Origin of the sequence: Agarivorans sp. QJM3NY_29 (genome assembly GCF_050870835.2) — a bacterium.
Classification (GTDB): domain Bacteria; phylum Pseudomonadota; class Gammaproteobacteria; order Enterobacterales; family Celerinatantimonadaceae; genus Agarivorans.
The window spans coordinates 4,103,710-4,219,052 of sequence record NZ_CP194036.2; the positions used below are offsets into that span (position 1 = coordinate 4,103,710).

Genomic DNA, 115,343 nt, shown 5'->3' on the forward strand with positions numbered 1-115,343 from the left:
CTCATGATCTTGGTGTTCGATGGGTCGGTATATCAGAACTTGGAACAGAGCTTAAATCTACGTTTAAAACCGCAAATCTCAATCAAGAATTTACGGTTACAACTGACCTAGAAAATGAATATATTTTTATAGTCGATAATGCCTGTGTTTTTGAAGATGCTGTAGATAGTGCTTACTTCAGTGATGAACCAGAAAATCGTGATGAAGATTTTGCTGAACAGCTAAAAGAGTTCATACTGAAAAAACGAAACTACGATTATTATAGTATTGACGTTAAAATCAAACCTTCGATCACTAAGCTGAAATCAGATTACAATCGAATCTTAAAAGCATCCAATCGCCATACCAATCACTAGAATCATGCTTCCAGCCAATACGCCTAGCGATATGTTATTGCTGTTAATCTTGAAGAAATCGAGTTCACTACCTCTGATTTTTGCACCTTCAAAGTTACATAATCTTAGTTGCTCTAGATCGACAAATTTATAACTTGTCTTAGTGCAATTTGCATTTCTAAATTCACTGTTTTCAATGATTGAGTTGCTGATACAACATTCAGAAATATCAATGTTGTTTGCTTCTGTACCTCTCCAAACTGAGTTATAGATAAAAGCCCCTTTCATCTTCGCCCCATTGAGACTTGAACCTGTAACGTCAACGCCTGTCATCGTTGCATTTCTTGCGATTAGTTTGTCCATTTTAAGGTTCGATAAATCCATGTTGTTTTCAAATCTATAATTTGAAAAATTTCTTTGTCCACCGTTCCAAAGCTCTATAAAGTGTTCTCTTGATTTTACTTCCATTGTTCTTAATCCTCGTTTAATTATATCTGTCAACATATACTGTTATGACATAAAAAAACGGTTAATCAATAGCTTGATATGATACTTTTCATTTACATAATAAAAGTTAAAAAAAAAGAACCAGTTCTAGGTTCTTTTTCTGATAAGTAATTTTAAAATAATTTATTTTATAAAAAACTTTCTTCGTATTCATAGAGTGAAATCCCTGATTCCCACGCATCATCAATCGCTTCTTTTCTGTATTCTGGTTCATAGATCTGAAATGGTAAAACCTCAAGATCTAAAACATCGTTATACTTTGATTCAATCGCATTAGAAACTTTCAATGCAACCTCATTCAGAGCTTGTTCTTGCTCGTCTTCATCAACTAAATGCACTTGATAAATACGTTCAGAAAAGAGCTTTTCAATCACTAATGGTTCAAGTTCAGTAAGAGCCATATCAGTATGATTTGCTTCTTCAAGCAATTCATTAATATAAAACTTGTCTACTGCCAGATCACGAAACATGTCTCTTCGTTCCGTGATTAGGTAGAACTCATATTTACAGCGTTCAGGACGTTCGTTAAAGATACGCTCAAAATCTCTTTTGTTTGTCCAGATTCGATAAATTCTCAATTTATGCTGCCTCTTTACCTTCATCAGAATGTGGATGAGAACCAGAAAGTAAATCTAACATCTTTCTGTGAAACTCTTGCTCTCGCTTATGCTCTAAAAAGCGCATCACATAAGGATCTGTGATTCGGTTCGGGTCGTTAGCGTAAACGATACGGCCATTTTTCTTATACTCTTTGATTAAATCATTTTGATAAGCTGTGATTTGAATATCGGGGAGTTGGTCAACATTGTTTACCATAAGGTTGAACAAGCACTGTATAACTGCGATTTTAATTAATCGTTCATCAAGATCATTAATAATAAGCTCAAAAGATTTTTCTGGGTCTTTTAACTCAACGTGGTTCTTGACCAATTCCAGAACAAACGAGCCAGTGCCACAGGTAGGTTCGCCCATTCTCTGCTTCGAACTTTTACTATTAAGAATAAGAGTTATTGCAGATACAACTTCTGGCGGTGTCATGCACTGGCACATTTTCTTTTTATCGAACTTGTTTAGCTCTACCATAAGTTCAGCGAAATAGTCAAAATAAGGTCGTTTCTTCATCGAGTTCATGAGATAAGTAAGAAACTTATTATGCTCAATCTGCATAAAAGCATAGTTCTGACTGTATGTTCCAGTGACAGCGTATTGATATGTCATTTCAACAAAATCAGACAAGATTCTATCTGTTGATTGACCGTATTTGTCAGCCGTTTTAGTGATAATTTTTGCTAGTTGTTTCGTTTCGTTTTTCATAATATTTGCTCCTAAGCTGCTTTTGGGTTAGTTATTTCTTGTATTAAATCAATTTCTAAAACTTCTTCTAAAAACTTCTGATATTCACCTGACTCTAGGTGTTCAAAAAACTCATCATCAATGTGAATCGCTCCATCTGGTGGCACATCAGTAATTCTTGAAAGAGCGATCTCTTCTTCAACATCATATGTATATCTGAATAAAGCATCGTTAATAAGGTCATCAAAAATTTGACCTTTCTCTACGCTCAACCAAATTGTATGTAGTTCTTCTTTCGTGAAATTTAAAACTCTATAAAGTTGAAAATCACATAGATAAATATCTTGAACATAATATTGTTTCCCATTAATTGCTGTGAATACGAAAAATGGATCATAAAGAGTTCCTTCAGTAAAATTGAGAATTACTGGTCTATCATCACTCTCAATCAAGTGCTCCCCTTCACAAGCGTTTCCATCAGTGAATAAATTGTAATTCCAATCGAGGTTATAAATTGTTTTTCTTATCTTTAACAATTGAAAAATATCTTCTGGTTCAATTTCAAAATATTCTATGTCGCAACAATCTTTTTCAACCATCAGAGTGTCAGTGTTTCCTGATAGAATAATCCTGTCTTTTTCTACTATGTAATAACTCATATAATCTCCTAAGCTGCTTTGTTATTTTGTTGTTCGTTATCTTTAAATATTTTCAGAAGAGTTGAGAAAACATCTTCTCTCTGAAGCTGGTCTATATGCTCGTAATAGCCCTTTACATAAGGTTCTTGGATCAATCTAGGGTTAGGATGAAAAACAAGGTTTTCAGGCTTATCATAATCAGTGAGCGTATTACCGTTATAAGCAAGAATATTCACTTCTTTAGCCTTGTCGGGATTGTGAATACCATCGTTATACTGAAGCTGAATCAATGCTATTTTCACCATCAATATGTCTATGTCATTGACCAAAATGTTTAGGGTTTCAGCATTACTTTTCATCAACCTTCCAAACATACTAAGAATCAAACCACCTGTGCCACATCCACAATCATCAGAAAAATTAATTTCTTTTTTATCAGGACAATTACGAAGATGAATTTCTGATTGAATGCTACCCACAAGATATGAAATATCATTTGGAGTCATACATTGCCCTAAACCTTTCTTATCAAACGAAATAATGTTCATCATTGCTTCACCAAGAACATCAGTGAATGGGTTCTCTCTAACGGCTCTTAAAAGTAACAATCTGAATTCCAATTGTTCAGCTTCAAGATACTTATACTTAATGTCATAAGTTGTTGTAGCATTGAGTTGATAAGTCATTTCGATGAACTTCTTGAAAATCTCTTCAGGTTTTTCTTTATATTTTTTAGCTGTTTGTATTACGTGTTTTTCGATATTCATAGTTTTCTCTCTATCATTAGTGAAACATCCGCTGTTTCAGTTAAGTCTTCCTCTCTTTTTAAATCTTTATGCTGCTTGCTTAAGTTCTTCATAAACTGGCTGTAATCGTTTCTGTGCAATTTCAAAATACTGTTCATCTACTTCAACACCTATTCCGTTTCTTCCAAGATTTTGAGCTGCAACTAAAGTGCTCCCGGTCCCTAGAAATGGTTCAAAAATTACATCACCTTGTTTAGAGCTATTCCTGATTAAAATCTCTAATAGATCGACAGGCTTTTCAGTGGGGTGCGTTTTAGAACCAATAATGTTATTCACTTCAAGAACGTTCTTTGTTCCCATATTCACAATGTTCTTTGCTTTACCCTTACGACACATCACAATGAACTCACAGTTCTTCATGTAGTATTTGTTAGGCGTTGCATTGTTCTTCTTCCAAACAAGAACATTCTGAAGCTTGAAACCTGCCTTGATTGCCTCAGTCATAAGCTCGTTTAAGTTTCTATCGTTTACCATAAAATATGCGTGAGTTTGATTTTTCAAAACTCTAAAGACTTCTGGCATCCAATCACTAAATTTGATTTTGTTATGCTTAAACAAAGAACCACTTCTAATAAATTCAACGTTCGATTTATTAATCCATTTCGATTTAAGGTCATTAGCTGCAATACCTCGATTAAGCATTCCTGAAGGATTTTTTGAAGTGTCTCCATTCACTTTGCAACCGCCTGTTACGATCTTGTATGGTGGATCTGTAACGACTAAATCGACACTTTCATCACTCATATCTTTCATTACTTCTAAAACATCTTGATTGTAAATTTTCATATTTTTCTCTCTATATTTAGGCAACATCCAATGTTGCGGTTAAGTCTTCCCCTCCTTTAAATCTTTATGCTGCGTTATTAAGTTGACATATATTTTGAACAAACATATTTTCTGTCTTGTCATAAAAGAATCCATAAACTTTATCTTTAATCGAATAGTCTGAAGGTGTTGTAGAAATCCAACGAATTGCTTTTTCTTTTTTGGTTTTTTCAATGTTTAAGTCGATTAGAGATAAGCAAGATTTTTTCTTGGCAATAATAAAAAATTCAAACAACTCTTCTTTGTCATTTTTTCTAGCAATAAAATCACCTGATTTCATTGCAGATTTAGCCTGACTATTGGTTTTATGATTTGTGTAATAGATACGGAATGTATCCATATCACAGCCAGCCAAACGAAATACTTCTTCAAAATCTTCTGCGGTTAGTAGGCTTTTATTCGAGTAAGAAAAGCTCACATATTTTGATTTTGATTCTTCGATCATTCGCACAAACAAAGGCATCACAGATTCTTTTTTGTTCTGCTCTAGTGGCTCGGTAAAGCCCTTAGTTTTAGTTGGTTTTGAAGCTCTACCAAAAATCTCAGGACGGCTGTTTTCAACAATCGTATTCCACAGGTGATAGAACGATGAGTAGCGCACCGAACAAGAAACTTTCTCGTTGTTCGTTCCATAGGGCGGATCGAAGTAAGTAATATCGGCACTGACTTTTCTAAGCGTTTCAAAAACATCACCCTGAAAATTCTTGTGATTGAATGTGTGGTTTGATTCAAACTCAGGAGTTTCTAATAGAATGTCTTTCTGTGATTTAGCAGACCAATCTTTCAAATATCCGTTTTGATGCCCCATGACATTTGAAATGCTATTAACAGCCAAAATTAGCGAAACCATCAGAATGTTCTTTTCGTCCTGATCAATTTTTCCTGCTTGTAACCACACCTCTAAGATATGCCTGTATATATCAATACGCTTTGCATTCTTAGTTAGCCAAACCTTACGATTTCCATCTGAATCAACAGGTGAATCTTCTAACTCTCTAGAGTAGGTTTTTGTGAACCAACCATCTGTTTGATTGAAGTAAAAATCTGGAATGTTATTCATTCTTTCAATTAGTTCTGCAATTCGTTCCTTGCTTGCTTTTGAACATAGAAATGCATCGTTGATAACTTTTGTAAACGCTTGTTTATCATTCGTTGTAACTTCAAATTGGTCTTTGAAGTAGTTAGCAACCTGACCTGAACCTGAAAATGCATCGAAGAAACTTTTACAGTTATTATCTTTTGCAACGTTAATGAGAAAGTCTTGCAGTGAAGAATCAAGAAACGTTAGTAATTCCTTTTTGTTACCCATATATTGAATAGTCTTGTGTTTGTTTTTTACTTTTTTTTCATTGATATTATTCATAATTAGCTCTCTTTTAGTTATGCAACTTCCAGTGTTGCTTGAAGTCTTCCGCTTCTTTTTTGCTAAATTTTGGGCGCAAAAATCCCCTGAACTTGTTTTGTTCAAATTGAAAAATTAGGGTTTAAATTTCGCTCGAAGTGAGCGTGATTTGTTTAAATAATTGGAAGTCGTAAAAGAGAGTCTTGAATTGTTCTATTCAAGATTTTAAAGAAAGATATAAAATTTAGGCGTGATAAATCGACAATAATATCTGAAGATAAGATCGTTGATTTCTTAGGTTTTGAATTGATTGTTTGTATTTTACGTGGCATAACTTTTCTCCAAATTAACAAGCCTTGGATGAAAGTTAGTTATAACTGAGGTATTTAGCTTAGAGTATAGCTACACGTAAATTCTAACTCACTTAAGTTAGATAGATCTATCCCAATGAAAAGTTATAGTTCAAGTTATCTTGATACGATTCAAGCACAACCATCCTATATACTTACTTATCATAATCTAATTCGAGAATTCACTTTGCGAAAGTAGCAAAGATGGATTAATCCAAAAATATTATAATAATATTGGCAATAATCTTAACTGTATAACTTTATTGAACTCTGTCTAAATGTATCCTCTTGTTGTTTAAACTAAAAATCATCGTTTTTTATGACAAGCGACTTAACGCTTGTCTGGCTGTTAAAATGCAGAAAAGTAAGATATGTGGTCTTAACTTTTGCTTTTAACTACTGTTCTTACGACCTTCCATGTCTGACAGTAATGAGCTTCCTACTCGGTCATTCCTCTGACCATATGCTTTATATTAGCACTGTCGGCTACTTTTCCTTGCCTGCACTAACGTATCCGTTAGCGTGCCATTACACTATCACATAACCACAACCCCAGTCAATAGTTATTTTTATTTAACTTTTTCTTAATAACCCAAAAACAACGCAATATCAGTTATTTATGGGAAATTAACCAGGACTATCAATGAAGATTTAAAGCTATGTTTTGCGTTTACCTACTAAAAAAAAGCTGAATCGCTTTTCTGAACTATTGCTCCATTTCTTTCAAATTCCCTAATTCGTGGTAATGAATCCTTATAAGCAAGGAGAAAATATCATGGAGCAAGAAACAAAAACGAAACTTTCAAAAAGAAAACAATACACAGCAAACATTATTACAAGAATGATAAAGGATGGTGCGAAAGAGAAGGTAGAAGAAACAGAACAAATAGAAGTTGGTCAATTCAAAAGATTAGTTAGGGGTATGCATATAAATCTTAATGGGAAACCTCACAGCTTCTCAAACCAATTACTATTAGATGTTTCTCAAACAGAAAATAGATACAACATCCCTATGGTAGCTCCTCACTATGCATTCAAAACATTCTTCACAAAGTTAATTGATGAAAACGCACTACCAGAATCATCAAAACACCTATCCATTGGTGAAATAATGAAGGAGTATAAACACGGTGGAAACATTGTTGAATCGTATGAGGTTTATAGAAAGAGACAAAAAGGGAAGAAAGCACCACTGAAATTATCAAAGGTGAAATATGAAGAACTGACTAAAGATCTATCTGAAGATGAAATGAAGAAAAAAGGTTATTACAGCTATAGAAACACGACAAATACTGCTGTAGGTTCAATTGAACCGTTCTTTGATCACTTACCTGAGAAATTCATAGAGAAGCATTTTTACTTGATGGAATACAAGAGACTTAGAGAAATAAAGATGGACCCTGCTCTACACAATCAAGAGCTGTTGGATCTAAGGCAAGAACTCATAGCATCAAATGGTGTAAAGGCTATAGAACTCGATGATAGAGACCTTTCAGCATACGCTCCAATTCCACATCAGATGATGTTCGCACCGTATGAACGCTATAAAAACCCTGAATCTTACCTTCAAATTTCAGCTCATGAGTGTTCTCATTCCACTGGTCATCACACTATTTTCAATAGATTCCCAATAGAAAATAAGGTTAATAAAAAAACGGGTAAACCAGTAATTGCTTTACTACCCACAACGGCTTTAGATTATGATCAAGAAGAAGTAACCGCTGAATCGAGCGCAGTAAGAATCTCAAGCAAATTAGGTATTTTTTCGACTTTTGGGGCAAGTGTCAGATACAACAATGGATACTCGACTGACCTTGTAGAACATCCTGAACGTTTAGTAAAAGGCTACGAAGACGGAATAGAAGCTTCAGATTTCGTTCTTACGAATTTATATAATTATAGAATTGAGAATGCTTTGAAAGAACTTGAAGATTATGGAATCAAGTTTGAGCAAGAGCTTGTTGCTGATGGTATGACTGTTGAAACAACGTTTCTATCTGTTAAAGACAAAGAGGGTTTTACGATTGTTACTGACCAAATTGATTATCATAAATTTGAGACTGATAAATCAGAGCTACTTGAACGAATCGCTGATAATGCATACTTTGGTGATGAACCTGATAATCGTGATGAAGCTGTTAAAAAGTCGCTTATGAAGCTGATAGAGGCGAAAGTATCCTTAGATACGTTAAAGGGTGAAAAGCTCACACAAAAACCGTTGCCTGAGTTAGAACTAGATGAACCAAAGCAAGACCAAAAGCTTGCTAGAAAATCTCGTTCATCGTTGACGATGTAGAATTGAAGCTTCCTAAAGGGAAGCTTTTTAGTGGGTTGAATTTAGTTCTTGTGCAATGAAATCAATCATACGTCTAAGCATTTTCTCGTCCATCAACCAATGCGGCAAATCTTCTTTTGTTTGGTCAGATAGCCAAATGTTCGACTTAAAGAAAAACCCTGTATCTTGAATTGAATAAATCAATGCTGGTTCTACACCTTCATCATTCAATGGGTAAAAAGAAACACTATCTTCATCAACACACAATTCAACAAGTCTTTTCTTTGCAAAGTTTATAGTAGTTTTTGAAATGTTCATAAATATCTCCTTTTAATATATACATATTATACTAAAACATACTTAGCCCATCAAACATTATGAACTTGTTTGTGATATATATTTATACATTTATACATTTATACACTTATATGTGATATATATTTATACATGATATACATCTTATATGCCTTGTATGTCTTATATATCTTACATGACCAACACAAACGCCAACGAAAACTTCAGACCGAAAATCACAACATCAAAATCCTAACAGGATAAAAATAAAATCTTGAAGATACAGCCAAAACCTAGACCTTTTTAAATTCAGAACTTTCATTATATCTAAATTGTGATAATAAATATTACATACATAAAGGAGATAACAACATGTTAAACGACAAGATAAAAAACAACATCATAAAAGTTATAGATAAAACTTACAGAACTAACAACTTAACTCAGAATCAACTTTCTTTTATAATAGGTATTAGTCAACCTAGAACTTCAATGCTGCTATCAAGAAAGACAAAACATTTCAAGATAGATGTATTACTCAAAATGCTTGAAAACATGGGCGGTTACATTTCAAAGAACAAATCATCAAGCATTACTCAAGAGATTCTGATTGATGAGACTATTCTTAAAGCTAAAATTGAACAAGCTAAACATGAACATCCCAGAACTAAACGAAAATCAGCATAAATATTTTAATGCTTTACTCTTTTAAAAGTAATTTTTAATGTTATATATCTTATATATGGCATATAAAAAGGATTGAGTATGAATAATGACAGATATTACAGACAGTTATTTTCTGATTTACCGCCTTTTCTTCAACCAGTTTATGAAGATTTGGCTAAGACAAATTTGACTAATGAAGAGCTTCATCAGGTTCTTAAATCGGTCTATCTTGCTGTTGATGAAGCAAGAGAACCGAAAGAATGCTTCGCATAAAAAAAGCCCCTAAAGGCTTTTTGTTGTTTCTGAATGTTTATCTTTTAATTGTTCCTTCTCTATTATAATAGTGTTGAGATTTTCTATTACTAAATTCAGTTCGTGTATACTTTTACCAACCCTTTTCCTTAGATCTTCTTCTTTTTCAATCAATCGTTCCATTTTAAAATTTTCATCTAGGATTAGATTATTTTTCTTTATCATTTCAATGTTACTTATATAATGTTCTTTCTTCTCATCAAATGACACATCAGATAGAAACACTGGGTCAATCAAGTCTTCTTCACCCAATCCATTATTGAAAACGATTAGAAAAGAAACAAAAGAAAAACTCATAAGCAGCAATCCATTCGTCAATATGTGTTGTCTTGAACAAGGAAGAATTAACACAAGAACGGGGGATATTATTAATGTTAACTGCAACCTTCCCATTAGCAAATGTTCGTATGAATCTGTGCTTACTAACAGAGCATTTGGATTAAAGAAAATCGAAAAACAATGTTCAATTGAAAGTGATAAAACAATTACAGCAATAAAACCAATCCCAAGAATTTTCATATCTAGCTTCATTTTATTTCCCTCCTTTGCAGTAGCGTTTTGCCACTTCATCACTGCGCTTCATTTCATTTATAAGCTCAGTTTGCTGTGCAATGACTTTACCCAAATCAATCTTTGAAAGAGAATCAGAATTATCATAATCATTCATCATCGTCTGAAGTGCTTGATACTGAGTTCCTATGCAATCTCTCGCTTCGTGATCAGTCGTGAAGTAGTCAATTGCGAATGCTGTATCTATCAATGCAATCACTCCTAATGCAGCGATCACAATCTTGTTTTTATAAATTTTGTTTAACTTATCCATTAGTCTTAGTCCTTTTTAATTTTTGTTTGTAGATGTTGAGTTTTGAAATTCGCTGGTAAGCATAATTTGCAAAGCTTTTGTTGATGAACACGTTGTATCCATTCCCTTTTTTGTATTGTGAATAGTAGATTTTAAAGCCTGCTTCGCTTCTTGAAGCAGAATGAAGAACGTGCTTTAACTTCGATTCTGAAATCCTTATCGCACCTTTTTCACAATGAAGCTCTTCAACATCTTCCATTCCTTTTTTCTTTAAGAATGTCTCAACAAGTTCATTGAGATATTCAGTCATATTCTTTACTGCCATGTTTCCTCCCTCGGTTATTTATAAGAAAACACACAAAAAATATTTTGCAAAAATCCTAGGATTTTTAAATTATTTTTCAATGTGATTTAGTGGGTAAAAACATTAATAGATGGGTAAAAATTGAACATCAAAAATTATTTAAAATATTTTAAAAATCAAGAAATATTAAACATTTTTTTGACAGAACAAGATGAAATGGTATTCCTATAAATGTAGGAAACTACATAACAAACAAGGAATATTAAAATGGATACACTAACAAAAATAAAACAATGGATTTCAAATACGGAGCTTGCAAAAACATATAGATTTAGAGGGATGTGGAAAAGTCCAATCTTTTTTATAATGGCATTATTTATAAGCCAGATTTACTCACCATTAGAACAAGCCGAAACATGTATGTATTTAGCATTACTTACTACTTACATGTATTTAGTTTTTATTCGTTCATTTAATGATAATGACAACATATTAAATTCAACACTTGGGTATATAAAGGATAACCTTCACGTTGTTCTTACAATGGTTGTAGTAACTTTCTTTGAGTTGCTATACATCTGGTCATACTCACCAAAAATGATGATTCCAGAAAGTTTGATGGAAGCTGTTCTTATCGCTTTACCTGCATTTAAATTCTGCGTGTTTATCTATGTTGTAACGTTGAACAGAATGAGAAATGAAGCGATTGAAAAGGAGGCTGATAATGTTTAAGAATCAAATTAGCCCTATAACTTTCGGTCTTGCTATCTCAATTTTCACGCTCGCAATCGGCAATGCTCACCTTGGTTTCAAAAGTGCATTTGTTTTTGAAAAAACGGAAGAGAGTATTCTTAATGAGATTGTATCAATTGACATTCAAAAACAACTTCGCAGTGATTTTACAGAACAAGAAATTGGAAACGTTGATCCATACTGCTTGAAGTTTACAAGGTCTGAAAATTACAAGTTTAGCTCACGAGGCTTTGAAAACTTCTTTCCTAAAATTGAATCAGACTATTGTTCTGATAATGAGGCTTACTACCATAATATGCCTAGAGAAATACTATACCAATCACTTAAAAAGAGAGTGGCGTTCTTAGAAGAAGTCGATAAAGAAATTTTTGTCTATGAATTTTCTTTTGGTGGTGATGATTCGAGAGTGATAGATCGAATAAATCTTATAATCGACACCTATAAATCCCATATAAAACATCATGAATCAACTAGAACCACAATGAACAAAGGAGAATGATATGGGATTCATTACAGATTTAGAAGCAGAAAGATACAACGAGAATGAAGAAGAATATGATGAAAATGAGTGTGAATGTGGTGGTGTTTTAGAACACGAATATGAACGTTCAGAGATCAGCGATTTGTGTAGTCAAGATGATGATATTGTAATGACTTGTAGTGAATGCGGCACTTCTTACCATTGTTTGCAGTTTGAAATTTAGAACCAAAAAAACATCTCAACTATGAGATGTTTTTTACAAGGTTACACTTAACAAAGAAATATAACATCTGCTTATAATGTTATATTTATATTGAACATCATTTTTGAGCTTTGTAAATAGCAAAATCTAAAAATATTATAATACAATCAGAAAATATGATTCTTTTCCTGCTATAGTCGATATAAATTTTAAACACATTCGATATGATACGGACTCATCATATGAAAAAACCAACCTCTTCCATCTTTACTCTACTGCTACTTGTCCCTTTATCGTCTTTAGCTGCAAACCAGACTATTGATTCGTTCAGTAAAGCTAAGAATACCCTTGAACGGGAGGTGTATGCCGATCATAGAGTTACTTTATACTGCGGTGCTGAATTTGATAGTAAAAAACTGGTTACGCCTCCTGATGGATTTCACACAGATAAATACGTTAAACGGTCTAAAAAAATAGAATGGGAACACGTTGTTCCTGCTGAAAATTTCGGTAGAACATTCGTTGAATGGCGTGAAGGTGATAAGCAATGCGTAAACAGTAAAGGAAAGAGTTTTAAAGGTCGTAAATGCGCTGAGAAGGTGAATAAAGAATATCGTTATATGCAAGCTGATATGTTTAACTTATACCCTGCTATTGGCGCTGTGAACGCTTTAAGAAGCAACTACAACTTTACTATGCTACCTGATGAACAAAGTGATTTTGGTTCTTGTGAAATGAAGATCGAAAACCGCAAAGCAGAACCACCTGAAAGCGCAAGAGGTCGTATCGCTCGAACCTACTTATATATGGATTCAACTTACTATAGATACAGCATGAGCAAATCGCAACGACAACTCATGAATGCGTGGGACAAGATGTATCCTGTCGATAAATGGGAATGTGAAAGAGCTAGAAGAATCACTGCACTTCAAGGTAATACGAACAGTGTTGTTCAAGGCAGGTGTGATAACATTGGTCAATAAATCATAGGGTTGATACTTCATAAATGAAAATAGATATTAGCGATGATAAAATTTCGGACTTTAGAGACTTGGTTAACTCTAACTCACATTTCATCTGCCAAGAATACCAGAACCGAAACGGTAAAAATCTATGGAACTTAATCTGTTCATGTATGGATTGGCTTACTGTTTCTGTAAGGCACTTAGAAAACCTACCAGACAAAGACGACAACATTGATGTTCGTGTCATGCGTATGTTTTCGCTGATCTCTTCAATCGACCTTGTTTCTGAATCAATTACTCAACTCCATCGAGTATTCATTAATCCTAAAACACTTCCTTTCTCTGGTGATAGAGAATGTTTTTCAGATCGGCTCTTTGATGAAGAAGATGATAATACCTATTTCAAATCTATCAGGGCTTGCTTTGGTGCTCATCCTGTAAACTTGAATAACTCTGGCAGTAGACGGTTTGCAAGTTGGCCTTTTGATAGTCATATGAACAGTGGTGAATTAACTGTCCATCTATACAGTAACAAAGTTGGTGAAGCTGATTTACCAATGCACCTTAACGCCTCTGAATTGAGCGCATTCTTAATCAAACGATATAACTACCTTGACGTTATATCATCTAAAATTAATCAGCTTTTTGAAGAATTTAAGATAGGGTTATCTAAAAAACCTATTGCCACTCAATCAGACCCACTTGAAATGCTCTACATCTTGAGAAATGAATCAAAAGCAAGGCTAGATAATGATTATTATAACGGTGTGATTGGTGACTTAATTATCATCTTTGAAGCAAGCATTGATGATCCAGAATTGAAAGTTATCGAGTCATCTTACAAAAATTCACTTCTCCCGTTGATTGAAGAAATCAAAAAAAATCTTCAACAAGCTAACATTGAAGATCTTGATAATGGACACCTCATTTCTCCTGAATCAGCATTAAGGAAAGAGCTAAGTTATGAACTAGGAAAGTTCTACTCTTGGGTTCATGGAGAGAAGTATGATCCACTCTTAGATTACTATTTGAAGAGGTTTAACACAGCAACCAATGACAGGTTTAACTTTTCAACGGAAGATTCCGATAATGAGCTTTTTCTAAAACTAAAACTGATGTTATCGACTGCTCTTACAGAAGCAGTTCCACTTGATTAAGAGTAACAGATTTAACTTTTTTTCTAAGGTCATACACCGCTTGAACTTTATCTTTTTTCGTTGCTTTTTCGTCATTAAATTTCAAATGACAATCTTTAATGCTGCTGTTTAAGTCGCTCATATTTGATGTGAACTGAGTGATTAAATCTAGCTTTTCAGGTTCGTGAGAGTAACTATAAATGTTGATGTTTTTCAGCTTGTCGAAAACCAAATCGTGATTGAAATAGAACGTTTTTGGTTTTGATAGGGTCTTAATCATCTTTTCTATTTGCTTCGTTTTAGCATCAAGAAACTCAGAGTTTCCATTCCCATTCTTAACTGTTTCTATCGCTCCTATAGAATCTAAAAGTGCTTGAATGATTGGACTCACATCAATCTGTTCTTGGTTTAATGGGTGTGAATTTACTTGTTCGTCAACAGACGTTAAATCACCAATTACCACTTTTTGTTGAGTTCGTTTACCTTGTTTTTCTTTGGCAGATTTAAGCCTGAGATGTATTGATTTCTTCAGTTCATTATCGTGTGGTAATGGTATGATTTTAGGCGCACCAACCTCAAAATCAAACTTAACTAATATCTTAGTTAGTAGCTTTAAACACACATCACCAAACTGATGATGTGTTGCTCCCATCTCATTCAAAAGCTTCGTTAAATGAGTAATTTTACTATAACTATCAAGATCAATATCATCACCTTTTGAAGCTTTATAATTGCTCTTGAAAAAACTATCGAATTGTTCAATCTGCACAGCATTAGGTTTGAATTTAGGCTCTTGATTTGCGTAATCACCGACTTCCGTAGAAGTCAGAATGATAGGCTTATCGTGAAGAACATCTTTGAAAAAAGTAGTTCGTTTTTTGTAACCTAACTCTTTCACCAAGTCGTTATATAACGTTTCTTCGTGCGGATTTGATGAGTAGTTAAATGGCTTGTGTTTTGATTTAGCCATAGGTTACACCTGTTCTTTATCAACAGATTTTGTTGAAAAAGCCTTTATGTAATCTAACAGTTTTTGCTTGTCTGCTTCACTCATACGCTTTGAAAATATCTCTATAATAAGTAAGCAATCCAGTAAGCTTCTAATCTTGAACTTGAGCGTTTGAAGTAGCTTGTCAATTTCTACAGATTCGTTTTTTTCTGCTTCCTTGCTGCTGTTTCCAATCAGTTCTTCATCTGCTTTTACTAGCTCTTCGCACTTAGAAAAGAAGTGATTATACAAGCTAGATGATGTTGAAATTCCCTGGGTCCCTTTAACATCAGAAAGAGCTTTGTTGAACTCGTTGAAGTCGTTCTTTATCAACGAATCAATCATGGTAGTTAGACGTTGTTTCTTATCTTCTGGTTGAGAATCAATCATCCCTGTAAGCATTGAAAGCTGTTCTTTCATCTCGTCATATCTTGTTCTTTTGAATGTCTGAACTGGTTTGATGCTTTTTGCTTTAAACACTTTCTCTAGAGTTTTTACTGCGCTAAATTTCTTCATATTTTTATCTCCTATTTTTTCAATATGATTTGTTTTAATTCCCTAATATCTAAATAATCACAATTCAGAAAAAGATCAAATAATGCATATAGAAAAAGATAGAAAAAGAACCAAACACCGACCGAAGGGAGTAAATAATAGTAAACATATAGGGAAAATAACGAAGTAATTTTGAAGGATGTTTGTTATTACTTTAATTCACTTGGAACGAAAATAAAATATAGAGGGGCGAAGCTACTCTCTGTATTTTATAGAGTAGAAAAGTGTTGTCTTGCATTTATTTCCTAAAAATCTTTTATATGCAATCCTCGGAGTTATTCAGATTTCGAGAAATCTGAGGTTTATAACTCTATCTTTTTATTTTGTGTTTTTCCTGATCTTAATGGTTATAGAAAAAAGCATCATTTAGCACAAAAATATTTCAGAGTATGAAATCTATCTTTTGCGTTATTTAAAGTAAAATATTTAATTCACGTTTTGCGTTTCTTGTAAATATCCCTGCCTATGTTTTATTTAGTATATTAACAAGGAGATATTATTTTGAAACATTTAATAATTATATTTATGTCGCTAATTACATTAGCAACAAACGCTAACGCTGATTCTGGGGAGATACAAGATTGTATACCTGCTTCTCAATTTACCCTGAAGATACAGAACGGTTTCTTTAAAAGTGATTTAGATAATTACGATTCATTCATGCCATGTTCTGAAGTTATAGATGCAACAAAGTATATTGCAACTATTGAAGCTTTTGCAGACAAAGACAATGTTAGGTTCATTGATGGCTTCATAAAAAATCGAACGCATAGGTATCAGGAAATTGAAGATGCGATGCCAGAAGAGAATCACAATCAAACTTTCATACAGTGGTGTGCTGTAATCTTTGGTGCAATCGTTGCAACCTTTTTCACTATCCCTGCTATCACTTCGATTAAGCAAAAAGAAACATCTAAAGGTGGAATCTATGCTGTCTTTGGTGGTTTGCTAACTGTCTTGATTTTTAAGTTTGCAGATATACTCGTATTCATTTTTGCTTGGCTAAATGGATGGATGAGTTTTGTTAGTTTAGAGAATGCAGCCTTTGGTGATTTTGAAGCTGTCCGTGATGCCAACTTTGAAGATATTGCTCCTGCATTGAATCAAAACAACGCTCTTCTGTATGCGTCAGTTCAAATGACTTCAGTTAGAAATGAAGTTACTAAACAGCACTTAAGAAAAAAATGGTTTGGAACTCGTATGACTCTTGATGCAACAATTATGGGTGATGAGTCAAATACAAAACATCCGACTTTTGAAGAGTATAACGATTACAGAAAACATTGTGAGAAGTTAGATAGAGCTGAGACAAATTCAGAGGTAAAGATTCATGTAATGAATTTAAGTTTTTCTTATATTCCTGTTACCGCTGAAATGTATAGCGGTGGCAATACATCCGAATGGAATTGCTCTAAACATTATGGTTGGGAAGAAACTATAGCAAACAATCATTCTAAAACTTCCACAGCAATCACAAGGTTTCTTGAAGGTTTAATCGAACCTGACATGGCAACTGATTTAAATGTAACTCAAGAGATGAAAGCTGCATTCGACAAACAAGCTGGTGAAGCAAATTTACTATTAGAAAAAGTTTCAGAAAAAGCTTCTGAAAATGTTCAGTTGGTTGAATCAGAGTTGCAACTTGCACTTACAGCAATCAAGGATGCTGATGCTGATGAGAATAATAGTGATCCACAAAAAACTTCTAGTTACGAAACGCTTGAAGCAAGTCATACAATGCGTATGGGTGATATTTTTAATTTCTCAATTGATGATATGTCTTCAATCGACCAAATCACTTTATCAGCGGTTGCGGCTCAACAATTCAAAAACGCAACTTTGGCAGGATACAAACCTAACAACGGTTCTGAGATTGATTACATTGATGATAAATACGAGATCGGATACTACTATTTGTTTGAATTTGTAAATGAGACATCACGTATGGCTCTAGAAAAAGAATGTATTAGAACTGATGGTCAAAATGGATCTGGGAATCGTTATAAAGATAGAGATGATTATGCAACGCTTTACAACTCTTACAAAGATGAACCATTGCACACACTAGGAACTTTCGGAGGAGTATCAGAACCTCATTGCTATAAATTCGTTGGTGATAAATTAGTTGCTGGTGCAAATCCTGCTGACCTCAAATCTTTAGAAAAAGAAATTGAACAAAGAAACAGAGCTGTGATGTTGTGGTTAACTGCAATGGACAACGCAAGCACTAAATTGATTCTTGATAAGCCTGAGTTAAATGATGATTTACTTGTCGATTTCTTAAATACATTAGATACATCATTTCAATCTTCTGTTGATACACATTTGGTTTTTACAGACTTGAAGCAAAAGCTGATGCAGTCGTTCAATACGGTTTCTGATAGTTTTTACGCTGAATTTACTTCTAACGATCTTGGTGAACTTTATAAAGACACAAATCAACCGCAAGTGTATTTCAACTTTGAAAAATTTTACACATATTCGCAGCTTCATGATGATGAAGGAAATCTAGATCTTGGAACTATTATAACTTCAAGAGGATTAAAACATTTTGACTTAAGTGAATATTTCAAAGATACAGCTTATGCATTAGATGAGTTAGAACTTGAACGTAAGTTAGAAGCAAAAGGTAACATGTCTGAAATGCTTAAACCTATATGCCCTGTATATGATCAAACAGGAACGAAGTGCGTTGCAAATGCGATTCAGATAGTTTCAGCACTTAAAGAGCAGTTTTTACAAGCAACTCTTTACCTTACAGCATTTAAGGTTGGAGCAACGGCAGGAGCAGAACTATGTGATTTAACTTCTGTTGATGTTGGTAGTGGTATGAAAATGAGTCGAGCAGGTGTTTTTGGTCAGGCACTATGTGCAATCATGTATGGTGCAGATGCAATTGATAATACAATCGTAACTCCCTCTCTAGTTCTTACTGGTGTAATCACGGCAGGTTTAAAAGTAAGTTTGTTACTTCCGTCAATCGGTGATTTATTTACAACTTTCATCTTTCCATTACTTGGGCTAGTTTTCTTTGCTGTTTTCATTCCATTAGTAATTTTCTTGATGGTTAAAAACACTATCGTATTTCTTTCAAACTATGATGAAGAAGATGCGTTAGATAAACTGATGAACTTCGACCCTGCTGTGAAGTTAGTAAAATCATTTAGTATAAACATAGTTCTTATGTTGTTGTTAACAGCTCTGTTTTTTCACTTTCTTACATCGTCATACGGTGGCGTGATTTATGATTTATTCATAAAATACTTTGATGTTGAAACTAACATATTTGTTCAAATTGCAATCATAATAGCATTAGCGATAGCAATGATTTATTTCTGTCTTAAATTTATACTATCTGTTTTATCTGATACTAAAGACTACGTTCATAAAATCTTTGAAACTGATGCACCAACAAGTAGAGAATCTTCTGATGCTATGACTGCGGCTGTAGGTGGTTACTTGGCACATGACTTGAAAGACCATATCGGAAAAATTGCGAATGCACCGTCAAAATCTATGAAAAATATGGGGCAGAAGAATTTAGAGAAGAAAAAATCAGCAATGAAAAGTAGCGTTGATCAACATAAATCTGTAAATACTAAAGTTAGCAATGAATCAGATACTCCTATTAAAGCCAAAGAGAAATCTACTAAAGAATCTAAAGAATCTAAAGAATCTATGGATGATATGAAATCTCCTGAGTTGAAACAAGAAATATCTTTTCGAGTTAGGTCTGACAAAGACAAGAAAGACATAGATGATTTATTAAATGATATAAATAAAAACAATCCGAAAAATGGTAAAAATGATTAAAACTTTTACATAGTGATTGAAATTAAAAAGACTGTATTTACGGTCTTTTTTTTACCTTAAATTATATCTAAATTGAAATATTATGAACGTGTGGTAATTCTGAATATAACAAAGGAATACTACATGAACAGAATTATTATAATACTTACATTAATCTTTAGCATATCAACATCATATGGATATGAAGAAGCAGCTAGAATCGGAAGCTGTAACTATTCTTCTGATACAAACATTCAATCAATCGTTGAAGATGCACAAGAATGTATAGAAACTGAACTAGATAAAAAGACTGAACAAAATGATTTGAATTTGCAAGTTCTTGATGAACTTCCTAATGATTTAAAAGAAGCCAACGATTTTTTAATGTATTTCAACGTTACAATTCTTGCTTTCGTTCTAGGTTTCAAACTTTATGAATCTCTAAACCCCAAAATTAGAGAAAAGAAGCAAAAGAAACTTATTGATACGATTGTGAGAGTTGTTTTAGCTTTGCTATTTTTTACGACTATAGTAAATACTGATGTGAGTGAGGATGTTTTAGGTAATGGTTATAAAGTCATTCAGAAAAATATATTACTGCCTTCGGAAGTTCACAATAAGCTTAAAGAACAATCTACAGTAGAAAAACAACGTGCAATTGATGCGAACAAATCTGTAATCGCAAGCAAAATCTTAGGTGTAGCAAGAGGAATGGTTAACACAGAAATGTGTGCAATTTCCTATAAGACTGAAGCTATGAGTTCTTTTGGTCAGAACGACATAATAGTTGATATTCCTATTATTGATAGACCAAACGATTATGTTCCAGAACGAATTGAAACCTCAGTTCCTCTGCTCGATTGTATATCTGAATTTGAAGAGATGAACAAGCATAAAACAATTTCTGATTTAGATAATCGAATGTTAAGTTCTGCTTCTGTAGCTCATTGCTCTAATCTTTTCGATGGTAATTTGATTGATTGCAGCTCTCAATATTTTCATGGTGATAGTGCGTTAGTTCCTACTTTGCTAAATGAATATGCAACCAAAATATCAGATTTAACTAATACATTTCATGAAGTTAAATGTAAAGAACTAGAAGCTAAAGGCTTCGATCAAGCTGAGTATAAAACTTTTTGTCGTGATTATGATGATTTTGGAATTTTATATATTGATACAGATTCAGCTCCTACGTTAGAAGAATTTGATTCTTTGTTCTCTGAAATTGTTGAACAATTTATTCTAGATTATTCAGCAATACTTGAATCTGAGATAATGATTGAGAATCAAACACAAGCTGATTCTGAGTTGTATCTAACCTCTTTGTTTGACCAAGCTATTCTAACAATGACCGTTGATAGTAAAGATGAAGGTTACACTTCTGCTATCAACAATCGCTTATCAAAAATCACTTCTAGCGCACCTCACAAGGTTAATTTCGATAGTGGTTCTCATATTGGTGATGATGTTACTCATTACAATCATATAGAATCAGTCGATGATTACTTCACATACTTAAATTATCAAATACAACCCTTCTTTGATGATGCAAATAGCTTTGCGTCTCAAATGTTAAGAGACTATGAATGGGTTTCTAATCCAGAAATTCTGAATGGCTATTATAGAGGTGATGATTATGTTGTTCATTCTAATGTCATTACTTCATTACAGAACCATAAAACAACAACTTTTGTTGCTGGAACAATTTTAAAAGTTTCTGCAAGTTATATGAAACAAAAACTACTAAAAGAAGGAAAACCGATTGATAAAGTTTCAATGATTGAAACGCTTGGCGTTCTTCTTATTTTCATAACATTCATGGAATATATTATCTTAATTGCGTTATTTTCAATAATTTTTGCAATGTGGTTTCCAATGTTAGCAAGCAAGGTAATTAGAGTATTTATCAAGTTCTTTGCTGTATTCTATGCGAAATTTGAAACTGTTTCTCTAGCTGATGAAGTGAATGAACTTTACTTTAATGCAAGCACAATCTCAGCATCAATAATCTTACCGATCATGGGAACTTCAATCTTTGCAGCTTTAATGCAAGAAATATTAGATAATATTTGGATACTTAATAGTTACGACAACATATTCACAGCAGTAACATACTTATGGATTCGTGTGATATTACAATTTGTGTATGCAATTGTATTTATAACTTTAATATATATAACTTTTAATCATATAAACTCTAAACAAAAATCTGAATACAAAAACTTGGGTGAAGATCCAAAATCAATGATGAGGAAATCAAGGAGATTCTTAGGGGTGTAATTTGCATTTTAACTTAGGCCAGATATGATAAAAATATACACATAGGAGAATAATAATATGAAAGTAAAAGTTATAACAATCGCTTTGATTAGTGCCTTGGTTGGCACTGTTCAAGCCAAAGACATAGATTTTAGTTTATACGCAGAAAAATGTGTTGAGGATTATAAAGCAAACCTTGCTCTTACAGGTTCAAGCGACATAAACGGTAAGTATCTTAAACAAGTAAATTCAGAAACACTTAAGTATAAATCTATTTACTTTAAACCAGATCTAAATTTTGGAGTATATTTCAATAAGGGGTTTGGAAAAGAAATGTTAGTTTCTACTTATGATTTAGAGAATGTTGATGGTGTTTATCGTTTCTACAGTGAAAACGATAACCCATCTGGTCGTTCTGGCAAGATGTATCAACTTAAAGATCTAGGTAATGATGAATTTAGTTTTAGTATCTTTAAAAGATCAGGCGGAACTAAGATCGATGGTAAAAGAGTATCTATCTTTGAAAATCCTGTGAAGCTCAACAAATCGAAGAAAGAGCCAATTTTTGAAGCTGTTTTCAAGATTGATGAAGAAAAGGGTAAAGAATTATATAAGATTCACACACAGTTCCCAGTGTCTTGTTTAAAGTAGCTTTAAGGAGAAAAATACAGAAAATCAACGTATTATAAGCGTTGTTTTTTTTGGTTAGATAGAAAGGAGTAAGAATAAAATTTAGGCGCAAAAAATTGAACCAGATAACAAAGCTGGTTTTTAAATACCATCAGTTTTTTAATTTATGATGGTAATAAAAATGAAAATACTTTTTTCAATGTTGCATAAGCAAGAGATAGAATCCCTGCTGCTGCAAAAAACATTGCAACGCCAATCGCTAATTCTGTGCCTACTGCTGCACTAATCAAACCAATTACAGCTATAATGATTAATGGTAATTTTGTTTTTCTTTTCATAATTTTTCTCCTAAATTTAATTTATGTTCTGTTTAAAATATTTGAATTTCACAAATCTTGGATTTAAATATTTTACACATAAAACATAAATACCTTTACTGTGTGAACCTCTTAAATATAAAACAAATGCCAAGGTAATAATAATTCATTTATATGTAAATGTCAATTAATATATTATAATGATTATATATCTTATATACCTTATGTGTCTTATACATCCTATATATCTTATATATCTTATATATCTTATATATCTTATATATCTTATATATCTTATATATCTTATATATCTTATATATCTTATATATCTTATATACCTCATATATCACTAAAATTAAAACAATGCAATATCTGTAAAATTTACACTTTTTATTTTCACTTAACTTACAATGAAAAATAATTTACAATCTTAGCGATCTACCGAATTTAAGATCTTGCAAACCTTGATAATTTCCTTGTTCAATGTCTTTCATTGAATCTTTAAGCATTTTCATACCTTCTTTTTTACTCATTTTTTTACTGCTTATTGTTATAGTGATTTTTTTACCTAAGTCTTTTGCTTTAGTAAACAAATTTACAATAGCTTTTTTGATGCTTGAGAATGAGTAATGAGAGTATTTTATCCATTGGCCATTGAAATAATCGGCACTTACGAGCTTTTCATATTGCAACATTCCAGCCTTTTGAAGATTATCAAATGCACTGATAAGCACCTGATTTACATTCTTTTTAATCGCTAATGCTTCAATAAGATACTCTTGTTTAAAGAATTTATCTCTTGTTATGTTCGAGATTGATTGCGTAAGTAAAAACAATACACCTGCTGTTTTATTAGACTTAACTTTACGAAAATCATCATTCTGAACAATCGTTAATGCTTTTCCTTCAGCGTTGATATATTCGATAAATTCTTCTGAAAATTTGAACGTTAGAGTATTATCTTTGTCGCTATACTCTAGTGTTGAGAAGATAGAGAATGAGTGTGTTCTTAGTGTTTTTTTCTTACTGAAATTATACTTAGTGATTGTAATTTCTTTGTCCGCTGAAAGTTTCTCACAGAACTTCTTAGCGAATCCCTTTACTTCAGCGATAGTAACGTTAGATTTTATGCTACAAGCTCTTAGAATCGGTGATTTTGAGCCACATTCAAGCGTTATAGCTTTATCATCAGCATGGCGTATTGCTGCGTGTTGATGTGTTTTAAGACATTCACTAAAAATCAACGCATCAGATTTTAGATCAATCTTTAAACCATTAAGATCAACAATTTCGCTTCTAAAAACGTTGGATAGAGGTTTACCCATTGTTTCTTTGGTATGACCGATAAAACCGCTTGAAAGTAATGATGTAACTTGAATTAATGTTTCTTTTGAGAAACCTTTTGTGTATGAGTTGAATTGTGTAAGCATATTTTTTTCCTTTGTTTTTAGTGTTTTTATAAACTTTAAAAGAAAAATAATTACTTACTGTATTGACAAGAATCGTTTTAGATGTTTTAAATAATAGTATCTTTTTTTGTTATTAAGATACTTCTTAAAAGTCAATCGTCCAAATTGGCTTTTTCTTTTTCTGTTATGTAAATGTTTTACATCAGAAATAATATAAATCAAGTCATGATACATAAATAAATTGTTTCATGGCTTTTTTTACATCTTATTTTAAAGGCCGCTTCGCAAAGAAAATCAGAGATTTTCGGTTCTGATAAAGGATCTATACCTTCTTCACACTTCGCAATTGAACATAAGTATAAAGTTCTAAACAACCAGAAAAAGCAACTTGTTGCGTATCGGGCAACGCCCAAAATCTTTTTAATAAAATCTTACATCTTGAAATTTATTTTTCGTAATATTTGAGAATATTACCTCATCTAAATTTAAAGTATCTCTTAATGTATCTAACTATAAAGAAGGAAATTGAACAACTAGGAAAAAGATCATAAATCTGTTAAATAATCAGGAATAGTCTGTTAAATAATCAAGAAAAACCTTGTTTTAGATTCGCCCTTAAAGAACATTTAACGCCTAGATTAAGATGTTTTTCGGTGTATTTTTTAAAACAAAATCGAATATTGCTAGTTTATCATTCGTTTAGTATTATTTCTTTTGTGCAAAAAAGGAGTTTTGCGCTGCTCGAAAGAGCTTGCGCCCCAACAACAAAGGGGCAATTAAAATGAAAAAAAGTGATGAACCAACGCTAACTCACATGATTCTACTTCAGCAGTTTAACTACAGGGCTTTAATCCCAGTTGAAGAACTTGCTGAACCATACTTGAATCTTGCACGTAGAACCGCTTTGAACAGGGCTAAAACGCATTCTTTGCCTTTTCCTTGCTTCAGGGTTGGTGATACACAAAAGTCTCCGTATGTCGTAGCATTGAGCGATTTAGTCGAATTTATCGACAGAAGAATTGAAGAGGAGAGAAGCTTATGGAAAAGCTTTCAAATTGGATGATAATTCTGGGAAGGAAAGTTGTTCCTGCTTCGGCAGGTTCAGCTTTTTTTTGCTTGAAAAACGGGTTGACCCCAGATGACCCCAAAGAATCTATTGAACCGATATTGGTTAAAATTTGTAGAAGCGATGGTAAAATATATCACAATATGCAAGAATAAATAAAAACGTGCAAAAACAACAACTTAAAATAAAATTATTTTAAAAAAAATGCTTTTTGACCCCCATGTTAACCCCCAACCACAAACTCAACCACCTAAACCATTGAAATAAATATAATTTTACCACTCAATCGCACCAATCAAGCATGGGGGCAACAGAAAAGCGATGTGCGGGGTATAAGTAAACTTGGGTCATGGGCTCAACATATTAAAAAATAATTAAAACAACGACACTAAGTTATTCCCTAGCATCTAAAAGTAGGCGGTCAGGTTTGGAGCCCCCGACTGACAACAATCGGACGATTATACCCCCCTCTGAACTAACTTGGTAATGTTTGACTCTGTTACGCATCGTTTCACTGATCATAAACATCTCTCAAACAAACTTTTTCTCACCCTATAGCCAACTTAATTCGCTTGATTTTTCACTAAAAATAGCTAGTTTTCATCTATAATGGTGAGAAGACTCGTAAAGTTTTGAGTTAAAGTTGCAGCGCTTCTGATCTCATGCGATTCTTATTAAAACTACTCAAATATTGATTCGTGGCTTAGCGATGCTCTTTATCAGCAAACTAAGACCACCAGTAACAGGAGCGCATTAGCCCTTATGGACGTAAATTTTGTAAATCCTTTTCTCAGTTCTCTTCTTAATGTCCTAGAAACGATGGCTCAGTTGGAGCTAAAACCCGGAAAACCGGGGTTGAAGAAGGATGAGATTGCACGTGGTGATGTCTCGGGACTCATCGGCATGGTTGGCCAACAAACCAAAGGTTCGTTATCGATTAGTTTCGAGAAAGATCTTGCGATTGAGATCATGCGCCGCATGTTAGGCGAAGCTCCGGATTCTATCAACGAAGAAGTGACCGATATGGTTGGCGAAATTACCAATATGGTCACCGGTGGCGCGAAACGCTTGTTAGCCGATAAAGGTTACGATTTTAATATGGCGACCCCTGTCGTTGTATCCGGTCCCTCCCATACCATTACCCATAAAACTGAAGGCCCTAAAGTACTCATCCCATTCACTTCTGTTTATGGCTCAGCCACCATCGAGATATGCTTTGAAAACACTTAGTAAACCAGCCTAAGCGAATAAAAAAAGCCCACTAAAGAGTGGGCTTTTTGTTCTCGAATAAATTTTAGATTTACAAACCTTCGGCGTTCGCTGACAAATACTTAGCAACACCCTCTGGGCTCGCATCCATTGCCTCTTTACCCTGTTCCCATTGTGCAGGACAAACTTCACCATGCTCTTCATGGAAGTTTAGTGCATCAACCATACGTAGCATTTCATCGATATTACGGCCAAGCGGTAAATCATTCACTACTTGGTGACGAACTACACCCGCGGTATCAATTAAGAAAGAACCACGGAAAGCGACACCCGCTTCAGGATGTTCCACGTCATAGGCTTTACAGATCTCGTGTTTCACATCGGCAATCAATGGATATTGAACCGCACCAATACCACCATCTTCAATTGCAGTGTTACGCCAAGCGTTATGAGAAAATTGAGAATCGATAGAAACACCGATCACCTCAACACCTTTTGCTTGGAAGTCTTTAAAACGATGATCGAAAGCAATAAGTTCAGAAGGACAAACAAAAGTAAAATCTAGTGGGTAGAAGAATACAACTGCAGCTTTGCCTTTGATATGCTCACTTAAAGTAAAGCTATCAACGATCTCACCATTACCTAACACGGCAGCAGCAGTAAAATCTGGAGCAGGACGACCAACTAAAACACTCATTTCATTATTCCTTGTTAAATACGTTACTAATATTCGCTACAAATAATGCACTAATTTACTAAAATAAACGAATTTATCTAATAAATTAATTCGATTGGACTATTTTTTTAAATAAGAGCTCAATAGAGCAGCATTCAACTAATAGTCTAAAAAACATGACTTGTAAATACTATCTAACATAACTGAGTTGAACTCGAGAGCTCAGTTTGGTCACTAATTCATATGCACTGGAACCCACGGCTGCCGCAACAGTTTCTACCGGTAGTTCCGCTCCCCATAACACCACTTTATCACCGACTTGATCGCAGGCTTCAGGCCCCAAATCAACACATAACATGTCCATCGATACCCGACCAACCACAGGAACCACACGACCATTTACCCACACAGGCGTGCCATTTGGCGCACAACGTGGATAACCATCCCCATAGCCCATAGCCACAACCCCCAACTGAGTGTTCTGCTCGGCATACCAATTCGCACCATAACCAACACTTTCACCTTTCGGCTGTTCACGTACAGCGATCAATTGAGATTGCAAGGTCATTACAGCTTGTAAGTTAAAATCAGCCCCCTGGGTATCAACTTGTGGTGAAATACCATACAGCGCAATGCCAGGACGGTTCCAGTCAGCATGGGTTTGTGGCCATAACAAAATTCCCGCCGAATGAGCGATAGAACGTTCACAATCTAGTCCTGAAGACAATTCGCTAAAACTATGAATTTGTCTGCGGGTTAAAGGATGCTCTAAGTCATCAGCACAGGCTAAGTGACTGATTAATTTATAATCGGACAAAATATTCGGGCAGGCTAGGATCCGCGGCAACAGTTGCTTAAACTGTTGAGGCAAAAAGCCTAAACGATGCATTCCGGTGTCCAATTTTAACCAACAATCGAGTGCTTGCGGCAAGCTAATCTGCTCGAGTACAGCCAGTTGTTGTTCACTATGAATAACACAAGAAATATTCTGTTCAGCAAACTCTTGCGCTTGTTTTTCGTCGAAAAAACCCTCTAGAGCTAAAATTTTAGACTCGATCCCCGCAGCACGTAAAGTCAAAGCTTCTTCTGCTCGAGCCACAGCAAAGCCATCGGTCAAATCACGTAAAGCTTGAGCGACCTCGAGCATGCCATGACCATAAGCATTAGCTTTAATCACCGCTAAAATTTTACTGTGTGGCGCGCGCTGCTTTAAGACCAAAAAGTTATGTTGTAGCGCTGAGAGCGACACGAAGGCCTTTACTATATTCATAACAGCCTATTCATCATCAAAGAATTCCCCAGCCCAATTATCAAAGCGCGAAAAATGTCCCTGGAAAGTAAGAGGAACTCGGCCAATTGGGCCATTCCGTTGTTTACCGATAATAATTTCGGCCATGCCTTTATTTGCCGAGTCTTCGTGGTAGACCTCATCACGATAGATAAACATAATTAAGTCCGCATCCTGCTCGATAGAACCCGATTCACGTAAGTCGGAGTTGATCGGACGTTTATCGGCACGCTGCTCCAAACCACGGTTGAGCTGCGATAAGGCCACCACTGGCACATTCAGTTCTTTAGCGAGAGACTTGAGTGAGCGAGAAATCTCTGCAATTTCCAGAGTCCTATTTTCACTTAAGCCAGGCACCTGCATCAATTGTAGGTAATCGATCATGATCATGCTCAAACCACCAGACTCCCGGGCAACCCGACGAGCGCGAGAACGGACCTCAGTCGGGGTTAAACCCGATGAGTCATCCACATACATTTTCGACTTTTCGGCCATTAAACCCATTGTCGAAGACAAGCGAGCCCAATCATCATCGTCTAAACTACCGGTTCTGATTTTAGTTTGATCGATCCGCCCCAATGAGGCCAACATCCGCATCATAATTTGTTCTGAGGGCATCTCTAAGCTAAAAATCAACACTGGCTTATCTTGGGTCATCGCGGCATATTCACACAAGTTCATCGCGAAAGTGGTTTTACCCATGGAGGGTCGGGCCGCCACAATAATCAAATCAGAGCCTTGTAAGCCACTGGTTTTTTTATCCAAATCGGCAAAACCAGTCGAGACCCCTGTCACCCCATCATTGGGCGCTTTGTATAACTCTTCAATTCTATCGATAGTATCTGCGAGCAAACTTTTAACTTCAACGGGACCTTCATTGGCATTGGCGCGCGATTCAGCAATTTTGAATACTTTACTTTCTGCAAAATCTAATAAGTCACTACTCTTACGGCCCTGTGGTTCGTAGCAACTATCGGCAATTTCGTTGGCAACCGCAATCAACTCGCGGGTCACCGCCCGTTCTCGTACAATTTCAGCATAGGCGCGAATGTTAGCCGCACTAGGCGTATTCTTGGCAATTTCACCTAAATAGGCAAATCCACCAATATCCTCTAAATGCTCTTGACGTTCCAGCTCTTCAGAAACGGTCACTAAATCGATGGGCTGGCCAGCTTCGGCCAAACGAGTCATTGCGGCAAAAATATGCTGATGGGCGCGTTGATAAAAGTCCTGCTCAACCACCTGCTCGGCCACATTATCCCAAGCATTATTGTCTAGCATTAACCCCCCCAACACCGCCTGCTCTGCTTCAATCGAATGGGGAGGGGCTTTTAGTTGGTCAAGTTGTGAATCTTTCGGCTTTTTATCTGTATTCTTAAATCTACGAGAGAGCTCGCTGGCTGCCATAATCTATCAATGTGGTTGTTTATTACAGCCGACTATTATGCGCCAATATCAGCATCACACCAAGTAACATTTATCGGAAGTGGAGAAACAACAAAGCCAGCGTAAGGCTGGCTTTGAGATGCAAGGGCTGTACTTACATTTTTGAAAAATAGGCTGCTAATTCAGCGATCTCTGCATCATTTAGCAAAGCTGCTTGGGCTTGCATAATCGCAGCTTGCCCTCCATTACGCTGTTTCGCCTTATAGGCGTTTAGCGAAGAGATCAGATACTGCTCGTTTTGCCCCGCCAAATTAGGATACCCCGGAATAACAGCTTTACCATCCGCGCCATGACAAGCCGCACAAATCATGGCCTTAGCTGGGGCGGCATTGGCTGTTGATACGACAAATGAGAGTATCAGCGCCATTGAAAATATCAATTTATTCATTATGTTCCTCATTATTGTTATTGATGAAACCAGGACATGCCAGACGCTCTCCACAAGCTTAACCCCAGCTAAATTGAGCTTAGCAAATAATCTGAAATAGCAACAGCTTAAGCCTAACAAGCCGTGAACCAAGCTCAAAAAATTTGGAGTGCCGACGCTTGCAAGCAATCTTCTACATCATGAGTCACCACAATCGCGGGAATATTTAGCGCTTCTATTTTATCTTTCACAAACTGACGAAACTGCTGGCGAAGTGGCGTATCTAATTTACTAAAGGGCTCATCAAGTAATAATAGTTGCGGCTGTGCCAGTAAACTTCTTAACACACTGATCCGTGCGCGTTGCCCTCCAGAGAGACTGGCAACATCTCGCTGCTGATAACCCGCCATGCCAGCATCAACCAGCGCCTGCGCAATGATAGATGACGCCGAAGCTTGCTCCCGTTGAGCTAAAGCAAATTGCAGATTCTGCGCCACATTAAAATGCGGAAACAGGAGGTCATCTTGAAATAGCATTCCAACTCGGCGCTGTGCTTGCGGGAGCTTACTAATCTCCCGATTGGCCAACTGAATAGTTCCACTACAAGTAAAATTACCATCCAGCGTACCTGCTATAGCCGCCAACAAGCTCGATTTACCACAGCCACTAGGGCCCATGAGGGTGACAATTTCTCCCCGCTCCACCCTTAAGTGAAAACCACTTAACAGCACCTGTTTCGCCAAATACAAATTAAAATCATCGATTAACAACATCAGTTCTGCATTCCTCGATAGTGACGATAACGCCATTTAGGCCAAGAAATCACCGCAACATAAACTAATAAAGGTAATAAGCTCTGCCAAATGACCATCACTGCCGTCACCCTCCGGTCGCCTCCAGAAGCCAGCGCTACCGCTTCGGTCGTGAGAGTTGGCACCCGTCCTCCTCCAACAAATAAGGTGGGTAGATACTGCGCGATGCTCACTGCAAAACCAACGGCAAAAGCAAGGCCTAAAGGCTTACTCAGCATCGCCAATTTAACCCGCCAAAAACTACGCCAATAACTATGTGACAAGCTCACTGCTGCTTGCATAAAGCGAACATCAAAGCGACGATAATTATCAGCCAAAGTTAAATAAACGTAAGGTAAAACAAATAGTAAATGCGCCCATACTACCGCAAGCATCGTGCCGTCTAAACGGTATTTGAACAACTGCACCTGAACCCCAAATAAGAATACCACTTGCGGTAATAGCAGTGGCAAATACATGAGCACCGACCACCACTTAGAATATTTGAGCTGTCGCATTTGATATTCTAAGCAACCCACCACTAACAACAAACTGATGCTAGCCGAACTCAACGCGATGATCAGACTATTCAGCAACGGCTGAGATAAATAGCTCCCCGCTTGCAGCCAGTAATGTGCGCTCCATTGTGCAGGCAGGCTGTCAGGGAAGCGCCAGCGCCAAGTAAAAGACCAAATACTTAACAACAGCAAGCAACTCAGTAATAGCAGCACCAGAAATAGCAATAAGGCCCGAGCAGGCTTCACATTCGAAGCCGCTCTGCGGCGTCCTTGCATACTCAAGCGCAAATTACACCGCAGATATAATTTCTCCAATACTAACGCTAAGGCCAAACTTAAAATAACCAAGCCGAGTAACAATAAGGCTCCGGAGGTTCCCATCAATCGGCGTTCAATATCGCTATCGCTAAGCCATTGCCATATCTGCATCGCAAAAGTAGTCGGTCTACTCGGACCAATGATTTGTGCTACATCAACCACGGTTAAAGAAAATGCGAGTACCGTAAAAAACGCTAACCTCAAGCGAGGCAGTAGTTGGGGGATTAATATGCTTCGCCATAGCTGAACGGTCGAATAACCATAACTTTGGCCTAAGGCGAGACTACGTTGCACCGCAATTTGCGAGCAACTCGCCATTAACACAAACAGTAAAAAAGGTAACTCTTTCGCCCACAGAGCCAAAATTAAGCTGATTCCCCAGCTATCTTGAGTGCTTTGCCACATCGGTGGATAAGCAAAGCCAGTCAACCAAGGGGAAACAAGGCGCATCAACCAACCGCTAGGCGCCAATAAGAATAATAGCGCAATGGCTAAAGCCGCATGAGGAATGGCTAAAAATGGCGCGAGACTGCGCTCCAAAAAACGCCACCAAGAACTCCCATAACAGTGCATCGCCAACCATAATGCGGTAAACAGCGACAAGAGACTTGCCACCCAACCTGTCAGTAACGACAAACCAATCGAAGCCCATAGAGAAGGCTGAGAAAATAGTGCCTGCCACTGAGAAAGGTTCGCTTGGTTTTTTCCAGCAATCGGAAAATAATCGAAAGCTGGCAACACGGTCTCGATAAAACCAAATAACAAGGGCACTAACAATAGTCCCCCCGTCAATATAGGAAATATCGCGCTAAACTTCCCCCATCCACTTCTCATCTAGAATAACGACGTAACCACTCTGCTTCTAATAACGCAACCCAGCTTGCATGCGGCTCTGCAAGTACTTTAGCTCGATCGGCAGAACTTAAACTAGCCGGGCTTGATTGAGCCTTGGCAAACAACGCGCGCTGCGGCTTGGTCAATTTATTCAAAGACAATACGCTAGGATCTCCCCAATAAGCCAAATCGGCTTTACGCGCTTGCGCCTCTGGTGACAATAAGAAATTCGCCACCACCATCGCCGCAGCGGACGCATCACTATTGAAAGGAATCGCCAAAAAGTGAGTATTTCCCAAAGTTCCATTTTTATGAACATAACTTTCTACTGTATTCGGCAGCAATCCTTGTTTAACTGCTGCGGCAGCATCATTAGGATTAAAACTAAAAGCGATGGTTAATTCACCATCATTCAATAACTGTTGCATTTGACCACTACCGCTCGGAAAGCTCTGCCCCCCCCGCCACAATAAAGGGTGTAATTGGTCTAAATAGGCCCAAAGCGGGGCGGTGAGCGCACTAAATGTTTGCTTGTCAACCGGATGATAAAGCCGCTGAGGATCCTCAATTGTTTCTAACAGTATTTGCTTAATGAAGGTCGTCCCATAAAAGCTAGGTGGTGCGGGATAACTGAATAAACCAGGATGCACCTGTAAATAGCTTAATAAAGCTAGTGCAGAATCGGGTGCCTGATTAAGCCGCTCAGCGTCGTAGTAAAAGGTAAGTTGGGCACCGCCCCATGGGGACTCATAGCCCTCAACTGGTAGGGTAAAATCAAATTTAAGTGCTGGACTACTTTGATCGGTTAACGCCAGATTGGGTAAGCGTTGACTAAAAGGCCCATACAACAGTTGCGCCTGTTTTAAACTGCGAAAGTTCTCGCCATTCACCCAGACTAAATCAACACTGCCACCATCAATTCGGCCACTGCTTTTTTCAGCTAAAATTCGACTTACCACATTGGCGGTGTCGTTAACTTTCACATGCACCAAGTTAATCTGATAACGCTGTTTCACTTGCTCACCAGCCCAGCGAATATAAGCATTAATGTTATCGGCTCCCGCCCAGGCATTAAAGTAAACGGTTTGTCCTTTGGCCTGCTGCTCAATGTCCGACCAATTCGAATTCGCAAAACTCACTGAACTTATAAAAATAGCTACCACCAGCATCATTAACCGCACGCTCACTCTCCCTGTTATTGTGTTAAATAGCGCGATAATCACATCGCTTTATCTAGACTTCAGCCCTGAGCTGCAGCACGATGGACCCAGCCAAATCATCGCTAAGCAGTTCACAAGCAACTCGAGTTAAACTCACTAATTAAGATAACCGGAGTAATCCCTACAATCTTTCAAAACTTAATAAAATCATAGTCTAAAAACACAAAAACCGCGCCGAGGCGCGGTTTTTAATAGTCGTGGCTGAGAATTTTATTCTGCAGCGACAACTTGTAAAGCAATCGTTGCACTGACTTCACCGTGAACTTGAACAACAATGTCAAATTCACCTGTGTTGCGCAATACACCGTTAGATAAACGTACTTCTGATTTCGTTACTTCAACCCCAGCCGCAGTAATTGCGTCAGCGATATCACGAGTCCCGATAGAACCAAATAGTTTACCTTCGTCACCCGATTTTGCAGAGATAACAATAGCTTCTAGAGCATTTATTTTCTCAGCACGAGCTTCGGCTACTTTTAAAGTTTCAGCCAGTTTAGCTTCTAATTCAGCACGACGAGTTTCAAAAACTTCAACGTTTGATTTAGTAGCTGGTACAGCTTTACCTTGAGGGATCAAGAAGTTACGTGCGTAACCTGCTTTCACATTAACTTGATCACCCAAACCGCCTAAGTTAGCGATTTTGTCTAATAAAATAATTTCCATTACCTTTCCTCGAATAATCTCGGTTGAGTTAGGCTAATGCCAAAGATTTACTTATGTAAATCAGTGTATGGCAATAGAGCCAGGTAACGAGCACGCTTAATAGCACGTGCAAGTTGACGTTGGTATTTAGCGCTTGTACCAGTAATACGACTCGGTACAATTTTACCACTTTCAGTGATGTAGTTTTTCAATGTTGTAGTATCTTTATAATCAATCTCTACAACACCTTCCGCTGAAAAGCGGCAGAATTTACGACGACGGAAAAAACGTGCCATAACATTATCCTCGTGATAACAAATCAATTTCAGAAGCATGAAGTACCAATCGGTAACTACCGTTGGCCGCTTTGTGGCTATTTAAAAAGCCACTTACTTTTACCTCACACCCCATACTTATATGCGATGAATCTTGCTTCAAAATATCGCCACTTGCGACTACTGCTATTTGGCAATAGGCCTGACGAGAAAATCCAGCTTCTTGCTGCTGCGAACGATGCTCTAACCAAAATTGGCAATGAGCAACACCGGCTGGACTGGTAGAGCGTTTTGGTGCGCGAATTACCCGCCCCTGCAAAACCAACCTATTTTCAGACATTCGTCTTATTCTTCGCTAGCTGACTCTTCGTTAGCTTCAACTGCTGGAGCTTCTTCAGTTACTGCAGCTTCTTCACGACGAGCTGGACGCTCATCATCACGACGAGCTGGACGCTCATCTCTAGCTTTAGCAATTGCAGACATTTCTGTCACAGCAGCTTTAGTGCGCATGATCATGTTGCGGATAACAGCATCGTTGAAACGGAAAGCAGTTTCCAATTCATCAATAACTTCTGCGCTGGCTTCAATGTTCAAAAGAACATAGTGTGCTTTATGCAGCTTCTCGATTGGGTAAGCCAATTGACGGCGGCCCCAATCTTCCAAGCGATGGATGTTTCCGCCGTTATCATTAATAACAGCAGAATAACGTTCGATCATACCTGGAACTTGTTCGCTCTGGTCTGGGTGGACCATGAATACGATTTCGTAATGACGCATGATTGCTCCCTACGGGTTATAGCCTCGTTCATGGTACAGTCAAACCGAAGAGGCAAGGAACTAAAAATAAAATGACTGTTTTAGGGGCGCTGATTCTATGTGAAGGCGAGAATTTAATCAAGCTAAATTAAAGCCACCGTAAGATTAACTATGCGGTGGCTTTTAATCAGCTTTTATAAAAGAGCGAATTCAGGCCTAACGGCGCTGGCGAACCGCTTCAAACAAACAAATACCTGCAGCAACCGATACATTCAAACTGGATACTGCGCCTAACATCGGCAGTTTCACGAGTTCATCACAGGTTTCCCGAGTTAAGCGGCGCATACCACTCCCTTCTGCGCCCATCACTATCGCCATTGGCCCTTGCAATTTGGTATCGTAAATAAATTGCTCAGCTTCACCCGCCGTTCCCACAACCCACACTCCTAGCTGTTGTAACTCACGCAAGGTTCTAGCGAGATTAGTAACCACGACTAATGGCACGGTTTCGGCAGCACCACTGGCGACTTTACGTACCGTCGCATTTAACTGCACCGAGTTATCTTTCGGCACAATCACCCCCACAACTCCCGCGGCATCGGCGTTACGTAAACAAGCGCCTAAGTTATGCGGGTCCGTGACACCATCTAAGATTAAAAATAATGGTGCCGTCGATGATTCAACCAATGATTTAAGATCGTGCTCATTATATCCGCGACTGGCTTTCACTCGTGCCACAATACCTTGGTGCTGAGTGCTTTCGGCTTTATCGTCCAAAGCCTTACGTGGCATAAATTGCACCGACGCGCCCAAACGACGTAGCTCGTTCAGTAAAGGAAGTAAGCGTTCATCTTGGCGACCTTTTAAGGCAAAAACTTCAATAATGCGCTCGGGACTGCGTTCTAATAATGCTTGCACCGCGTGCAGGCCATAAATTACTTGTTGGCTCATGATCTGTTCTTCTGTTGTTTAGCGGCTGTGCGCTCTTGTTTTCCAGGGCGTTGCTTGCGTTTTTTCTTCGGCTTTTTACGCGGCTTCGCCTGAGACTCAGGACTTGGCTTGGCTTTTTTTGCTGCCGGATCCCGTTGCTGCCAAGGGCTAAAGCCACCTTTATTCTCCGCACTGCTATCTTGCGTACTGCTCGCGCTGGGCTGACGTCGTTTCCCTTTGTTTTTAAGGTCGCGATGCCGCGGCTTTTTACCTTTTCCTGCACGCTTACTCGTTTCGTCTTGCTCACCGGTTTTAACAAAGCGCTTACCACGCCCCCCATCTTTACCTGCACGTGTGGGGCGCTCAAATTCGTCGGCTAGACCATCTTTATTGACCAAGATAAATTCCATCTTGCGATCAGCCATATTCACCGAAGCAACCTTCACTATCAGCGAGTCACCAATACGGAAGCGCTTGCCCGTTTTTTCACCAACTAACAATTGGCGAGCTGCATCATAATGATAATAGTCACCACGTAAAGAGTTGATATGCACTAAACCGTCAATATGAAACTCGTCAAGCCGAGCAAAAAAGCCGAAACCAGTGACCGCAGCAATCGTTGCAGGCAATACTGTACCGACATGGTCAAGCATATATTCGCACTTTAAACTATCAGAGACTTCACGCGTCGCATCATCGGCACGGCGCTCGGTCATCGAACAGTTTTCTCCAAACTTGTCCATCTCATCGACTTGGTAACAATAGCCACCACTGCTCGTCCACTTATTTGTTAAAGTTTGACCAGCCGCTTCAGCAGCCTGTTTATCCACCAAATATTTAATCACTCGGTGTAATAATAAGTCAGGGTAACGACGAATTGGCGAGGTAAAGTGGGCATAAGACTTCAGAGCTAGACCAAAATGACCAATATTATCGGGCTGATATACCGCTTGCATCATCGAGCGTAATAACATGGTTTGGATCAGCTCGAGATCGGGCCGCTGTTGGATCTCGGCGACCAACTTGAAGTAGTCTTTAGGTTGAGGCTCTTCCCCACCCGCCAGTGATAGTCCTAACTCATTAAGAAAACCTTTGAAATTGGTCAGTCGCTCTTTTCCAGGACGATCGTGCACTCGATACAAAATCGGCTGTTGATGTTTCTCGACAAATTTAGCCGCCGCCACATTTGCCTGAATCATACATTCTTCGATTATCTTGTGCGCATCGTTACGCGTCAGCGGCACAATTTGTTCAATTTTACGCTGTGCATTAAAAATGAAGCGGGTTTCTTGAGTTTCTAACTCGATACCGCCGCGCTCAGCTCGGCTGATTTTTAATGCGCTATATAAACGGTGTAGCTCTTGTAAATGAGGGACTTGCTGGACATAACGTGCACTTAAGGCTTCATCACCATCGAGAATAGCGGCCACCTTGTTATAGGTGAATCGAGCATGGGAGTGCATCAGCGCCTGATAAAACTTATAGCCCGATAAGCGCCCTGCCGCCGAAATAGTCATTTCTGCCACCATGCACAAACGATCCACCTGGGGGTTTAACGAGCACAAGCCATTAGATAACAGCTCCGGCAGCATCGGGATCACCTGATCGGGGAAATAGACCGAATTCCCGCGATTGAGAGCTTCTTTATCTAAGGCTGCGTCGGGGCGAACATAATAGGATACATCGGCTATCGCCACCCATAAACGCCAGCCGCCAGATTTTTTCGCTTCACAATAAACAGCATCATCGAAATCGCGAGCATCCTCCCCATCGATGGTAACCAATGGTAACTTACGTAAATCAACCCGATTTTGTTTAGCCGCTTCATCAACTTCTTCTTCAAGCTTATTCACCGCCTTAATCACCGATTTAGGCCACTCGTGTGGTATATCGTGATTGCGCAGCGCTACCTGAACTTCCATCCCCGGCGCCATTTTGTCACCAAGAATATCAATGACTTTACCAACAGCAAGCTTCGGAGCCGAGGGACGACTCAACACTTCAATCACCACTACTTGGCCTTGACGCGCCCCGGCAGTATCATTTTTACCAATTAAAATATCTTGATTAATCCGAGGATCTTCCGGTACCACGTAACGGTGGTTGCCTTCAACAAAATAGCGCCCCACCAGTTTAAGCTTACGCAGCTTAAGCAGCTTGATGACTTGTCCTTCGCGACGACCACGCTTATCGATACTGGATGGAGCGGCCAGCACAAAGTCATTATGAAAAACCTTACGCATTTCTTTGGCCGACAAAAATAGATCCGGCCCTTCTTGAGTCGTATTCAAAAAACCAAAGCCGTCACGGTGACCAATCACCGTGCCAGTAACCAAGCCCAAACGCTCTGGCAAGGTATAAGCGCCGATCCGAGTAGTGACTAATAGGCCTTCTTCTAATAAGTGTGCCAAGGTCGCAGTGAATTGGGGTGCCTGTTCTGGCGTCACTAAAGCTTGTAACCACTCTATAGAAACGGGTGCCATTTCTTGTTCTAGCGCCGCTAATAAACTGACTTTGAGAGTGGCCGATACAGCCTGATTTTGCATTAACTAACCTGCTAAGTTGAGCAAATAAAGGGATATTCCTTATAGAATAGCCCTATGGTAATGCTTTAAGTAAGGCTTTAGTAGGGTTGGTTGCTTGCTTTAGCTTTTTCGACCACATAATCAGGCATTTTTTGGGCCAAAGACGCCAATAATTGACTGGCCTGAAGGTGAGTCTTTTTGTCTGCAATAATCGAATGATGTAACCAACGATAGGCATCTTCGTAATCATAAGGACTGCCCTCGCCCTCAACGTACAAGGAAACCAAGCGCAACTGAGCAGGTAAAAAACCCTGACCAGCCGCTTCACGTAGCAAGGGAATAGCCTTGGTCACGTCTTGTTGCACCAACGTTCCTGTCGCATAATAACGACCCAGTTGTTCCATCGCTGCCGCTAAACCTTGATTGGCGGCTCGCCACATATACATGATACCTAGTTCAGGGTTTGCTTCCACGCAGACCCCCCAAGCCAGCATATCCCCCCATAAAAATTGATAGGCAGGAATTGCAACTTTTTCGGCGCGAGCCTCAATATCTTCGACCAACTGACAATCATCGGCTTTAACGCGAGCCAGATGCTGATTTTTATTAATCCAAGAAATCAGCTCCCCTTGTTTATAAAGCTGAACCGCGTCAATATCAGAAGGGCTAGTGTACTCTGTGGAATCAACTATTTGAGTTGGTGCAGCAGTTTGCTCGGATTCAGCATCCACCGACAAGGGCTCGATAGGTTCAGCCAAAACCGGAGTCGTTAAGCTCGCCAACAGTAACAATGGGGGAAGATACTTGTTCATTTGCCGTTCCTATACCGTTCACCTCTAGGCTATCGGCACTTTGAAACAAAACTAAAGCGACTTTTCAAATACAAAAAAGGAGTGCAAGCACTCCTTGACCTGAATTCGCTAAGATTAACTCACAAATTCAATTCCTTTATCGATATCACCATGTAAGGTATCTAACATGCCATCGATAGCTGATTTTTCAAAGCTGCTAATTTCACCATAAGGTAAAATTTCAACCACGCCTTGCGGACCTAAGCGAACTGGTTGAGCAAAGAACTGAGCGTGCTCACTGCCGCCATCAACATAGGCACATTCAATCACGTCTTCACCTTGCGCAGCTTTCACTAAAGAGAGACAAAAACGTGCTGCGGCCTGCCCCATCGAAAGCGTAGCACTGCCACCACCAGCTTTGGCTTCCACGACTTCGGTGCCCGCATTTTGAATTCGCGTGGTCATGGCAGCGATTTCATCATCGCTAAATTCAATACCGTCTAGTTGCGATAGCAAAGGTAAAATTGTCACCCCGCTGTGACCACCAATCACATTAAGTTTTATATCTGCAGGGTTGAGGCCTCTGGCTTCCGCAATAAAAGTTTCTGAGCGGATCACATCGAGGGTTGTCACCCCAAAAAGTTTACTCTTATTGTAAACACCCGCCTTTTTTAGTACTTCCGCGGCAATAGGCACAGTCGTATTGACAGGGTTGGTGATAATACCAATACACGCGCTTGGGCAAGTCGCGGCAACTTTTTCAATTAAATTTTTAACAATACCTGCATTAATGTTAAATAAATCAGAGCGATCCATTCCAGGTTTACGCGCCACACCCGCTGAAATTAATACAATGTCAGCACCTTCCAAGGCAGGTGTCGGGTCTTCTCCTGCAAATCCTTGTATTGCGACTTGAGTCGGGATATGGCTCAAATCAACCGCAACCCCAGGAGTAACAGGAGCGATATCATAAAGTGAAAGTTCAGAACCCGCAGGTAATTGAGTTTTTAATAGTAATGAAAGGGCTTGACCTATTCCGCCAGCGGCACCTAATACGGCTACTTTCATCCAACTTCTCCATGCTTTTTTATTGTGGTAGAGGGGTAATCTTTAAAGACACACACAAGATAGCGGAATCTATAAAGAAATACAATTTAGCAACATTTTTAAAGCAACTATAAAACACTAAAAGACCGACTCAATCACACTTTAACAACCCGTTTTAGACCTTGGTCTAACTGTATTTGCTACTTAAAATAAGCTTGGTAGATAGCCTGATACTCGCCATTACTTTTTAACACTTTCAATGCGTCGTTAATTTTCTGGAGTAAACGCTGATCTTGTTTCGACACAGCAATACCTAAACCACTTGCTGGATAAGTTCTATCAGTTTGGAGCACATATTGTGGGTGTTTTACTAACCAATAATGCGCCGCAGCAGAATCCAGCAGCACAGCATCAATACGATCTTGCAGCAAATCCTGCAAAGCCAATTGATAACTAGGGTAAGAAATAGAGAATATGGCTTTACGTTGGCGACGCAAGAAACGCTGGAAACTGGAACCATTCTGTACTGCAACCACCGACTGAGATGTGAGCTTATACTCAGCTTTGGTAATATAGACTGCGATATTGTCAAAATAAGCGTGGCTAAAATTCACTAAACGCTGGCGAGGCTCAGTAATATCCAAGGCTGAAATCGCAAAATCATAGTGCCCAACCGCCACACTGCCCAATAGACTATCGAAGGGTTGGTGATAAAACTGACACTCTCTTTTCATCTGCATACAGAGGGCCTTCGCGAGATCGATATCAAAACCCACCAGCTGCTTATTTTGGTCAAACGACTCAAAAGGCGGATATGAAGCTTCGGTGACAACCCGTAATGGTAGCTCCTCTGCCTGAGCAAAATGTATCAATATTAAGGATAGAAATAACAAAAATTTGCAGCGCATAAGTGATTACTCATCATGTCTTTATAACTATGATAATGCAGCTTTGCTCACTCGAACAACTCATAGCGAGAACTTCACTACCGAATAGTGTGCCAAACTATGCATTTATATGCACAAAAGGGGAATAAAGTTGATATAAGAGTTAAAGTTGGCGACAATAACTGCGGATTTATAAGCTCGGATCACCGATGAAATATAGCGATAAACAAGAACAGTTAATAAAAGCCTTTAAATCACTGTTAAAAGAAGAACGATTTGGTTCGCAAGCTGAAATCGTGACCGCCTTGCAGGAGCAAGGTTTTGAAAACATTAACCAATCTAAAGTCTCACGAATGTTGAGCAAATTTGGGGCGGTTCGCACCCGCAATGCCAAGATGGAAATGGTTTACTGTTTACCTGCCGAATTGGGGGTCCCGACCGTTTCTAGCCAACTTAAAATCTTGGTTTTAGAAATGGACTTCAACGATGCACTAATTGTCATTCATACCAGCCCAGGGGCTGCACAATTAATTGCTCGCCTATTGGATTCTTTAGGTAAGGCCGAAGGGATCCTTGGCACCATTGCCGGAGACGATACCATTTTTATCACCCCTACCCGTCAAATTGACATTGCTGACGTATTTCAATCAGTCAAAGAACTATTCGAAATCAGTTAGCACCTAATGGCCCCTTCCCCAAACTAAGCTTTGGGGAAGACAAAAGCCGCTAAATGTTCCACCGATAACCAAACTTTAACCCCAGGTTCAGCCTGCCAATGATCGCGCATGCGAGCATGTAAAACCTGCTCTGGTAGCGCGGCTAATCGTAGCCTAAAATGGGTTTCGTTACCCATGGGATGAACTGAAATGATAGTTGCTTCAATCATCTCACTATTTTCGAGTTGATGAACCATGACATCTTTGGCCCGCACGATCACTTCAACTGCTTGCTCGTCGGCAAATTGCTCTGCCGCAAATGAGCCCAGAGCCGTCACCACTTTTCCTTGCCGCACCTTGGAGGAAAATCGATTACTCGGGCCAAATAAAGCGGCAACAAAAGCATTCTTTGGCTGATTGTAGAGTTGTTGTGGCGTGTCATCTTGAATGATTTTACCCTGCTCCATCACGACAATTCGATCGGCAATAAACATTGCCTCGAAAGGATCATGGGTGACCATTAACGCCGGCGTATCACTCTTCTTTAAAATATCGAGGGTTTCTTCTCGCACCTGTTGACGTAAATGCTCATCTAAGGCCGAGAATGGTTCGTCAAGTAGCAGCGTACTTGGCTCAGGAGCAAGCGCCCGAAGTAAGGCGACACGTTGCTGCTGACCTCCGGATAAAGTGTGTGGGAAGCGCTCCAGCAAACCGTTCATGCCCATGTTTGCTAAGCTATCTTGAACCCATTGACGTCGTTGCGGTAGGTCTTGACGAGTAGCGAAACCATATTCAATATTAGCGCGAACAGTCATGTGCGGAAAGAGCGCGTAGTCTTGGAACATCATGCCTATCGCACGTTGCTCAGGAGGCAGATGAATCCCTTTAGCGGGCGCTGCCACTAATTTTTGTTGCAAATAAAGCTCACCGCTTTGCAAACGTTCTAAACCAGCAATCAATCTTAGTAAGGTGGTTTTTCCACAACCTGATGGCCCAAGTAAGGCAACAATTTGGTGGCTATCCACCGTTAAACTAACATCTTTTAGTGCTTGCTGCTTACCGTAGTAATGATTAACTTGGCGTAACTCTATACTCATGGAGGCTAAACTTCCTTATCGACGAGGCTCTGATAAACCAATATTGCGGCTCATGATGATCACCGGAATAATACCAGCCAGCAAAATGGTGAGTGCCGCCAAAGCACTCTGTTCTAACTGTTCTAATGAGGCTAAGTCCCACACTTGGGTGGACAAAGTATTAAAATTGAATGGTCTTAGAATAAGAGTGATGGGCAGTTCCTTCATGCTATCGACAAAAACCAACAACATCGCCGTCAGTAAGCTTGGTCTGAGCAAAGGGAAGTGAATACGCCATAAGGTTCTTCCCGAACGACTGCCTAATACCCGCGAAGCATCATCCATCTCAGGGGTGATTTTAGTCAAACTGGCATCTAGCGTTCGATAACTTAAGGCGATAAAACGCAAGGCGTAAGCCAATACCAATGCAGCACTGCTGCCAGTAAATATTAATCCAACCGGATGTTCCAGCCAGGCGATCATTAAACCATCGATGGCGTTGTCTAGTAAGCCCAAAGGATAGAGGATCCCCACCGCTAATACCGCCCCCGGAATGGCATAACCTAGAGTCGCTAGTTCAGCTAAACTGCGCATCTTATGGCTTTTCGATAGGCGAACACCGTAAGCCAGCAGCAAACCTAAAGCCGTTGTAAACAACGCTGCCATGGCTGCTAAAGAAAAGCTATTCCAAGCATTACTTAAATATTGTTCCAGGCCAGCGTCAAGATTACCCAAAGCATAATGAATCAGCACCGTTACTGGTAATATAAAACCGAGACCGATTGGCAATACACACAGAAAGGTGGCGAGATAGGCTTTACTGCCAGTTAGCGGCTCAGCAAACATGGCAGTGGATTGGCCAGTCAATTTATAAAACTTGCCCGCATGCCGGCTATAACGCTCTAAAGCAAGTAAAATAATCGAAAAACTAACTAACATTAAAGCCAGTTGCGCTGCAGCAGACAAACTACTCATGTTAAGCCAGACATCGAAAATCCCTGCGGTCAATGTTGGCACCGCAAAAAACTCCACCGTGCCAAATTCATTAATAGTTTCCATCAATGCTAAGGTAACCCCGACAATAATCGCGGGTCTGGCTAAGGGCAAAGCGACTCTAAAAAAACTTTGCGTCTGGCTTTTACCCAAACAACGACTCATCTCATACAACTGCGCTGCTTGCTCAACAAAAGCCGCCCGAGCCAATAAATAGACATAGGGATAAAGCACTAAACTTAGTACTGTAATTGCCCCTTCAATAGAGCGGATCTCAGGAAACCAATACTCGCGCGCCGTCTGCCAGCCAAACAGCAGTCTTAAGCTTTTTTGAACAAAGCCTGCGTACTCAAGCTGATCGGTAATCACAAAGGCTAAGATATAACTGGGCACAGCTAGCGGCAGTAATAAAGCCCACACCAGTAACGACTTTAAAGGGAAATCAAAGCGCGTGACTAACCATGCTGCACCAGTTCCAATGACACTAGTGAATAGTGCAACGCCCAGGCACAGTATTAAGGTGTTTTTTAAATAAACCCAAAATACCGTATCCAATAGATGCTGCCAGATCTGCTGATTGCTTGCCCAGGCTAAAGTGAACAAAGTAGCAATAGGCATCAGTGCCAACAATGCGATAACCAAACCACACCAAACCCAAGGATCGGTCAGCACCCATTTTGCCAAAAAACGCCTCTGCGTAAACTTGGTAACGATGTTCATAGTTTCCTAAATACGATGACGGCGGATTGAATCGCAAAAGCTGACCAAGGGCCAGCTTTGATTCACTAACAAGGAGCTAAGGCTTAAACATGCCTTACAGGTCGAAACCCACTCGATCCACGAGACGAGCAGCTGCAGCACGCTGCTCAGCCACGGCTTGTAAAGAAACTTGGTCAATTTTAAACTGACCAAAACTCTCAATATACTCGTCAGTTTGGATCCCTTGACGAACCGGCTCTTCAAAATTAGCAGTTGCGTATAAGGTTTGCGCTTGTTCGCCCACCAAAAATTCCAGCAACTTAATTGCATTTTGTTTGTGTTTAGCGGTTTTCAGTAAACCCGCCCCCGAAATATTGATGTGCTGACCGCGCCCACCCACTTGTTGATCCAGATACACAACTCGCACCTGTTCGGCCCATTCTTGCTGCTCAGGACTCTTAGTGTTGTAGTACATTTTTCCCATATAATAAAGGTTTGCAATAGCCAGATCACATTGACCTTCAAAAATCGCTTTGGCCTGAGCACGGTCATTCCCCTGAGGTTTACGCGCTAAATTGGCCTTTAAGCCACGTAACCAACTTTCCGCAACAGCCTCGCCATCTTCAGCAATCACTGAGGCGATCAGACCAATGTTATAAACATGTTTACCTGAGCGAGTACAGATCCGCCCCTTCCACTTCGGATCGGCTAAATCATTCAAGGACTGGAGTTCACCTGGAGCGACGCGATCTTTGTCGGCATAAACCACCCGAGCCCGGGTAGTAAGCGCAAACCAAAGATTGTCTGGCTGACGTAGATTGGCAGGAACAACCGAATTTAGGATGGGAGAGTCAACCGCGGCAAATAAACCCGCCGCGCGAATTTCTTCTAAACGACCGATATCGACAGTAAGAACCAAGTCAGCTGGATTGTTCGCCCCAGCGGCTTTAATTTTCTCGACTAAGCCTTTTTCAGCATGCACCACGTTCACTTTAATTCCCGTTTGCTGGGTAAAAGCGTCAGTTAAAGGTAGCAATAAACTAGGTTGACGGTAAGAGTAGAGATTGACTTCCTGCGCTGCAAATGAAGGCTGAGCCAGCAGACTAGTCAACATCGTTATAATTAAAAACACTGAATATTTCACAACACCATCCTTGTCATACAGATATCAAATAAAAACGATTTGCATTTAACTTAATGTTAACATGGGTTCGTTAAATCCACCATCCGCAAAAAACAAAAAAGGCTCGCAGATGCGAGCCTTAATGATAGCATTTAGAATTTAGCTAGAAGACTTAACCGTAACAAACTCAGGATAAGCATCGATACCACAGTCATGCATATCCATACCGCTCATCTCTTCTTCTTCAGAAACTCGGATCCCCATGACCGCTTTCAAGATACTCCATACGATGAAGCTCGCTGCGAATACCCAAACAAAGATGGTTAATGCACCCGCTATTTGACCCGTAAAGCTTGTACCATCATTAGTCAATGGAACAATCATCAAACCAAATAGACCAACCACACCATGAACCGAGATAGCTCCGACTGGATCATCAATCTTAACTTTATCAAAGAACACAATTGAAGCAACAACCAATACACCAGCAACCGCACCAAAAATACTTGCTTCAAGCGCTGTTGGCGTAGAAGGCTCAGCAGTAATCGCGACAAGACCGGCCAAGGCACCATTTAATAACATAGTTAGGTCAGCTTTGCCCCAAGTCAATTTGCAGACGATGAGCGCAGAGATAGCACCAGCGGCCGCAGCAGCATTGGTGTTCAAGAATACCATTGCAACTGAGTGAGCGTTGGCAGCATCGGCTAATTTCAACACCGAACCACCGTTGAAACCAAACCAACCCATCCATAAAATGAAGGTACCAACTGTCGCCAATGGCATGTTAGAACCAGGAATTGGGTTAACCGCACCGTTTTTGCTGTATTTCCCTTTACGAGCACCCAGTAATAAAACGCCAGAAAGTGCCGCAGCTGCGCCCGCTAGGTGAACAATACCAGAACCTGCGAAGTCAGAGAAACCAAGGTCGCCTAAGTTGTATAAACCAAATACATCAGCACCGCCCCAAGTCCAGCTACCTTCTAGCGGATAGATGAAACCAGTAAGAACAGCGGCAAATGCTAAGAATGCCCAAAGCTTCATACGCTCAGCTACAGCGCCCGATACGATTGACATTGCGGTTGCCACAAATACCACTTGGAAGAAGAAATCTGAAGCCGCTGAATAAACACTACCACCGTCAAAGCCTGCTTCTTGCTTAGCTGACAAAACACCCGCCAAATCGAAGGCTTCTATACCAGAGAGGAATATACCGCCGCCATACATGATTGAGTAACCACAAATCAAATACATGATACAAGCGATTGCGTAAAGCGCGATATTTTTGGTTAAAATTTCAGTGGTGTTTTTAGCTCGAACCAAGCCAGCTTCTAACATTGAGAAACCAGCAGCCATCCACATCACCAGCGCGCCACACACCAAAAAGTAAAAGGTGTCCATCGCATATTGCAGTTGATAAATTTCGTTTTCCATAATTATTACTTCCCCGTAATCCTTATTAAATAGCTAGTTAAGTTGTACTTAAATAGCCTCTGCATCCATTTCGCCAGTACGAATCCGTACCACATTGCTTAAGTCGTAAACAAAAATCTTACCGTCACCGATCTTGCCGGTGTAAGCCGCGCTAGAAATTGCCTCGATAATGCGATCGACATTTTCAGAGCTGGTTGCAATTTCCAGTTTAACTTTGGGTAGAAAATCTACTTGGTACTCTGCACCGCGGTATAATTCGGTATGACCTTTCTGACGACCAAAGCCTTTCACCTCTGATACAGTCAAACCATCAACACCTACTTCAGCAATGGCTTCTCGCACGTCATCCAATTTGAATGGCTTGATTATCGCGCTTATTAGTTTCATTTGAGCTCCTCCAAAGAGTCATCGATTAACGTTTCTCATATAAGTACTAACAAACGCCATGCCAATACGATTTTAAGCATTAAATTCAATAAGTTAACAATATATTGCATTCGGATGAAATAGTCGTTCGCACCAATTAGGTGCTATTATTTTTCTGCTTGACCCAAGTTGGGTCACACTTTCGCAGGTATCCATTGACAAGCACTAATTAAGTGCACTTGGCTGTCATTGATGGAAATATGAGCCAAATAACAAGCTCGAATGAAGTCGCTAAGTCAATCAATAGGAAAGGGTCCTAGATGAGGATCTATACAAAGATCTCAAATAGAAGAAAGGTGACAGCTTCTAGCATAAACCCAGGAGAAAACTGAACCGTCGCAGGAACAATTTAGCACGAGAAAGCAAACGGGGGGGTGGCTTGAACGACTCAAGCATCCAAGTTGAAAAACTATCACAATAAAAATTAGCTTTATTGATGTTAAATCGCAGATATAGTTAGTTGAGGGCTCTGAACCTTAAGACAAGCCCTCAAACACCTCATTAGGCAAACCATCTTCTGGATACCAGTCATAAGATAGTTGCCAGATAACGCCCTTTAATAGCGAATGATGGCCTGTAACAAGGCAATGAAATCTTCATATCCACAGGCACTCTGCGCGGTATCAAGGTTCAATTCATGCTCGAAAGCTTGCGATGACTCGCTGATGCCATCGGTCGATATCGAAATCACGACTTCATCAAGGTTTGCTACAAACCGAAACTCAGCACTATCGATACGCAGTTCATCTAAGGCCTTTAATGATTCAAGCTGTTCAAGCAAATGCTGAACAAAATGCTGATCATGATTAAGCTCACGCTCCAACCACATCGAAAAGCAGCGTTGTTCGTCTCCACAATCAATAAAAAAAACGCCGTCTAAAGAACGGCGTATTGTCAATTCCATAAGTTTTAATCTAATTACATATACAGGGTGTCTGTAAGCTTACCTCGACACGACTATGAAGCAAAGTAGGCACTAACTCATAAGCAGCATTTGGCTTCAGTTTAAAACGAGTCAACATAGCTGATTTAATCTGTTTTTCAAGTAACGCACCATTGAATGGCTTTAATACTAAGCCTTGTACGTCCATTAATACATTAAATCCAAGTAGTTGATTATTAGCTTCAGAGGATACAGCTAATATTGCAATATCAGAACTAAGTAAGCTTTGGCCAGTACGGGTAGTTTTAATCAACTGAGGCCCAGCACCTTGCGGTAGATCCATATCAACAATAATGACTTGGTATTCATTAACCATTAAATGTTCTGGTAAGCGAGCAATGTCGGAAAACGTATCGAGGCCTTTCAGCTCGCCTTCACTTTTCATCGTTCGAACCAATTGGCAAGTTTTCAGATCACTAAGCAATAAAGCCTTCGGCTGAGTCACCACCAACTCAGGTTTACTGCTGGCTTGTTTAGCAAGCGTTTCACAACGCGCAATGTAGCCCTTCTTTGGAATCGTTGCGATAGTTAAATCAGTATTATTTAAAGTGGTAATCACCTTACGTAACTGGGATATGTGCTGATTAATCGTATGGTCGGAAACGCTGCGCCCCCATACGGCGTCAGACAAGTCGTCTCTTCCAACAACTTGATTCACGTGTTTACACAAATATCCCAACAGGTGGGTTCTTAATGGTCCCAAGTAGGCACTTTTATCCTTAAACGCAATACTATTTTGACTCATATCTACGGTCAAAGGACCGACTATAACAACATCATTAAAGGACATATTGTTTCCCAAAAGCAAGCAAATGAGCTAGTCAAGTCTAGCCCACCCTTTATACCAGTAAATGCTAAAGTTATCCAACATCGGTAGTGTATAATATCGTTTATTATGAAAATTTTATGATTTATCATTAAATGTTTTACAAAAATATACTATTTCGACAGTAAATCTAATGATTTTTTTATAAATTAAGCAAAAAAAACGCAGCCTTAAGCTGCGTTTTAGTGAACAACGGCATTTAATTTACACTGCGGTTTGAATAATCACCTCATCCGCCACCTTGGTGTAGTCCCCTATTTGATCAAAGTTTAAATAACGATAAGTGTCAGCAGCCGTTGCATCGATCTGCTTCGCGTAAGTTAAATACTCTTCTGGTGTAGGCAACTTCCCTAAAATAGCTGCAACCGCAGCCAACTCGGCCGATGCCAAGTATACATTGGCCCCGGTGCCAAGACGATTTGGAAAGTTACGAGTAGAGGTTGAAACTACCGTAGAATTATCGGCAACACGAGCCTGATTCCCCATACACAAAGAACAACCCGGTATTTCGGTACGTGCGCCTACACGACCATAAATACCATAGTAACCTTCCTCAGTAAGCTGTTTTTGATCCATCCTTGTCGGTGGCGCAACCCACATCCGAGTTGGCAGCGCACCTTTATGCTTATCGAGCAACTTACCTGCGGCACGGAAATGACCAATATTAGTCATACACGAACCGAGGAAAACTTCATCGATTTTTTGCCCTGCAACGTCTGATAACAAACGCGCATCATCCGGATCATTAGGCGCACACAGTACTGGCTCAGAGATGTCGGCTAAATCGATTTCAATCACTTCAGCATATTCAGCGTCTTTATCTGCTTCCATCAACTCTGGATTAGCGATCCACTCTTGCATCGCAGTCACACGTCGCTCAATGGTCCGACGATCACCATAACCCTCGGATATCATCCATTTCAGCATCACAATGTTCGAGTTTAAGTACTCTATAATCGGCTCTTTCGCCAATTTAATGGTACAACCCGCAGCACTGCGCTCTGCTGAAGCGTCAGATAGCTCAAAGGCTTGTTCAACTTTTAAGTTCTCTAAACCTTCAATCTCTAAAATACGACCCGAGAAAGCATTTTTCTTACCTTGCTTCTCAACCGTTAACAAACCAGACTTAATTGCCGCATAAGGGATCGAGTGTACCAAGTCTCGTAAAGTGATCCCCGGTTTCATTTCTCCCTTAAAACGAACCAAAATAGATTCAGGCATATCTAAGGGCATCACGCCAGTCGCGGCCGCAAACGCAACTAAACCAGAACCCGCAGGGAATGAGATACCAATAGGAAAACGAGTATGCGAATCCCCACCAGTTCCCACGGTATCAGGCAACAGCATCCGATTTAGCCAAGAGTGGATCACCCCATCCCCTGGGCGTAACGACACGCCACCACGATTCATAATGAAATCGGGAAGAGTATGGTGAGTGGTCACATCAACTGGTTTTGGATAGGCAGCAGTATGACAAAAAGACTGCATAGTGAGGTCTGCAGAGAAGCCCAAACAAGCCAAATCTTTTAACTCATCGCGGGTCATTGGCCCAGTGGTATCCTGTGACCCAACAGTCGTCATTTTAGGTTCACAATATTGACCGGGACGAATACCGTCAACACCACAGGCTTTACCGACCATTTTCTGCGCTAAGGTGAAACCTTTGCTAGAAGCGACAACATCTTGCGGACGCTTAAATACCTCTGAAGGCGCCAAACCCATTGCTATACGCGCACGATCCGTTAGGCCACGACCAATAATCAGTGGGATCCGACCACCAGCGCGAACTTCATCGAGCAATATGTCGGTTTTCAGTTCAAAAGTCGTAATCAGCTGATCGGTTCCAGCTTTTTTTACTTCTCCAGTGAATGGGTAAATGTCGATCACATCCCCCATATTCAGCGCTTCAACATCAAGCTCAATGGGTAAGGCTCCAGCATCTTCCATGGTGTTAAAGAAGATTGGTGCAATTTTTCCACCTAAACAAAAACCACCAGCCCGTTTATTAGGAACATAAGGAATATCATCCCCCATTAACCACAATACTGAGTTAGTTGCCGATTTACGTGAAGATCCGGTTCCCACAACATCACCCACATAAACTAAAGGATGGCCCTTCTGTTTAAGTGCTTCAATTTGTTTCATCGGACCGATATTACCTGCATCATCGGGCTCAATACCATCACGAGCATTTTTCAGCATCGCCAGCGCATGTAGGGGAATATCAGGGCGCGACCACGCATCGGGGGCTGGAGATAAGTCATCGGTATTGGTTTCGCCAGTCACTTTAAATACCGTTAACGTAGACTTTTCGGCGACTTGAGGACGACTCAGGAACCAATCGGCATCGGCCCAACTTTGCATCACCTGCTGGGCAAAAGAATTCCCCGCTTTGGCTTTTTCTTCCACATCATGAAAGGCATCAAACATTAATAAGGTATGTGATAATGCTTTAGTCGCAATCGGAGCGAGTTGCTTGTTCTCGAGCAAACTAATTAAAGGTTGGATATTATAGCCACCTTGCATAGTGCCTAATAACTCGGTAGCGTAACTCGGAGACACAATAGGTGAGCTAACTTCCCCGGCTGCTACAGCAGCAAGAAAGCCTGCTTTAACGTAAGCGGCTTCATCAACACCTGGTGGAATTCTATTGGCTAATAAATCTAGTAAGAATGCTTCTTCGCCAGCAGGGGGAGCTTTTAATAACTCGACCAATCCGGCAGTTTGTTCAGCATTGAGGGGGTTAGGTACTATACCTTCAATAGCACGCTCTTCGACGTGTTTACGGTAGCTTTTTAGCACGACTCACTCCTTATTGTAATAATGCCCCTAAGGGATATCCGTATTCATATGCCATAGATATGGCTGGCGAACAGGCTGACATTATAGCCTTTTTAACCATAAATTAAAATATAACGCTCATAGCTAAAACGCCAGTAAAATCATTTAACTCTTATATAACAATAGATTAAGATTAATATTATACTTTAGCCACAGAGCTAAAAGTTACAATTTGTTCACATTTAGTGGATTTTTAGAAGTCATTGCCAATAAATATATATAAGGATTGCTGTTGCCGATTATGCCCATAGGACAAGACCACAGGGCCCAATAAGCTGGTATCTAAGGCGACAAAAACACTACCGGCCCAAATTGAACTCCCCAGAGAGATATCTGCGGACTCGTTCCAAACACCACCATTTTCCAAAGAACCACCAACAAACATCGGTGCCTGCAATATCGGGGATTGATAATCGTGCAACTGATAAAAGTACATCAAACCACTCAAAGCCTTATAACGACCAGATAAGCGTTCATATTGAAAACCCGATAAACGTAAGAAGCCGCCTAAATCTTGGGCGTCAGTTGGAATAATAAAGTCACTACCGGTACTACCGTATTCACCAAACCAATTAAAATGATGTTGATCTTGACCAAAGGGCAATTTCCAGCGCGCCTCAAAGCTAGGCGCAAAAGCACTGGAGTAGTCATCAATATTTTCGTGATCAATATACAAGCTGGCCTCAAATAATTTACCGTCCGTAGGAAAGGCCCAACTATTTAAGGTATCGAAACTAAAGCTGAAGTAAGGCCCGTACAACCAATAATTAGCCGCTGCATTCACACTTGCAGCTTTAACCTCCCCTCGTGTAACCGCGACCCCCATCACCCATTCCTGCCAAGGTCTTCGATTCCACGCCAGCTCGCTAGCTAAATTGGTGTCGCTAAAGTCGGCATCAAGATACTCACTACCTTCTATCTCGTCATATAGTCGGCGACTGCGTTTTTCATATTCAGCTGAAAGAGCCCAGGAATAACGCAAATTATCACTCATTGGCGTGTAAAACTCAGTAAAGACTCGTTTTATCTCGCCCATCTCGATTTCGCTTCGCCATTCGGCCCCTAAATCATTTAAGTTGCTTAAGCTAAACCCCAAGCCCAAATTAACCTCGGTTCGATCGACAAAGTTCTCTTGTAACGCAAACTTCATATCGAAATAGCCAGGTCCCCAACTTTTTTCTTGGGTGTCGAGGTAGATGACATTATCGCCATGGTCGCTACTGATCCGGTAATCAACCCGTTCAAAGGTACCCAAAGCATATAGTTGCCGGATCCGCTGTTCCAATTCGGCCTTCGATAACAACTCCCCGGTTTGCAGCTGCAAACGGGTTAATATCACTTGGTCACTTAAAGCTGAATGATTATTTAACTCAACCCGACTGACGAGGAAGCGCTCATGCAGCTTCAATTGTGCCCGTCGCTGAGCCACCTGTTGTTGATACTTAGCATAGTCTTCAGCTGGTGCAGATAAGTTTAAACGTTTAGCTAATTGTTCGATGTGATCACGCGCGGTCTGCTTACCGCGTTCGACCGCTAGCGGCATCAAGCCAAAGTCAGCGGTATCGATGCCACTCATGTCTGGACTGATTAACAGATCATCAGGACCAAGCAATGCTATTTGCCGCTCGGTGCCGGAACGAGTCAAGAAGGTCGATAGCTGGTCGACCATCGCCATCGCGGTAGACAATTCACTTTGTGGTTTAAGGTGGTCACCAATGTCTACCGCGATAATAATATCTGCGCCCATCTGCTGCAGCACATCGACTGGCAGGTTATTTACAACCCCACCATCAGCTAATAACTTACCATCCAGCTCTACAGGACGAAGCGCCCCTGGTACCGACATACTAGCCTGCATTGCCACCGCCAAATCGCCGCGACCTAAGATATAAGGCTGCATCGTCGCCATATCGGTAGCAACCGCGCGATAGGGAATCGCTAATTGATCGAAACTGCTCAGCGCCTCCAAATTACCACTTGCATCTCTTAATAATTCAGCCATGGTTTGCCCCTGCACTGCCCCCTTAGGCATCTGCAAACCTTGCTTATTCAATCCTATCGGAAGTGGGATCTGATAATTATCTTGCTGTTTCTTGCTGCGTAACGACAGTTCACTGCGCGTCACATCATCCACAAAACCACGTGCCCAATTCAGCGCAAAAGTGCGCAGCTCAATTTCTTGAGCGCTGTAGCCCATTGCTAGCATCGCTCCAAAATACGCCCCCATACTGGTGCCTGCGACATAGTCGATGGGCACATGATATTCTTCAAGTAACTGAATCACACCAAGATGAGCGGCACCTTTTGCACCTCCTCCACTTAAGGCTAAACCGATTTTGGGTCGAGCCATAAGGCTGGACGAGACACTCACCAAAACCAGAAAAACCAAGCTATTGCATAGCGTCCGCATCATTCATTCCTTGAAAATAAAAACAATAAAGGCAGCCGAGGCTGCCTTTATTAAACTATATATTTAGAGGTTTTCGGTCTATTTTTTCTTTTTCTTGGCTTTAGCATTTGGTAAGTCGGTAATACTTCCCTCAAATACTTCAGCAGCCAAGCCAACCGACTCATGTAAAGTTGGGTGAGCATGAATGGTCAAGGCAATATCTTCGGCATCACAACCCATTTCGATTGCTAAACCAATTTCACCGAGTAATTCACCACCGTTAGTCCCCACAACGGCACCACCAATCACTCGACCTGATTCTTTATCAAAAATCATTTTGGTCATCCCATCGGGACAATCAGAAGCAATCGCACGACCAGAAGCGGCCCATGGGAACACCGAGGCTTCGTAGTTAATACCTTGCGCCTTGGCTTCTTTCTCGGTTAAACCAACCCATGCCATCTCTGGCTCGGTGTAAGCAATCGAAGGAATAACTTTAGGATCGAAGAAATGTTTCTTACCAGAAATCACTTCCGCAGCCACGTGGCCTTCGTGCACCCCTTTATGCGCCAACATCGGTTGACCCACAATGTCACCAATCGCATGAATATGTGGTACGTTAGTACGCAGCTGTTTATCCACTTCGATAAAGCCCCGCTCCGTCACTTCGATACCGGCTTTTTCCGCATCTAAGCCAAGACCATTTGGAACCCGACCTACTGCAACTAATACAGCGTCGTAACGCACCGGCTCATGTGGCGCTTGCTTACCTTCGTAAGTCACATATAGACCATCGGTCTTCGATTCGACGGCTATCACTTTCGTTTCTAGCATAATGTTGAACTTGCTTTTCACCTTCTTGGTGTATGCCCGCACTACATCTTTATCGGCAGCTGGAACTAGTTGGTCAGCAAATTCTACAACATCAATTGCACTGCCTAAGGCTCCATATACTGTGCCCATTTCTAGACCAATAATACCACCACCTAGCACTAGCAACTTACCCGGAACTTCTTTCAGCTCTAAAGCATCAGTTGAGTCCCATACGCGCGGATCGTTATGCGGGATAAATGGCAACTTCACAGGACGCGAGCCTGCGGCAATAATCGCATTGTCAAAGTTAATGGTAGTGACACCCTCTTCACCTTCAACTTCTAAAGAGTTTGCGCCAGTAAATTTACCCAATCCTTGTACAACTTGAACCTTACGCATTTTAGCCATACCAGAAAGGCCAGTCGTCAACTGGCTAATCACTTTCTCTTTCCAGGTACGGATTTTATTAATGTCAGTCTGAGGCTCACCAAAAACGATGCCATGTTCGGCCAGCGATTTTGCTTCTTCAATCACTTTAGCAACATGCAATAATGCTTTTGATGGAATACAGCCTACGTTTAAACAGACTCCGCCAAGGGTTGCGTAACGTTCTACAATTACAGTTTCCAAACCTAAATCAGCAGCACGGAAGGCGGCAGAGTAACCTGCAGGGCCTGCTCCTAGTACTACCACCTGGGTCTTAATTTCCTTACTCATCGATGACCTCTTGGTATTGTTATGTTGTTAAGCCGCTGTAGGGTATTTGTATTCGTACATACAGCTCAACTGAGTTTACGGTTAATCACGATAAAAAAGAAGAGCTGGATGCAAAACACCCAGCCCAACTGACTAAAGTACTAATCGGCGAATATCGCCCAATAAACCACTCAGCGTAGAGATGAAACGAGCACCATCAGCGCCATCAATCACTCGGTGGTCGTAAGATAATGCCAATGGCAACATCAACTTAGGCACAAAGTCTTTGCCATTCCACTTTGGCTTCATCTCGCTACGCGATACCCCTAATATTGCCACTTCTGGCGCATTCACAATAGGTGTAAATTGCGTTCCGCCAATTCCGCCTAGGCTAGAAATAGTAAAACAGCCGCCTTGCATATCTGAAGCCGTCAACTTACCCGCTCGTGCCTTCTTAGAAATCTCAACCAGCTCTTCAGAGAGTTGATAAATACCTTTCTTATTGACATCACGGACCACCGGTACGACTAAACCGTTTGGCGTATCTACCGCAATACCAATATGAATGTACTTCTTCATAATTAGGCTATTGCCATCATCCGATAAAGCCGAATTAAACTTGGGTAAGCTTTCCAAAGTTTTCGCAGCAGCTTTTAACATGAACACCAACGGGGTAATTTTGAACCCCATTTGTTGCTTCTCAGCAATCACATTTTGCTCTTTACGGAAAGCTTCCATTTCGCTGATATCAGCTTCATCAAACTGAGTAACGTGTGGAATTTTAACCCAGTTACGGTGCAGTGCAGGGCCCGATATTTTCTGAATTCGGGAAAGTGGCACTTCTTCCACTTCACCAAACTTCGAATAATCTACACTTGGCCACGCCATAACGTCCATACCAGAACCGCCGCCAGCCTTGGCGCCCGACTCTAATAGTTTAACGGCTTGCTTGACATAAGCTTGTACGTCTTCTTTAACGATGCGGCCTTTACGGCCCGAGCCTTTAATCTTAGCGAGATCAACGCCAAACTCACGGGCTAAACGGCGGATCACCGGAGAGGCATGGAAGTAAGCGTTATTTTCGACAAATTCGCTGGCCTGCGCCGATGCTGAAGCCGCCACTGGTGCTGGGCTTGGTTTCGCCGCTGCAGGCGCTGCTGCTGGGGCGACTGTTGGAGCTGGAGCCTCAGGAGCGGCCGCTTCTACTTCAAACAGCATGATCAACGAACCCGTTTTCACTTTATCGCCAACAGCAACCTTAAGTGCAGTCACAACGCCAGCAAACGGTGCCGGAACCTCCATCGCCGCTTTGTCGCCTTCAACCGAAATTAAAGTTTGCTCCAGTTCAATGCTGTCACCGACCGCGACCGCAACTTCAGTCACTTCAACTTCATCATCACCAATATCTGGAATAACGACTTGTTGTTCTTGTTTCGCGGCAGGGGCTGCTGGCGCAGAAGCTGCAACAGGAGCGCTAGCAGCAGGTGCACTACCCGCCACTTCAAATTCCATAATCAACGAACCGGTGGTCACCTTATCGCCAACTGCAACACTAATCGACTTCACGGTTCCGGCGATAGGCGCAGGAACTTCCATCGCCGCTTTATCACCTTCAACAGAAATCAGGGTCTGTTCCGCTTCAACCACATCACCCACTTTCACTGCGATTTCAGTAATTTCTACTTCATCATCGCCGATATCGGGAACATGAACAGGCTCGACCGCACTGGCTGCAGGCTCGGCTGCAACTGGAGCAGCCGCCTCAGTTGAGGCCTCCGCAGCGGTACTACCTGCTGCTTCAAAAATCATAATCAAGCTGTTGGTGGCAACACTGTCACCCACCGCAACTTTAATTTCTTTCACCACACCAGCCTGCGATGCCGGAACTTCCATCGCAGCTTTGTCGCCTTCAACCGAAATAAGCGATTGCTCTAACTCTACACTGTCGCCTACTTGGACAAGAACTTCGGTCACTTCGACTTCATCGGCACCAATATCAGGTACAAAAATTTCAATACTCATATCACTTCGCCCTTACGCGTAGAGAGGGTTAACTTTGTCAGCATCGATGCCATATTTTTCAATTGCTTCAACAACTAACTTCTTATCAACAGTACCTGCTTTGGCTAGTTCAGCTAGCGAGGCAACCACAATATAATCGGCATTCACTTCAAAGTGACGACGCAAGTTTTCACGGCTATCACTGCGGCCAAAACCGTCAGTTCCCAAAACTTTATAGCTACCCGGCACATAGGCTCGAACTTGCTCAGCGTATTGCTTCATGTAATCGGTAGCCGCTATTGTTGGCAAATCACTTAAAGTTTCGGTGATAAATGGAACTTGCTCAGCAGCTTCAGGGTGCAGCATATTGGAACGCTCAATCGCTTGCCCTTCACGAGTTAACTCGTTGAACGAAGTCACACTAAATACATCAGACGCAATATCGTATTCTTCGCTTAATACCTTAGCCGCTTTTAATACTTGCTGCATGATGGTACCTGAACCCAGTAATTGAACACTGGCTTTACTACCCTGATTACTTTCAAACTTGTAGATACCTTTACGAATACCTTCTTCTGCACCTTCTGGCATCGCAGGTTGATGGTAATTCTCATTCATTAAGGTCAAGTAGTAATAAACATTCTCTTGCTCACCGTACATCCGACGTAAACCGTCTTGTAATACAACCGCCACTTCAAAAGCAAAACTTGGGTCGTAAGAAAGACAGTTTGGAATGGTATTCGCTAAAATTAAGCTGTGACCATCTTCATGTTGCAAGCCCTCACCGTTCAAGGTGGTTCGACCTGCCGTAGCACCCAATAAGAAACCACGTGCTTGTTGGTCACCGGCCATCCAACACATATCACCGACACGTTGGAAACCAAACATAGAGTAGTAAATGTAGAACGGGATCATGGGTACATCGTTAGTGCTGTATGACGTTGCAGCTGCAACCCAAGAACTCATCGCCCCCAGTTCGTTAATCCCTTCTTGCAAGACCTGACCGCTGGTATCTTCTTTATAGTAAGACACCTGCTCTCTATCTTGCGGAGTATAAACCTGACCACCTGGATTATAGATACCCACTTGGCGGAACAAACCTTCCATCCCAAAAGTACGCGCTTCATCGGCAATAATTGGTACGATATTTTTGCCAATACCTTTGTTCTTCAACATCACATTCAAGGCTCGAACGTAAGCCATCGTAGTTGAGATTTCGCGTTTTTGTTCACCTAATAAGGCATCAAACTCACTCAACTCGGGAATATCTAAAGCTTGGCTAAACTTAGTTAAACGAGTTGGCGTGTAACCTTTCAATTCGCTACGGCGAGCATGCAAATAATCGTGCTCTGGAGTGCCGGGCTTTAACTCAATGTAAGGCAAACTAGGTAAATCATCATTGCTCACATCAACACCGAGACGATCGCGGAACTGCTGAACATAGTTCATATCCATTTTCTTCACGCCGTGCGCAATATTCTTACCTTGTGCGGCTTCGCCCATGCCATAACCTTTCACGGTTTTAGCTAGAATAACCGTTGGAACACCTGAAGTATTACGTGCTTTATCAAAGGCGGCGTAAAGCTTAACTGGATCATGTCCGCCACGACGCAGGGCAAAAATCTCATCGTCAGACATGTCTTTAACTAGCTCAGCGGTTTCGCTGTACTTGCCAAAGAAGTGCTCACGCACATAGGCACCATATTTAGCCTTAAAGGTTTGGTAATCACCATCAATGGTTTCGTTCATTAATTGCAATAATTTACCGGAACTATCTTTAGCCAGTAGGCTATCCCATTCGCTCCCCCAAACAACCTTAATCACATTCCAGCCAGCGCCTCTGAATAGGCCTTCAAGCTCTTGAATGATTTTACCGTTCCCCATAACCGGACCATCAAGGCGCTGCAAGTTACAGTTAATCAAGAAACATAAGTTGTCTAACTTCTCGCGTGCAGCAAAAGAAATAGCGCCGCGTGATTCTGGCTCATCCATCTCGCCATCACCCAAGAAGGCGTATACCCGTTGTTGGGTACAATCTTTAAGACCACGTCCTGTCAGATATTTTAAGAAACGAGCTTGATAAATCGCAGAAATAGGACCCAGACCCATCGATACTGTTGGGAACTGCCAAAACTCTGGCATTAACTTGGGATGCGGATAAGAGCTCAGGCCATTACCACCCACTTCCTGGCGGAAGTTATCAAGCTGTTCGGCAGTTAAACGCCCCTCAACAAAAGCTCGAGCGTAAATCCCTGGAGAAATATGCCCTTGATAATAAACTAAATCACCACCGTCTTGCTCATTACGCGCACGGAAGAAGTGGTTAAAACAAACTTCATAAAAGGCCGCTGAAGACTGATAAGAAGCCATATGGCCACCAAGGTCTAAGTCTTTTTTAGAAGCACGCAATACAATCATAATCGCATTCCAACGAATGATAGAACGAATCCGACGTTCAATCACGCTGTCACCAGGGTATTCAGGCTGTTCACCAACCGCAATAGTGTTGATGTAATCCGTGGTAATGGCCCCGCCAGCGGCAGATAAACCATCAATCTTAGCGTTAGCGATAACCTGCTCTAACAAAAACTGGGCACGCTCTACGCCTTCTTCTTTGATCACAGATTCTATGGCATCTATCCACTCAGCAGTTTCGACTGAGTCGATATCATGCTTCAGTACCTCTGACATGGCTGTTTCCTTATCAGTAATTTATGATTATCCAAACCGAAGCTTGGGCTAAACTTTCAATTGTTTTAAACGACGATTAGAGCGCTCAACTCGGCTCTCTTCTCGCTCGATTTCCAATAGCGTTTCTTCAATAAACGCCAAATGTTTATGTGAGGCTTCACGGGCATCATCAGGTTTGCTATCGAGTATAGCTTGTAGCATCAAGCCGCGGTGGTAACGGATTTTCTCCGCAACATTTGGACGCCGATACAAAACCTGAAAATTGTCCATGATGTTTTTTTCCAACAGTGGGCTTAAACCTCGAATTAAATGAAACAACACTAAGTTATGTGAAGCTTCGGTAATCGCTTCATAAAAACTTAAGACTGCTTTTGCTTCATTGGCCGTATTTCCATCTTGTTGGGCAAGTTCAATTTTCTCATGACAAACTTGGATTTTTTCCAAATCGGCTTCAGTGCCGCGTAACGCAGCGTAGTAAGCTGAAATGCCTTCAACGGCGTGACGAAACTCTAGTAAATCAAGTTGGCTTTCATCATGACTCGCCAACAACTCAAACAAAGGGTCGGTTAAGGCTTCGCGCAACTTTTGTTGTACATAGGTCCCGCCCCCTTGTTTACGAACCACTAAACCTTTTGCTTCTAACTGCTGAATCGCCTCACGCAGAGATGGCCGAGACACGTCAAACTGTTTCGCCAGCTCTCGCTCCGCAGGTAAGCGTTCTCCTGGTGGTAAACTACCTTCTAAGATCATTCGCTCCAGTTGCTTTGCAATCACTTCAGCAAGTTTTAGCGGCTTAATTCGTTGGTAGCTCATCTATTTCCATCTAGTTAATGATTGGTATTACCAATTTACCCGAAGCAAATTAACAAATAGGAAACACCTTGTCTAGAAAAATTGATCTACATCAAATAGCCCCACAACAAAGCCAATTCATTGTAAATACATTTGTCGTACAAATATACTTGGTCAGACCTTTTTTTGTGATATAGATCACTACGATGTAACAACAAAACCAAAGATAGGGGGATAATGTGAAATAAATATGTCGTCGCGTTATGCGCCACCAGCAGTCAATCAAAACCTCGGAGTACTTCAACAAGAGCTGGTCGTGTATATTTGTGATTTATTTAAGCACAGCGAGTGCTGCAAATAACCGGATGAAATGAATCCATTGTGATGAACGCCATCGACTTCACTGCTGCTTAATCTGTTTAATTCGATTTGACTTGTTCGCAATAAAAGCTAATCAACAACGAGCGCTTCGCCTGAGGCAAATCAATGCGCTGATCTGCGCCCCCAATCGATAAACAAAATTCTACGGCTTGCAGGCTAGAATCCTAAATCAACCATCCACCAATGGTGAGTGCGGCAATCACCGCAATCGCCAATAAGATGCCATGTTTAGCCAGACTCACAAAACGACTGGTGGTTGTCACGCATAACATGTCGCTCACTAAATCGCTATTGGAAAGCTCAGCGGCAACCGCCACCTTGCTTAACCAGTAACCATTGCTGTGTTGGCGATCGGTTAATGAGCGCAACCAAATCGGCAGCGCGGGATGAGTATGACCAACCGTTAAATAACACAGACTCGCCAAGCGACTTGGCAACCAATCAATATAATGCATAAACACATTCACCGCAGGAGACAAAGCCTGAACTTCAGTGCTCTTATGCAAATATAAGCTACGACAACAGCCATAAAATACCGCGCCTGCGGGCCCCGCCAGTACATAGAAAAATATCACTGCAAAATAATAACGATAATTCAACCACATCAGTTGCGTTCCGGTGGAGACAGCCAAGGGCTGATTCTCCTCTACTTGATGCATGGGATGCATTTGATGGAGCAATAATTGATTAAATTCGAGACAAGCCTGTTGCTTACCTGCGGCAGCTAAACGTAAATAGTCCCGGTAAGCCTGTTGTAAAGGTGGACAACCTAGCGTAAATAACGGCACAAAGATCCACAACAACAAACTAGGAATACCAAATAACCAACCGCTTAAGCTAAACTGCAAACCCGCAAGCAATCCGGTGGGGAAGATCACCGTCATCATAATTTGCCAAAATGCCGTCTTACTATCGAAGCGCTGCAACCACCAATGAAAGACATGCTGCCACCACCAATTAGCACCAATCCGTCTGGCCCGCTCTAAACTTAATGCTAATAATAGTGATATTAATGACATCTGATTGATTGCTCTCCATAAATGTCTGTCATGCAAACAAATAGTAAGTCAATTCTCATGGCAAACCAAGCGCGCTCATAAAGCCGCGAGATACGCCTCCCAATCAAACGCCTCTCCGGGATCTGATTTTCTTCCCGGCGCTATCTCACTATGCCCAACAATCGCTTGCTTGCTCATTTGTGGATAATGAGCCAATAGTGTTTGAGTCACCGCTACCAGGGCTTGATATTGAGCCTGAGTAAAGGCGCTATGGTCGGTTCCTTCTAATTCAATCCCAATGGAAAAGTCATTGCAAGCTTCCCGCCCACGGTAAGTCGATACCCCAGCATGCCAAGCGCGCCGATTAAATGGTACATATTGTTTCAATTGACCGTCACGCTCAATCAACAGGTGCGCAGAGACCTCTAAGCCAGCTAAATCGGCAAAACTCGGCTCTGCACTACTATCTAAAGTACCGCTAAACAGCTGATCAACATAGCCATTGCCATAAACACCCTGTGGCAAACTGATACAATGCACAACCAATAGGCTGATCTCATCTTCGGGTCGCTGATTATGAAATGGGCTTGGCAGCTGCTGCGCCTGTACCAGTTGATGCTGCTGATTAATCTGCAAAACTCTCTCCTTAGCCATAAAACAATAGCGCCTGACAACTCGCTTATCATAAAGCCAATATTTGCCCATGCAAGCTTAAGCCTTCTAAGTTAGAATGCGCTACATGCTAGGGTATATACTCTACAAACCATCATCACTATCGCAACTATCAGAGAATCGATGCATGAACCTCGAACAATTGCGCGCTAATGTCAGCGCAGCCCTCATTGAAGATTTAAGTCACTTAGACCCGCAGCTAGATATCACCGCGGGGCTGATTCCCGAACAACAAGTCAGTAAGGCTAAAATTATCAGCCGCGAAGATGCGGTATTTGTGGGTCGCCAATTTGCCGATGAAGTGTTTCGCCAACTCGGTGGACAAGTCAGCATAGAGTGGTTGGTTGAAGACGGCGACAAGGTTGTCGAAAACCAAAGCCTTTGCTATTTAAGTGGTCCTGCGCGGATTTTATTAACCGGTGAGCGCTGTGCACTCAACTTTATTCAAACCCTATCCGGAATTGCCACGCAAGTGGCTGCCTATTGTGACTTGCTTACTGGCACCCAATGCCAATTACTGGATACCCGAAAAACGCTACCGGGCTTACGCTTTGCCTCAAAATATGCGGTTCGCTGCGGCGGCGGCCATAATCATCGTTTCGGACTGTTCGATGCTTTTCTCATAAAAGAAAACCACATCATGGCCTGTGGCAGTATTAAAGCTGCAATAGACAAGGCGCGCCAGTTGTCACCGGGGAAAAAAGTGGAAGTGGAAGTGGAAAACCTCGACGAGTTAAACCAAGCGCTCGATGCAGGCAGCGATGTGGTAATGTTAGATAATTTCAGCGTCGAGTTGATGCGTCAAGCGGTTGAGCTCAACCAGGGCCGAGCAAAGTTAGAGGCCTCTGGCAATATGACCCTAAGCACCATTCGCCAGTATGCCGAAACAGGCGTTGACTATATTTCGGTAGGCGCTTTAACCAAACATGTCAAGGCGCTAGACCTAAGTATGCGCTTTGTCGCCGAATAACATCGATTAGTGAAACAAGGCTGTATAAATACATTTACAGCCTCTCAAATCAAAGCCCCGCTAAGATCACGATTTAATTGTCTTTTTCTAAAAATAACTATACTTATAACATTCGTGTGCTTTAATCAGTATAGATTTGCAGCACCGTACAGTAAGGGATGTGGCTGAATTAACGGCGTTAATTTATTGCAACCCGATAATAAAACGGTAGATAAACAACTTAAAACTTGTGTAAAGGAAAGACGCAATGAAAACAGTCCAAAACCTTCAAATCAAAGTAGCCAACAAACAAAGCGGTTTTACGCTCATCGAATTAATGATCGTAGTTGCCATCGTAGCCATCTTAGCGGCAGTCGCGCTGCCTGCTTATAACGAATATGTGAAAAAATCCAAATTCGCCAATGTGTCAGCTGCAACCCAAGCTTACAAGATCAAAGTAGAACTTTGCCATGCAACAGAAGGAACCTTAACAGGATGTAACGCAGGCGCTCATGGCATTCCGACTGCGCTCGCAGCAACAGACGATCCGACAGGCTCTATTTCTACCATCGCAGTTAGTAACGGTGTAATTACAGCAACTGGTACTTCAGACGTTGATAGTAAAACTTTAATACTAACTCCAACTATTGTAAAAGAAAGAGTAATTTGGGATAAAGAAGCCACTGGTGCGGTTAGTACGTGTGTAGCTGCAGGTTATTGTTAAATTAGCTCCTTAACTATGGCAGACAATTACCTCAACGGCCTTGCTTCCAGCTTGGCCGTTTCTTTTCCCGACAAAGAACAACGCCTCACTGAGCTGTATCAACGCAGTAAGCAAGAGCAGCGTGCTTTTACCAGCGTATTGGTCGAGAATGAACTGCTCTCCAGCAAACAGCTGGCGGATTTTTGTGAAAGCCAATTTGGCATCCCGCTACTGGATTTAGATGCCATCGAGCTGAGTGAAATCCCGCAGAAATATCTCAACGAAAAATTGATTTTTAAACACCACGTCTTGCCAGTTTATAGCCAGGGACAGACCCTGTATGTGGCAATGGCCGATCCCAGCAATGTGACCGCCCTCGAAGATTTTGGCTTTAGCTTCGGCCTGCACGTCGAAGCGCTACTGGTTGAAGAAAACAAGCTATTTAACGCCATTCAATCGCTAGTCGATGACAGCGCCAACCTCGATTTAGGCGAGATATCCGATGAGGAGATCAACGATTTAGAGGTTAGTGAGGAAGGCTCACGCCTCGATGAGCAGCAAACCAATAAACAAGACGATGCGCCCATCGTAGTTTATATCAATAAGATCTTGATGGATGCGATCCGCCGGGGCGCTTCCGATTTACACTTTGAGCCCTATGAGCATAAATACCGGATCCGATTTCGCATCGACGGACTGTTACACGAAATCGCCAGCCCACCGATTAACCTGGCCAATCGCTTCTCGGCGCGACTCAAGGTAATGGCGCGAATGGACATCGCCGAACGTCGACTACCACAGGACGGTCGAATCAAACTCAAGACCGGCCGTAACAAGGCTATCGACATGCGGGTGAATTCTCTGCCCACCATGTGGGGCGAAAAAATCGTGATCCGGATCCTCGACTCTTCGGCGGCCAAGCTAAACATCGACGCGCTTGGCTACGATGAGCAACAAAAAAAGCTATATTTAGACGCCTTAGCTCGCCCGCAAGGGATGATTTTAGTCACCGGCCCCACCGGTTCCGGTAAAACCGTGTCGTTGTATACTGGCTTAAGTATTCTCAATACCAGTGAAATTAATATTTCCACCGCCGAAGATCCGGTGGAGATTAACCTGCCAGGGGTTAACCAAGTACAGATTAATAATCGCGCCGGACTAAGCTTTGCCAGCGCTCTACGCGCCTTTCTACGTCAAGATCCTGATGTGGTAATGGTTGGGGAGATCCGCGATTTAGAAACCGCAGAAATATCGATTAAAGCGGCGCAAACTGGCCACTTAGTGCTGTCGACCCTGCATACTAATTCCGCCGCCGAAACCCTGACCCGGATGCTGAATATGGGGGTCCCGGCCTTTAACATCGCATCCTCGGTCAGCTTGATCATCGCCCAACGTTTGGCGCGACGACTCTGTGAACACTGTAAAAAATCGAAGATAATCGAGGCCCATTTATTACCCCAAATCGGCTTTAATCAAGACCAAATCAGCGCAGGAGTTCAATTATTTGAACCCCAGGGTTGTGATAAGTGTACCGGCGGTTATAAGGGACGAGTAGGGATTTACGAGGTGATGCCCATGAGCAGTGCAATTGCTAAACTGATTATGGAGCAAGGTAATTCCATTCAAATCGCCGAACAGGCGATTAACGAGGGGATGTATTCGCTGCGCATGTCCGCCTTAGAAAAAGCCCGTTTAGGCGTCACCAGCCTAGCAGAAGTCGAGCGAGTCACAAATGTATGATTCACCCAAACGGCACCGTTAATTATTTGATAAATTAAACCTATGTTTTAAGACTCATTGTTTGCAGGGATGTTATGGCCGCCACAAACACCAAGCGTAAAGTCGCCGTAAAAAAAATCAATGCCTTTAGCTGGAGTGGGATTAATCGCCGAGGCGGTAAGGTGAATGGCGAGTATCAAGCCGAGACGATCAGTCAAGTACGAGCCGACCTGCGTCGCCAGGGCATCACCGTTACCAAAATCAAGAAAAAAAGTGAGAGTTTTCTTAGCCAATTGGGTAATAAGATCAAGCCGATGGACATCGCGGTGGTCTCTCGGCAAATCGCCACCATGCTGTCGGCTGGCGTGCCACTGGTGCAGAGTTTTAACATTATCGCCAAGAGTGTCGAAAAGCCGGCGATGCGCCAACTGATCGGCGAGATTAGCGCCGAAGTAGAATCAGGCACCCCACTTTCCGAAGCCCTGCGTAAACATCCTCGCTACTTCGACGATCTCTACTGTGACCTGATCGATGCCGGGGAGCAAAGTGGAGCCCTCGAGACGATTTATGATCGGGTGGCCATCTATAAAGAAAAGGCCGAATCGCTGAAGTCCAAAATTAAGAAGGCGATGTTTTATCCAGTCTCGGTAATCATCGTCGCCATCATCGTGACCACCATTTTATTACTATTTGTGATCCCCCAGTTTGAAGAAATTTTTGCCAGCTTTAATGCCGAACTCCCAGCCTTCACGGTGTTCGTTATTGGGATCTCACGCTTCCTGCAGGATTATTGGCCGTTTATCTTTGGTGGTATTTTTGCGGCAGGCTTTGGCTATGTGCAAGCCTTTCGCCGCTCGCAGGGGGTGAAAGATGCCACCGACCGCTTTATTTTAAAAATTCCGGTGATTAATCCCATCTTACACAAGGCTGCAATGGCCCGTTTTGCGCGCACCTTGTCTACCACCTTTGCCGCCGGGATCCCGCTAATCGATGCGCTGCGCTCCGCAGCTGGTGCTTCTGGTAACGTCGTCTACCGCAATGCTATCAACGCCATCCGGGTGGAAGTCACCGGTGGGATGCAGATGAATGTGGCGATGCGTACCGTCAACATCTTTCCCGATATGGTGACCCAGATGGTGATGATTGGCGAAGAATCTGGCTCCTTAGATAGCATGCTCGATAAAGTCGCCAATATCTATGAACAGCAAGTTGATGACGCGGTTGATGGCCTCACCAGCTTAATCGAACCCTTGATTATGGCTGTGCTTGGGGTATTAGTTGGTGGTATGGTAGTGGCCATGTATTTACCTATTTTCAAACTGGGATCGGTCGTCGGTTAAAATGCAAGAGTTCATTGAATTTTACCCAGCCTTAGCGCTGGGTTTCTGTTTGTTAGTCGCGCTGTGTATCGGCTCTTTTAGTAACGTGGTGATCCATCGCCTACCGGTGATGCTCGAGCGACAATGGAAACAAGAGTGCCGGCAGTTTTTAGCCGATGAGCTTGATGGCGATACGCCAGTTTCTCCCCAAACTTATAATTTAGCGCTACCGCGCTCAACTTGTCCGCACTGTCATCACTTAATTCTGGCCTGGCAAAATATTCCACTCATCAGTTGGTTGCTACTACGCGGTAAGTGTGCCAACTGCAAAGCGCCAATCAGTATCCGTTATCCATTGGTAGAAGCAGCGTGTGCGGCCTTAACCCTAGCCTGCTGGTGGCAGTTTGGTTTTAGCTTGCCATTCATCTTTGCCAGTATCTTTTGCATGCTGCTACTGTGTTTAGCCTTAATCGATTTGGATACCATGTATTTGCCCGACCAACTCACCCTACCCGGCCTGTGGTTTGGCCTGCTGCTGAATCTCGTTGGGGGCTTTGTCAGCCTTGAAAGTGCGGTGCTCGGCGCAGCAATTGGCTATGGTTTCTTATGGAGCTTATTTTGGCTGTTTAAACTACTGACGGGCAAAGAAGGCATGGGCTACGGAGATTTTAAGCTATTGGCGATGATTGGCGCATGGTTTGGTTGGCAGGCCCTACCGCTAACCATCCTGTTATCATCACTGATCGGCGCGGGTATTGGCATTGCACTGATCTTGTTCGGCCGACATCAACAACAAAAACCGATTCCCTTTGGTCCCTACTTGGCAATTGCTGCCGTTGCCTATCTATTTTTTGGCCAGAGTATTCAAGATTGGTACTTCAACTACATCGGTTTAGCGTGATGGCGGGCCTCATCTCCGAGCATCGCACACGAGGGCTCCGTGCATGATCATTGGATTAACTGGCGGCATCGCCAGCGGTAAGAGTCAAGCATCCGCCCTGTTTGAAGCGCTTGGAGTGGCGGTGGTGGATGCTGACGTTGTTGCTCGGCAATTGGTTGAACCCGGCCAGCCAGCACTCAATCAGATCATCAAGCACTTTGGCCCGCAGCTACAGCTTGCGAATGGTCAATTGGACCGAGCCGCATTACGCAAAATTATTTTTAGTGAGCCCGAACAAAAAACTTGGCTGAACCAGTTGCTTCATCCACTAATCCGCCAACAAATGCAACAACAGCTTAACGCTGCAGAAGGCCCCTACAAGATCTTGGTTGCCCCGTTACTCCTAGAAAACAAGCTGGATAAACTTGTCGATCGAGTGCTCATGATCGATACGCCAGTTGCCCTACAAATTGCCCGAACCATGGCGCGTGACAAGGTCAATCAAAACCAAGCCGAGCAAATTATTGGTGCCCAAATGGATCGAGAGGCTAAACTCGCCGCCGCCACAGATATCATCGTAAACGATGGCGAACTGTCGTTATTAGGCGACAAAGTAAAGGAATTTCACCGCATTTACCTTAATCTTGCCAAAAGCCATGACAGTTGAAAGATCAGTGGGTACACTAGTTTAGATAAGACTTTAACTTAGTGTAATGAATCGTCATGGCCGCACTCATATTCGAGCACCCTTTAAATGAGAAAGTAAGAAACTACTTACGCTTAGAGCAGTTATTTGAGCAACTCATGTTGGCTAAACCCCTGCAACACCCTTTGCAACAACAGCAATTTTTTCGGATTTTGTTTGAAGTTGCCGAAGTTTTAGAACGCTGTGAATGGCGCAGTGATTTACTCAAAGATTTAGCGACTCAAACCGAAAAACTAGATCAATGGGCATCCATGCCAAATGTTGATACCAGCAAAATAGAGCAGCTAATCCTTGAGGTTAAAAGTCTATCGGTAGCCATCAGTAAACATGTTCGCGTAAGCGACCACCTTAAAAATGACCGTTTATTAGCCAGCATTCGCCAACGTTTAGCCTTACCGGGCGGGAATAGTAGTTTTGATCTTCCCTACCTTCACTACTGGCTAAATCAACCACCGTCACAGCTTAGAGCTCAAGTAGAAGGGTGGCTACAACCCTTTCAAATGGTCGTTGAAGCAATTAAGCAGCTGCTCAAACTTGTCCGCGAGCAACATCAAGCCATTGAAGTGATTGCCAACAAGGGCTTCTATCAAGGCGTAGCACAACACTGTGGTCTATTACGGATCGAAGTCGATACCGACTATCAAGCCTATCCAACCGTGAGCGGACATAAACACCGCTTTGCTATCAAATTCATCAGTGCGGCCAATCTAGAAATAGACAATATTCACTGCCGCCTTTATTGCTGTAAGATCAACTAATGAAAAACCAAAATCCCCCAGTAGTTAAATGCCCCACTTGTAACGACGACGTCATCTGGCAAAGCAGTAGCGAGTTCAGACCCTTTTGTAGTGAGCGCTGTAAACTCATCGATTTAGGGGAATGGGCAAACCAAGAGAAGGCCATTCCCGGACAGCATATTGTAGAAGATGAAGATAAACCTGACAGCTGGGAGTTTTAACGGCCTCAGCTCTGATTCGTCTCTAAGCGCCCAATCGCCTGCAAAATAGCAAGATTTGCCTCAGGAAAAGTGTAATCACTCAAATCTTTTGCCATCACCCAGCGTATTTCCTGCTGTTCTGCGCCTTGAGCCTCTCCTGTAAAGCGTTCAATGGTATAAACGTGTAAACACACACGTTTATCGACATAATCGTGTTCAATACGTGTCAACGCTTTACAGCTGCTCACATCAATATCGATCAGCAGTTCTTCTTTTAGCTCACGGGCTAAAGCTTCAAGCACCGTTTCTTCTGGCTCAACTTTTCCTCCGGGAAACTCCCACTTTCCTCCCTGATGCTGCGCTTGGTGCCTTAAGCTCAACAAAATTTGTTGTTGCTTGAAGATAACCCCTACCGCCACATTGACTGTTTTCATTGCTACTCCCAAATTTGGCCCTTAACCGTTGACGGCGCGTCTAAACCAAAAACGACACCGAATTTTACTCTCGTGGCGCATATAACCAACCTCCCCCCAAGAGCTACGCTCACAAGCACAATCTAAACCGCAGCTCACATCAACAAAAAGGAGAGCCAAGGCTCTCCTTTTTACAGCATAACTATCCTCAAATCAGGATAACTTACCATGGCATTGCTTATATTTCTTACCTGAACCACAGGGACAAGGATCATTGCGTCCCACTTTTTGCCCTTCACGAACGACCGGTTGATTTGATGCCGTTGTTGCTTCATCCTCGAGCTGATTTTGAGCTTGTTGATGACGATATTCCATAGCGCGTTGTTCGGCTTCACGACGTTTCGCTTCCATCGCTTCCACTTCTTCTGGCGCTTGAACCTGCACCCGACTCAAAATACTAATCACATCTAGCTTGAGTGCTTCAAGCATCTGGGTGAATAATTCAAAAGATTCCCGTTTGTATTCTTGCTTAGGATCCTTCTGAGCATAACCACGTAAGTGGATCCCTTGACGCAGATGATCCATCGCAGCGAGATGCTCCTTCCAAAGCTGGTCAAGAGTTTGCAGCATCACCGATTTCTCAAACTGTTTGATACTATCCGCGCCCACTTTATCAATTTTATCTTGGTACTCTTTCACGGCGGCTTCGATAACTCGCTCACGCAAGCTTTCTTCATGTAACTTATCGTCTTCATCCAGCCATTTTTGAATTGGTAAATCCAGTCCAAAATCACTCTTCAAACGTTGTTCCAACTCAGTGATTTGCCACATTTCGTCGAGAGACTGAGGGGGAATGTATTCATCAAGCACCGCTGAATATACATCTTGACGGATCACTTCGATAGTTTCAGAAATACTTTCACTATCCATAAGATCGTTACGTTGCTCGTAAACAACCTTGCGCTGATCGTTAGCCACATCATCAAATTGCAGCAAAGACTTACGCACATCAAAGTTACGCCCTTCAACTTTACGCTGAGCATTTTCAATGGCGCGAGTGACCCAAGGATGCTCAATCGCTTCACCCTCTTCCATGCCGAGTTTTTTCATCATTCCGGTAACTCGATCTGATGCAAAAATACGCATCAAGCTATCTTCCATCGAGAGGTAGAAGCGAGTCGAACCGGGATCCCCTTGGCGACCCGACCGACCACGAAGCTGGTTATCAATACGACGGGATTCATGACGCTCGGTGCCAATAATATGTAAACCACCACTGGCTAATACTGCATCATGACGCTGCTGCCACTGGTGTTTAATCTCGGCAATTTGCTGCTCGCTCACTTCCTCACCTAAAGCACTCAGCTCGGCTTGAAGGCTACCGCCCAACACAATATCTGTTCCCCGGCCCGCCATATTCGTGGCGATGGTCACCGCACCAGCCATACCCGCTGAGGCGACAATTTCCGCTTCCTTCTCATGGAACTTAGCGTTCAGCACGTTATGTTTAATTTTTTCTTTGTTTAAAATATTCGACAATAGTTCCGAATTTTCGATCGATACGGTACCGACTAACACTGGACGCTGAGCCTTCACACACTCACGAATATCCTCGACAATGGCGTGATATTTCTCTTCTGCGGTCAGATAGACTAAATCCCCTTTGTCATCACGAACCATCGGTTTATTGGTTGGTACAACCACCGTATCGAGGCCGTAAATAGATTGAAACTCAAAAGCTTCGGTGTCGGCAGTACCAGTCATTCCAGACAGTTTTTGATATAGGCGGAAATAGTTTTGGAAGGTGATTGATGCTAGGGTTTGGTTTTCATTTTGAATTGCCACCCCTTCTTTCGCTTCCACCGATTGATGTAGCCCTTCGGACCAACGACGCCCTGGCATGGTACGGCCGGTGTGTTCATCAACAATCACGATCTCGCCACTATCACTCACGATATAATCGACGTTACGTTCGAATAAGGTATGCGCGCGTAGACCAGCATTCACATGGTGTAACAGGCTAATATTGGCTGCATTATAAAGTGAATCTCCCTCTTGGAGCATGCCCCGCTCAATCAAGGTTTCTTCGACAAAAATTTGACCAGTTTCGGTCAAATGAACCTGCTTATTTTTTTCGTCGAGGGTGTAGTGACCGTCACCCGTATGTTCTTCAGTATCTTCTTCCTCTTGGCGAACCAAAAGTGGGATCACATCATTAATTTTTTTATAAAGCTCTGAGCTATCTTCCGCTGGACCAGAAATAATCAACGGTGTACGAGCCTCGTCGATGAGGATCGAGTCGACTTCATCCACAACTGCATAATTTAAAGGTCGTTGCACTCGTTGCTCTGGCGCAAAAGCCATATTGTCACGCAGATAATCAAAACCAAATTCGTTGTTAGTACCATAGGTAATATCAGCGGCGTAGGACGCCTTCTTGGCTTCATGGTCCATTCCCGAAATATTCACTGCAACAGATAAACCTAAGTATTCAAATAGAGGGCGATTCCATTCCGCATCACGTTGTGCCAAATAGTCATTCACGGTAATCACATGCACGCCCTTACCGGTAATCCCGTTCAGGTAAGCAGGCAAAGTCGCGGTCAAGGTTTTACCTTCACCAGTGCGCATCTCTGCGATTTTATTATCGTTAAGAACCATGCCACCAATCATCTGGACATCGAAATGACGCATTTCGAATACCCGTTTTGAGGCCTCACGAACCACCGCAAACGCTTCTGGCAAAATTGACTCTAGCGTTTCACCTTGCTCCACCCGCTCTCTAAATTCGACGGCCTTCGCTTTGATGTCTTCTGCTGACAATTTTTCGTATTCGGGCTCTAGGGCGTTAATAGCATTTACTATTTTACGCATCTTCTTGATGGTACGGTCGTTTCGGGTACCAACTATCTTCGTTACTAATTTACTAATCATGAAAAACTACTTCTGCTAAGACGAAATCCAATTTTCTATGCACTGGCTTTGCGATAAATAAATTTACTGGGATTCAGAGGTCGGCCATTTTTAAGCACCTCAAAATGCACATGAGGACCGGTTGAGCGGCCAGTACTGCCCATCAACGCGATCTCGTCCCCTTTATTTACCACATCACCTTCTTTTACTAATACTGCTTTAGCATGCCCGTAACGCGTTACCATTCCGTTACCATGCGCTATTTCAACGAAGTTGCCATAACCAGAACGCGTTCCGGCCCAAACAACCACGCCACTACCCACTGCGTAAATCGCTGTCCCTTCCTTCCCAGCAATATCGACGCCATTATGCACCGACAAGCGCTGCGTAAAAGGATCGATCCGCGAACCAAAGGGTGAAGAAATCCAAATGCCGGGGCCTTTTGCTGGCCAACCAGAGATAAAACTATTGTCTAATAAATGGAGACTTTGTTGCCAAGATTCAAGCGCGGTAAGAGATTTTTTGTTTTTACCAAGCTGTTGTTCTAGTTGATACAGGCCAAACAACAAATGGCTATCGCGTTCGCGACTACTGTCGATGTCCATCATCGGCCCGCCAATCGGAGGTGTATGAGAAAAATCAAACTCTGCGGCAAGTTCGCTATCTTCCACTAAGCGAGCGCCAAGGGCATTCAAACGGGTCATCTCGACTTGCATTTGCCCCACTCTAAGCGCTAACCCACGATAACGCTCACGTAATTGTTGCTCAAACTGATGTAGCTTTGGTTCCGCTTGTAAACCATCCAACTGACTAATCAACCGCGCCTGTTGCTGTGCTAAGTTTCGATACTGTTGAACACCCCACAAACCAATACTGGACAATAGCAGTGCCAGCAGAAATCCCAGCCATAATAAACGGAAGGGATTTACGCGAATGGTTCTGGTCTCGCCTTTATGGGCGTATACTAAACTTAAGTTCATATTGAAAATATACTAATTATTATGTCCAAGCGACAACACCAACCGATTTCGATTAATCGTCTGTTTCATCAGAAACAATTTGCGCAAATCGAACAGCCCTTACAACGCCGACTTCAGCTGCAACAACTGGGCAGCGATATTTTGGCACACTACAAACTACAGCAATGCCGTATCGTTAATATGCGTCAAGGAGTCGCTATTATCGAAGCACCGAGTTCCGCTTGGCTCACTCGACTAAAACAGTTCCGATTTGAACTACTGAGTGACTTACGCAAAGCTATCCCGGGGGTTGTCAGTTTAGAATTAAAAATAAATCCGGAGTTAAAGCACATTAAACCAGAACCTGAAGTAAAAAGCACTGGAAAACGCGAGCTAAGCGCTGAAGCAGCTAGACATATCACAGAATTATCCAAGCATGTGCCTGATGAACTGAAGGAAAAGTTGAAAAAATTAGCGGCGCTGAGCGGAGAGAGTTAGCCAGCGCCGACCAAATAACTAGAAACTGAATACCGGCAGTTGGTATGCAGCAGGCGCTTCGGACTTGTCTTCAAAAGTGACAATTTCCCAAGCATGTTGTTGCTCAAGCATTGCTCGAACTAGATTATTATTCAAGGCATGACCCGATTTATGTGCTCTTAAGTGACCCAAGATGGGTAAACCAGCCATAAACAAATCACCCACCGCATCGAGTAACTTGTGTTTAACAAACTCATCTTCATAACGAAGGCCATCTTCGTTAAGAATCCGGTAATCATCCAGCACAATTGCATTTTCTAATCCGCCACCCAGGGCTAGATTTTTAGATTGCAAATACTCAATATCACGCATAAACCCAAAGGTTCTAGCACGGCTGATTTCTTTCACAAACTTATCGGCAGAAAACATCATCGAAATCGCCTGATTACGGCCTTCCATCGCAGGATGATCAAAATCAATAGAGAAATCAATTTTAAAGCCGTCGTTGTTCGGCAGTAACTCGGCCCACTTATCTTCATGTTCAACACGAATAGCTTGTTTAATTCGAATAAACTTCTTCGCCGCAGATTGTTCTGTAATACCAGCCGATTGCAATAAAAATACAAAGGGGCTAGCACTACCATCCATCACTGGAAGCTCTGGCGCATCGACATCAATAATTAAATTGTCCAAACCTAGGGCTGCAATTGCCGCCATTAAGTGCTCAACTGTTGAAATACGGTTACCCGCATCATCAATCAGACAAGTACAAAGCATGGTGTCGCGTACCAATTCTGCTTTTGCCGGGATCGTGACAACCGGATCTAAATCGGTACGATTGAACAGGATACCGGTATTCGCTGGCGCGGGACGCAAGACTATCGTGACCTTGTGCCCAGAATGTAAACCGATCCCTGTCGCTTGTACTGACTTTTCAAGAGTCCGTTGTTTAAGCATAAAAATTCCTCTGCTTTACGACCAAATAAATGTTAATGGTCGGACATCTTAGCATAAGTTTGAAATACACCACAAACTTTTGGCTAAATCTCCAGCATTAACCAACAGATTAATCTGCCTGACGACGTAAAAATGCTGGGATATCTAAATAATCACCATCACTACTCGCACGACTAGGTTCCGCATTTACCACCGCAGCGGATTCATCCATCATCGGCGCTGAATCGGCAGGTAAGGTACGCGTAACCGGTTCCGCATTCACAGCTTGTTGTGGCTTAACAATAGAAATATCAGGACGGCGTTCTGCACCAATACCAGTTGCAACCACAGTCACTCTTAATTCATCGCTCATTTCTGGGTCAATCACGGCACCAACCACAACAGTCGCATTCTCAGAGGCAAAACCTTTCACAGCGTTACCCACCGTTTCAAACTCTTCAATGCTCATATCGAAACCAGCGGTGATGTTGACCAAAATGCCACGTGCTCCAGCTAGGTCGACGTCTTCCAACAAGGGGCTAGAAATAGCAAGCTCGGCAGCTTCTTCAGCGCGATCTTCACCAGAAGCGATCCCGGTCCCCATCATTGCAGTGCCCATTTCACGCATCACCGTGCGAACATCGGCGAAATCCACGTTAATTAAGCCAGGGCGAGTAATCAACTCGGCGATCCCCTGCACGGCACCTAGTAATACGTTATTTGCAGCCTTAAAAGCATCCAGCAGAGACACCCCTCGACCCAATACTTTTAACAGCTTATCGTTAGGGATCGTAATTAATGAATCAACACTCTTACTCAGCTGCTCAATCCCCTGCTGAGCATAACTGGTGCGTTTTTTGCCCTCAAAACCGAAAGGTTTAGTCACTACCGCTACGGTTAGGATCCCTAGCTCTTTAGCCACTTCCGCAACAATCGGAGCGGCACCAGTACCAGTCCCGCCTCCCATTCCGGCAGCAATAAACACCATATCTGCGCCTTGTAATTGGCTCATGATCGCATCTCGATCTTCCATCGCAGCTTCGCGACCTACTTCAGGGTTTGCACCCGCCCCTAAACCTTTGGTGATGGCCCCACCAATTTGTAAGGTATTATCGGCACCAGAGTTACGTAGCGCTTGCGCATCGGTATTGATCGTGATGAATTCCACCCCTTCAATCGACTGCGCCACCATGTGCTCAACGGCGTTACCGCCGCCGCCGCCAACACCAACCACTTTAATGACCGCTTCATCGGTATGACTATCCATAATCTCAAACATAGTTCTCTCTCCGCTTTATTTTCGCCAATTAGCAAAAACTAAAATTCACCTTTAAACCAACTGTGTAAACGCTTCGCGATATTACCAACGCTGCTTATATTTTTCACTTCAATTGGCTTTTCAGTTTGATTTTCCATTCCGTAATGTAACAAGCCCACAGCTGTTGAGTAGGTAGGCGCTTGTACATATTCGGTAAGACCAGCTACTTTATTGGCAGAACCAACTCGCACCTGACATTGTAAAATTTTCTCGGCGCATTCAACAACGCCCTCTATCTGTGCTGCACCACCAGTTAAAACCACACCGGCGCCCAACTGCAATTTAGTGCCTTGCGCTTGTAAATCATCCGCAAGCTCATCCAGCTTGACTTTAATCATCGCAAACAGCTCACTATATCGAGGCTCAATCACCTCCGCTAAAGTTTGCCGTTGCAAGCTACGAGATGGACGTCCTCCCACACTGGGGACTTCAATGGTATCGTCTCGACTCACCATACTGCCTAAGGCGCAACCATAACGAACCTTGACGGCCTCAGCATCATTTAATGGCGTACCAAATACGGTCGCTATATCACGAGTCACCGAATTACCAGCAAATGGAACCACTGAGGTATGACGCAAAGCGCCGCTAGTATAAACCGCAATATCCATGGTGCCAGAGCCAATATCAACCACACACACACCAAGCTCTTTTTCATCTTCAGTAAGCACCGCATAACTTGAAGCCAAGGCAGAAAAAATCAGCTGATCGACTTTAAGATCACAACGCTCGACACACTTCACGATGTTCTTCACCATATCGTTGTGGCAAGCAATAAGATGCACCTTGGCTTCCATACGAACTCCCGATAAACCAATCGGGTTTTTGATACCTTCTTGGAAATCGATGGCAAACTCTTGCGGCAATACATGCAAGATGCGGTGTTCATCGGGCAGTTTCACCGATTTAGCAGTGTGGATGGCGTTATCCACATCATCCTGAGTCACCTCTTCATCACTAATCGGCACCATGCCCTTTTCATTTAAACAACGGATGTGGCGTCCCGAGACCCCCAAATACACCGAGCTAATCTTGCAATCGGCCATTAACTCCGCTTCTTGCAGTGCTCGCTGTACAGTTTTAACCACCGAATCAAGGTCGTTAACCCCACCTTTATCCATACCCTTTGCCGGATGACTGCCTACACCGATAATGCTCATCTCGTTGCTCGGCAAGACCTCACCGATCAATGCGGTGATTTTTGCGCTGCCAATATCGAGGCCAACGATCAGTTTTCTATCCGTTACTTTGGTCATTAATTACCAAACCTTCTTGTTTCTTCCAACCTACGGCAAAGCCGGTGTCATAACGTAAATCAACATAAGCGACTGCCGCATTCTTCAACTGCGGGTAAATATCGACAAAACGTTCAATACGATTGAACTTATCTTCTTTTCCTAAATGCAGTCGCATACCACCAGCCAGTTGTATTTGCCAAGCATGGCGCTCATTTAACGCAAGGCTTACAATATTTAAATTTCGACTCTGCAAACGCTGTTGCAATTGTCGAAAGGTGCTCAATACCATTTCAGCCTGCTCATCCGGACCACTTAAAGATACCAAGGCCGTTTTTACACGTTGCTGTGGCGCATCAAATATCTGACCTTGCTGATTAAGCAAAGCGGCATTATTCCAACGAGCAACGACTTGCTGCTCTTGTAAAGCGATCGATAACTTATCTGGCCACTGCTTACGTACCGTAACCTGCCGTACCCAAGGCAAGTGTTCAATCTGTGCTTTCACTTGCGACACATCCAAGCTAAAAAAATTGCCAGCCTCAGGTAATGCCGCTAAGGCATGCTGTAATTCTTGATCTAATACATACTCGCGCTGACCCGATACCAATAAGCGATTCATCGGGCTAAGCCGCTTATCACTCACCCCTCGATATACCGAGTAAGCCGCATAACTCAATACTAAAATAACCGACACAAAAAAGGTCACTCCCGCCCAATAGGCCCAAAGTTGCTTTTGTTGATGGGTCATTTTCATGATTAATGCGCCAAATCCAAAATACTCGCGACTAACTGATCAAAGCTCAGGCCTGCCTGTTCAGCCGCCATCGGTACTAAACTTTTTTCGGTCATTCCCGGGGACGTATTCACTTCGAGTAAATACCAATTCCCTTGTTGATCAGCCATCAAGTCAACTCGTCCCCACCCTTCACAGTCAGTGGCTTTAAAAGCTTGCATCGCAATCTCTGCCAATTGTTGCTCTTGTTGCGCGTCCAAACCGCTTGGGCAAAAATACTCGGTGGAAGCGCTTTGATACTTCGCCTGATAATCGTAAAAGGTATGCGGTGTTTGCATCCTAATCGAAGGTAATACCCGCTCCCCAACAATGGCTACCGTATATTCAGCACCGCTAATCCACTGTTCGATTAGTACTCGAGTATCATATTCAAAAGCACTCACTATCGCTTGTTGCAACTGCTCAACCGTCTCCGCCTTGGCCATTCCAATGCTTGACCCCTCTAAAGCGGGTTTAACAATCACTACTCCCGATAACTGTTGCAAAATATCTTCCGCCTGAGCAGCTTGATAAGAGGCTTGATCAACAATCCGATAAGCAGCCGTAGGCAGACCAAGAGTTTGCCAAATTTGCTTACAACGGATTTTATCCATCGCCAAGGCAGAACCAAGTACCCGACTGCCGGTATACGGAAGCCCCAGATATTCTAAGGCACCTTGCAAAGTACCGTCCTCACCACCTCGTCCATGCAAGGCAATAAACACATGACTATAGTGATTCTGTTTTAGCGTGTTTAGATCAAAACCTTGAGTATCGATACCTTCCGCATGAATACCTGCTCGAAGCAAACCCGATAACACCGCGCGCCCCGATTTAAGTGATACTTCACGCTCGGCTGAATCACCACCAAACAGCACCGCCACTCGTTTCATAACTAAACTACCCATTAATTATTCTTCATTCTATTGATGTTGAGCTGCAGCTCACCCAAGTGCCGCGCCAAGACGCCAATATTACCAGCACCTTGGGTTAATACGACATCACCATCTTCGATCACATCAGCAAGCAAACTCGCCAATTCATCGGGTTGTTTCACATAAATAGGCTCTAAACCTCGTTGGCGTAGACTACGGCATAATGAACGACTATCCGCACCAGCAATCACATCCTCACCTGCCGAATACACTTCCAAAAGCAATAAGCTGTCCACTTGAGCCAATACATCCACAAAATCTTCGTATAAATCACGCGTACGACTATAACGGTGCGGCTGAAACGCCATCACCAAACGCCGCTCTGGCCAAGCAGCTCGCGCCGCTTTCAGAGTTGCCAATACCTCGGTTGGGTGGTGACCATAATCATCCACCAACAGAGCAGAACCATTGCCGGTGGCAAATTCACCATACTGCTGGAATCGACGACCAATACCTTCAAAACCATTCAAAGCATCAATAATCGCCCGATCTTCGATACCATCTTCGCTCGAGACCGCGATTGCAGCCGCCGCGTTAAGCGCATTATGCTGCCCCGGCATATTAAGCTCAATCTCTAAGGCTGGACGACCAATGCGCTGCACCGTAAACGAGCAACGGTCACCTTGTTGCACAAATGCCTGAACCCGCACATCTGCCTGCTCTGAAAAACCGTAAGTAATAATATGTCGACCAATTTTAGGCAATAGCTCCTGCACGCCAGGATCATCAATACACATCACCGCCACGCCATAGAAAGGCAGGTTATGTAAAAAATCGATGAAGGTGGCATGTAGCTGAGCTTCATCACCACCATAAGTTTCCATATGGTCTGGTTCAACATTGGTGACCACTGCAACCATCGGCTGCAAGTGCAAAAATGAGGCATCACTTTCATCAGCTTCGGCGATAAGGTAACGGCTACTGCCCAAACGTGCATTGGTACCCGCGCTATTTAGCAAACCACCAATCACAAAGGTGGGGTCACGGTCAGCCTGCGCATAAATACTGGCAAGCAAACTAGTCGTAGTGGTTTTACCATGGGTGCCCGCAACGGCAACTCCATGCCGATAGCGCATCAATTCAGCCAACATTTCTGCGCGACGAACCACCGGAATCCGAGCAGCTCTTGCAGCAACAACTTCTGGGTTATCGTCTCGAATCGCAGTTGACACCACCACCACGTGTGCCCCCGCAATGTTGCTTGCAGCATGACCAACATAAATTTCAGCACCGACCGTCAGCAAACGATCCGTCATTGTATTTTGCGCCTGATCCGAGCCTGAGATTTGATAACCTTCATTAGCCAATACTTCGGCAATCCCCCCCATACCTGCACCTCCAATCCCCACGAAGTGAATCCGCTTCACCTTGCGCATCTCTGGGATCATGGTCCGTAATTTGGCCAATTCAATTTTACTCATCTAACTACTCTTCATTAAGTCTTGGCAAACTGCGGCGACTTTCTCTGTCGCATCAACGGCCGCCTGCTTTCTCGCATTACAACCATAACGATGGCGCAATCCCGGATCAGCAAATTCATTTAATATCGTCGCTATCCGCTGTGACGAAAAATCGCTTTGAGCCAACAATTGGGCAGCCTCTGCATCCACCAAATATTGGGCATTTTTAGTTTGATGATCGTCCACCGCATAGGGAAGCGGAACAAAAATCGCAGCTAAACCCGCGGCCGCCACCTCCGACACAGTGAGCGCGCCAGCGCGACAGAGTATCACATCCGCCCACTGGTAAGCTGCTGCCATATCATCAATAAACTCGACTATTTTCGGCGCTTGACTCAAGTGTTCTTCAAGCTTGGCATCCTGATAGGCTTGTTCGGCACTTGCCAACTTATTTTTACCCGCTTGATGACAAATACGAAGATCTAAACCACTGGCTTTAATTCCAGCAGCCAAATGCTGATTAAAAACTTGCGCCCCTAAACTTCCGCCAATCACTAGCAGATTATAATCGCGACTTTCACTTAAGCTTTTTTCAGGTAATGCCAATACCGCAGGTCTCACCGGATTACCCACCACTTTGCCCTTAGCGAGAGCACCAGGAAAAGCAATCAAAGTCTTAGTGGCAATTTTGGCCAACATTCTATTGGTTAATCCGGCGGCGGCATTTTGCTCATGTAATACCAGAGGTTTTCTCATCAACCATGCCGCTATTCCACCGGGTCCACTGGCAAAGCCGCCCATGCCAAGCACCACATCAGGTTGCAAACGCAGCATCAGCAACAGCGCCTGCCTTATAGCATTCAACAACTTAAAAGGCGCGGCTAGCTTACGCAACAGGCCATTGCCACGAACCCCCTTGATACTTATAAAATCAATAGCATAGCCATGTTTCGGTACCAACTGAGCTTCCATTCGTTCGGCGGTTCCCAACCACGATATCTGCCAACCTTGCTGACACAGATGATCCGCTACCGCCAAACCAGGAAATACATGACCACCAGTCCCGCCGGCCATAACCAATAACTTGGGACGCTTCTGTTCAGCCATGGGAGTCCCTCGTATAGGCTTGGCAACGAGCCAAACGGAACTCATGGTCAATGCGCAATAACACTGCGACCGCTATCGACATCACCAACAAACTGGAACCACCATAACTCACCAAAGGTAAGGTTAAGCCTTTGGTCGGCACCAAGCCCGATGCAGCCCCCACATTCACCATCGTTTGAAAACTAAACCAAATACCAATGCCGCAAGCTAAGTAACCCGCAAAAGCTTGTTCTGCTAATAAAGCCTGCTTGCCTATTTTCATCGCTCGGCTAACCAATAAAATGAGTAACAGGAGTACCGCACAAACCCCCACAAAACCAAGTTCTTCCGCAAGCACCGCCACCACAAAATCGGTGTGGGCTTCAGGTAAGTATTCAAGTTTTTGAATTGAGTTCCCCAAACCTTCCCCCAACCAATCTCCGCGACCAAAGGCCATCAGAGATTGCGTGAGTTGATAACCGCTACCAAAGGGATCTTGCCAAGGGTCCAAGAACGAAGAAACTCGACGCATTCGATAAGGTTCGGCAATCACCAAAGTCACCACCGAAACCACACCGGTAAACATTAAACCAAAGAACTGGATCAGCTTCGCGCCAGCTAAAAACAACATGCCCACCGTCGTCACAAACATCACAATCACGCTACCCAAATCGGGTTGCGCCAATAGTAAAACAGCCATCAGAAAAAACACCACTAGCGGCTTTAAGAAACCTTTTAAATTCTCTCTTACCTGTTCATGACGGCGAACCAAATAACCAGCCAAGTAGGTAAACAGCGCCAGCTTTGAAAACTCAGCGGGCTGGATATTAATCGGACCAAAACCTATCCAGCGACTACTACCGTTAATATTTCGCCCCACCAATAACACCAACACCAGCGCGAGCCCCGCCAGCAGCAAAAATGTTGCGTTATGTGACTGCCACCAGGCGATCGGGATCTGCACCACCACCGCCATCGTCGCTAAGCAGATCAGTAGGTAGATACCATGACGCTTGGCAAAACGGAACGGATCGTCATTGATGGCAATACCTTCTGGGATAGAAGAAGACGCCACCATCACTAAACCAAATACCATCAAACATAGCGCTAACCACAATAAGTGACTATCGAATAACTGTGGTTCGGCACGCGCTGCAGGCTCCACCTGAAACCGACTGACCAACAGTTGAAATCCTAAGCGTGGTTTAGCAAGTAAATTCATAGCGCCTCCACCAATTGGCAAAAGTGCTCACCGCGCGCTTCAAAATTACGATACATATCCAGACTGGCACAGGCAGGCGATAACAATACCGTATCACCAGCTCTAGCTTGTTCAGCGCACCAATTCAACGCTCCAGATAGGTCATCAACTAAGACGACTTGCGGATCCAATTGTTGAAAACGCAACTTATCTCGACCAAAGGCAACCACCCCTGCCACTTCAGAAAATGCAGACTTAAGCTCACTTAAATCGCCAGCCTTACTATCCCCGCCCACAATCAACCAGAGTTGAGCCGCGCTATCTTTCAGTCCGATGAGCGCCGCCAAAGTGGCGCCAACATTGGTGGCCTTAGAATCATTAATCCACCGGATATCTCTTTTACGAGAAACCAATTGGCAGCGATGGGTTAAGCCAGCAAACTGCTTTACCGCGGCTAAGCAAGCTTGCATGGGAATGGCGAGCGACTCAGCTAAGGCGAGAGCTGCCAGTATATTGGCATAATTGTGGGTTCCAACTAAGGCCAAATCGCTAATATCAAGCAGTACTTTAGTTCCGCGAAGTAACTGTTTTTGATCGCAGCTAAGACAAAAGTCGGCAGGCTGAGTGACAGAAAAACTAAGTCTATTTTCAGTCGTGGTAATTGGTGTCGATTGAACATCATCCAAGTTCACAACTGCGGTCATCGCGTGCTGATAGACTTTTTGCTTCGCTGCAATATAAGCACCTAAATCATCATAGCGATCCATATGATCTTCGCTAACATTGAGTAGAGTGGCCGCTGCCGTCTGCAAATGTTCGGTGGTCTCTAATTGGAAACTTGATAACTCCAATACATATAGCTGCACCTCATCATTGAGCAAATCCAACGCGGGCACGCCAATATTACCGCCAACCGCCACCTTAAGACCGGCCTGTTTAGCCATTTCGCCTAGCAGTGTAGTAACGGTACTCTTGCCGTTAGAGCCAGTAATCGCCACCACTGGTGCTGCCGCATAATGACTAAACAACTCCACATCACCGATCAAAGCAATGCCTGCTTTGGCAAGGGTTTGTAGAACCGGGTGGGCCAAGGCAACACCAGGACTGACAATCACCACATCACAATCGAGTAATTGAGCCAGAGGCAGCTCGCCACAAATTACTGGCAATTCAGTGGGCAAATTAACCAAACCCGGTGGCTCTGCTCGGGTATCACAAACCAAGGGAGAAATCCCGTGACGCAGCAAAAAACGGACACTACTGAGTCCGCTAGCACCAAGGCCAACCACCGCATATCGCTTTTGTGACTGTAATTTACTCACCAACCCACTCAATCCTATCTGTTATCTTACTTTTAAAGTCGCAAGACCAATCAACACTAAAATCAATGAAATAATCCAAAAACGCACAATCACTCGAGGCTCAGGCCAGCCTTTCAACTCATAATGATGGTGAATTGGAGCCATACGGAAAATCCGCTGACCACGCAGCTTATAAGAGCCAACCTGTAAGATCACCGAAACCGTTTCCATTACGAACACGCCCCCCATAATCACCAACAGCAACTCTTGGCGCACCAGCACCGCAACCGTACCTAAGGCTGCCCCTAAGGCAAGCGAGCCAACATCGCCCATGAATACTTGGGCTGGATAGGTATTAAACCAAAGAAAGGCTAAACCAGCCCCGACCATCGCGGTACACACCACCACCAATTCACTGGCGGCAGGAATATAAGGAATGAACAAATAACTTGAGAAATTAACATGTCCGGTAAGATAAGCGATTAAGGCAAAGGCCGAGGCCACCATCACACTGGGCATAATTGCCAAGCCATCTAAACCATCGGTTAAGTTAACGGCATTACTGCTACCAACTATGACGAGGTAAGTCAGGGGAATAAATAACCAGCCAAGCTGTGGCATCACATTTTTGATAAATGGCAACACCAACTGGGTATGCGCTGCTGAATCTGCGCTCCAAAATAGGTAAAGCGCCACCACTAAAGCAACCACCGATTGCCAAAAATACTTCCAGCGCGCGATTAGGCCAGCTGGATCTTTGCGGATCACTTTGCGATAGTCGTCGATAAAACCAATGGCGCCGTAACTGCCAAACACAAACAGCATCACCCACACGTAAGGATTGTCTAAACGAGCCCACAACAGGGTCGATAAAAATACCGAAGCGATGATCAGAACGCCGCCCATGGTCGGTGTCCCAGATTTACTTAAATGAGATTCAGGACCGTCGTTACGTACCGTTTGTCCAATCTGCAAACGTTGTAAACTACGGATAAGCTTCGGTCCCATCCACAGGCCAAACACTAAGGCAGTTAAGATACTCACAATCGCCCTAAAGGTTAAATAACCAAATAGCGAAAATCCGCTGTAATATTGCTGCAGATATTCAGCTAACCAAACTAACATTCGAAACCCTTCTTATAATATTGTTGTAAGTGCTGGACCACCGTTTCCATTTTGCTTGAACGAGAACCTTTCACCAATATCAAACAAGCCTGATTAGGCGCCTGATTCAAGTCCTCAATCAGCTGCGAAATTAAATGCTCGTGGGAGTCAAAAACCAGCTCTGAACGTCCTAAATCGGCCAGCGCCGACTGAAAAGACGCGCCATAAGAATACAAGCTAATGTTTCTGTCAAGTGCTTGCGCAATTAAGTCTTTGTGCGCCAGTTCCGTTTGCTCGCCCATTTCTCCCATGGCGCCAGCGATAAGCAAGCGCTTACCCTCAAAACTGGCTAAAATATCGACAGCCGCCTTAAATGAAGCGGGATTGGCGTTATAACTATCATCAATCAACTGAAGCTGTGGACTAAGCGTCTGCACATTCACCCGCCCAGGGACTTCCTCCAAGTCGGCCAAGCCTAATTTCACCTCGCTTAAACTCGCCCCCATCGCGATAGCCAAAGCAGACGCAGCCACCGCATTCTTCACATTATGTTGACCCGCAAGGTTTATCTGCACTTGCACTCGACCTTGGGGTGTATTGAGGGTGAACCGACTTCCCGAGAGACCCAATGAGTGGATCTCACTGGCGTAAAAATCAGCATTCGGCTGATCCAAAGAAAATAGTTGAACCTTGGCTGGGCTGGCCGCATCCATCAGCGGCTGCTGATAATCAGCGCCAGCTTCACAGATCGCCACTTGGCCCTTCGCCAAACCAACAAACAACTCTGATTTAGCGCGTAATACCCCCGTTTGATCGCCAAAACCTTCAATATGCGCGGCTGACACATTATTGATCAGTGCTGCCCGCGGTTTCACCAAGGCCACGGTATAGGCAATTTCACCCATATGATTCGCGCCCAGTTCAAGCACGCCCACTTGATGTTGTTCGGTGGCTCGCAATAACGACAGGGGAACACCGATGTCATTGTTAAAATTACCTTGAGTAGCTAACACCGATTTAGCCTGCGCTAAAATCTTTGTCGTCATTTCCTTCACGGTAGTTTTGCCATTACTGCCAGTGATTGCGCAACAAGGCAAGCTCAATTTTTCACGTAAATAACTCGCGAGCAAACCTAGGGCTATTCGGCAGTCAGCGACCACTAATTGCGGTACATCGAGCGGCAGAAGCCGTTCCACAACCAAAGCAATAGCACCTTGTTCGACGGCTTTCCCAGCGAAGTCATGGGCGTCGAAACGTTCACCGCTTAAGGCGACAAACAGACTTTGTGGCATCGGCTTACGAGAATCAGTATCAACCCTCAGTATGGTCTGATCATCACCGATTAGTTTAGTTTGCAAGGGCTTGAGCAGCTCAGACAGCTTCAATGGGATCATTGTGCTCTCCCGACTAAGCTTTGTACGACCGCCCGCTCGTCATAATCGAAAACTTGCGCAGCAATAATTTGATAACTCTCATGGCCTTTTCCTGCCACCAAGATGATGTCTTGTGAACCACTTTGCTGAATGGCCTGTTGAATCGCGACGGTCCGTTGATGTTCAACCGCGACTCGCTCAGGATGACAAAAGCCCGCCATGATATCTTCAACAATCGCCACCGCATCTTCGTAACGAGGATTGTCATCCGTCACGATGACTTGGTCAGCTTTTTGCTCGGCAACCGCCGCCATTAAAGGCCGCTTGCCTTTATCACGGTCGCCGCCACAACCAAAGATACACCACAACTTCCCGCGACAATGTAAACGTAAGGCCGTCAAGGCTTTATCTAATGCATCCGGAGTATGCGCATAATCCACCACTACCGAAGATTTTCCGACAAACAACTCCATCCGACCCGGTACTGCATTTAAACAAGGAAGTAAATCCATTAGTTTTGCTAAATCGACCCCAAAGTGGTGAAGACAAGCAATCGCACTGAGCAAGTTCTCGGCATTGAACCGCCCCAATAGGGGACTGTGTAACGCAACCCGTTCATGGCTTGCCTCGGGACTTAGCAAGTAACCACGAACACCGCGTTCACTAAAGTGTAAATCAGCGATCTGCCATTGTGCTCTGCTATCTTCTAAGGACAAAGCTTGGGCATCAGGGTAATGCTGCAGTAATTGCTTTCCGAAACCATCGTCAGCATTAATCAGACGACACTGCAAACTTGGCCAGTCAAACAAGGCCTGCTTAGCACGGCCATATTCAGCCATACTGCCATGATAATCGAGGTGGTCGCGACTGAGATTGGTAAAAATAGCGACCGAGAAAGGAACACTTGCAACCCGTTGTTGTACCAAACCATGGGAAGATATTTCCATCGCCACTAATTGATAGCCCTGTTGCTGCATCTCACTCAACTGACGTTGAATCGTAATCGCATCAGCGGTGGTATTATGGCTCTGCTCGAGCTGACCAGGCTTACCATTTCCCAAGGTCCCCATCACTGCAGCTTTAATACCGCTTAAATTGGCCAGATTAGCAATCAGATGAGTGACAGTACTCTTACCATTGGTTCCAGTCACTCCGACCAGATTTAAGTGATTCCCCTCAGGAAAGTATCTGGCAGAGGCTAACTGAGAGAGTTGCTGACTTAAACGCCAGAAGGCAATACAGGGGATCTCTCCACGCCATTCAATTTGACCATGCTGTTGTTCAGTATCAGCTTCAACGATCACAGCTACGGCACCCGCAATAATGGCTGCATCGATGTAATCACGACCATCGACCTGATGACCATGAATAGCCACAAATACATCGCCAGAACGAAGCTCACGACTATTCAAGGATAAGTGCTCAAAGCTCAGCTTAGGCGCCTGAGTCACGGCAAATTTTGCGAGTAGTGCTGATAAATCAGGTTTCACTATCAACGCCCCCACTCAACTTCACAATACGACCGTCATCGTCATCTGGCGCGACATTTAAATATTGCAATCCAGCCTGCATCACTTTAGAAAATACTGGTGCCGCAACCACGCCACCGTAATAGCTGTCCGTTTTGGGCTCATTCACAAACACCACGACCGCAAGCTTAGGGTGACTCGCAGGCGCGACTCCAGCAAAGATCGCCACATAATCATCACCATAGCCACCACGAATCGCTTTACGGCTAGTTCCGGTTTTACCGGCGATACGAAATCCAGGCACAGCAGCTTTAAGCCCTGTGCCACCTTCATGGACCACAGACTCCATCATCTGTAACACCGCTTTGGCAGTGGATTCTTTAAAAACCCGTTCACCCGGCGCCGCTTTTTGTAACTTAATAATCGATGCGGGGCGAAATATGCCACCAGCGCCAATCGTGGCATAGGCTTGTGCCAATTGGAGCGGCGTGACCATTAAACCGTAACCAAAGGACAAGGTTGCCAATTCAAAATCAGACCAGCGTCGACGTTGTGGCATCAATCCAGCCGATTCCCCCACCAAGCCTAAGCCTGCACCATTGCCAAAACCGACGCGATAAAATGTATCCAGCAAACCCTCAACACCAACTTTTAGTGCCAACTGGCTGGTTCCAACATTACTCGACTTTTGAATCACTTTAGTAAGACTGATTTCACCATAATTATGAGAATCACGGACTCGACGGCCACCAATGCGCATCCACCCGGGATTGGTATTGATCATACTATTGGTTTTAACATGACCAGCTTCCAATGCTGCAAGTACCGATAAGGGTTTGACCGTCGAACCTGGTTCATAACTGTCGGAGATCGCGCGATTACGATAGCGATAACTTTGAAATTCATTGCGATTGTTCGGATTAAATGAAGGACTATTGACCATTGCCAAGACTTCACCGGTGTCGATATCTAATACCACAACGCTCCCCGAAGTCGCTCGGGTATCAGCCACTGCTTTCTTCAACTCACGATATGCTAGGGCTTGAATACGCTGGTCAATGCTCAAGGCAATATCTTGCGCTTGCTTGGCTTGATGGATAACCGCAAGATCTTCAACCACACGACCCAGTCGATCTTTTCGAACTTGGCGCTTACCCGGTTCACCGGTAAGCCAGTCGTCGTAACTTCCCTCAATCCCTTCCAGACCATGGTCATCAATATTAGTAAAACCAACCAAGTGAGCACTCACTTCGCCAGTAGGGTAGAACCTTCTTGATTCAGGTTTGAGATAAACACCTTTGATTTTGAGTTTATCAACATAATTCGCTACTGCGGAACTTACCTGTCGCTGTAAATATACAAAACGCCGATGCGGATCGCTGACACGGCTCTGTAAACTAGCGACATCGGTCTCTAACACCTTGGCTAAGGCGGCCCAAGCTTCACCATCTGCGAAGCTATTTTGCTCAACCACATGCTTCGGATCCGCCCAAATAGCACGAACAGGTACACTTACCGCAAGTTCGTTACCAAAACGATCGGTAATCACACCTCGTTCCGCATAACCGGTTTTGGTACGAATAGAACGTAAATCCCCTTCGTAGATCAGTTTATCCGGTGCGATCACCTGAATATAAGCGGCACGACTTACTAGGGCAGTAAATACCAAACAAACCACGACCATCACTAGCACAAAGCGCCAATGGATGAACAGTCCTTGTTTATTTGCCTTATTGCTCATTACTTACTAATTACCACTTGTTCTTCTAACTTGGGTCGATGCATCGCCAAACGCTTTCGAGCGATACTCTCTATACGGCTATGTTCTGCAAGTGTATTTTGTTCAATGAGTAGGTGCCGCCACTCCACATTGATTGCATCGCGATTCATCATTAAACGTTCTCTTTGCTCAACAAACATCCGCGTATGATGGGTTGTCCAAACCACTGCAAAAGCAGAGATCACTACCAGTATCAGTAGCCCTAGCTGCTGCTTATGACGCCAAAAATCTTTCAGTATCGCCCGTAACAGATTGGGCTGGCGGTTAACTTCGCTCATTACAAGCGACGAGCTATCCGCAATACCGAGCTACGCGAGCGCGGATTAACTTCAATTTCGGCAGCACTCGGTTTAATCGCTCGCCCAACACTTTTTAAATAACGACCGCTGGCTAACTGTTGTTCAGTTAACGGAAATCCTCGCGGGAATTGCTCACCCTTCTCTTGTTTTCGAATAAAACGTTTGACCATCCGATCTTCCAAAGAATGGAAGCTAATCACAGCCAGACGACCATCGGTGGCTAAGCAGTTCATTGCACCTAATAAGGCCTTTTCGATTTCATCAAGTTCACTATTGATATAAATACGGATCGCCTGAAAACTGCGGGTCGCAGGATGTTTATGTTTATCTTTAACCGGACAAGCTAAATCGATAATTTTGGCGAGCTGCAGGGTACTGGTTAGCGGTTCCAATTGACGCGCGTTAACAATGCCGTGTGCGATCCGCTTGCCAAATTTTTCTTCACCAAAGGTTTTAATCACCCAGGTAATGTCTTCTTCCGCAGCATGGGTGAGCCACTCTCCAGCCGTTTGGCCTCGCGATGTATCCATCCGCATATCCAAGGGACCATCACGTAAAAAGCTGAAACCCCGCTCTGCATCGTCGAGTTGTGGCGATGACACCCCTAAATCCAGCAATACACCATCAATCTTTTTAGCTAAACCTAACTCGCTAATATATTGCTCGATGCCAGAAAAGGGACCATGAACAATCTGAAAACGCGGATCATCGGCAAATTGTTTCGCTGCTTCAATCGCTCGAGGATCTCTATCGATAGCGATCAAACGCCCCTGCGGCCCAAGCGCCTTTAAGATCTCACGGCTATGGCCTCCTCGACCAAAAGTACCATCGACGTAAATACCATCTTTTTTGATGGCTAAACCATCAATACACTCTTGCAAAAGTACCGAGGTATGGGCAAATTCATTACTCATATTAAAGTGAAAAATCTTTTAGGTTATCAGTTAACATATCAACATCCTCATCTAAGGCGATATCGGCAGCAATCTGTTGCTGCCATTGCTCTTCAGACCACAGCTCAAACTTATTGAGTTGGCCGACCAACATAATTTTTTTCTGCAAACTCGCATGTTGGCGTAGTGGAGGGGGGATCAACAAACGCCCATTTTTATCCATCTCACAATCATCCGCATAACCTAACAACAAGCGCTGTAAGCGACGCTCAGCTGGATTCATACTTGATAATTTCTTCAACTTCCGCTCAATCTCTTCCCACTCGGCCAGTGGATAAAGTAATAAACAGCGATGATTGATATCAATGGTGCACACCAACTGCCCTTGGCACTCTTCAATCAACCACTCACGATAACGCGTGGGCATTGTCATTCGCCCCTTCGCATCGAGATTGATTGAACTTGCGCCGCGTAACATCCGGTGTTGACTCCCCTCACATGCTAATATCAGATTTAAAGGGGTAATAGATCCACTATGATCCACTTTATCCCACAATTCACTAAGTTTAAGGACGAGTCTCCCCCTTTGCAAGCGACCATGAGCAAGAAAATGAACAAAATTCCACCAAGGATTCAAAGACCTCAGCTAAAGGGCTGATATACAAAGCAACCGGGCCTACAAATGAGTAAAAATAAATCGTTTTATTTAGTAAAAAGTTATCAAGACTAGAATCACAAGGGTCAATGTTGGAGGGGATAGCGAGCATTTACTTATCAAAAATTAAAAAAGCCCCGTTTTAGCAACGGGGCTTTTAAAGAAGTAGGAGTTGGCCGATAAGCCGGGTTTTGTCGTGAACAATCATTCGTCTAGGCCGTTAATCGCTTAACGGCTCAAGCAGCCTACCCGCCCCCAACGCGGGTCGCGCCTTAAGGGGGCCTATTTGGCCTTGCTCCGGGTGGAGTTTACCTCGCCACAAACTGTTACCAGTTGTGCGGTGCGCTCTTACCGCACCCTTTCAGCCTTACCTGTATCAACCCTTTCCGAAGAAAGAGTCGCCATCGGCGGTCTTCTCTCTGCTGCACTTGTCGTAGGCTTGCGCCTCCCAGGCGTTACCTGGCACCCTACCCTATAGAGCCCGGACTTTCCTCCCCTTCGCCCGTTTGCCACTCCCGAAAGAGTACACAACGACGAAGCAGCGATTGTCTAGCCAACTCCGGTGGCGGACTATAGCAAACTCCTGCACTTAAGAATAGCGCTTTCTCCGCCCTTACTTCGAGTGATTTAGGCCATGTTCGTAAAGCGCATTTTTCTTTAAACCATAAATTTTAGCAGTGAGAGCGGCGGCTTTTTTTAAAGGGAGTTCTTGTTGTAACAAACTCAAGGTATCTAGCGCTTCCACAGGCAAGCCCTGAGTGGATTTATCAAAACCGGCCACGATCAAGACCATCTCACCTTTTTGCTGATTTGGATCGGCCTGTACCCATGCCAGTAATTCAGCAGCAGCTAAAGATTTCACCGTCTCAAAGGTTTTCGTCAGCTCACGCGCCATCACGACTTGGCGCTCCTCACCCAAACATTGAACAATATCTTTTAAGCTTTCGACAATACGATGTGGCGACTCATAAAAAACCACGGTACGAACCTCTTGACGTAACTCAGCCAATCGAGCTTGACGCGCATTACTTTTCGCCGGCAAAAATCCTTCATACAAAAAACGGTCGGTGGGTAAACCGGCGACAGATAAAGCTGCAATTGCAGCGCAAGCACCAGGCAACGGCACCACCGTGTAGCCTTTGGCACGAAACGCTGCCACCAGGTGATAACCCGGATCGTTAATCAGTGGTGTGCCGGCATCCGAAACAAGCGCAATGTCTTGCCCTTCCAACAAACATTTCTCCAACCAAGCGATTTTTTGTTGCTCGTTATGATCATGTACTGCCACACAACGAGTACCAATTTCGTAGTGAGCCAACAGACGACCTGTATTACGAGTATCTTCTGCAGCAATCATCGACACGCTCTTGAGTACGTCTAATGCACGCAAAGTAATATCGGCTAAATTGCCAATTGGAGTTGCAACAATATATAAAGTTCCAATTGCGGACATAGGGAGTACCTCTCGTTAATTCGGCCCCTACTTTAATGAAAAGACGGGCTAGCCTCAATCTTTCAACACCGCGATTGTGGATTATTTGTCGCGAGCCTCTTACTATATGCACTATTGAAACGATACTGGTGGTATAGACTTTGAAAACGAACCTGATTTCAGCACTACGTTATGTCAGTTTAACGGTGGTGCTTTTATTAGCGGCTTGTAGTACTGGCCCAACAAAACAACCGATTACAGCTATACCTCTACCGTCCTTAGCTTCAACTTTAGAGCACAATGCTCAATTTTATTTAGACCAGGCGGCTATCGCAGAGTTACAGCATACTTATGATTGGGAATTACTCGCAGCGAAGGCTTACTACCAGCAGGGCTTATACCAAGCTGGTGATGCGATTGTTTCATCGTTAAAGGCTCAAACCAACAGCCCACAACGTATCGCTGCGCTTCGCTTAGTTCAAGGCTACGCTCTGCAGCGTCAAGGCCACTATTCCCAAGCCTTAGAATTATTAGACTTTGACCCGATATGGGATTTGCCTCGTGATTACTGGCAAAGCTATTACCAAACGCGTGGTGATATCTTTAAACAACAAAACAACCCATTAGCCGCTGCAGGCGCTTATATAGAACTGGACCGTTATTTACCAGAAGCGCTGCGCGCCACAAATCATCAAGTGATTTGGCAACAACTCAAACCACTCACCGCATTTACCCTTCGTAGCTTCCAACAGGTCTCTAGTGACTTAAAAAATGGCTGGTTAGAGATTGTGGCTATCAGCAATGAGCCTAAACCATCCCCTGCGGCTCTAATTGCCGCATTGCAGCAGTGGAAACGTGACTATCCTAATCATCCTGCTCTCGATTATATTGATGGAGATCTAGCAAAAGCTTTAAGCATTGAACCCTATTCACCGAAGAAAATTGCGGTGCTCCTCCCCTTGTCTGGAAAATATAAAAATAACGGTTTAGCGCTAAAAGATGGCTTGATTTCGGCTTACTTAGACCAACAGCAAAATAACGCAAGCGATACCCAACTGATATTTTTTGATACGCAAACACAAGCCATGGCAAATTTATATGCACAATTGGAAGAACAGCAAATCAACTTTATCCTCGGTCCGCTGCTTAAATCTCAATTAACCAATCTACTTACGCTACAACCAACTATTCCGCTGCTGGGCTTAAATGATGTGCTCAGTAGTAACACCGAACAACGCTTTTTCTTTCCTTTGTCTCCCGAAACAGAAGCCAAACAGGCTGCACAATTCATGGCTCAGCGAGAAGAAACGAACCCTTTGTTATTAGTCCCTCAAAATAACTTAGGAGAGCGTATGGCAGAAGCATTTAGCCAGCAATGGCAAATGCTTTCTTCCGCGCCTGTTGATGTGGTGTATTACGCCAATCGTAGCCAATTACAGGCGGCCGTAACCAAATTATTGCATACCGACCAAAGCCAACAGCGCATCAATCAATTTAAACAAATAATTGGTCAAAACCTGGAAACCGAACTGCGCTCGCGCAGCGATGCACAAGCCTTATATTTAGTTGGCGATAATACCGAGACTAAACTCATCAAAGCCTTTATTGATGTAACGGTGAGTCCCTTTGCTATGAGCCCACGCTTATATGCAAGCTCTCGCAGCTATAACAAAAATGACCAGACCAGCGAGAACGAACTTGATGGTATGCTAATCAGTGAAATGCCTTGGGCGCTAGATCTACAATCGGTTAACGCAATTCGTTACCAACAGCTTTGGCCCAGTTCAACAGATACTCAAAAACGGCTTTACGCTTTGGGTTATGATGCCTTCAACCTAATTGGTCAATTAGCCCAAATGCGCGGCTATTCCGACTATCAATTTCAGGGACTTACTGGCAACTTAAGTGTTGATCCAAAAGGTCTCGTTGCTCGACAGCTGATCTGGACTCAATATGAAAATGGCAAACTGGTTCCCTTGGACATCCAAGCAAAACCAAAATCCCTTGAATAGTGGGCAACAAGCAGAACAGCAAGCAGCTCGTTACCTAACACAACAAGGTTTAAAGCTGATTGAAAAAAATTATCACTGCCGCCGCGGCGAGATAGATTTAATTTGTAAACAAAACGATATTTGGGTATTTGTCGAAGTAAAGTATCGTAGTGCGAATACTTTTGGAGGGGCGGTCGCGGCCGTTGACCAACATAAGATCCGCCGAATTATACTAAGTGCTCAATACTACTTACAGCAACAAAATTTAAACCAATTTGATACAGCCATGCGTTTCGATGTGATCGCCATACAAGCACAAGCTCCCTATCTAGAATGGTTCCAAAACGCATTTGGGGAATAAACATGCAAGAACGTATTAAAGAGATATTCCGAGAGAGTATTCAAACCAAAATCGCTGCTGCCGAAGCGCTACCAGACGCCATCGAAAAAGCAACCATTATCATTGCTCACGCCCTGCTAAATGGGAATAAATTATTAATTGCTGGCAATGGTTCGGCGGCTGCCTTAGCCCAGCAATTTGCCGCAAGTTTAGTAAACCGTTTTGACACCGAACGCCCAAGCCTCCCAGCCTTAGCCCTCAACACCGATAATTCCTTATTATCAGCAATCGCCAATGATTATTCGTTTGACGAAGTATTTGCCAAACAAATTCGCGCCTTAGGACAACAAGGTGATGTACTGGTTGCTATTTCTGATTCTGGTAACTGTCGTAATGTAATTAAAGCAATGGAAGCTGCGGTGAACCGCGACATGAGCATTATCGCTCTCACCGGAAAAGATGGCGGCGAAATGGCCGGATTACTGAGCGAGCAAGATGTTGAAGTTAGAGTCCCAGCAGAGCAAAGCATAAGAATAAACGAGGTACACCTGCTGGCCTTAAATAGTTTATGTGACTTAATCGACCGAACCTTATTCCCCCAACAAGAGGATTAGAGAATGTTGCGAATTATCGCCATTGTAGTACTAGCAGGCCTACTACAGGCCTGTGCTGGAGCAGTCGTTGTAGGGGCCAGCGTCGCCGCTGGTGCGGCGACCGACCGACGAACCATCGGCACCCAAATCGATGACCAAACCATTGAATTACAAACCCTCAGCGCACTGGGTAAATCAGAAAAAATATGGCAAGAAAGTAAACTTTCGGTCGTCTCTTTAAGTGGCCGAGTTTTGATTGTTGGACAGACTCCGAGTCAAGAAAATTACAACCAAATAACTCAAATCGTTCGTGCCACAGAAGGTGTTCAAGAGGTATTGAACGAAGTTCGAATCAAAGATCCTGTATCGTTAAGCACTCGCAGCAATGACGCTTGGATCACCACTAAAATCAAGCTAAAAATCTATAGTGATAATGAATTAGCACCGGGAAAAATAAAAGTAATTACCGAAGATAGCGAAGTGTTTTTGATTGGATTTGTCACCGAACAAGAACAGAGTTTAGCAATTAATATTGCCCGTAATGAAGCAGGTGTGAGCAAGGTAGTGAAATTATTTGAACTGGTGACAGACGATTAAATAATCGCTAAGCAATAAAAAAGCGCCAATAGGCGCTTTTTTTATTTTACGATGGTTAAGCTTGGCTTTTTAGGTACATCGTCAGTCCTTTTTTCAGGCGACTCAGCCTGTTCAGCAGATTCGACTTGCTCCGCCTCATAAGCGGCTTCCGGCTCAAATACCATGCCGGCACCATTTTCACGCGCATAAACCGCAACCACAGCCGACATAGGTACATAAATTTGAAATGGTTTACCGCCAAAGCGGGCATTAAATCCCACATGGTGCAGGTCCATATCAAATGCTACGACTGCCGAAGGTGCAATATTTAACACGATTTGACCATCGTTCACAAACTGAGTAGGGACTGTCACATTCGCCTGTGTCGCGTCCACAACCAAGTGTGGCGTAAGCTCATTGTCTAACAACCAATCAAAAAACGCCCGTAACAAATACGGTCGATTTGGCGTCATTTCAATATTCATTAGCCAAGAAACCCATCGCGTATTTCACGTTCGGAATCAGTCAATGAAGCTTGGAAAGATTCACGATCAAATACCCGGATCATATACGATTTGATTTCTTTCGCACCGATACCTTGTAGTTCAATACCTAAAGTCGGCAAACGCCACAATAAAGGTGCTAAATAACAATCTACGAGGCTAAACTCTTCGCTCATGAAATAAGGCATCTCAGCAAACACCGGAGCGATAGTTAATAGACTTTCAGTTAATTGTTTACGTGCAGCATCCGCATTTTGATCTTTCTCAATTTGCGCCACTAGGCTGTACCAATCATTCTTGATGCGATGCATCATCAAACGACTAGAACCACGAGATACGGGGTAAACAGGCATTAATGGTGGATGAGGAAAGCGCTCGTCCAGATACTCCATGATGATCTGTGATTGGTATAAAACTAATTCACGATCAACCAAAGTAGGAACTGAGCTGTACGGATTCAGATCAATTAAATCTTCCGGCAAGTTATCCGGGTCAACTTGATTAATCTCTACGCTGACGCCTTTTTCGGCTAAAACGATGCGTACCTGATGACTATATAAGTCGTTAGCACCAGAGTATAGCGTCATTACCGAACGCTTATTGGCAGCTACAGCCATTGAACCCTCCAAAAACCATAAAAAAAAATACACAAACGGCAACAGCATAACTGCTGTTGCCGATCACTGAACACTCGCTTACGACTTAATGTATGTCGCGCCAGTATTCTCTCTTCAATAAATAACTAACGATGAAGAAGATAAATAAGAAACCCAACACCCAGTAACCCAAGCGCTTACGTTCAAGTTGAATAGGCTCAGCAGAATAAACTAAAAAGTTAACTAAGTCTAAAACCGCTTGATCATATTCATCATTACTCATCTCGCCGCTACCATCAGATTCGATGCCAACATAGACGTGATGTTCTTCACCATCGATCATTTTCTGCTCATAGACCGCGCTAGGCACCCCTTGCAGCTCTTGCAAAACATGCGGCATGCCGACACTTGGGAAAACTATATTGTTCACCCCAAATGGGCGGCTCTCATCAACATAAAACGAACGTAAATAAGTATAGATCCAATCTGCACCTCTGACTCGAGCAACTAACGTTAAGTCAGGTGGCGCAGCGCCAAACCATTTGGCAGCATCTTTCTCTGGAATAGCATTTTCCATTAATTGGCCCGGTTTTACCCCGGTGAAAATCAAGTTTTCTTGCATTAAATTAATAGGAATACCCAAATCTTCGGCCACTCGATTATATCGTTGGTACTGAGTACTGTGACAGCCGAAACAATAATTCATAAACAATTTGGCGCCATTTTGTAATGAGGCTTTATCGCTTAAATCATAATTGGCTTCATCTAAGTGTTCATTGCCGCCAGATGCAAATGCTAAACTAGGAACAAGTAACACGAATGCTAAAAAAAAGTTCTTCATCATTTGGTCACCCTGTCTGGAAGTGGCTTGGTTTTTTCGTTTTTACTGTAAATCCACAGCAGTAAAAAGTAAGCAAAATAACCAAATGAAGTGACTTGCGCCAATACCGTTAAAGCGGGTGTCGATGGCAAAGCCCCCAGAACGCCCAAAATCACAAAACAAATAATAAACTGAGCAATATTCAATTTATGCAAGGTACTGCGATAACGTATCGATTTCACTTTACAGCGATCTAACCACGGCAACACAAACAGGATCACAATGGATGCCCCCATCAAGCCAACTCCCGCCAACTTGTTCGGCACCGCCCGTAAAATTGCATAAAACGGGGTAAAATACCAAACGGGTGCGATATGAGGCGGCGTTTTCAACGGGTTAGCGGCTTCAAAGTTTGGAGCTTCCAAGAAATAACCTCCGCCATCGGGGAAGAAAAACATCACCCAACAGAAGAAAAATAAGAAACCAACAATGGCGGCTAAATCTTTAACCGTAAAATAAGGATGGAAAGGAATACCATCTTTCGGCCAACCATTCTCATCTTTGTTCGCTTTGATCTCGATACCATCGGGATTATTAGAGCCAACTTCGTGTAAGGCGACAATATGCAAGAACACCAACATCACCAATACTAATGGTAAGGCAATCACATGTAAGGCAAAGAAGCGATTGAGCGTGGCCCCAGAGATTACATAGTCACCTCGGATCCACAGGGTCAAATCGTCGCCAATCACCGGAATTGCGCCAAACAGTGAAATAATCACCTGCGCGCCCCAATAGGACATTTGTCCCCAAGGCAGTAAATAACCCATAAATGCTTCGGCCATCAACACTAAGAAAATTAACATGCCAAACAGCCATATTAATTCACGAGGTTTTTGATAGGAGCCGTAAATCAAACCACGATACATGTGCAGATAAATCACCACAAAGAAAGCCGAAGCCCCGGTGGAGTGCATGTAACGTAATAACCAGCCGTAATCGACATCACGCATGATGTATTCGACCGATGCAAATGCCCCATCACCCGATGGGTTATAGTTCATAGTTAACCATATCCCAGTAAGAATTTGGTTAACTAACACCACCATGGCAATGAAGCCAAAAATATACCAAAAATTAAAGTTTTTCGGTGTTGGATACTGACCTACGTGCTTATTGTAGGTTTTCGTCAACGGGATCCTTTCGTCGATCCAAGCGATAAGTGCTTTCATCTTATGCTTCTCCCTGGTCCAAACCAACTAAAACGGTTGTCTCATCAATGTAATAATGAGGAGGAATAACCAAATTTAGGGGGGCAGGTACGCCTTGAAATACACGTCCAGCCATATCAAATTTAGAGCCATGACAAGGACAGAAGAACCCGTATTCCACGCCTTCTACTTGTTCGGCGAAACTGCCCGGCAAGTAGGTAGGAGAACAACCTAAATGAGTACAAATCCCGACACTAATAAACAACTCGGGCTTAATAGAACGGTACTCGTTGGTGGCATAATCGGGTTGCTGAGGTTCCTCTGATTGAGGATCCCGTAACTTATCACCAATAGTGCTTAAATTATCCAAAACAGCTTGAGGGCGTTTCACCACCCAAACAGGTTTTCCGCGCCATTCAACACGAAGTAACTGTCCTGGTTCTATTTTACTAATATCCACTTCCACTGGTGCACCTGCTGCTTTAGCTTTAGCACTAGGGTTCCATGAACTGATAAAAGGTACTGCGGCAAACGTTGCACCTACACCACCGACAACAGCTGTTGTCCAGGTGAGGAAACGACGTCGGCCAGCGTCGACTGGAGCGTTGCTCATCCAATGTCTCTCCGGTAAGGATCCGCGCAATTATTGTAATTTTCCTTGCGGCTTACTGCACAAGGTAGCGTTTTTCTGCTACTGGTTGCATTTACGTAGTACTACATTATTGCAGATAAATGCGAACAAAATAGTAATAAAAAACACACAAATTGACAAGGGAAATCAAAGATTTTAACGTTTCAGAATGAAGAAAAGCCCGGCATAGCCGAGCTTTTTGTAACATATCGTGTGATAGCAATTAACGTTTAGAGAATTGCGGACGACGACGTGCTTTACGTAGACCCACTTTCTTACGTTCAACTTTACGAGCATCGCGAGTAACGAAGCCAGCTTTACGTAATTCAGGACGTAGACTTTCGTCATATTCCATAAGTGCACGAGTGATACCGTGACGGATAGCACCAGCTTGACCTGTAGTACCACCACCTTTAACAGTGATGAGCAAGTCAATTTTCTCTGACAATTCAGTCAACTCTAGTGGTTGACGAACAACCATACGAGCTGTTTCACGGCCAAAGTAAACTTCTAAAGTGCGGTCGTTTACTGTGATTTTACCACTACCTGCTTTCATAAATACGCGAGCAGTAGAGCTTTTGCGACGGCCAGTGCCGTAGTATTGATTCTCAGCCATTATTAAAATTCCGTAACTTAAATGTCTAATACTTGTGGTTGCTGAGCCGCATGAGTGTGCTCAGGTCCAGCGAATACTTTCAGTTTACGGAACATTGCACGGCCTAGAGGACCTTTTGGCAACATACCTTTCACTGCAGACTGGATAACACGCTCAGGTGCTTTCTCAATCAACTTTTCAAAGCTAATTGATTTCAAACCACCAGGGTAACCAGTGTGCGAGTGGTAAATTTTACCTTTCGCTTTGTTGCCTGTTACGGCTACTTTCTCTGCATTAACAACGATGATGTAATCACCAGTATCAACGTGAGGAGTATATTCAGCTTTATGCTTACCGCGTAGGCGAGAAGCGATTTCAGTTGCGATACGACCCAGAGTTTTACCATCTGCATCAACAACATACCAGTCGCGTTTTACGCTTTCTGGTTTGGCTACAAAAGTTTTCATTTGTATATATAACCCAAATAACTGTTACACACGTGTTTGTGAAACCACAAACGTGAAAATAGCCACTCATTATATCCCTTCGAATACGGAGTAAGCTGGACTGTTAGTATCACCAAATCGGTGACATGTAACGTGGGGTTGCAAGATTATAGGGGAAGTACAAAAAAAAACCACCCCTAATCGACTTTATTTACGGTAAATGTTCTCTCTCAAGATATTCGTGGGATTGCATTTCTTGTAAGCGAGATAAGCAGCGTTCAAACTCGAAACTTAAGCGTCCCCCCTGATACAGTTTTGACATTTCGACTTCGGCAGAAATAATCAAGGCCACATGACGCTCATAAAACTCATCAACCAGGGCAATAAAACGGCGTGCTGCATCATCATTTTTAGCGTTCATCGAAACCACCCCAGACAACAACACGGTATGATAAAGCTTAGCCAATTCAATATAGTCAAGTTGACTACGAGCCCCTTCACATAGCTCAGCAAATTCCAGATGTATGACGCTGTCGGCTTCGTTGACAAAACCAATCATCCGCTGATTAATTTCAATCTCGCCTAAATGTTGCCTCGGCTCATTGGACAATTGCATAAAGTAATGAGCCAAATTTTGCTCCGCCGCCTCACCTAAAGGGTAGTGATATATCTCTGCTTCGGTAAGCGTACGCATTCGATAATCATGACCGCCATCCACATTAATAACCTGACAATGCTCTTGAATCAGAGTTATCGTTGGGAGAAAGCGCTGACGTTGTAATCCATTTCGATAGAGCTCTTCTGGTGGGATATTAGAGGTTGCGATCAAGGTAACCCCTTGCGCAAACAAGGCCTCAAATAAAGTTCCCAATAACATTGCATCGGTAATATCTGATACAAAAAACTCATCAAAGCAGATCACTTCCGCCTCTGCTCGGATCCCGGCAGCAACCGCTAACAGCGGATCTCGATGGCCAGCAAGTTGCTTTAAGTCTTGATGAATTCGTTGCATAAAACGATGAAAATGCACCCGCATTTTGTTTTCAACAGGCAGACAGTTAAAAAAGGTATCCATTAAATAGGTCTTACCTCTACCAACGCCGCCCCACATATATAAACCCTTGACCCTTGGCTTATTTAGCTTTGGAGGGCTCACAAAACGCTTTTTAAATTTGCCAAATAATGATGGCGACTCGATTTCAAGCTGAGTATTATCAGTTAATTGCTGAAAAATCTGCTGAAGTTGAGCAACTGCATAGGCTTGCGCCTTGTCATGGATAAAATCACTGCGCTGTAAATCTTGTTGGTATTGAAGCTGTGGTGTCATCCTTTCCCTATTCCTAAAACCCACTAAAATTAGAGCAGAATTGATAGTACCATGTGAAAGCATTCTCAAGTATATTGAAAGTTCATCAAGATCAACAAAGGAATAATATGAGCGCAATTAGCAGTATAATTTTTCTTCTTATTGGTGTCGCTATTGGCTTCTTCCTTAGTCGTGTCGCGTCTAAGCCTGTTGTTAACGATGCCAAAATGAAACAAGAATTCGAGAACAATAAAGCCGAATTAGACAGCTATAAGGAACAAGTTCAGCAACATTTTTCTGCCAGTGCCCAGTTATTAGAAGACATGGCCAAGCAATATCAAGGCATGTATGAGCATATGGCGAGTCAATCGAAAGCTTTAATCGGTGATGAAGTCGCTCAACCGCAATTATTTGCCGACTATCAGCAAAAGTTAGCATTAGATGACACGGTGGCGACAGAAACAGAAGCACAACCTAAAGACTACTCTAACGAACCATCAGGTTTATTTACCGAAGCGCAACGTAAAGCGGGCTAATTCGTTGAACTTTATTAGCTAAGCTAGATCTAACAGATCCAGCTTAGCTTAATATATTTGTCTATCGAGGGTATTTATGCACTATCGCACCAAGAAATTCGCTATCTTGTGCTTATCATTAGTTTTTGGATTTAATACACTACCAGCGCAAGCCGCGTTACCCATGGCCGTTGGTGAACAAGAGCTCCCCAGCCTAGCGCCAGTCTTAGAGCAAGTGACCCCAGCAGTAGTCAGCATTTCGGTCGCAGGGACCAAAGTCTCGCAACAACAACTTCCAGAATTATTTAAATATTTCTTTGGTCCAGGAGAAGCCCCAAGCAGTGCAGAACAAAAGCAGCCTTTTCAAGGCCTCGGTTCTGGGGTGGTGCTTAACGCCAGCAAAGGTTATGTGATCACCAACTATCATGTGATCCATCAGGCCGACGAGATTGTCGTCAGCTTAAAAGATGGCCGCAGCTTCGATGCCAAAGTATTAGGCAGTGACCGCCAAACCGATATCGCACTACTGCAAATTGAAGCTGATAACTTAACCGATATGAAACTCGCCGATTCTGATGAATTGCGGGTCGGTGATTTTACCATTGCCATTGGTAATCCCTTCGGCTTAGGACAAACGGCCACCTCAGGTATTGTGAGTGCTTTAGGTCGCAGCGGTTTAAATATTGAGCATTTAGAAAACTTTATTCAAACCGATGCTGCAATTAATAGCGGCAACTCTGGCGGAGCTCTCATCAACTTACGTGGTGAACTGATCGGTATTAACACCGCCATCATCGCCCCCAGTGGCGGCAATATTGGGATAGGATTTGCCATTCCCAGTAACATGGTGAGCAACCTTAGCGCTCAGATCATTGAATTCGGAGAAGTACGCCGTGGGATATTAGGCGTGACAGGTGGTGAGCTTAACAGTGATTTAGCAAAAGCCTTTGGTACCGACTCCAAGCATGGCGCCTTTGTGAATCAAGTCATGCACGGTTCAGCAGCCGACAAAGCTGGTGTGAAGGCTGGCGATATTATTATCGCGGTTGATGGTAAAAAAGTGAAAAGTTTCGCTGAATTACGCGCCAAAATTGGCACCATGGGCGCAGGGAAAAGTATCCTGATTGGTGCGATTCGGGATGGTAAACCGATTGACTTCAAAGTCACTTTGCAACAGGCCGAAGAGCAAAATATAAATGCTAAAATTATGCACCCAGCCTTAGATGGTGCAAGTCTTAGCTCTACCGACAAAAACGCACCAATGGCCGGTGTACTGGTCAACAAAGTAGAACGAAATTCGCGGGCTTTCGCCAATGGTTTTGAGCAAGGTGATATCATTATCGGTATCAACAAAACTCGCATTTCCAGTATCGCTGATTTACGCGAATTACTCGAGAGCGAGCCAAGAATCTTGGCGATAAATATCCAGCGCGGTGAAGAAAACCTCTATCGGATCATTCAGTAAGCCTGCTCCACGCAATCAACAAAGGCGACATATTGCTCGCCTTTTCTTTTGTCTGCACAAGTCGCGTGCTATGCTGGGTTGGTCGCTGGAGAAGAACAATTGTTAGCTATAATCAAGTATTTACTCAAACCCGCTATTTTTGGTTTAGCCATGGCTATCGGCATTCTATTTGCTTTCCCTGAATTTAGGGAAAATAGTAAACAGCTGTTAAATGACTATACCGAAACCCCACTCGGTAGTTACGCCCTCGCTTCGAGACGAGCTGCCCCCGCAGTCGTTAACATTTACACCCGTAGCTTTCTACAATCTTACGTGAAGGCCGATACTCAATTGGAATCTCAAGGCTTAGGCTCTGGGGTGATTATGTCTAGTCAAGGTTTCGTACTGACTAATCTCCATGTCATCGCAAATTCCGATCAAATTGTCATCGCTTTACAGGATGGACGCATTTTTAATGCTGAATTAGTCGGAGGTGATGTTGTGACTGACTTAGCGGTGTTAAAAATCGATAACTCTTCTGACTTACCCGTCATCCCACAAGATGATCAACTAACCACTCAAGTCGGCGATATCGTTCTCGCCATCGGCAATCCCTATAATGTAGGTCAAACGATCACTCAAGGGATCATTAGTGCGGCTGGACGCAGCGGTATGAGCTCTACCGGTCGACAAGACTTTTTACAAACCGATGCCGCAATTAACCGTGGAAACTCTGGGGGTGCATTAGTCAATACCCGTGGCGAACTGGTGGGGATTAATACCTCTGCTTACCACCTAAACGATGCTACAGATACCTATGGGATTAGCTTCGCTATTCCTTATTTGCTGGCTAAAAAGATCATGCAGAGTCTGATTAAAGATGGCACTATCGTGCGTGGCTATCTGGGTTTAGACGGACAAAAAATCACCCCACTTCTCGCTTCTCGCTTAAAATTACACGATACCCAAGGGGTCATTGTAAGCGGTGTAGATCCTGTGGGGCCAGCCAGTAAAGCAGGCATCCAAGCCAACGATATTCTAGTCAATATTGCCGGCCAAGAGATTGTCTCAATCAAACAGGCGATGGATATTGTTGCCGAAACCCGACCGGGTAGCGAAATTCGAATACGCCTATATAGAAACGGGGAACAACTAGAGCTCCCCGTGACCGTAACCGAATTGAAATTACCAACCCGGCCTAAGAACGTTCATTAAACCGCGTAATATTGGCTCCTAGCCGCGCAAACTTAGTTTCGATGTCTTGATAGCCCCGGTCGATATGATAAATCCTATCGACCACACTCTCACCTTCTGCGACTAAGGCTGCTATCACCAAGCTCGCAGAAGCACGTAAATCGGTAGCCATCACCTGTGCACCACTGAGTTGCTCGGTGTGCTTACAAATCGCCGTATTACCCTCCAGCTCTATTTCGGCCCCCATGCGCGTCAATTCAGGCACATGCATAAAACGATTTTCAAAAATCGTCTCGGTGACATGACCAGTTCCCTGAGCGAGAATATTCAATACTGTAAACTGGGCTTGCATATCAGTAGGGAAGGCCGGGTGAGGTGCTGTTTTCACATTCACAGCTTTAAGCTCGCAGCCTTGCATATCCACTTCAATCCAGTCCGAACCACTGCTAAGCTTAGCGCCAGCTTCCGCTAACTTCGCCAATACCGCATCCATTAATGCGGGATCGGTATTGGTACAACGGACTTTTCCACCCGTCACTGCAGCGGCCACCAAGTAGGTCCCCGTTTCAATCCGATCGGGGAGTACACTGTACTCACCGCCATGCAACTGCTCCACACCTTGAATCACAATGGTATCACTTCCGGCACCTTGAATATCCGCCCCAAGAGTGTTTAAGAAGTTAGCCAAATCAACCACTTCAGGTTCGCGGGCTGCATTCTCAATAATCGTTTGACCCTCAGCGAGAGCCGCCGCCATCATCAAGTTCTCGGTGCCTGTAACACTCACCATATCCATAAAGATCCGCGCGCCTTGTAATCGGCCAGAAACTCGCGCTTTTACATAACCATCTTCCACATTCATATCGGCTTGCATCAACTCTAAGCCATGAATATGCAGATTTACCGGACGAGCTCCAATTGCACAACCACCAGGCAAAGATACATCGGCCTCACCATAGCGAGCGACTAAAGGGCCAAGCGCCATGATTGAAGCACGCATAGTTTTGACCAACTCATAAGGCGCAACAAAGTCGTTGGCTTTACCCGCCTTCACTGTGACAGTTTCACCATCGACCAGCACTTCACGGCCCAAATGCTGTAACATCTTACAGGTGGTGCCAATATCTCTTAACTGAGGCACATTGTGTAACACCACTTGCTCTTCACATAACAAGGTAGCAAACAAGATCGGTAGCGCGGCATTTTTTGCCCCAGAAATAACAACTTCGCCTTGTAAACGACAGCCGCCTTGTATTCTAAATTTATCCACTTCAACTCCTACTACAGTTGGCCAAATTTTTGTTGTTTTTGCCATTCATCAGGAGTGAAAGCCTTAATCCCCAAAGCGTGAATTTCGTTACTCGCAATGTAGTCTTTCAATGGTGCATATATCGCTTGTTGCTTTTTAACCCGCGATAATTCCTGAAACATGGTACCCACGGCAATCACCTGAAAGTGATTGCCTTCTCCAGTTACCTGCACATGTTCCAGTTCAAGCGTTTGCATTAATATCTGTTCAATTTGTTCGGCTTGCATAATGACGCTCCGCAAAAGTGCTTTATTTTTCAAACTGCAGCAAAGGATTAAGTTCATAGAGCTCAAAAAGTTGCTTCGCCTGCTCTGGGCAGTGTTCGATTTTTAAAGGATGACTAGGTTCTGGTTTTAAGGCGGTGATAATAGCGGCTATTCCAGCAGAGTCAATCCGCTTTAACTTGGACAAGTCGAGCGTAGCGGCCTGACACTCGGCCAGTAGCGGCCACTGACTAACAACCTGAGAAACCGTCCAGTCACCGCGGATCGTTAAGCGTTGCGGGTCAATTTGTAAAATTGCACTCATTTTGAAGGCCCAACAGATTCAAAATTCTTTTTCTCTAAGAGTTCAATCACTTCATCCACACTGCTAGAGCGGATCAAACTGTCTATTTCTGATTGTTTGGTCGCCAGCAAACTAACGCCTTCCGCAACCAGATCATAAGCTAACCATTGATCTTTATTTCTCAGCTTTCTAAATTTAAAAGACAAGTTGATCGGAGGCCGCTCACCATCAATAAATTGAGCTTTTACGGTGACCTTAGTTTGCCCCTCGACCGATCGTTCCGGTTCAATGAGTACTTTCTGTTGTTTATACTGAGCTAATGCTTGGGTATAAGTTGCAACTAAATACTCCTGAAATGCCTTAATGAACCTAGCACGCTGTTGTTCATCAGTTTTTTTGAGGTGTTTACTCAATACCACCAACGCGGCGTAGCGATAATCAATATGAGGCATCAGCTGCTGACGCACAATATCTTCGACTTGCTGATCCACGGTAGAGCTATCTCGGTCAATTTTAGCCAAGCGACTAAAAGTTTGCTCAGCAACGTAGTTCATCAAACGGTAAGGGTTTTGATCCACATTTTCCGCTTGGCTTGTGGCACTAAACAAACTCGTCAGCAACAGCAAAAATACTACTCTCATGGTCATCATTACTTCTCCTTGGCTGAATATAAAAATTGGCCAATCAAATCTTCCAACACCAACGCTGATTTAGTATCTTCAATCAACGCACCATCATTGAGGTGCTCAATACCTTCAACGACAAAGCCAGGGGTGAGACCAATGTATTGCTCTCCTAACAAGCCCGCGGTAAGGATCGAAAGAGAACTTGTCTCTGGGTAAAAACCGTATTGGCGATACATATTCAAAGTCACCTTTGGCATATAATCATCAACATCAAGTTCAATCGCTTCAACTCGACCAACCACGACCCCTCCCACTTTTACTGGCGCGCGTACTTTAAGCCCTCCAATATTGTCAAACTTAGCATACAGCGTATACAGATCATTACTGCTACTAAACTGACTATTCGCAATTTTCAACGACAAGATTAATAGCGCAGCGAAACCCAGTAATACAAACAATCCAACCGACAACTCAACTTTATTTACTTTCATGTTATTCCCTAAACCTAGCTGCCAAACATTAGTGCAGTTAATACAAAATCTAAAGCCAAAACCAGCAACGAAGCATGCACCACACTTCGCGTCGTCGCCTGACTAATCCCCTGAGCGCTAGGGGTTGAGTCGTAACCATTGAATAATGCTACCCAAACCACCGTAATCGCAAACACCGCACTCTTGATAATCCCATTACCAATATCTTGGCCAAACTCTATGGATGCTGCGGTAATCGACCAAAAGCTGCCGTTATCGACCCCCAACCATTCCACGCCAACTAAGAACCCGCCCCAAATACCGACCAAATTAAACATCAGCGTTAATAGGGGCATGGCAATAAACCCAGCCCATAAACGCGGCGCTATCACCCGCTTAAGTGGGTCAACGGCCATCATCTCCATACTGGATAATTGTTCAGTAGTTTTCATCAAGCCAATTTCTGCGGTGAGCGCAGAGCCAGCCCGCCCTGCAAACAACAAAGCGGTCACCACCGGACCAAGCTCCCGAAGTAGCGATAACGCAACCATAGGACCAAGACTGGTTTCGGCACCAAAATCGACCAAAATATGGTAGCCCTGTAGCGCCAGAACCATCCCAATAAATAGACCTGAAACCAAGATAATAGGCAGTGACTGCACCCCCACCACATAGATTTGATAGATCGTATCTTTCAGCAATTGCCGACTTGGCCAGCTCGATAAGGCATGCCATAACATTAAGCTCGCTCGGCCGAGCGAGGCGAAGCGTAATAGGGTCTTACGACCTAATAGCGCAATAACGTCAATCATAAGGCCGCCTTAAGTGCTTGTGCATAATCGTCTGCTGGATAATGAAAAGCCACCGGGCCATCGGCTTGACCATTGAGAAATTGCGCCAAACGCGGATTCGGATTTGACGCAATTGCTTCGACGCTACCTTGGGCTAATACGCTATGGCCATCAATTACAAACACGTAATCAGCGATACTAAGAACTTCACTCACATCATGAGAAACTATCACCGAGGTCAATTGTAAACTTTGGTTCAAGCCTTGGATCAATTTAATCAATACCCCCATTGAGATGGGGTCCTGACCAACAAAGGGCTCATCGTAAAGAATTAGCTCGGGCTCCAAGGCAATCGCTCTTGCTAGCGCCACTCGACGCGCCATTCCGCCCGACAAATCACTCGGCATCAGCTGCGCGGTGCCACGTAGACCCACGGTTTGTAACTTCATCAACACCAAGTTTCGCAATACCACTTCCGGTAACTGAGTATGTTCTCGTAAGGGAAACGCGACATTCTCAAAAACATTAAGATCACTAAACAAAGCACCACTTTGAAATAACATGCCGATCCGTTTACGTAACTTGAATAATTCGCGACGTTTCAGCTGATGCACATTTTGCTGGTCGATCAGCACTTCACCCGACTGCGGCTTTAGCTGCCCAGCAATCAGTTTAAGTAAGGTCGTTTTACCGATCCCGCTAGGCCCCATAATTGCGGTAATTTTACCGCGCTGAATACGCAAATCGAGGCCTTCAAAGATAACTTTGTCACCGCGCTGAAATGCTAATTGTTTTACTTCAATCAAATTTTTAGCCACTCCATCAGCAATCTTGACTGTTCAAGGCTGCCATATTATTGAGATAATTGATGACACTCAAGGTTAAACTCTTCCCTTTTGTCAGGAAAATGTTGACAATGCTTGCTATTTTGTCCGCATCACTGATATTTGTTGATCCAAGGAAACCCATGTTCGTTGAATGTTTATTATTAGTTGTTGGTTTAGCGCTCTTAGTTTGGAGTGCTGATCGTTTTGTTTTTGGCGCTGCCGCTATTGCTAACAATTTTGGTTTACCGCCGATGATTATTGGCCTAACCATCGTCGCCTTGGGCTCCTCTGCCCCAGAAGTTATGGTTTCAGCAACCGCCGCCTTAGAAGGCAAAATGAATACCGCAGTGGGAAATGTAATCGGCTCCAACATTACCAATATCACTTTAGTTCTCGGCGTGACCGCCTTATTCAAACCTTTATTCGTTTCATCATCAACGTTATTTAGAGAATTACCGATGGTGTTAGCCGCCACGGCATTTGCTGGTTGGATATTACATGACCAACATCTTGGATATATAGAAGGTACCTTATTATTGACGATATTTGTAACCATGATGGCCTTTCTCATCATCGGCTCGCTACGTCAACGTAACAACGCCAAACTAGATCCAATGATGGAAGAAGCCGCTTCGGAAGTCCCCAAAGATGTAGCAACCAGCAAAGCTTTGTTGTGGCTTGCGGTTGGTTTAGTATTATTGCCGATAAGTGCTGACATATTAGTCGGTTCAGCCTCAGAAATCGCGCGCTATTTTGGGATCAGTGATTTAGTGATCGGCTTGACCATCATCGCCATCGGCACCAGTCTGCCAGAACTAGCTGCTTGTATCGCAGGGGTCATCAAGAAAGAAGATGACCTGGTTCTGGGTAATATTATCGGCTCAAACCTATTCAATATTTTAGCCGTATTAGCGGTCCCCGCAATGCTCGCCCCCGGTCCAATTGACGCCCTTGCTGCCGAACGTGACTTCTATGTCATGATGGGGGTAACCTTATTACTGTTTGTGATGTCAATGAGCTTCTTTGGCAGAAGTCGCAAAATATCACGTTGGGAAGGCGCAATATTATGCTGCAGCTTTGTTGCCTATCAACTGTTATTATTCTCGGCTTAAGCGACTATTTTTATTCAGCATTATTTGAGGGAAATTGAGTGTCAATTGATTATATCGCCACCGCTAAACAGGTTTTAGAAATCGAAGCTTTGGGCATCGAAAATCTGCACCAATACTTAAACCAAGATTTTAGTGCAGCCTGTGAGTTAATCTTAGCGGGTAAAGGTAAGGTCATCCTTACCGGGATGGGGAAGTCGGGTCATATTGCCAATAAAATAGCCGCGACTTTAGCGTCGACCGGGACCCCAGCTTTTTTTGTGCACCCTGGCGAAGCCTGTCATGGTGATTTGGGCATGATATCCGCCGATGATATTGTTATTGCGCTCTCAAATTCTGGAGAGTCAGAAGAGATCCTCTCCTTATACCCGGTGTTCAACCGTATCGGTGTACGCTCAATTGCACTCACCAGTAACCCTCTCTCAAGTATGGCAAAATTGGCCGACTACCACCTGTGTGTTGCCGTTCCCCGTGAAGCGTGCCCTCTCGGCTTAGCGCCAACCGCTAGCTCTACCGCTACGCTCGTCATGGGAGATGCTTTAGCCGTGGCGCTACTCCAAGCTCGAGGCTTCACTGCCGATGATTTTGCACTATCTCATCCGGGTGGCAGTTTAGGCAAAAAACTGCTATTGAGTGTTCACGACATTATGCTCAGCGGGGAACAAATTCCTTTAGTTGTAGTCGAACAAACTATTCGAGAAGCACTATTTGAAATTACCGCCAAAGGTTTAGGTATGGTTGGCGTCGTCAATCAGCAGCAACATTTAGTCGGAATTTTTACCGATGGAGATTTACGCAGGATCCTAGATCAGCGTATCGATATTCATGAAACGCCAATTGGTCAAGTGATGACACACAACCCTAAAGTAATAGAAGATGATTGGTTAGCCTTTGATGCGCTTAAACTGATGAAGAAAGACTCAATTAACGGTCTATTTGTGCTCCATCAACAAACCGTAATTGGCGCTTTTAATATGCACACCTTACTGCAAGCAGGAGTCTATTAGTGAGTGTTGAAACGCCCTACGGTGCGGTCACCCAGCAAAACTACAGTTTAGCCAGAAATATAAAATTGCTCATTTGTGATGTCGATGGCGTATTCTCCGATGGTCGGATCTACCTCGGTAATGATGGCGAAGAATTAAAGGCCTTTCACACCCATGATGGCTTTGGTATTAAAGCATTACTCAATGCAGGTATTGAGGTTGCGATTATTACCGGCCGCCAATCAAATTTAGTCAGCACCCGCATGCAAGCTTTAGGTGTGCAGCATATATTTCAGGGCCAGCAAGATAAAATGCAAGCCTATCGACAATTACAACAAAAGCTAAGCTTAAGCCCCGAATACTGTGCCTATATCGGCGATGACGTGGTCGATGTTCCAGTCATGAATGCCTGTGCCTTAGGGGTTGCTGTATATGACGCCCATCCATTATGTAAACAAGCTGCCAAATTAGTGACTAAAACCGCTGGGGGTTATGGTGCAGTGCGGGAATTATGCGATTTA

Annotated in this window: 116 protein-coding genes and 1 other RNA gene (2 of these 117 only partly in view); 35 read left to right on the forward strand and 82 right to left on the reverse strand. The window is 42.9% G+C overall.

Annotation, left to right across the window (positions count from 1 at the left end; genetic code table 11):
- Positions 1 to 356 carry the 3' end of a hypothetical protein gene (locus tag ACRRS0_RS18460; RefSeq protein ID WP_432451742.1) on the forward strand. It extends 742 nt beyond the left edge of the window, so only the last 356 of its 1,098 coding nucleotides appear in the window; its start codon lies beyond the left edge, outside the window; its stop codon occupies positions 354 to 356.
- Here the strand turns inward: ACRRS0_RS18460 and ACRRS0_RS18465 are convergent.
- The 7 genes from ACRRS0_RS18465 to ACRRS0_RS18495 all read right to left on the reverse strand — a co-directional run bounded on the left by ACRRS0_RS18465 (position 324) and on the right by ACRRS0_RS18495 (position 5,767).
- Positions 324 to 803 carry a pentapeptide repeat-containing protein gene (locus tag ACRRS0_RS18465; RefSeq protein WP_432451741.1) on the reverse strand — a complete coding sequence of 160 codons (480 nt, stop codon included), beginning with the start codon at positions 801 to 803 and terminating at the stop codon, positions 324 to 326. The two genes, ACRRS0_RS18460 and ACRRS0_RS18465, sit on opposite strands and share 33 nt — an antisense overlap.
- A gap of 167 nt (positions 804 to 970) precedes the next feature.
- Positions 971 to 1,312, reverse strand: a complete 342-nt coding sequence (locus tag ACRRS0_RS18470) for a hypothetical protein (RefSeq protein ID WP_432451740.1) — start codon at positions 1,310 to 1,312, stop codon at positions 971 to 973.
- A gap of 109 nt (positions 1,313 to 1,421) precedes the next feature.
- Positions 1,422 to 2,156, reverse strand: a complete 735-nt coding sequence (locus ACRRS0_RS18475; RefSeq protein ID WP_432451739.1) for an N-6 DNA methylase — start codon at positions 2,154 to 2,156, stop codon at positions 1,422 to 1,424.
- Between the two features lie 11 nt (positions 2,157 to 2,167).
- The gene (locus ACRRS0_RS18480; RefSeq protein ID WP_432451738.1) at positions 2,168 to 2,794 is read right to left on the reverse strand and encodes a hypothetical protein; all 627 of its coding nucleotides are present in this window, start codon (positions 2,792 to 2,794) and stop codon (positions 2,168 to 2,170) included.
- An 8-nt stretch (positions 2,795 to 2,802) separates the two neighbouring features.
- Positions 2,803 to 3,540, reverse strand: coding sequence for a hypothetical protein (locus ACRRS0_RS18485; protein ID WP_432451737.1), 738 nt, complete (start codon positions 3,538 to 3,540; stop codon positions 2,803 to 2,805).
- A gap of 66 nt (positions 3,541 to 3,606) precedes the next feature.
- Positions 3,607 to 4,365: a DNA-methyltransferase gene (locus ACRRS0_RS18490; RefSeq protein ID WP_432451736.1), complete on the reverse strand. Its 759-nt coding sequence runs from the start codon at positions 4,363 to 4,365 to the stop codon at positions 3,607 to 3,609.
- Between the two features lie 64 nt (positions 4,366 to 4,429).
- On the reverse strand, positions 4,430 to 5,767 hold the full coding sequence (locus ACRRS0_RS18495) for a DNA adenine methylase (protein WP_432451735.1): 1,338 nt from the start codon (positions 5,765 to 5,767) through the stop codon (positions 4,430 to 4,432).
- 1,104 nt (positions 5,768 to 6,871) lie between these two features.
- On the opposite strand from ACRRS0_RS18495, the gene ACRRS0_RS18500 reads away from it, so the two are divergent.
- Positions 6,872 to 8,392, forward strand: coding sequence for a hypothetical protein (locus tag ACRRS0_RS18500; RefSeq protein ID WP_432451734.1), 1,521 nt, complete (start codon positions 6,872 to 6,874; stop codon positions 8,390 to 8,392).
- A 27-nt stretch (positions 8,393 to 8,419) separates the two neighbouring features.
- On the opposite strand, the gene ACRRS0_RS18505 is transcribed toward ACRRS0_RS18500, so the two are convergent.
- Positions 8,420 to 8,689: a hypothetical protein gene (locus tag ACRRS0_RS18505; protein ID WP_432451733.1), complete on the reverse strand. Its 270-nt coding sequence runs from the start codon at positions 8,687 to 8,689 to the stop codon at positions 8,420 to 8,422.
- A gap of 348 nt (positions 8,690 to 9,037) precedes the next feature.
- On the opposite strand from ACRRS0_RS18505, the gene ACRRS0_RS18510 reads away from it, so the two are divergent.
- Together ACRRS0_RS18510 and ACRRS0_RS18515 are read left to right on the forward strand one after the other, a co-directional pair.
- Positions 9,038 to 9,352, forward strand: a complete 315-nt coding sequence (locus tag ACRRS0_RS18510) for an XRE family transcriptional regulator (protein WP_432451732.1) — start codon at positions 9,038 to 9,040, stop codon at positions 9,350 to 9,352.
- A 78-nt stretch (positions 9,353 to 9,430) separates the two neighbouring features.
- Positions 9,431 to 9,604, forward strand: coding sequence for a hypothetical protein (locus tag ACRRS0_RS18515; protein WP_017035601.1), 174 nt, complete (start codon positions 9,431 to 9,433; stop codon positions 9,602 to 9,604).
- A 9-nt stretch (positions 9,605 to 9,613) separates the two neighbouring features.
- Here the strand turns inward: ACRRS0_RS18515 and ACRRS0_RS18520 are convergent, their stop codons facing one another.
- The 3 genes from ACRRS0_RS18520 to ACRRS0_RS18530 are packed head-to-tail and all read right to left on the reverse strand — an operon-like array spanning position 9,614 to position 10,770.
- The gene (locus ACRRS0_RS18520) at positions 9,614 to 10,216 is read right to left on the reverse strand and encodes a hypothetical protein (RefSeq protein ID WP_432451731.1); all 603 of its coding nucleotides are present in this window, start codon (positions 10,214 to 10,216) and stop codon (positions 9,614 to 9,616) included.
- The gene (locus tag ACRRS0_RS18525; RefSeq protein WP_432451730.1) at positions 10,176 to 10,466 is read right to left on the reverse strand and encodes a hypothetical protein; all 291 of its coding nucleotides are present in this window, start codon (positions 10,464 to 10,466) and stop codon (positions 10,176 to 10,178) included. Before ACRRS0_RS18525 ends, ACRRS0_RS18520 begins: the two co-directional genes overlap by 41 nt.
- Positions 10,459 to 10,770 carry a hypothetical protein gene (locus ACRRS0_RS18530; RefSeq protein ID WP_432451729.1) on the reverse strand — a complete coding sequence of 104 codons (312 nt, stop codon included), beginning with the start codon at positions 10,768 to 10,770 and terminating at the stop codon, positions 10,459 to 10,461. Before ACRRS0_RS18530 ends, ACRRS0_RS18525 begins: the two co-directional genes overlap by 8 nt.
- A gap of 246 nt (positions 10,771 to 11,016) precedes the next feature.
- Between ACRRS0_RS18530 and ACRRS0_RS18535 the strand changes: the two genes are divergently transcribed.
- The 5 genes from ACRRS0_RS18535 to ACRRS0_RS18555 all read left to right on the forward strand — a co-directional run bounded on the left by ACRRS0_RS18535 (position 11,017) and on the right by ACRRS0_RS18555 (position 14,307).
- A complete protein-coding gene (locus ACRRS0_RS18535) occupies positions 11,017 to 11,481 on the forward strand; it encodes a hypothetical protein (RefSeq protein WP_432451728.1) in 465 nt (154 codons plus the stop codon).
- Positions 11,474 to 12,001 (forward strand): hypothetical protein, encoded by a 528-nt coding sequence (locus ACRRS0_RS18540; protein WP_432451727.1) that lies wholly within the window; start codon positions 11,474 to 11,476, stop codon positions 11,999 to 12,001. Before ACRRS0_RS18535 ends, ACRRS0_RS18540 begins: the two co-directional genes overlap by 8 nt.
- Position 12,002: 1 nt before the next feature.
- Positions 12,003 to 12,206: a hypothetical protein gene (locus tag ACRRS0_RS18545; RefSeq protein ID WP_432451726.1), complete on the forward strand. Its 204-nt coding sequence runs from the start codon at positions 12,003 to 12,005 to the stop codon at positions 12,204 to 12,206.
- Positions 12,207 to 12,427: 221 nt separating this feature from the next.
- Positions 12,428 to 13,168, forward strand: coding sequence for an endonuclease (locus ACRRS0_RS18550; protein ID WP_432451725.1), 741 nt, complete (start codon positions 12,428 to 12,430; stop codon positions 13,166 to 13,168).
- A 23-nt stretch (positions 13,169 to 13,191) separates the two neighbouring features.
- On the forward strand, positions 13,192 to 14,307 hold the full coding sequence (locus ACRRS0_RS18555; RefSeq protein ID WP_432451724.1) for a hypothetical protein: 1,116 nt from the start codon (positions 13,192 to 13,194) through the stop codon (positions 14,305 to 14,307).
- Here ACRRS0_RS18555 and ACRRS0_RS18560 read toward each other — a convergent pair.
- Complete coding sequence (locus ACRRS0_RS18560; RefSeq protein ID WP_432451723.1) at positions 14,282 to 15,256, reverse strand: hypothetical protein; 975 nt, start codon at positions 15,254 to 15,256, stop codon at positions 14,282 to 14,284. The two genes, ACRRS0_RS18555 and ACRRS0_RS18560, sit on opposite strands and share 26 nt — an antisense overlap.
- A 3-nt stretch (positions 15,257 to 15,259) precedes the next feature.
- Positions 15,260 to 15,790: a hypothetical protein gene (locus ACRRS0_RS18565; protein WP_432451722.1), complete on the reverse strand. Its 531-nt coding sequence runs from the start codon at positions 15,788 to 15,790 to the stop codon at positions 15,260 to 15,262.
- Between the two features lie 540 nt (positions 15,791 to 16,330).
- Between ACRRS0_RS18565 and ACRRS0_RS18570 the strand changes: the two genes are divergently transcribed.
- The 3 genes from ACRRS0_RS18570 to ACRRS0_RS18580 all read left to right on the forward strand — a co-directional run bounded on the left by ACRRS0_RS18570 (position 16,331) and on the right by ACRRS0_RS18580 (position 22,531).
- On the forward strand, positions 16,331 to 19,642 hold the full coding sequence (locus ACRRS0_RS18570; RefSeq protein WP_432451721.1) for a hypothetical protein: 3,312 nt from the start codon (positions 16,331 to 16,333) through the stop codon (positions 19,640 to 19,642).
- Positions 19,643 to 19,765: 123 nt separating this feature from the next.
- Positions 19,766 to 21,901, forward strand: a complete 2,136-nt coding sequence (locus tag ACRRS0_RS18575) for a hypothetical protein (protein WP_432451720.1) — start codon at positions 19,766 to 19,768, stop codon at positions 21,899 to 21,901.
- 57 nt (positions 21,902 to 21,958) lie between these two features.
- Positions 21,959 to 22,531 (forward strand): hypothetical protein, encoded by a 573-nt coding sequence (locus ACRRS0_RS18580; protein ID WP_432451719.1) that lies wholly within the window; start codon positions 21,959 to 21,961, stop codon positions 22,529 to 22,531.
- Positions 22,532 to 22,674: 143 nt separating this feature from the next.
- Here the strand turns inward: ACRRS0_RS18580 and ACRRS0_RS18585 are convergent, their stop codons facing one another.
- Complete coding sequence (locus ACRRS0_RS18585; protein ID WP_432451718.1) at positions 22,675 to 22,848, reverse strand: hypothetical protein; 174 nt, start codon at positions 22,846 to 22,848, stop codon at positions 22,675 to 22,677.
- A 401-nt stretch (positions 22,849 to 23,249) separates the two neighbouring features.
- Positions 23,250 to 24,257, reverse strand: coding sequence for a hypothetical protein (locus ACRRS0_RS18590; RefSeq protein WP_432456091.1), 1,008 nt, complete (start codon positions 24,255 to 24,257; stop codon positions 23,250 to 23,252).
- A 760-nt stretch (positions 24,258 to 25,017) separates the two neighbouring features.
- Here ACRRS0_RS18590 and ACRRS0_RS18595 point away from each other — a divergent pair.
- The 3 genes from ACRRS0_RS18595 to ACRRS0_RS18605 all read left to right on the forward strand — a co-directional run bounded on the left by ACRRS0_RS18595 (position 25,018) and on the right by ACRRS0_RS18605 (position 26,532).
- Positions 25,018 to 25,299, forward strand: coding sequence for a pyocin activator PrtN family protein (locus ACRRS0_RS18595; protein WP_244536396.1), 282 nt, complete (start codon positions 25,018 to 25,020; stop codon positions 25,297 to 25,299).
- Positions 25,275 to 25,457: a hypothetical protein gene (locus tag ACRRS0_RS18600; protein ID WP_432456090.1), complete on the forward strand. Its 183-nt coding sequence runs from the start codon at positions 25,275 to 25,277 to the stop codon at positions 25,455 to 25,457. The genes ACRRS0_RS18595 and ACRRS0_RS18600 overlap by 25 nt, the downstream gene beginning before the upstream one ends.
- 607 nt (positions 25,458 to 26,064) lie before the next feature.
- Positions 26,065 to 26,532, forward strand: a complete 468-nt coding sequence (locus tag ACRRS0_RS18605; protein ID WP_432456089.1) for a chemotaxis protein CheX — start codon at positions 26,065 to 26,067, stop codon at positions 26,530 to 26,532.
- A 70-nt stretch (positions 26,533 to 26,602) separates the two neighbouring features.
- Here the strand turns inward: ACRRS0_RS18605 and ACRRS0_RS18610 are convergent, their stop codons facing one another.
- The 16 genes from ACRRS0_RS18610 to ACRRS0_RS18685 all read right to left on the reverse strand — a co-directional run bounded on the left by ACRRS0_RS18610 (position 26,603) and on the right by ACRRS0_RS18685 (position 41,843).
- Positions 26,603 to 27,208: a peroxiredoxin C gene (locus tag ACRRS0_RS18610; RefSeq protein ID WP_432456088.1), complete on the reverse strand. Its 606-nt coding sequence runs from the start codon at positions 27,206 to 27,208 to the stop codon at positions 26,603 to 26,605.
- A gap of 169 nt (positions 27,209 to 27,377) precedes the next feature.
- Positions 27,378 to 28,457 (reverse strand): alanine racemase, encoded by a 1,080-nt coding sequence (gene alr / locus ACRRS0_RS18615; RefSeq protein ID WP_432456087.1) that lies wholly within the window; start codon positions 28,455 to 28,457, stop codon positions 27,378 to 27,380.
- A gap of 6 nt (positions 28,458 to 28,463) precedes the next feature.
- Entirely contained in the window at positions 28,464 to 29,882 is a 1,419-nt protein-coding gene (gene dnaB / locus ACRRS0_RS18620; RefSeq protein WP_432456086.1) for a replicative DNA helicase, read from the reverse strand.
- A gap of 133 nt (positions 29,883 to 30,015) precedes the next feature.
- Positions 30,016 to 30,309, reverse strand: a complete 294-nt coding sequence (locus ACRRS0_RS18625; protein WP_432456085.1) for a c-type cytochrome — start codon at positions 30,307 to 30,309, stop codon at positions 30,016 to 30,018.
- 134 nt (positions 30,310 to 30,443) lie between these two features.
- Entirely contained in the window at positions 30,444 to 31,061 is a 618-nt protein-coding gene (locus ACRRS0_RS18630; RefSeq protein ID WP_432456084.1) for an ATP-binding cassette domain-containing protein, read from the reverse strand.
- Positions 31,061 to 32,749 (reverse strand): ABC transporter permease, encoded by a 1,689-nt coding sequence (locus ACRRS0_RS18635; protein WP_432456083.1) that lies wholly within the window; start codon positions 32,747 to 32,749, stop codon positions 31,061 to 31,063. Before ACRRS0_RS18635 ends, ACRRS0_RS18630 begins: the two co-directional genes overlap by 1 nt.
- Positions 32,746 to 33,921 (reverse strand): ABC transporter substrate-binding protein, encoded by a 1,176-nt coding sequence (locus ACRRS0_RS18640; RefSeq protein WP_432456141.1) that lies wholly within the window; start codon positions 33,919 to 33,921, stop codon positions 32,746 to 32,748. Before ACRRS0_RS18640 ends, ACRRS0_RS18635 begins: the two co-directional genes overlap by 4 nt.
- Before the next feature lie 258 nt (positions 33,922 to 34,179).
- Complete coding sequence (gene rplI / locus ACRRS0_RS18645) at positions 34,180 to 34,632, reverse strand: 50S ribosomal protein L9 (protein ID WP_432456082.1); 453 nt, start codon at positions 34,630 to 34,632, stop codon at positions 34,180 to 34,182.
- Between the two features lie 47 nt (positions 34,633 to 34,679).
- Positions 34,680 to 34,907, reverse strand: a complete 228-nt coding sequence (gene rpsR / locus ACRRS0_RS18650) for a 30S ribosomal protein S18 (RefSeq protein ID WP_137673721.1) — start codon at positions 34,905 to 34,907, stop codon at positions 34,680 to 34,682.
- 4 nt (positions 34,908 to 34,911) lie between these two features.
- Entirely contained in the window at positions 34,912 to 35,226 is a 315-nt protein-coding gene (gene priB, locus ACRRS0_RS18655) for a primosomal replication protein N (RefSeq protein WP_432456081.1), read from the reverse strand.
- A 5-nt stretch (positions 35,227 to 35,231) separates the two neighbouring features.
- Positions 35,232 to 35,663 (reverse strand): 30S ribosomal protein S6, encoded by a 432-nt coding sequence (rpsF, locus tag ACRRS0_RS18660; RefSeq protein WP_432456080.1) that lies wholly within the window; start codon positions 35,661 to 35,663, stop codon positions 35,232 to 35,234.
- 195 nt (positions 35,664 to 35,858) lie between these two features.
- Positions 35,859 to 36,596: a 23S rRNA (guanosine(2251)-2'-O)-methyltransferase RlmB gene (gene rlmB / locus ACRRS0_RS18665; RefSeq protein WP_432456140.1), complete on the reverse strand. Its 738-nt coding sequence runs from the start codon at positions 36,594 to 36,596 to the stop codon at positions 35,859 to 35,861.
- Positions 36,590 to 39,118, reverse strand: coding sequence for a ribonuclease R (gene rnr / locus ACRRS0_RS18670; RefSeq protein ID WP_432456079.1), 2,529 nt, complete (start codon positions 39,116 to 39,118; stop codon positions 36,590 to 36,592). Before rnr ends, rlmB begins: the two co-directional genes overlap by 7 nt.
- A 77-nt stretch (positions 39,119 to 39,195) precedes the next feature.
- Positions 39,196 to 39,909 (reverse strand): tetratricopeptide repeat protein, encoded by a 714-nt coding sequence (locus tag ACRRS0_RS18675; RefSeq protein ID WP_432456078.1) that lies wholly within the window; start codon positions 39,907 to 39,909, stop codon positions 39,196 to 39,198.
- A 114-nt stretch (positions 39,910 to 40,023) separates the two neighbouring features.
- Positions 40,024 to 40,956 carry a malate dehydrogenase gene (mdh, locus tag ACRRS0_RS18680; RefSeq protein ID WP_432456077.1) on the reverse strand — a complete coding sequence of 311 codons (933 nt, stop codon included), beginning with the start codon at positions 40,954 to 40,956 and terminating at the stop codon, positions 40,024 to 40,026.
- A 179-nt stretch (positions 40,957 to 41,135) separates the two neighbouring features.
- Positions 41,136 to 41,843 carry a transporter substrate-binding domain-containing protein gene (locus ACRRS0_RS18685; protein WP_432456076.1) on the reverse strand — a complete coding sequence of 236 codons (708 nt, stop codon included), beginning with the start codon at positions 41,841 to 41,843 and terminating at the stop codon, positions 41,136 to 41,138.
- Between the two features lie 188 nt (positions 41,844 to 42,031).
- Here ACRRS0_RS18685 and argR point away from each other — a divergent pair, with 188 nt between their 5' ends.
- Positions 42,032 to 42,499, forward strand: coding sequence for a transcriptional regulator ArgR (gene argR / locus ACRRS0_RS18690; RefSeq protein WP_432456075.1), 468 nt, complete (start codon positions 42,032 to 42,034; stop codon positions 42,497 to 42,499).
- Between the two features lie 23 nt (positions 42,500 to 42,522).
- On the opposite strand, the gene ACRRS0_RS18695 is transcribed toward argR, so the two are convergent.
- The 15 genes from ACRRS0_RS18695 to ampD form a co-directional block, all read right to left on the reverse strand.
- The gene (locus ACRRS0_RS18695) at positions 42,523 to 43,575 is read right to left on the reverse strand and encodes an ABC transporter ATP-binding protein (RefSeq protein ID WP_432456074.1); all 1,053 of its coding nucleotides are present in this window, start codon (positions 43,573 to 43,575) and stop codon (positions 42,523 to 42,525) included.
- A 15-nt stretch (positions 43,576 to 43,590) separates the two neighbouring features.
- Positions 43,591 to 45,267 (reverse strand): ABC transporter permease, encoded by a 1,677-nt coding sequence (locus tag ACRRS0_RS18700; protein WP_432456073.1) that lies wholly within the window; start codon positions 45,265 to 45,267, stop codon positions 43,591 to 43,593.
- Positions 45,268 to 45,361: 94 nt separating this feature from the next.
- Positions 45,362 to 46,390 carry an extracellular solute-binding protein gene (locus ACRRS0_RS18705; RefSeq protein WP_432456072.1) on the reverse strand — a complete coding sequence of 343 codons (1,029 nt, stop codon included), beginning with the start codon at positions 46,388 to 46,390 and terminating at the stop codon, positions 45,362 to 45,364.
- 138 nt (positions 46,391 to 46,528) lie between these two features.
- Positions 46,529 to 47,800, reverse strand: a complete 1,272-nt coding sequence (locus tag ACRRS0_RS18710) for an ammonium transporter (protein ID WP_432456071.1) — start codon at positions 47,798 to 47,800, stop codon at positions 46,529 to 46,531.
- 48 nt (positions 47,801 to 47,848) lie between these two features.
- Complete coding sequence (locus ACRRS0_RS18715; RefSeq protein ID WP_016400812.1) at positions 47,849 to 48,187, reverse strand: P-II family nitrogen regulator; 339 nt, start codon at positions 48,185 to 48,187, stop codon at positions 47,849 to 47,851.
- 595 nt (positions 48,188 to 48,782) lie between these two features.
- Positions 48,783 to 49,130, reverse strand: coding sequence for a YacL family protein (locus tag ACRRS0_RS18720; protein ID WP_432456070.1), 348 nt, complete (start codon positions 49,128 to 49,130; stop codon positions 48,783 to 48,785).
- Positions 49,131 to 49,140: 10 nt separating this feature from the next.
- Positions 49,141 to 49,959, reverse strand: coding sequence for a winged helix-turn-helix domain-containing protein (locus tag ACRRS0_RS18725; protein ID WP_432456069.1), 819 nt, complete (start codon positions 49,957 to 49,959; stop codon positions 49,141 to 49,143).
- A gap of 240 nt (positions 49,960 to 50,199) precedes the next feature.
- Complete coding sequence (acnB, locus tag ACRRS0_RS18730; RefSeq protein WP_432456068.1) at positions 50,200 to 52,797, reverse strand: bifunctional aconitate hydratase 2/2-methylisocitrate dehydratase; 2,598 nt, start codon at positions 52,795 to 52,797, stop codon at positions 50,200 to 50,202.
- Positions 52,798 to 53,029: 232 nt separating this feature from the next.
- On the reverse strand, positions 53,030 to 55,249 hold the full coding sequence (locus ACRRS0_RS18735; protein ID WP_432456067.1) for a patatin-like phospholipase family protein: 2,220 nt from the start codon (positions 55,247 to 55,249) through the stop codon (positions 53,030 to 53,032).
- 75 nt (positions 55,250 to 55,324) lie between these two features.
- Complete coding sequence (gene lpdA, locus ACRRS0_RS18740) at positions 55,325 to 56,755, reverse strand: dihydrolipoyl dehydrogenase (RefSeq protein ID WP_432456066.1); 1,431 nt, start codon at positions 56,753 to 56,755, stop codon at positions 55,325 to 55,327.
- Between the two features lie 132 nt (positions 56,756 to 56,887).
- The gene (aceF, locus tag ACRRS0_RS18745; RefSeq protein WP_432456065.1) at positions 56,888 to 58,756 is read right to left on the reverse strand and encodes a pyruvate dehydrogenase complex dihydrolipoyllysine-residue acetyltransferase; all 1,869 of its coding nucleotides are present in this window, start codon (positions 58,754 to 58,756) and stop codon (positions 56,888 to 56,890) included.
- A gap of 12 nt (positions 58,757 to 58,768) precedes the next feature.
- The gene (gene aceE / locus ACRRS0_RS18750; RefSeq protein WP_432456064.1) at positions 58,769 to 61,426 is read right to left on the reverse strand and encodes a pyruvate dehydrogenase (acetyl-transferring), homodimeric type; all 2,658 of its coding nucleotides are present in this window, start codon (positions 61,424 to 61,426) and stop codon (positions 58,769 to 58,771) included.
- Positions 61,427 to 61,474: 48 nt separating this feature from the next.
- Positions 61,475 to 62,239 (reverse strand): pyruvate dehydrogenase complex transcriptional repressor PdhR, encoded by a 765-nt coding sequence (pdhR, locus tag ACRRS0_RS18755; protein ID WP_432456063.1) that lies wholly within the window; start codon positions 62,237 to 62,239, stop codon positions 61,475 to 61,477.
- 524 nt (positions 62,240 to 62,763) lie between these two features.
- Positions 62,764 to 63,618, reverse strand: a complete 855-nt coding sequence (gene ampE, locus ACRRS0_RS18760; RefSeq protein WP_432456062.1) for a regulatory signaling modulator protein AmpE — start codon at positions 63,616 to 63,618, stop codon at positions 62,764 to 62,766.
- Between the two features lie 75 nt (positions 63,619 to 63,693).
- Positions 63,694 to 64,251: a 1,6-anhydro-N-acetylmuramyl-L-alanine amidase AmpD gene (ampD, locus tag ACRRS0_RS18765; protein WP_432456061.1), complete on the reverse strand. Its 558-nt coding sequence runs from the start codon at positions 64,249 to 64,251 to the stop codon at positions 63,694 to 63,696.
- 145 nt (positions 64,252 to 64,396) lie between these two features.
- Between ampD and nadC the strand changes: the two genes are divergently transcribed.
- From nadC to yacG, 8 genes are all read left to right on the forward strand, one after another.
- Positions 64,397 to 65,239 (forward strand): carboxylating nicotinate-nucleotide diphosphorylase, encoded by an 843-nt coding sequence (nadC, locus tag ACRRS0_RS18770; protein WP_432456060.1) that lies wholly within the window; start codon positions 64,397 to 64,399, stop codon positions 65,237 to 65,239.
- A gap of 247 nt (positions 65,240 to 65,486) precedes the next feature.
- Complete coding sequence (locus tag ACRRS0_RS18775; RefSeq protein ID WP_432456059.1) at positions 65,487 to 65,942, forward strand: pilin; 456 nt, start codon at positions 65,487 to 65,489, stop codon at positions 65,940 to 65,942.
- 15 nt (positions 65,943 to 65,957) lie between these two features.
- Complete coding sequence (pilB, locus tag ACRRS0_RS18780; protein ID WP_432456058.1) at positions 65,958 to 67,661, forward strand: type IV-A pilus assembly ATPase PilB; 1,704 nt, start codon at positions 65,958 to 65,960, stop codon at positions 67,659 to 67,661.
- Positions 67,662 to 67,735: 74 nt separating this feature from the next.
- Complete coding sequence (locus tag ACRRS0_RS18785; protein ID WP_432456057.1) at positions 67,736 to 68,980, forward strand: type II secretion system F family protein; 1,245 nt, start codon at positions 67,736 to 67,738, stop codon at positions 68,978 to 68,980.
- A 1-nt stretch (position 68,981) separates the two neighbouring features.
- Entirely contained in the window at positions 68,982 to 69,860 is an 879-nt protein-coding gene (locus tag ACRRS0_RS18790; RefSeq protein ID WP_432456056.1) for a prepilin peptidase, read from the forward strand.
- Positions 69,861 to 69,903: 43 nt separating this feature from the next.
- On the forward strand, positions 69,904 to 70,506 hold the full coding sequence (gene coaE, locus ACRRS0_RS18795; RefSeq protein WP_432456055.1) for a dephospho-CoA kinase: 603 nt from the start codon (positions 69,904 to 69,906) through the stop codon (positions 70,504 to 70,506).
- 56 nt (positions 70,507 to 70,562) lie between these two features.
- Positions 70,563 to 71,303: a cell division protein ZapD gene (gene zapD, locus ACRRS0_RS18800; RefSeq protein ID WP_432456054.1), complete on the forward strand. Its 741-nt coding sequence runs from the start codon at positions 70,563 to 70,565 to the stop codon at positions 71,301 to 71,303.
- On the forward strand, positions 71,303 to 71,503 hold the full coding sequence (yacG, locus tag ACRRS0_RS18805; RefSeq protein ID WP_432456053.1) for a DNA gyrase inhibitor YacG: 201 nt from the start codon (positions 71,303 to 71,305) through the stop codon (positions 71,501 to 71,503). Before zapD ends, yacG begins: the two co-directional genes overlap by 1 nt.
- Before the next feature lie 5 nt (positions 71,504 to 71,508).
- Here yacG and mutT read toward each other — a convergent pair whose 3' ends face one another.
- From mutT to ACRRS0_RS18820, 3 genes are all read right to left on the reverse strand, one after another.
- Entirely contained in the window at positions 71,509 to 71,916 is a 408-nt protein-coding gene (mutT, locus tag ACRRS0_RS18810) for an 8-oxo-dGTP diphosphatase MutT (RefSeq protein ID WP_432456052.1), read from the reverse strand.
- 192 nt (positions 71,917 to 72,108) lie between these two features.
- A complete protein-coding gene (secA, locus tag ACRRS0_RS18815; RefSeq protein WP_432456051.1) occupies positions 72,109 to 74,829 on the reverse strand; it encodes a preprotein translocase subunit SecA in 2,721 nt (906 codons plus the stop codon).
- A 35-nt stretch (positions 74,830 to 74,864) separates the two neighbouring features.
- Positions 74,865 to 75,788 carry a M23 family metallopeptidase gene (locus ACRRS0_RS18820; protein ID WP_432456050.1) on the reverse strand — a complete coding sequence of 308 codons (924 nt, stop codon included), beginning with the start codon at positions 75,786 to 75,788 and terminating at the stop codon, positions 74,865 to 74,867.
- A 21-nt stretch (positions 75,789 to 75,809) separates the two neighbouring features.
- Between ACRRS0_RS18820 and ACRRS0_RS18825 the strand changes: the two genes are divergently transcribed.
- On the forward strand, positions 75,810 to 76,265 hold the full coding sequence (locus tag ACRRS0_RS18825; protein ID WP_432456049.1) for a DUF721 domain-containing protein: 456 nt from the start codon (positions 75,810 to 75,812) through the stop codon (positions 76,263 to 76,265).
- Positions 76,266 to 76,283: 18 nt separating this feature from the next.
- Here the strand turns inward: ACRRS0_RS18825 and lpxC are convergent, their stop codons facing one another.
- The 18 genes from lpxC to rsmI all read right to left on the reverse strand — a co-directional run bounded on the left by lpxC (position 76,284) and on the right by rsmI (position 95,457).
- The gene (gene lpxC / locus ACRRS0_RS18830; protein ID WP_432456048.1) at positions 76,284 to 77,201 is read right to left on the reverse strand and encodes a UDP-3-O-acyl-N-acetylglucosamine deacetylase; all 918 of its coding nucleotides are present in this window, start codon (positions 77,199 to 77,201) and stop codon (positions 76,284 to 76,286) included.
- A gap of 109 nt (positions 77,202 to 77,310) precedes the next feature.
- Positions 77,311 to 78,459: a cell division protein FtsZ gene (ftsZ, locus tag ACRRS0_RS18835; RefSeq protein ID WP_432456047.1), complete on the reverse strand. Its 1,149-nt coding sequence runs from the start codon at positions 78,457 to 78,459 to the stop codon at positions 77,311 to 77,313.
- A 38-nt stretch (positions 78,460 to 78,497) separates the two neighbouring features.
- Entirely contained in the window at positions 78,498 to 79,754 is a 1,257-nt protein-coding gene (gene ftsA, locus ACRRS0_RS18840; RefSeq protein WP_432456046.1) for a cell division protein FtsA, read from the reverse strand.
- The gene (locus ACRRS0_RS18845; RefSeq protein ID WP_432456045.1) at positions 79,735 to 80,490 is read right to left on the reverse strand and encodes a cell division protein FtsQ/DivIB; all 756 of its coding nucleotides are present in this window, start codon (positions 80,488 to 80,490) and stop codon (positions 79,735 to 79,737) included. Before ACRRS0_RS18845 ends, ftsA begins: the two co-directional genes overlap by 20 nt.
- A gap of 2 nt (positions 80,491 to 80,492) precedes the next feature.
- Positions 80,493 to 81,416, reverse strand: a complete 924-nt coding sequence (locus ACRRS0_RS18850) for a D-alanine--D-alanine ligase (protein WP_432456044.1) — start codon at positions 81,414 to 81,416, stop codon at positions 80,493 to 80,495.
- Complete coding sequence (murC, locus tag ACRRS0_RS18855) at positions 81,416 to 82,864, reverse strand: UDP-N-acetylmuramate--L-alanine ligase (protein ID WP_432456043.1); 1,449 nt, start codon at positions 82,862 to 82,864, stop codon at positions 81,416 to 81,418. Before murC ends, ACRRS0_RS18850 begins: the two co-directional genes overlap by 1 nt.
- Positions 82,865 to 83,950 (reverse strand): undecaprenyldiphospho-muramoylpentapeptide beta-N-acetylglucosaminyltransferase, encoded by a 1,086-nt coding sequence (gene murG, locus ACRRS0_RS18860; protein ID WP_432456042.1) that lies wholly within the window; start codon positions 83,948 to 83,950, stop codon positions 82,865 to 82,867. It lies immediately after the preceding gene.
- Entirely contained in the window at positions 83,943 to 85,151 is a 1,209-nt protein-coding gene (gene ftsW / locus ACRRS0_RS18865; RefSeq protein ID WP_432456041.1) for a cell division protein FtsW, read from the reverse strand. Before ftsW ends, murG begins: the two co-directional genes overlap by 8 nt.
- Entirely contained in the window at positions 85,148 to 86,452 is a 1,305-nt protein-coding gene (gene murD / locus ACRRS0_RS18870; RefSeq protein ID WP_432456040.1) for a UDP-N-acetylmuramoyl-L-alanine--D-glutamate ligase, read from the reverse strand. The genes ftsW and murD overlap by 4 nt, the downstream gene beginning before the upstream one ends.
- Before the next feature lie 21 nt (positions 86,453 to 86,473).
- Positions 86,474 to 87,556 (reverse strand): phospho-N-acetylmuramoyl-pentapeptide-transferase, encoded by a 1,083-nt coding sequence (gene mraY / locus ACRRS0_RS18875; protein WP_432456039.1) that lies wholly within the window; start codon positions 87,554 to 87,556, stop codon positions 86,474 to 86,476.
- The gene (locus ACRRS0_RS18880) at positions 87,550 to 88,929 is read right to left on the reverse strand and encodes a UDP-N-acetylmuramoyl-tripeptide--D-alanyl-D-alanine ligase (RefSeq protein ID WP_432456038.1); all 1,380 of its coding nucleotides are present in this window, start codon (positions 88,927 to 88,929) and stop codon (positions 87,550 to 87,552) included. Before ACRRS0_RS18880 ends, mraY begins: the two co-directional genes overlap by 7 nt.
- A complete protein-coding gene (gene murE / locus ACRRS0_RS18885; protein ID WP_432456037.1) occupies positions 88,926 to 90,398 on the reverse strand; it encodes a UDP-N-acetylmuramoyl-L-alanyl-D-glutamate--2,6-diaminopimelate ligase in 1,473 nt (490 codons plus the stop codon). The genes ACRRS0_RS18880 and murE overlap by 4 nt, the downstream gene beginning before the upstream one ends.
- Positions 90,388 to 92,118, reverse strand: a complete 1,731-nt coding sequence (locus ACRRS0_RS18890; RefSeq protein WP_432456036.1) for a penicillin-binding transpeptidase domain-containing protein — start codon at positions 92,116 to 92,118, stop codon at positions 90,388 to 90,390. The genes murE and ACRRS0_RS18890 overlap by 11 nt, the downstream gene beginning before the upstream one ends.
- Entirely contained in the window at positions 92,118 to 92,435 is a 318-nt protein-coding gene (gene ftsL, locus ACRRS0_RS18895; protein WP_432456035.1) for a cell division protein FtsL, read from the reverse strand. The genes ACRRS0_RS18890 and ftsL overlap by 1 nt, the downstream gene beginning before the upstream one ends.
- Entirely contained in the window at positions 92,435 to 93,370 is a 936-nt protein-coding gene (gene rsmH / locus ACRRS0_RS18900; RefSeq protein WP_432456034.1) for a 16S rRNA (cytosine(1402)-N(4))-methyltransferase RsmH, read from the reverse strand. The genes ftsL and rsmH overlap by 1 nt, the downstream gene beginning before the upstream one ends.
- 1 nt (position 93,371) lies before the next feature.
- Positions 93,372 to 93,827 (reverse strand): division/cell wall cluster transcriptional repressor MraZ, encoded by a 456-nt coding sequence (mraZ, locus tag ACRRS0_RS18905; RefSeq protein WP_432456139.1) that lies wholly within the window; start codon positions 93,825 to 93,827, stop codon positions 93,372 to 93,374.
- A gap of 341 nt (positions 93,828 to 94,168) precedes the next feature.
- Positions 94,169 to 94,565, reverse strand: an RNA gene (gene rnpB, locus ACRRS0_RS18910) — RNase P RNA component class A.
- Between the two features lie 52 nt (positions 94,566 to 94,617).
- On the reverse strand, positions 94,618 to 95,457 hold the full coding sequence (gene rsmI, locus ACRRS0_RS18915; protein ID WP_432456033.1) for a 16S rRNA (cytidine(1402)-2'-O)-methyltransferase: 840 nt from the start codon (positions 95,455 to 95,457) through the stop codon (positions 94,618 to 94,620).
- A 140-nt stretch (positions 95,458 to 95,597) separates the two neighbouring features.
- Between rsmI and ACRRS0_RS18920 the strand changes: the two genes are divergently transcribed.
- Genes ACRRS0_RS18920 through dolP form a run of 4 tightly spaced genes read left to right on the forward strand, consistent with a single transcriptional unit; the run spans position 95,598 to position 98,957 of the window.
- A complete protein-coding gene (locus tag ACRRS0_RS18920) occupies positions 95,598 to 97,448 on the forward strand; it encodes a penicillin-binding protein activator (protein ID WP_432456032.1) in 1,851 nt (616 codons plus the stop codon).
- Positions 97,390 to 97,788 carry a YraN family protein gene (locus tag ACRRS0_RS18925; RefSeq protein ID WP_432456031.1) on the forward strand — a complete coding sequence of 133 codons (399 nt, stop codon included), beginning with the start codon at positions 97,390 to 97,392 and terminating at the stop codon, positions 97,786 to 97,788. Before ACRRS0_RS18920 ends, ACRRS0_RS18925 begins: the two co-directional genes overlap by 59 nt.
- Positions 97,789 to 97,790: 2 nt before the next feature.
- Entirely contained in the window at positions 97,791 to 98,381 is a 591-nt protein-coding gene (locus ACRRS0_RS18930) for an SIS domain-containing protein (protein ID WP_432456030.1), read from the forward strand.
- A gap of 3 nt (positions 98,382 to 98,384) precedes the next feature.
- Positions 98,385 to 98,957: a division/outer membrane stress-associated lipid-binding lipoprotein gene (gene dolP / locus ACRRS0_RS18935; RefSeq protein ID WP_432456029.1), complete on the forward strand. Its 573-nt coding sequence runs from the start codon at positions 98,385 to 98,387 to the stop codon at positions 98,955 to 98,957.
- Between the two features lie 41 nt (positions 98,958 to 98,998).
- On the opposite strand, the gene ACRRS0_RS18940 is transcribed toward dolP, so the two are convergent.
- From ACRRS0_RS18940 to zapE, 8 genes are all read right to left on the reverse strand, one after another.
- Positions 98,999 to 99,409 (reverse strand): ClpXP protease specificity-enhancing factor, encoded by a 411-nt coding sequence (locus ACRRS0_RS18940; RefSeq protein WP_432456138.1) that lies wholly within the window; start codon positions 99,407 to 99,409, stop codon positions 98,999 to 99,001.
- Positions 99,410 to 99,420: 11 nt separating this feature from the next.
- Positions 99,421 to 100,056: a stringent starvation protein SspA gene (gene sspA / locus ACRRS0_RS18945; RefSeq protein ID WP_432456028.1), complete on the reverse strand. Its 636-nt coding sequence runs from the start codon at positions 100,054 to 100,056 to the stop codon at positions 99,421 to 99,423.
- An 85-nt stretch (positions 100,057 to 100,141) separates the two neighbouring features.
- Complete coding sequence (locus ACRRS0_RS18950; RefSeq protein ID WP_432456137.1) at positions 100,142 to 100,876, reverse strand: cytochrome c1; 735 nt, start codon at positions 100,874 to 100,876, stop codon at positions 100,142 to 100,144.
- On the reverse strand, positions 100,876 to 102,087 hold the full coding sequence (locus tag ACRRS0_RS18955) for a cytochrome b (protein ID WP_432456027.1): 1,212 nt from the start codon (positions 102,085 to 102,087) through the stop codon (positions 100,876 to 100,878). The genes ACRRS0_RS18950 and ACRRS0_RS18955 overlap by 1 nt, the downstream gene beginning before the upstream one ends.
- A gap of 1 nt (position 102,088) precedes the next feature.
- The gene (petA, locus tag ACRRS0_RS18960; RefSeq protein ID WP_432456026.1) at positions 102,089 to 102,679 is read right to left on the reverse strand and encodes a ubiquinol-cytochrome c reductase iron-sulfur subunit; all 591 of its coding nucleotides are present in this window, start codon (positions 102,677 to 102,679) and stop codon (positions 102,089 to 102,091) included.
- Positions 102,680 to 102,920: 241 nt separating this feature from the next.
- A complete protein-coding gene (gene rpsI, locus ACRRS0_RS18965; RefSeq protein ID WP_432456025.1) occupies positions 102,921 to 103,313 on the reverse strand; it encodes a 30S ribosomal protein S9 in 393 nt (130 codons plus the stop codon).
- Between the two features lie 17 nt (positions 103,314 to 103,330).
- Positions 103,331 to 103,759 (reverse strand): 50S ribosomal protein L13, encoded by a 429-nt coding sequence (gene rplM / locus ACRRS0_RS18970; protein WP_432456024.1) that lies wholly within the window; start codon positions 103,757 to 103,759, stop codon positions 103,331 to 103,333.
- Between the two features lie 190 nt (positions 103,760 to 103,949).
- A complete protein-coding gene (gene zapE / locus ACRRS0_RS18975; protein WP_432456023.1) occupies positions 103,950 to 105,065 on the reverse strand; it encodes a cell division protein ZapE in 1,116 nt (371 codons plus the stop codon).
- A gap of 107 nt (positions 105,066 to 105,172) precedes the next feature.
- On the opposite strand from zapE, the gene ACRRS0_RS18980 reads away from it, so the two are divergent.
- From ACRRS0_RS18980 to degS, 3 genes are all read left to right on the forward strand, one after another.
- Entirely contained in the window at positions 105,173 to 105,580 is a 408-nt protein-coding gene (locus tag ACRRS0_RS18980; protein ID WP_432456022.1) for a YhcB family protein, read from the forward strand.
- Positions 105,581 to 105,656: 76 nt separating this feature from the next.
- Complete coding sequence (locus ACRRS0_RS18985; RefSeq protein WP_432456021.1) at positions 105,657 to 107,024, forward strand: Do family serine endopeptidase; 1,368 nt, start codon at positions 105,657 to 105,659, stop codon at positions 107,022 to 107,024.
- 99 nt (positions 107,025 to 107,123) lie between these two features.
- Positions 107,124 to 108,218 carry an outer membrane-stress sensor serine endopeptidase DegS gene (gene degS / locus ACRRS0_RS18990; RefSeq protein ID WP_432456020.1) on the forward strand — a complete coding sequence of 365 codons (1,095 nt, stop codon included), beginning with the start codon at positions 107,124 to 107,126 and terminating at the stop codon, positions 108,216 to 108,218.
- Here degS and murA read toward each other — a convergent pair.
- The 7 genes from murA to ACRRS0_RS19025 are packed head-to-tail and all read right to left on the reverse strand — an operon-like array spanning position 108,202 to position 112,718.
- Positions 108,202 to 109,467, reverse strand: a complete 1,266-nt coding sequence (murA, locus tag ACRRS0_RS18995; protein ID WP_432456019.1) for a UDP-N-acetylglucosamine 1-carboxyvinyltransferase — start codon at positions 109,465 to 109,467, stop codon at positions 108,202 to 108,204. The genes degS and murA overlap by 17 nt on opposite strands.
- An 11-nt stretch (positions 109,468 to 109,478) precedes the next feature.
- Positions 109,479 to 109,733, reverse strand: coding sequence for a BolA family protein (locus ACRRS0_RS19000; protein ID WP_432456018.1), 255 nt, complete (start codon positions 109,731 to 109,733; stop codon positions 109,479 to 109,481).
- A 22-nt stretch (positions 109,734 to 109,755) separates the two neighbouring features.
- The gene (locus ACRRS0_RS19005; protein ID WP_432456017.1) at positions 109,756 to 110,034 is read right to left on the reverse strand and encodes an STAS domain-containing protein; all 279 of its coding nucleotides are present in this window, start codon (positions 110,032 to 110,034) and stop codon (positions 109,756 to 109,758) included.
- A complete protein-coding gene (locus ACRRS0_RS19010) occupies positions 110,031 to 110,663 on the reverse strand; it encodes an MlaC/ttg2D family ABC transporter substrate-binding protein (RefSeq protein WP_432456016.1) in 633 nt (210 codons plus the stop codon). The genes ACRRS0_RS19005 and ACRRS0_RS19010 overlap by 4 nt, the downstream gene beginning before the upstream one ends.
- Positions 110,663 to 111,130: an outer membrane lipid asymmetry maintenance protein MlaD gene (gene mlaD, locus ACRRS0_RS19015; RefSeq protein ID WP_432456015.1), complete on the reverse strand. Its 468-nt coding sequence runs from the start codon at positions 111,128 to 111,130 to the stop codon at positions 110,663 to 110,665. The genes ACRRS0_RS19010 and mlaD overlap by 1 nt, the downstream gene beginning before the upstream one ends.
- 14 nt (positions 111,131 to 111,144) lie before the next feature.
- Positions 111,145 to 111,921, reverse strand: a complete 777-nt coding sequence (gene mlaE / locus ACRRS0_RS19020; protein ID WP_432456014.1) for a lipid asymmetry maintenance ABC transporter permease subunit MlaE — start codon at positions 111,919 to 111,921, stop codon at positions 111,145 to 111,147.
- Complete coding sequence (locus tag ACRRS0_RS19025) at positions 111,918 to 112,718, reverse strand: ATP-binding cassette domain-containing protein (RefSeq protein WP_432469663.1); 801 nt, start codon at positions 112,716 to 112,718, stop codon at positions 111,918 to 111,920. The genes mlaE and ACRRS0_RS19025 overlap by 4 nt, the downstream gene beginning before the upstream one ends.
- Positions 112,719 to 112,867: 149 nt before the next feature.
- Between ACRRS0_RS19025 and ACRRS0_RS19030 the strand changes: the two genes are divergently transcribed.
- The 3 genes in view from ACRRS0_RS19030 to kdsC are tightly spaced (at most 38 nt apart) and all read left to right on the forward strand, a layout consistent with a single transcriptional unit that may run on beyond the window.
- Positions 112,868 to 113,839 carry a calcium/sodium antiporter gene (locus tag ACRRS0_RS19030; RefSeq protein WP_432456012.1) on the forward strand — a complete coding sequence of 324 codons (972 nt, stop codon included), beginning with the start codon at positions 112,868 to 112,870 and terminating at the stop codon, positions 113,837 to 113,839.
- Positions 113,840 to 113,877: 38 nt separating this feature from the next.
- Positions 113,878 to 114,843, forward strand: a complete 966-nt coding sequence (locus ACRRS0_RS19035; protein ID WP_432456011.1) for a KpsF/GutQ family sugar-phosphate isomerase — start codon at positions 113,878 to 113,880, stop codon at positions 114,841 to 114,843.
- A protein-coding gene (gene kdsC, locus ACRRS0_RS19040; RefSeq protein ID WP_432456010.1) for a 3-deoxy-manno-octulosonate-8-phosphatase KdsC crosses the window boundary here: on the forward strand, positions 114,843 to 115,343 show its 5' portion. 51 nt of this gene lie beyond the right edge of the window; the window shows 501 of its 552 coding nt (coding positions 1-501); it begins with the start codon at positions 114,843 to 114,845; the stop codon falls past the right edge of the window. The genes ACRRS0_RS19035 and kdsC overlap by 1 nt, the downstream gene beginning before the upstream one ends.

Coding starts and splice junctions, on each gene's coding strand:
- ACRRS0_RS18825 (WP_432456049.1), top strand. CDS start 75,810: ATGTCCAAGCGACAACACCAACCGATTTCGATTAATCGTCTGTTTCAT.
- ACRRS0_RS18930 (WP_432456030.1), top strand. CDS start 97,791: ATGCAAGAACGTATTAAAGAGATATTCCGAGAGAGTATTCAAACCAAA.
- ACRRS0_RS18480 (WP_432451738.1), bottom strand. CDS start 2,794: ATGAGTTATTACATAGTAGAAAAAGACAGGATTATTCTATCAGGAAAC.
- mlaE (WP_432456014.1), bottom strand. CDS start 111,921: ATGATTGACGTTATTGCGCTATTAGGTCGTAAGACCCTATTACGCTTC.
- ACRRS0_RS18675 (WP_432456078.1), bottom strand. CDS start 39,909: ATGAACAAGTATCTTCCCCCATTGTTACTGTTGGCGAGCTTAACGACT.
- mlaD (WP_432456015.1), bottom strand. CDS start 111,130: ATGAAAGTAAATAAAGTTGAGTTGTCGGTTGGATTGTTTGTATTACTG.
- ACRRS0_RS18695 (WP_432456074.1), bottom strand. CDS start 43,575: ATGAGTATAGAGTTACGCCAAGTTAATCATTACTACGGTAAGCAGCAA.
- ACRRS0_RS18580 (WP_432451719.1), top strand. CDS start 21,959: ATGAAAGTAAAAGTTATAACAATCGCTTTGATTAGTGCCTTGGTTGGC.
- ACRRS0_RS18735 (WP_432456067.1), bottom strand. CDS start 55,249: ATGATGCGGACGCTATGCAATAGCTTGGTTTTTCTGGTTTTGGTGAGT.
- ampD (WP_432456061.1), bottom strand. CDS start 64,251: ATGGCTAAGGAGAGAGTTTTGCAGATTAATCAGCAGCATCAACTGGTA.
- mdh (WP_432456077.1), bottom strand. CDS start 40,956: ATGAAAGTAGCCGTATTAGGTGCCGCTGGCGGAATAGGTCAAGCCCTT.
- ACRRS0_RS18700 (WP_432456073.1), bottom strand. CDS start 45,267: ATGAACATCGTTACCAAGTTTACGCAGAGGCGTTTTTTGGCAAAATGG.
- ACRRS0_RS18890 (WP_432456036.1), bottom strand. CDS start 92,118: ATGAGCAATAAGGCAAATAAACAAGGACTGTTCATCCATTGGCGCTTT.
- ACRRS0_RS18845 (WP_432456045.1), bottom strand. CDS start 80,490: ATGAAAATGACCCATCAACAAAAGCAACTTTGGGCCTATTGGGCGGGA.
- argR (WP_432456075.1), top strand. CDS start 42,032: ATGAAATATAGCGATAAACAAGAACAGTTAATAAAAGCCTTTAAATCA.
- rpsR (WP_137673721.1), bottom strand. CDS start 34,907: ATGGCACGTTTTTTCCGTCGTCGTAAATTCTGCCGCTTTTCAGCGGAA.
- ACRRS0_RS18950 (WP_432456137.1), bottom strand. CDS start 100,876: ATGAAGAACTTTTTTTTAGCATTCGTGTTACTTGTTCCTAGTTTAGCA.
- ACRRS0_RS18710 (WP_432456071.1), bottom strand. CDS start 47,800: ATGGAAAACGAAATTTATCAACTGCAATATGCGATGGACACCTTTTAC.
- ACRRS0_RS18545 (WP_432451726.1), top strand. CDS start 12,003: ATGGGATTCATTACAGATTTAGAAGCAGAAAGATACAACGAGAATGAA.
- secA (WP_432456051.1), bottom strand. CDS start 74,829: ATGATTAGTAAATTAGTAACGAAGATAGTTGGTACCCGAAACGACCGT.
- ACRRS0_RS18475 (WP_432451739.1), bottom strand. CDS start 2,156: ATGAAAAACGAAACGAAACAACTAGCAAAAATTATCACTAAAACGGCT.
- ACRRS0_RS18985 (WP_432456021.1), top strand. CDS start 105,657: ATGCACTATCGCACCAAGAAATTCGCTATCTTGTGCTTATCATTAGTT.
- ACRRS0_RS19030 (WP_432456012.1), top strand. CDS start 112,868: ATGTTCGTTGAATGTTTATTATTAGTTGTTGGTTTAGCGCTCTTAGTT.
- ACRRS0_RS18555 (WP_432451724.1), top strand. CDS start 13,192: ATGAAAATAGATATTAGCGATGATAAAATTTCGGACTTTAGAGACTTG.
- ACRRS0_RS18820 (WP_432456050.1), bottom strand. CDS start 75,788: ATGAACTTAAGTTTAGTATACGCCCATAAAGGCGAGACCAGAACCATT.
- dolP (WP_432456029.1), top strand. CDS start 98,385: ATGTTGCGAATTATCGCCATTGTAGTACTAGCAGGCCTACTACAGGCC.
- ACRRS0_RS18530 (WP_432451729.1), bottom strand. CDS start 10,770: ATGGCAGTAAAGAATATGACTGAATATCTCAATGAACTTGTTGAGACA.
- rsmI (WP_432456033.1), bottom strand. CDS start 95,457: ATGTCCGCAATTGGAACTTTATATATTGTTGCAACTCCAATTGGCAAT.
- murG (WP_432456042.1), bottom strand. CDS start 83,950: ATGGCTGAACAGAAGCGTCCCAAGTTATTGGTTATGGCCGGCGGGACT.
- ACRRS0_RS18490 (WP_432451736.1), bottom strand. CDS start 4,365: ATGAAAATTTACAATCAAGATGTTTTAGAAGTAATGAAAGATATGAGT.
- pilB (WP_432456058.1), top strand. CDS start 65,958: ATGGCAGACAATTACCTCAACGGCCTTGCTTCCAGCTTGGCCGTTTCT.
- ACRRS0_RS18625 (WP_432456085.1), bottom strand. CDS start 30,309: ATGAATAAATTGATATTTTCAATGGCGCTGATACTCTCATTTGTCGTA.
- pdhR (WP_432456063.1), bottom strand. CDS start 62,239: ATGAGCTACCAACGAATTAAGCCGCTAAAACTTGCTGAAGTGATTGCA.
- ACRRS0_RS19010 (WP_432456016.1), bottom strand. CDS start 110,663: ATGATGACCATGAGAGTAGTATTTTTGCTGTTGCTGACGAGTTTGTTT.
- ACRRS0_RS18605 (WP_432456089.1), top strand. CDS start 26,065: ATGGACGTAAATTTTGTAAATCCTTTTCTCAGTTCTCTTCTTAATGTC.
- alr (WP_432456087.1), bottom strand. CDS start 28,457: ATGAATATAGTAAAGGCCTTCGTGTCGCTCTCAGCGCTACAACATAAC.
- rpsI (WP_432456025.1), bottom strand. CDS start 103,313: ATGGCTGAGAATCAATACTACGGCACTGGCCGTCGCAAAAGCTCTACT.
- rplM (WP_432456024.1), bottom strand. CDS start 103,759: ATGAAAACTTTTGTAGCCAAACCAGAAAGCGTAAAACGCGACTGGTAT.
- ACRRS0_RS18635 (WP_432456083.1), bottom strand. CDS start 32,749: ATGAGAAGTGGATGGGGGAAGTTTAGCGCGATATTTCCTATATTGACG.
- ACRRS0_RS18485 (WP_432451737.1), bottom strand. CDS start 3,540: ATGAATATCGAAAAACACGTAATACAAACAGCTAAAAAATATAAAGAA.
- rnr (WP_432456079.1), bottom strand. CDS start 39,118: ATGCAAAATCAGGCTGTATCGGCCACTCTCAAAGTCAGTTTATTAGCG.
- priB (WP_432456081.1), bottom strand. CDS start 35,226: ATGTCTGAAAATAGGTTGGTTTTGCAGGGGCGGGTAATTCGCGCACCA.
- ACRRS0_RS18600 (WP_432456090.1), top strand. CDS start 25,275: ATGGAAAAGCTTTCAAATTGGATGATAATTCTGGGAAGGAAAGTTGTT.
- ACRRS0_RS18925 (WP_432456031.1), top strand. CDS start 97,390: ATGAAAATGGCAAACTGGTTCCCTTGGACATCCAAGCAAAACCAAAAT.
- ACRRS0_RS18720 (WP_432456070.1), bottom strand. CDS start 49,130: ATGGAATTGACAATACGCCGTTCTTTAGACGGCGTTTTTTTTATTGAT.
- ACRRS0_RS18585 (WP_432451718.1), bottom strand. CDS start 22,848: ATGAAAAGAAAAACAAAATTACCATTAATCATTATAGCTGTAATTGGT.
- ACRRS0_RS18535 (WP_432451728.1), top strand. CDS start 11,017: ATGGATACACTAACAAAAATAAAACAATGGATTTCAAATACGGAGCTT.
- ACRRS0_RS18785 (WP_432456057.1), top strand. CDS start 67,736: ATGGCCGCCACAAACACCAAGCGTAAAGTCGCCGTAAAAAAAATCAAT.
- ACRRS0_RS18610 (WP_432456088.1), bottom strand. CDS start 27,208: ATGAGTGTTTTAGTTGGTCGTCCTGCTCCAGATTTTACTGCTGCTGCC.
- aceF (WP_432456065.1), bottom strand. CDS start 58,756: ATGAGTATTGAAATTTTTGTACCTGATATTGGTGCCGATGAAGTCGAA.
- ACRRS0_RS18550 (WP_432451725.1), top strand. CDS start 12,428: ATGAAAAAACCAACCTCTTCCATCTTTACTCTACTGCTACTTGTCCCT.
- ACRRS0_RS18510 (WP_432451732.1), top strand. CDS start 9,038: ATGTTAAACGACAAGATAAAAAACAACATCATAAAAGTTATAGATAAA.
- ACRRS0_RS18775 (WP_432456059.1), top strand. CDS start 65,487: ATGAAAACAGTCCAAAACCTTCAAATCAAAGTAGCCAACAAACAAAGC.
- ftsL (WP_432456035.1), bottom strand. CDS start 92,435: ATGAGCGAAGTTAACCGCCAGCCCAATCTGTTACGGGCGATACTGAAA.
- sspA (WP_432456028.1), bottom strand. CDS start 100,056: ATGGCTGTAGCTGCCAATAAGCGTTCGGTAATGACGCTATACTCTGGT.
- yacG (WP_432456053.1), top strand. CDS start 71,303: ATGAAAAACCAAAATCCCCCAGTAGTTAAATGCCCCACTTGTAACGAC.
- ACRRS0_RS18495 (WP_432451735.1), bottom strand. CDS start 5,767: ATGAATAATATCAATGAAAAAAAAGTAAAAAACAAACACAAGACTATT.
- ACRRS0_RS19005 (WP_432456017.1), bottom strand. CDS start 110,034: ATGAGTGCAATTTTACAAATTGACCCGCAACGCTTAACGATCCGCGGT.
- dnaB (WP_432456086.1), bottom strand. CDS start 29,882: ATGGCAGCCAGCGAGCTCTCTCGTAGATTTAAGAATACAGATAAAAAG.
- ACRRS0_RS18790 (WP_432456056.1), top strand. CDS start 68,982: ATGCAAGAGTTCATTGAATTTTACCCAGCCTTAGCGCTGGGTTTCTGT.
- ftsW (WP_432456041.1), bottom strand. CDS start 85,151: ATGAATTTACTTGCTAAACCACGCTTAGGATTTCAACTGTTGGTCAGT.
- ACRRS0_RS19000 (WP_432456018.1), bottom strand. CDS start 109,733: ATGCAAGCCGAACAAATTGAACAGATATTAATGCAAACGCTTGAACTG.
- nadC (WP_432456060.1), top strand. CDS start 64,397: ATGAACCTCGAACAATTGCGCGCTAATGTCAGCGCAGCCCTCATTGAA.
- ACRRS0_RS18880 (WP_432456038.1), bottom strand. CDS start 88,929: ATGATCCCATTGAAGCTGTCTGAGCTGCTCAAGCCCTTGCAAACTAAA.
- ACRRS0_RS18595 (WP_244536396.1), top strand. CDS start 25,018: ATGAAAAAAAGTGATGAACCAACGCTAACTCACATGATTCTACTTCAG.
- ACRRS0_RS18465 (WP_432451741.1), bottom strand. CDS start 803: ATGGAAGTAAAATCAAGAGAACACTTTATAGAGCTTTGGAACGGTGGA.
- ACRRS0_RS18715 (WP_016400812.1), bottom strand. CDS start 48,187: ATGAAACTAATAAGCGCGATAATCAAGCCATTCAAATTGGATGACGTG.
- aceE (WP_432456064.1), bottom strand. CDS start 61,426: ATGTCAGAGGTACTGAAGCATGATATCGACTCAGTCGAAACTGCTGAG.
- zapE (WP_432456023.1), bottom strand. CDS start 105,065: ATGACACCACAGCTTCAATACCAACAAGATTTACAGCGCAGTGATTTT.
- coaE (WP_432456055.1), top strand. CDS start 69,904: ATGATCATTGGATTAACTGGCGGCATCGCCAGCGGTAAGAGTCAAGCA.
- ACRRS0_RS18505 (WP_432451733.1), bottom strand. CDS start 8,689: ATGAACATTTCAAAAACTACTATAAACTTTGCAAAGAAAAGACTTGTT.
- ACRRS0_RS18515 (WP_017035601.1), top strand. CDS start 9,431: ATGAATAATGACAGATATTACAGACAGTTATTTTCTGATTTACCGCCT.
- mraY (WP_432456039.1), bottom strand. CDS start 87,556: ATGTTAGTTTGGTTAGCTGAATATCTGCAGCAATATTACAGCGGATTT.
- ACRRS0_RS18940 (WP_432456138.1), bottom strand. CDS start 99,409: ATGACGCCAAATCGACCGTATTTGTTACGGGCGTTTTTTGATTGGTTG.
- ampE (WP_432456062.1), bottom strand. CDS start 63,618: ATGTCATTAATATCACTATTATTAGCATTAAGTTTAGAGCGGGCCAGA.
- ACRRS0_RS18725 (WP_432456069.1), bottom strand. CDS start 49,959: ATGTCCTTTAATGATGTTGTTATAGTCGGTCCTTTGACCGTAGATATG.
- petA (WP_432456026.1), bottom strand. CDS start 102,679: ATGAGCAACGCTCCAGTCGACGCTGGCCGACGTCGTTTCCTCACCTGG.
- ftsZ (WP_432456047.1), bottom strand. CDS start 78,459: ATGTTTGAGATTATGGATAGTCATACCGATGAAGCGGTCATTAAAGTG.
- ACRRS0_RS18590 (WP_432456091.1), bottom strand. CDS start 24,257: ATGCTTACACAATTCAACTCATACACAAAAGGTTTCTCAAAAGAAACA.
- ACRRS0_RS18525 (WP_432451730.1), bottom strand. CDS start 10,466: ATGGATAAGTTAAACAAAATTTATAAAAACAAGATTGTGATCGCTGCA.
- ACRRS0_RS18640 (WP_432456141.1), bottom strand. CDS start 33,921: ATGATGCTGGTGGTAGCTATTTTTATAAGTTCAGTGAGTTTTGCGAAT.
- ACRRS0_RS18500 (WP_432451734.1), top strand. CDS start 6,872: ATGGAGCAAGAAACAAAAACGAAACTTTCAAAAAGAAAACAATACACA.
- ACRRS0_RS18850 (WP_432456044.1), bottom strand. CDS start 81,416: ATGGGTAGTTTAGTTATGAAACGAGTGGCGGTGCTGTTTGGTGGTGAT.
- lpdA (WP_432456066.1), bottom strand. CDS start 56,755: ATGAGTAAGGAAATTAAGACCCAGGTGGTAGTACTAGGAGCAGGCCCT.
- ACRRS0_RS18565 (WP_432451722.1), bottom strand. CDS start 15,790: ATGAAGAAATTTAGCGCAGTAAAAACTCTAGAGAAAGTGTTTAAAGCA.
- mraZ (WP_432456139.1), bottom strand. CDS start 93,827: ATGTTACGCGGCGCAAGTTCAATCAATCTCGATGCGAAGGGGCGAATG.
- ACRRS0_RS18630 (WP_432456084.1), bottom strand. CDS start 31,061: ATGTTGTTAATCGATGATTTTAATTTGTATTTGGCGAAACAGGTGCTG.
- zapD (WP_432456054.1), top strand. CDS start 70,563: ATGGCCGCACTCATATTCGAGCACCCTTTAAATGAGAAAGTAAGAAAC.
- mutT (WP_432456052.1), bottom strand. CDS start 71,916: ATGAAAACAGTCAATGTGGCGGTAGGGGTTATCTTCAAGCAACAACAA.
- ACRRS0_RS18540 (WP_432451727.1), top strand. CDS start 11,474: ATGTTTAAGAATCAAATTAGCCCTATAACTTTCGGTCTTGCTATCTCA.
- rsmH (WP_432456034.1), bottom strand. CDS start 93,370: ATGAGTAATGAATTTGCCCATACCTCGGTACTTTTGCAAGAGTGTATT.
- rpsF (WP_432456080.1), bottom strand. CDS start 35,663: ATGCGTCATTACGAAATCGTATTCATGGTCCACCCAGACCAGAGCGAA.
- rplI (WP_432456082.1), bottom strand. CDS start 34,632: ATGGAAATTATTTTATTAGACAAAATCGCTAACTTAGGCGGTTTGGGT.
- ACRRS0_RS18575 (WP_432451720.1), top strand. CDS start 19,766: ATGAACAGAATTATTATAATACTTACATTAATCTTTAGCATATCAACA.
- murC (WP_432456043.1), bottom strand. CDS start 82,864: ATGAGTAAAATTGAATTGGCCAAATTACGGACCATGATCCCAGAGATG.
- ACRRS0_RS18955 (WP_432456027.1), bottom strand. CDS start 102,087: ATGAAAGCACTTATCGCTTGGATCGACGAAAGGATCCCGTTGACGAAA.
- lpxC (WP_432456048.1), bottom strand. CDS start 77,201: ATGCTTAAACAACGGACTCTTGAAAAGTCAGTACAAGCGACAGGGATC.
- ACRRS0_RS18685 (WP_432456076.1), bottom strand. CDS start 41,843: ATGCGCTGCAAATTTTTGTTATTTCTATCCTTAATATTGATACATTTT.
- ftsA (WP_432456046.1), bottom strand. CDS start 79,754: ATGACCAAAGTAACGGATAGAAAACTGATCGTTGGCCTCGATATTGGC.
- ACRRS0_RS18980 (WP_432456022.1), top strand. CDS start 105,173: ATGAGCGCAATTAGCAGTATAATTTTTCTTCTTATTGGTGTCGCTATT.
- ACRRS0_RS18560 (WP_432451723.1), bottom strand. CDS start 15,256: ATGGCTAAATCAAAACACAAGCCATTTAACTACTCATCAAATCCGCAC.
- ACRRS0_RS18470 (WP_432451740.1), bottom strand. CDS start 1,312: ATGTTTCGTGATCTGGCAGTAGACAAGTTTTATATTAATGAATTGCTT.